This window comes from Pedobacter kyungheensis (assembly GCF_000812965.1).
Taxonomy (GTDB): Bacteria; Bacteroidota; Bacteroidia; order Sphingobacteriales; family Sphingobacteriaceae; genus Pedobacter; species Pedobacter kyungheensis.
Window position 1 is genome coordinate 173,015 of the sequence record NZ_JSYN01000002.1, and the last position, 115,343, is coordinate 288,357.

The 115,343-nt window shown below is 41.2% G+C and carries 78 protein-coding genes (1 of these 78 cut by a window edge); 37 read left to right on the forward strand and 41 right to left on the reverse strand.

Features of this window, described 5'->3' with window-relative positions:
• Together aroQ and OC25_RS01630 are read left to right on the forward strand one after the other, a co-directional pair.
• A protein-coding gene (gene aroQ / locus OC25_RS01625; RefSeq protein WP_039471601.1) for a type II 3-dehydroquinate dehydratase crosses the window boundary here: on the forward strand, nt 1-156 show its 3' portion. Its footprint begins 261 nt before the window's first position; 156 of the gene's 417 nt are visible here — the last part of the coding sequence; its start codon lies off the left edge, out of view; it ends in the stop codon at nt 154-156.
• Between the two features lie 11 nt (nt 157-167).
• Nucleotides 168-884, forward strand: coding sequence for a TlpA family protein disulfide reductase (locus OC25_RS01630; RefSeq protein ID WP_039471054.1), 717 nt, complete (start codon nt 168-170; stop codon nt 882-884).
• A gap of 189 nt (nt 885-1,073) precedes the next feature.
• On the opposite strand, the gene OC25_RS01635 is transcribed toward OC25_RS01630, so the two are convergent.
• The gene (locus tag OC25_RS01635; RefSeq protein WP_039471055.1) at nt 1,074-2,087 is read right to left on the reverse strand and encodes a glycosyltransferase family 2 protein; all 1,014 of its coding nucleotides are present in this window, start codon (nt 2,085-2,087) and stop codon (nt 1,074-1,076) included.
• A 267-nt stretch (nt 2,088-2,354) separates the two neighbouring features.
• Between OC25_RS01635 and OC25_RS01640 the strand changes: the two genes are divergently transcribed.
• From OC25_RS01640 to bioB, 6 genes are all read left to right on the forward strand, one after another.
• A complete protein-coding gene (locus tag OC25_RS01640; protein WP_039471056.1) occupies nt 2,355-2,966 on the forward strand; it encodes a WbqC family protein in 612 nt (203 codons plus the stop codon).
• Nucleotides 2,967-2,968: 2 nt separating this feature from the next.
• Nucleotides 2,969-4,090 (forward strand): magnesium/cobalt transporter CorA, encoded by a 1,122-nt coding sequence (corA, locus tag OC25_RS01645; RefSeq protein WP_039471057.1) that lies wholly within the window; start codon nt 2,969-2,971, stop codon nt 4,088-4,090.
• Nucleotides 4,091-4,151: 61 nt separating this feature from the next.
• On the forward strand, nt 4,152-4,403 hold the full coding sequence (locus OC25_RS01650; RefSeq protein ID WP_039471058.1) for a type II toxin-antitoxin system ParD family antitoxin: 252 nt from the start codon (nt 4,152-4,154) through the stop codon (nt 4,401-4,403).
• Nucleotides 4,396-4,698 (forward strand): type II toxin-antitoxin system RelE/ParE family toxin, encoded by a 303-nt coding sequence (locus OC25_RS01655; RefSeq protein WP_039471059.1) that lies wholly within the window; start codon nt 4,396-4,398, stop codon nt 4,696-4,698. Before OC25_RS01650 ends, OC25_RS01655 begins: the two co-directional genes overlap by 8 nt.
• Nucleotides 4,699-4,786: 88 nt before the next feature.
• Nucleotides 4,787-6,136, forward strand: coding sequence for a magnesium transporter (mgtE, locus tag OC25_RS01660; protein WP_039471060.1), 1,350 nt, complete (start codon nt 4,787-4,789; stop codon nt 6,134-6,136).
• A 21-nt stretch (nt 6,137-6,157) separates the two neighbouring features.
• Nucleotides 6,158-7,159 carry a biotin synthase BioB gene (bioB, locus tag OC25_RS01665; protein ID WP_039471061.1) on the forward strand — a complete coding sequence of 334 codons (1,002 nt, stop codon included), beginning with the start codon at nt 6,158-6,160 and terminating at the stop codon, nt 7,157-7,159.
• A 495-nt stretch (nt 7,160-7,654) separates the two neighbouring features.
• Here bioB and OC25_RS01670 read toward each other — a convergent pair whose 3' ends face one another.
• Nucleotides 7,655-8,065, reverse strand: a complete 411-nt coding sequence (locus OC25_RS01670) for an organic hydroperoxide resistance protein (RefSeq protein ID WP_039471062.1) — start codon at nt 8,063-8,065, stop codon at nt 7,655-7,657.
• A 446-nt stretch (nt 8,066-8,511) separates the two neighbouring features.
• Between OC25_RS01670 and OC25_RS01675 the strand changes: the two genes are divergently transcribed.
• Genes OC25_RS01675 through OC25_RS01685 form a run of 3 tightly spaced genes read left to right on the forward strand, consistent with a single transcriptional unit; the run spans nt 8,512 to nt 12,296 of the window.
• Complete coding sequence (locus OC25_RS01675; RefSeq protein WP_039471063.1) at nt 8,512-10,884, forward strand: hypothetical protein; 2,373 nt, start codon at nt 8,512-8,514, stop codon at nt 10,882-10,884.
• Entirely contained in the window at nt 10,881-11,879 is a 999-nt protein-coding gene (locus OC25_RS01680) for a PorP/SprF family type IX secretion system membrane protein (protein WP_082018470.1), read from the forward strand. Before OC25_RS01675 ends, OC25_RS01680 begins: the two co-directional genes overlap by 4 nt.
• Nucleotides 11,880-11,882: 3 nt before the next feature.
• Nucleotides 11,883-12,296, forward strand: a complete 414-nt coding sequence (locus OC25_RS01685; protein ID WP_039471065.1) for a hypothetical protein — start codon at nt 11,883-11,885, stop codon at nt 12,294-12,296.
• Between the two features lie 3 nt (nt 12,297-12,299).
• Here the strand turns inward: OC25_RS01685 and OC25_RS01690 are convergent, their stop codons facing one another.
• The gene (locus OC25_RS01690) at nt 12,300-14,459 is read right to left on the reverse strand and encodes an FUSC family protein (RefSeq protein WP_039471066.1); all 2,160 of its coding nucleotides are present in this window, start codon (nt 14,457-14,459) and stop codon (nt 12,300-12,302) included.
• 711 nt (nt 14,460-15,170) lie between these two features.
• Nucleotides 15,171-17,327 carry a glycoside hydrolase family 95 protein gene (locus OC25_RS01695; RefSeq protein ID WP_082018491.1) on the reverse strand — a complete coding sequence of 719 codons (2,157 nt, stop codon included), beginning with the start codon at nt 17,325-17,327 and terminating at the stop codon, nt 15,171-15,173.
• 324 nt (nt 17,328-17,651) lie between these two features.
• On the opposite strand from OC25_RS01695, the gene OC25_RS01700 reads away from it, so the two are divergent.
• The 7 genes from OC25_RS01700 (at nt 17,652) to OC25_RS01730 (ending at nt 29,894) form a co-directional block, all read left to right on the forward strand.
• Nucleotides 17,652-19,805, forward strand: a complete 2,154-nt coding sequence (locus OC25_RS01700; RefSeq protein WP_039471067.1) for a GH92 family glycosyl hydrolase — start codon at nt 17,652-17,654, stop codon at nt 19,803-19,805.
• 183 nt (nt 19,806-19,988) lie between these two features.
• The gene (locus tag OC25_RS01705) at nt 19,989-20,582 is read left to right on the forward strand and encodes an RNA polymerase sigma factor (protein WP_039471606.1); all 594 of its coding nucleotides are present in this window, start codon (nt 19,989-19,991) and stop codon (nt 20,580-20,582) included.
• Between the two features lie 64 nt (nt 20,583-20,646).
• On the forward strand, nt 20,647-21,810 hold the full coding sequence (locus OC25_RS01710; protein ID WP_052265874.1) for a FecR family protein: 1,164 nt from the start codon (nt 20,647-20,649) through the stop codon (nt 21,808-21,810).
• Between the two features lie 95 nt (nt 21,811-21,905).
• A complete protein-coding gene (locus OC25_RS01715; RefSeq protein WP_245221848.1) occupies nt 21,906-25,475 on the forward strand; it encodes a SusC/RagA family TonB-linked outer membrane protein in 3,570 nt (1,189 codons plus the stop codon).
• A 4-nt stretch (nt 25,476-25,479) separates the two neighbouring features.
• A complete protein-coding gene (locus OC25_RS01720) occupies nt 25,480-26,907 on the forward strand; it encodes a RagB/SusD family nutrient uptake outer membrane protein (RefSeq protein WP_039471069.1) in 1,428 nt (475 codons plus the stop codon).
• 1 nt (nt 26,908) lies between these two features.
• Nucleotides 26,909-29,356, forward strand: a complete 2,448-nt coding sequence (locus OC25_RS01725; protein ID WP_039471070.1) for a zinc-dependent metalloprotease — start codon at nt 26,909-26,911, stop codon at nt 29,354-29,356.
• A 1-nt stretch (nt 29,357) separates the two neighbouring features.
• Nucleotides 29,358-29,894, forward strand: coding sequence for a DUF3347 domain-containing protein (locus OC25_RS01730; protein WP_039471071.1), 537 nt, complete (start codon nt 29,358-29,360; stop codon nt 29,892-29,894).
• A 106-nt stretch (nt 29,895-30,000) separates the two neighbouring features.
• Here OC25_RS01730 and OC25_RS01735 read toward each other — a convergent pair whose 3' ends face one another.
• A complete protein-coding gene (locus OC25_RS01735) occupies nt 30,001-31,824 on the reverse strand; it encodes a M60 family metallopeptidase (protein ID WP_039471073.1) in 1,824 nt (607 codons plus the stop codon).
• Nucleotides 31,825-32,454: 630 nt separating this feature from the next.
• Here OC25_RS01735 and OC25_RS01740 point away from each other — a divergent pair.
• The 5 genes from OC25_RS01740 (at nt 32,455) to OC25_RS01760 (ending at nt 40,914) form a co-directional block, all read left to right on the forward strand.
• Entirely contained in the window at nt 32,455-33,018 is a 564-nt protein-coding gene (locus OC25_RS01740; protein WP_039471074.1) for an RNA polymerase sigma factor, read from the forward strand.
• Between the two features lie 76 nt (nt 33,019-33,094).
• Nucleotides 33,095-34,258: a FecR family protein gene (locus tag OC25_RS01745; RefSeq protein WP_039471610.1), complete on the forward strand. Its 1,164-nt coding sequence runs from the start codon at nt 33,095-33,097 to the stop codon at nt 34,256-34,258.
• Nucleotides 34,259-34,428: 170 nt separating this feature from the next.
• Entirely contained in the window at nt 34,429-37,752 is a 3,324-nt protein-coding gene (locus tag OC25_RS01750) for a TonB-dependent receptor (protein WP_039471076.1), read from the forward strand.
• Nucleotides 37,753-37,764: 12 nt separating this feature from the next.
• A complete protein-coding gene (locus tag OC25_RS01755; protein WP_039471079.1) occupies nt 37,765-39,417 on the forward strand; it encodes a RagB/SusD family nutrient uptake outer membrane protein in 1,653 nt (550 codons plus the stop codon).
• Nucleotides 39,418-40,914 carry a sulfatase family protein gene (locus tag OC25_RS01760; RefSeq protein WP_039471082.1) on the forward strand — a complete coding sequence of 499 codons (1,497 nt, stop codon included), beginning with the start codon at nt 39,418-39,420 and terminating at the stop codon, nt 40,912-40,914.
• A gap of 609 nt (nt 40,915-41,523) precedes the next feature.
• On the opposite strand, the gene OC25_RS01765 is transcribed toward OC25_RS01760, so the two are convergent.
• The 10 genes from OC25_RS01765 to vgrG all read right to left on the reverse strand — a co-directional run bounded on the left by OC25_RS01765 (nt 41,524) and on the right by vgrG (nt 58,023).
• The gene (locus OC25_RS01765) at nt 41,524-42,960 is read right to left on the reverse strand and encodes a TolC family protein (protein ID WP_039471084.1); all 1,437 of its coding nucleotides are present in this window, start codon (nt 42,958-42,960) and stop codon (nt 41,524-41,526) included.
• On the reverse strand, nt 42,953-46,123 hold the full coding sequence (locus OC25_RS01770; protein WP_039471087.1) for an efflux RND transporter permease subunit: 3,171 nt from the start codon (nt 46,121-46,123) through the stop codon (nt 42,953-42,955). The genes OC25_RS01765 and OC25_RS01770 overlap by 8 nt, the downstream gene beginning before the upstream one ends.
• 23 nt (nt 46,124-46,146) lie before the next feature.
• Nucleotides 46,147-47,229, reverse strand: a complete 1,083-nt coding sequence (locus tag OC25_RS01775; protein ID WP_039471089.1) for an efflux RND transporter periplasmic adaptor subunit — start codon at nt 47,227-47,229, stop codon at nt 46,147-46,149.
• A gap of 712 nt (nt 47,230-47,941) precedes the next feature.
• The gene (locus OC25_RS27780; RefSeq protein WP_156131365.1) at nt 47,942-48,109 is read right to left on the reverse strand and encodes a hypothetical protein; all 168 of its coding nucleotides are present in this window, start codon (nt 48,107-48,109) and stop codon (nt 47,942-47,944) included.
• 216 nt (nt 48,110-48,325) lie between these two features.
• Nucleotides 48,326-50,083: a RagB/SusD family nutrient uptake outer membrane protein gene (locus OC25_RS01780; protein WP_039471091.1), complete on the reverse strand. Its 1,758-nt coding sequence runs from the start codon at nt 50,081-50,083 to the stop codon at nt 48,326-48,328.
• A 27-nt stretch (nt 50,084-50,110) separates the two neighbouring features.
• On the reverse strand, nt 50,111-53,521 hold the full coding sequence (locus tag OC25_RS01785; RefSeq protein WP_167335349.1) for a TonB-dependent receptor: 3,411 nt from the start codon (nt 53,519-53,521) through the stop codon (nt 50,111-50,113).
• Nucleotides 53,522-53,815: 294 nt separating this feature from the next.
• Nucleotides 53,816-54,982, reverse strand: coding sequence for a FecR family protein (locus tag OC25_RS01790; protein ID WP_039471093.1), 1,167 nt, complete (start codon nt 54,980-54,982; stop codon nt 53,816-53,818).
• A 75-nt stretch (nt 54,983-55,057) separates the two neighbouring features.
• Nucleotides 55,058-55,621 carry an RNA polymerase sigma-70 factor gene (locus OC25_RS01795; RefSeq protein ID WP_039471095.1) on the reverse strand — a complete coding sequence of 188 codons (564 nt, stop codon included), beginning with the start codon at nt 55,619-55,621 and terminating at the stop codon, nt 55,058-55,060.
• A gap of 294 nt (nt 55,622-55,915) precedes the next feature.
• A complete protein-coding gene (locus tag OC25_RS01800) occupies nt 55,916-56,215 on the reverse strand; it encodes a PAAR domain-containing protein (protein ID WP_039471097.1) in 300 nt (99 codons plus the stop codon).
• Nucleotides 56,216-56,232: 17 nt separating this feature from the next.
• Nucleotides 56,233-58,023 (reverse strand): type VI secretion system tip protein VgrG, encoded by a 1,791-nt coding sequence (gene vgrG, locus OC25_RS01805; protein ID WP_039471099.1) that lies wholly within the window; start codon nt 58,021-58,023, stop codon nt 56,233-56,235.
• 355 nt (nt 58,024-58,378) lie between these two features.
• Here vgrG and OC25_RS01810 point away from each other — a divergent pair, with 355 nt between their 5' ends.
• Nucleotides 58,379-58,594, forward strand: coding sequence for a S1 domain-containing protein (locus tag OC25_RS01810; RefSeq protein WP_039471101.1), 216 nt, complete (start codon nt 58,379-58,381; stop codon nt 58,592-58,594).
• 7 nt (nt 58,595-58,601) lie between these two features.
• Here the strand turns inward: OC25_RS01810 and OC25_RS01815 are convergent, their stop codons facing one another.
• The 3 genes from OC25_RS01815 to OC25_RS01825 form a co-directional block, all read right to left on the reverse strand.
• A complete protein-coding gene (locus OC25_RS01815) occupies nt 58,602-60,770 on the reverse strand; it encodes a family 43 glycosylhydrolase (RefSeq protein ID WP_039471102.1) in 2,169 nt (722 codons plus the stop codon).
• A 162-nt stretch (nt 60,771-60,932) separates the two neighbouring features.
• On the reverse strand, nt 60,933-61,397 hold the full coding sequence (locus OC25_RS01820; RefSeq protein ID WP_039471104.1) for a phage tail protein: 465 nt from the start codon (nt 61,395-61,397) through the stop codon (nt 60,933-60,935).
• Nucleotides 61,398-61,422: 25 nt separating this feature from the next.
• Nucleotides 61,423-62,997 carry a phage tail sheath family protein gene (locus OC25_RS01825; protein ID WP_167335350.1) on the reverse strand — a complete coding sequence of 525 codons (1,575 nt, stop codon included), beginning with the start codon at nt 62,995-62,997 and terminating at the stop codon, nt 61,423-61,425.
• 331 nt (nt 62,998-63,328) lie between these two features.
• Between OC25_RS01825 and OC25_RS01830 the strand changes: the two genes are divergently transcribed.
• Together OC25_RS01830 and OC25_RS01835 are read left to right on the forward strand one after the other, a co-directional pair.
• The gene (locus tag OC25_RS01830) at nt 63,329-66,397 is read left to right on the forward strand and encodes a beta-L-arabinofuranosidase domain-containing protein (RefSeq protein WP_245221850.1); all 3,069 of its coding nucleotides are present in this window, start codon (nt 63,329-63,331) and stop codon (nt 66,395-66,397) included.
• A 396-nt stretch (nt 66,398-66,793) separates the two neighbouring features.
• On the forward strand, nt 66,794-68,221 hold the full coding sequence (locus tag OC25_RS01835; RefSeq protein ID WP_039471108.1) for a Gfo/Idh/MocA family protein: 1,428 nt from the start codon (nt 66,794-66,796) through the stop codon (nt 68,219-68,221).
• Between the two features lie 72 nt (nt 68,222-68,293).
• Here the strand turns inward: OC25_RS01835 and OC25_RS01840 are convergent, their stop codons facing one another.
• The gene (locus OC25_RS01840; protein WP_039471110.1) at nt 68,294-68,734 is read right to left on the reverse strand and encodes a nuclear transport factor 2 family protein; all 441 of its coding nucleotides are present in this window, start codon (nt 68,732-68,734) and stop codon (nt 68,294-68,296) included.
• 116 nt (nt 68,735-68,850) lie between these two features.
• On the opposite strand from OC25_RS01840, the gene OC25_RS01845 reads away from it, so the two are divergent.
• Complete coding sequence (locus tag OC25_RS01845) at nt 68,851-69,225, forward strand: winged helix-turn-helix transcriptional regulator (protein ID WP_039471112.1); 375 nt, start codon at nt 68,851-68,853, stop codon at nt 69,223-69,225.
• 67 nt (nt 69,226-69,292) lie between these two features.
• Here OC25_RS01845 and OC25_RS01850 read toward each other — a convergent pair whose 3' ends face one another.
• From OC25_RS01850 to OC25_RS01870, 5 genes are all read right to left on the reverse strand, one after another.
• On the reverse strand, nt 69,293-71,650 hold the full coding sequence (locus OC25_RS01850) for a family 20 glycosylhydrolase (protein WP_209435552.1): 2,358 nt from the start codon (nt 71,648-71,650) through the stop codon (nt 69,293-69,295).
• A gap of 11 nt (nt 71,651-71,661) precedes the next feature.
• A complete protein-coding gene (locus OC25_RS01855) occupies nt 71,662-73,869 on the reverse strand; it encodes an alpha-galactosidase (RefSeq protein ID WP_039471114.1) in 2,208 nt (735 codons plus the stop codon).
• A gap of 409 nt (nt 73,870-74,278) precedes the next feature.
• Nucleotides 74,279-78,610, reverse strand: coding sequence for a PAS domain S-box protein (locus tag OC25_RS01860; RefSeq protein ID WP_039471117.1), 4,332 nt, complete (start codon nt 78,608-78,610; stop codon nt 74,279-74,281).
• A gap of 169 nt (nt 78,611-78,779) precedes the next feature.
• Nucleotides 78,780-79,982: a sugar transferase gene (locus tag OC25_RS01865; RefSeq protein ID WP_052265879.1), complete on the reverse strand. Its 1,203-nt coding sequence runs from the start codon at nt 79,980-79,982 to the stop codon at nt 78,780-78,782.
• Nucleotides 79,982-80,386 (reverse strand): response regulator transcription factor, encoded by a 405-nt coding sequence (locus OC25_RS01870; protein WP_039471118.1) that lies wholly within the window; start codon nt 80,384-80,386, stop codon nt 79,982-79,984. The genes OC25_RS01865 and OC25_RS01870 overlap by 1 nt, the downstream gene beginning before the upstream one ends.
• Nucleotides 80,387-80,832: 446 nt before the next feature.
• Here OC25_RS01870 and OC25_RS01875 point away from each other — a divergent pair, with 446 nt between their 5' ends.
• The gene (locus tag OC25_RS01875; protein ID WP_052265881.1) at nt 80,833-83,055 is read left to right on the forward strand and encodes an ATP-binding protein; all 2,223 of its coding nucleotides are present in this window, start codon (nt 80,833-80,835) and stop codon (nt 83,053-83,055) included.
• Between the two features lie 10 nt (nt 83,056-83,065).
• Here OC25_RS01875 and OC25_RS01880 read toward each other — a convergent pair whose 3' ends face one another.
• Entirely contained in the window at nt 83,066-83,800 is a 735-nt protein-coding gene (locus tag OC25_RS01880; RefSeq protein WP_039471120.1) for a glycosyltransferase family 32 protein, read from the reverse strand.
• Nucleotides 83,797-85,323, reverse strand: coding sequence for a lipopolysaccharide biosynthesis protein (locus tag OC25_RS01885; RefSeq protein ID WP_039471122.1), 1,527 nt, complete (start codon nt 85,321-85,323; stop codon nt 83,797-83,799). Before OC25_RS01885 ends, OC25_RS01880 begins: the two co-directional genes overlap by 4 nt.
• Before the next feature lie 112 nt (nt 85,324-85,435).
• Here OC25_RS01885 and OC25_RS01890 point away from each other — a divergent pair, with 112 nt between their 5' ends.
• Nucleotides 85,436-86,185, forward strand: a complete 750-nt coding sequence (locus OC25_RS01890; RefSeq protein WP_039471623.1) for a glycosyltransferase family 2 protein — start codon at nt 85,436-85,438, stop codon at nt 86,183-86,185.
• Between the two features lie 4 nt (nt 86,186-86,189).
• Here the strand turns inward: OC25_RS01890 and OC25_RS01895 are convergent, their stop codons facing one another.
• The 7 genes from OC25_RS01895 to OC25_RS01925 form a co-directional block, all read right to left on the reverse strand.
• Nucleotides 86,190-87,104 carry a glycosyltransferase family 2 protein gene (locus tag OC25_RS01895; RefSeq protein ID WP_039471124.1) on the reverse strand — a complete coding sequence of 305 codons (915 nt, stop codon included), beginning with the start codon at nt 87,102-87,104 and terminating at the stop codon, nt 86,190-86,192.
• 45 nt (nt 87,105-87,149) lie between these two features.
• Nucleotides 87,150-88,373, reverse strand: coding sequence for a glycosyltransferase (locus OC25_RS01900; protein WP_039471126.1), 1,224 nt, complete (start codon nt 88,371-88,373; stop codon nt 87,150-87,152).
• A 96-nt stretch (nt 88,374-88,469) separates the two neighbouring features.
• Nucleotides 88,470-89,651 carry a glycosyltransferase family 2 protein gene (locus OC25_RS01905; RefSeq protein WP_167335351.1) on the reverse strand — a complete coding sequence of 394 codons (1,182 nt, stop codon included), beginning with the start codon at nt 89,649-89,651 and terminating at the stop codon, nt 88,470-88,472.
• 1 nt (nt 89,652) lies between these two features.
• The gene (locus tag OC25_RS01910; RefSeq protein WP_039471130.1) at nt 89,653-91,110 is read right to left on the reverse strand and encodes an O-antigen ligase family protein; all 1,458 of its coding nucleotides are present in this window, start codon (nt 91,108-91,110) and stop codon (nt 89,653-89,655) included.
• Nucleotides 91,111-91,119: 9 nt separating this feature from the next.
• The gene (locus tag OC25_RS01915; protein ID WP_039471132.1) at nt 91,120-93,273 is read right to left on the reverse strand and encodes a GumC family protein; all 2,154 of its coding nucleotides are present in this window, start codon (nt 93,271-93,273) and stop codon (nt 91,120-91,122) included.
• 6 nt (nt 93,274-93,279) lie between these two features.
• Nucleotides 93,280-93,957, reverse strand: coding sequence for a TolC family protein (locus OC25_RS01920; RefSeq protein ID WP_039471133.1), 678 nt, complete (start codon nt 93,955-93,957; stop codon nt 93,280-93,282).
• 279 nt (nt 93,958-94,236) lie between these two features.
• Nucleotides 94,237-94,551, reverse strand: a complete 315-nt coding sequence (locus OC25_RS01925) for a hypothetical protein (protein WP_039471135.1) — start codon at nt 94,549-94,551, stop codon at nt 94,237-94,239.
• A gap of 541 nt (nt 94,552-95,092) precedes the next feature.
• On the opposite strand from OC25_RS01925, the gene OC25_RS01930 reads away from it, so the two are divergent.
• The 7 genes from OC25_RS01930 to OC25_RS01960 all read left to right on the forward strand — a co-directional run bounded on the left by OC25_RS01930 (nt 95,093) and on the right by OC25_RS01960 (nt 105,689).
• Nucleotides 95,093-95,689, forward strand: a complete 597-nt coding sequence (locus OC25_RS01930; RefSeq protein WP_245221852.1) for an RNA polymerase sigma factor — start codon at nt 95,093-95,095, stop codon at nt 95,687-95,689.
• 80 nt (nt 95,690-95,769) lie between these two features.
• Entirely contained in the window at nt 95,770-96,897 is a 1,128-nt protein-coding gene (locus OC25_RS01935; protein ID WP_039471138.1) for a FecR family protein, read from the forward strand.
• A gap of 147 nt (nt 96,898-97,044) precedes the next feature.
• On the forward strand, nt 97,045-100,479 hold the full coding sequence (locus tag OC25_RS01940) for a TonB-dependent receptor (protein ID WP_052265885.1): 3,435 nt from the start codon (nt 97,045-97,047) through the stop codon (nt 100,477-100,479).
• Between the two features lie 38 nt (nt 100,480-100,517).
• On the forward strand, nt 100,518-102,350 hold the full coding sequence (locus OC25_RS01945; protein WP_082018473.1) for a RagB/SusD family nutrient uptake outer membrane protein: 1,833 nt from the start codon (nt 100,518-100,520) through the stop codon (nt 102,348-102,350).
• A 33-nt stretch (nt 102,351-102,383) separates the two neighbouring features.
• Complete coding sequence (locus OC25_RS01950; RefSeq protein ID WP_039471143.1) at nt 102,384-103,703, forward strand: IPT/TIG domain-containing protein; 1,320 nt, start codon at nt 102,384-102,386, stop codon at nt 103,701-103,703.
• 28 nt (nt 103,704-103,731) lie between these two features.
• Nucleotides 103,732-105,177: a DUF1565 domain-containing protein gene (locus OC25_RS01955; RefSeq protein ID WP_052265886.1), complete on the forward strand. Its 1,446-nt coding sequence runs from the start codon at nt 103,732-103,734 to the stop codon at nt 105,175-105,177.
• Nucleotides 105,147-105,689 (forward strand): LacI family DNA-binding transcriptional regulator, encoded by a 543-nt coding sequence (locus tag OC25_RS01960; RefSeq protein WP_052265887.1) that lies wholly within the window; start codon nt 105,147-105,149, stop codon nt 105,687-105,689. Before OC25_RS01955 ends, OC25_RS01960 begins: the two co-directional genes overlap by 31 nt.
• On the opposite strand, the gene OC25_RS01965 is transcribed toward OC25_RS01960, so the two are convergent.
• Nucleotides 105,631-107,778, reverse strand: coding sequence for an alpha-N-acetylglucosaminidase (locus tag OC25_RS01965; protein WP_039471146.1), 2,148 nt, complete (start codon nt 107,776-107,778; stop codon nt 105,631-105,633). The two genes, OC25_RS01960 and OC25_RS01965, sit on opposite strands and share 59 nt — an antisense overlap.
• A 395-nt stretch (nt 107,779-108,173) precedes the next feature.
• On the opposite strand from OC25_RS01965, the gene OC25_RS01970 reads away from it, so the two are divergent.
• Nucleotides 108,174-108,743 carry a dihydrofolate reductase family protein gene (locus OC25_RS01970; protein WP_039471148.1) on the forward strand — a complete coding sequence of 190 codons (570 nt, stop codon included), beginning with the start codon at nt 108,174-108,176 and terminating at the stop codon, nt 108,741-108,743.
• A 25-nt stretch (nt 108,744-108,768) separates the two neighbouring features.
• Here OC25_RS01970 and OC25_RS01975 read toward each other — a convergent pair whose 3' ends face one another.
• The 7 genes from OC25_RS01975 to OC25_RS02005 form a co-directional block, all read right to left on the reverse strand.
• Complete coding sequence (locus tag OC25_RS01975) at nt 108,769-109,212, reverse strand: pyridoxamine 5'-phosphate oxidase family protein (protein WP_039471150.1); 444 nt, start codon at nt 109,210-109,212, stop codon at nt 108,769-108,771.
• Between the two features lie 141 nt (nt 109,213-109,353).
• Nucleotides 109,354-111,183 (reverse strand): glycoside hydrolase family 2 protein, encoded by a 1,830-nt coding sequence (locus tag OC25_RS01980; RefSeq protein WP_039471153.1) that lies wholly within the window; start codon nt 111,181-111,183, stop codon nt 109,354-109,356.
• 100 nt (nt 111,184-111,283) lie between these two features.
• Nucleotides 111,284-112,450 (reverse strand): FAD-dependent oxidoreductase, encoded by a 1,167-nt coding sequence (locus tag OC25_RS01985; RefSeq protein ID WP_039471156.1) that lies wholly within the window; start codon nt 112,448-112,450, stop codon nt 111,284-111,286.
• A gap of 24 nt (nt 112,451-112,474) precedes the next feature.
• On the reverse strand, nt 112,475-113,230 hold the full coding sequence (locus OC25_RS01990) for a helix-turn-helix domain-containing protein (protein WP_039471158.1): 756 nt from the start codon (nt 113,228-113,230) through the stop codon (nt 112,475-112,477).
• 29 nt (nt 113,231-113,259) lie between these two features.
• The gene (locus OC25_RS01995) at nt 113,260-114,174 is read right to left on the reverse strand and encodes a bestrophin family protein (protein WP_039471160.1); all 915 of its coding nucleotides are present in this window, start codon (nt 114,172-114,174) and stop codon (nt 113,260-113,262) included.
• 148 nt (nt 114,175-114,322) lie between these two features.
• A complete protein-coding gene (locus tag OC25_RS02000; RefSeq protein ID WP_039471162.1) occupies nt 114,323-114,619 on the reverse strand; it encodes a hypothetical protein in 297 nt (98 codons plus the stop codon).
• 204 nt (nt 114,620-114,823) lie between these two features.
• Nucleotides 114,824-115,291, reverse strand: coding sequence for an Lrp/AsnC family transcriptional regulator (locus OC25_RS02005; protein WP_039471164.1), 468 nt, complete (start codon nt 115,289-115,291; stop codon nt 114,824-114,826).
• Nucleotides 115,292-115,343: the final 52 nt, after the last annotated feature.

Genomic DNA, 115,343 nt, shown 5'->3' on the forward strand with positions numbered 1-115,343 from the left:
GCCATTAAAACGCCGGTTGTAGAGGTACATATTTCGAATATTTATGCACGCGAAGAATACCGCCATGTATCTTTAACCGGTAAGAACTGCCAGGGCGTATTAACCGGTTTTGGAATGAAAGGTTACCGCCTTGCATTGGAAAGTCTTTTAAACTAATCAAAAATAATATGTTTAAATATCTAATATTAACTGCTCTTCTCTTTACAAGTCTGTTTGCACAGGCTCAGGAAACTACTACCCAAAAGACTATCCTTAACGAACAATCGGTTATACGGGGCGAAGACGGGATGGTTTATCCCTACAATGCCTGGAAAAAGCTGATGCAATCGGGTAAATATGGGATAAAGGATAGAAAAACCTTTACCGACAGAGGCGAAAAGGAATACCTGATTTATGAACTCTCTGCCGACCAGAAAGCAGCTTATATGAATAGAATGCCCAGGCCGCGCGAAAGCGAATCTTTTAAAGAAGGTGAGTTGTTTAATGGCTTTAAGGCCAGCGATATAGATGGCAATAAATATAACCTGAAAGATAGTACCGGAAGGGTTTATGTAATTAATTTCTGGTTTATCAATTGCCCTCCCTGTAAGGCCGAAATTCCGCATTTGAATGAGATTGTGGCGAAATATAAAGACAACAAGGATGTAGTTTTTCTTGCGATAGCTCTGGATGAAAAGTATGAGCTTAAGCCTTTTCTAAAAACAACACCCTTTGATTATCACATTATCAGCGGCGGGCGTTCTATTGCCAGCAAATATGGCGTAAAAGGCTATCCTACGCACGTGGTGATTGATAAAAAGGGCTATATTAAATTCAGCACGCTGGGGCTTGGGGCAAGTACGGTAAACTGGGTGGAAAAATCGATTGAAGAATCTTTAAAATAGTTGATGTTTTTTACTGCATTGATATATGCTTAGCACTATGCTCCATGCTTTTTTATTGGAGCTTTTTTCACCACCGAGGTCACAAAGCTTTACACAGAGTAACAGGGAGTTTTATGATATTTAACATTAACCAGAATAGTAATATACTTAACTCTGTGCGCTTCGTGCCCTGCTCAGTGTGCTCTGTGGTTAAAATAAGCCTGAGAAGTATTTGATTTTCCGGATAAAAAAAGCCCAGACTACACTGTTGTTAAATACACCCTGATGTGTGGCATAAGGTTTTTGAAATGCCCGTCGCTTTTTATTCGTTTTAACAAGCGATTTTAAGAAATGCCAGTGTCCTTTACTTACCGCCATGGTAAATTTGGGCTTTCCGCTCAGTAAGAAGTGCCACCAGGCCACAAAATCAATGCACATCCTGATAAAAATCCTGAAAACAGCGTCGCCTGCAGGCAAGTTTTTTTGCATAATAATCAGGTTATTCCTGAAATTAAGATAAGTTTTAAACGGATTTTCAGTTTGTAAAGTGCCACCACCCACATGGTAAACTTCAGCATCCGGACAATACATCACTTTGTAATTCAGGTTTTTTAGGCGCCAGCACAGATCAATTTCTTCCATGTGTGCAAAAAGGTCGGCATCTAATCCGCCAGCCTCTTTCCAGCATTTACTTTTAATGAAAAAGGCAGCACCGCTTGCCCAGAAAACTTCCCTGGCATCATTGTACTGACCATTATCCTGTTCGTATACATTAAATAACCTGCCTCTGCAAAACGGAAAGGCATAAATATCAAGATAACCACCAGCTGCCCCAGCGTATTCGAACTGGTTTTTGTCGTTGTACCATTTAATTTTTGGCTGTGCAGCAGCAATTGTAGCATCGCTTTCCATTAAATCAATCACTGGTTGAATCCAGTTGGGCGTAACTTCTACATCCGAGTTGAGCAAAATGAAATAATCGGCGTCAACGCGTTCCAATACCTTGTTGTAACCACCAGCAAAGCCATAATTAATTTCGTTATGGATAATTTTAACACTGGGGAATTTTTCCTGCACAAATGAAACAGAATCATCTGTTGAGGCATTATCGCCTACAATAATTTGTAGGTTATCGTACTTGCTCTGTAAAATTCCGGGTAAAAATTGTTCTAAATATGCTTTTCCATTCCAGTTTAAAATTACAACGGCTACTGAAGGACTCATTCTTTTTATTTCGGGGTTAAATTTCCGTTTTATGGCTGTTAGGCCAAATCATCTGTTTGTTTATATCGATAAATTTAAAAATAGGAGCTATTTGCTATACTTTTTTCTGAGGCCATGGCACAATAAAGCAGATAATGTAGTAATCTTGCAGAAAAAAGCAGTGGGGGAACAATTGCTATAGCCGGGTATATAAAAATACACCAGGATGTGAATTTCCTCTTTTAATCATTATTTTTAAACGTTTCAGCTACAAACATAAATTTTCAAATGCAGAATACAGCTATACTTCCATTATTTTATCTCCCGCCAGTTGGTTATTTTAGTTTATTGCAAAAGTTAGGGGGCGATTTTTTAATAGAAAAACACGAACATTTAACCAAGCAAACGTACCGGAACCGGGCCAGCATTTATTCGCCAAATGGAAAGCTCGATCTGACCGTTCCGGTGGTTAAAGGTTCGAAAACGCATACCAAAATGAAAGATGTGCGCATTAGCTACGATTTTAAATGGCAGCGTTTACATTGGCTTAGTTTAGAAGGCTGCTACCGAAGTTCGGCTTATTTTGAATATTATGAAGATGAATTATCGCGCTTTTATCATGAAAAATTTGAGTTTTTGTTTGATTATAACCTCGAATTGGTAGAATGGCTGAATAAAAAACTCAAACTGCCCCTTGTAATGAATACCACCTCAGAATATTGTGATACTGTGCCTTCTGAGCTTGATTTTAGGGGAATGATGAGCCCGAAAAAGGAAGAAGATATTGTAAATAACAAGCCATATTATCAGGTTTTTGAAGACAGGCATCAATTTTTACCCAACTTAAGCATCGTTGATTTGTTATTCAATCAAGGCCCGCAGGCCCGGTTATATTTATAATTATGGGTAAAAACAAACCACGTAACAGGCATAAGCACTACAAAGTGCCAGCACCGGGCACCAGTCCGGGCTTATACGCCATTGATGAAGATGCTTTAAAGCCAATTATCGTGCTGCATACTTATAATGAGAAAAGTTATAAGAAAGTAGAGTTGGATAATATCAATAACATTGATAAGCTGATTGAAAGCAAAGATTTTAATTACTGGTTTGATATTAAGGGATTGGGCGACCCCGCGATATTCGAAACTTTATATTCGAAATACGATATCAGTCGTTTGGTTTTGGAAGATATTACCAGTTCTTACCAGCGCCCGAAATTAGATGAATACGACAACGATAAATATATTTTCTCGGTTAGCCGGCACCTGTATTTAAATGATGAGGGTGTTTTAAATAACGATCAGATCTCATTTATCCTTTCTGAACGGACTTTAATTACTTTTCAGGAAACTTATGCTGATTGTTTTGAGCCTGTACGCAAACGTTTGGAAGTAGGTAAGGGAAATATCAGGATAGGCGGGAGTAGTTATCTCATGTATGCCATTATGGATGTGATTGTAGATAACTATTTTGCACTTTTAAACTTCTGGGGCGAGGAGCTGGATGCGATTGAAGACCGCCTTTTCGATAATCCGGATAAGCGGATCATGTACGATACACAGGGGATTAAACGCTCGCTGATTACCATCAGAAAGGTAGCCTGGCCAGAGCGTGATAAACTGAACGATATTATCAGAACTGATAGTCCATTAATTTCTGACCTGACCAAAACCTATATGAAAGATGCTTACGATCACTGCATCCAGATTATTGATTTTATCGAATCGCTAAAGGAGATTGCTTCTGCCAATATTGATATGAACCTGTCGATTATCAGTAACCGCATGAACGAGATTATGAAAGTGCTGACAATCATCTCCTCTATTTTTATTCCGCTAACCTTTATTGCAGGTATTTACGGCATGAACTTTAGTCGAGAAGATCCGGCTACAGGCAAGGTATTGCCCGATAATATGCCCGAACTATACAGTCCGCACGGTTATACATGGACGTGGATTGTGATGCTGGTAATTGCCTTGCTGCAAGTGATTTATTTTTGGCGCAAGGGTTGGTTTAAATAATTTTTTATTTTTAAAATGTACCAATTTTTGGTAACTTTAATCATATTTTAATATAAAAACTATGGGACGAAATACATCAATGGCTTTAGGAGATCATTTTGAAAATTTTGTTGATGAAAGAATTTCTGAAGGAAGATTTAAGAATGCAAGTGAAGTTATTCGCGCAGGGTTAAGATTATTGGAAGAAGAAGAAAATAAGATTAAAATTTTGAGAGAAGCACTTCAGGTTGGAATTGATAGTGGTGTGGTAAAAGATTTTGATCCGAAAAAACATCTTGAAATGTTAAAAGCCAAAAAGAGAAAAAATGGCTAAGTTCTCACTTAGTCATAAAGCACTTGAAGATTTAAGTGAAATTTGGAATTATACTTATGATGTTTGGTCTGAAAAACAAGCAGACAAATATTATAAACTGCTAATGGGATTCTGCGATCAGATTGTTGAAAGACCAGAGATTGGAAGGAATTACAAGGAAACAAATCAGGATATATTTGGAATCAAAGCTGGTGAACATATCATTTTCTATCGAATAATGGAAAACAGAGAAATTGAAATAGCCAGGATTTTACATGCTAAGATGGATTTAGAAGGTAAAATGTCAGAATTTTAATTATGCTGAATGATTGACTTAATAGTCGATTTTTGCAATATACATTTTTAATAATTGTAGCTTTAGGGCGTTTTAGGTTAGGCAACAAATGCAGTCATTCGAAATAGATAAAAGCGACGTACTGAAGGTTAAAAATGCAATTTTAGCCGGTGATGAGGTTTTGATGGAGGTTTTGGCAGAATACCATGCCTCAGAAATTGCGATTTTATTTGAGCGGTTAGATAAATCAGAACAGCAGCATATCATTAATTTGTTGCCAGCTGAAACAGCATCCGAAATTATTTCGGAAATGGACGAAGAGTCACATCCCGAGGATTTGCTTTTTCAACTGCATCCGGATAAGCGTACTGAAATTGTTGAGGAGCTTGATTACGATGATGCTACCGACATTATTTCGCAGCTCGAAGACCACGAGCAGAAAGAAATTCTCGAAGATCTGGAAGATGACCATGCTTCCGAAATCAGGAACCTGTTAACCTACGACGAGAAAACAGCGGGGGGATTAATGAACACGGAGCTGATCTGTGTAAACATTAACCTTACTAAAAAAGATGCTATCGATGAAATTATCCGCCAGAGCGAAGAAATGGAAGAGTTTTATACCATTTACGTGGTTGATGATGAAGCGATTTTTAAAGGCATCGTATCGCTAAAAGATATCATCAAGGCTAAGCACAATGCCCAGATAACCGAACTGGTAAAGGTTGATGCCGTTTATGTGCACCCCGATACCGATCAGGAAGAGGTGGCTAATTTGATTTCGCAATATAATTTAACCAGTATTCCGGTAATAGATGATCACCAGAAACTACTGGGAAGAGTAACTTTCGATGACGTAATCGATGTAATGGAGGCCGAGAGTACCGAAGATATCCTTAAAATTTCGGGGGTATCGGAAGATGAGGAACTGAGCGGTAACTGGGTTGAGGCGGTAAAATCGCGTTTACCCTGGCTCATCATTAATCTGGGTACCGCTTTTCTAGCCTCTTCGGTAGTGCGGTATTTCGATCCAACCATTAAATTAATCCCTTCACTAGCCGCCTATATGACCATTATTGCCGGAATGGGTGGAAATGCCGCTACGCAAGCACTTGCGGTAACCGTAAGGCGTATTTCGCTTTACGATTTGACCGATAAGCAGGCTTACCGCACTGTTTTAAAAGAGTTCACGGTAGGTTTAATCAATGGTGCTGCTAACGGTTTAATCGTATTTATTTTTGCTTTCTTTTTTGATGGAAATCCAATGTTGGGTCTGGTTATCTTCCTGGCAATGACCGGGAACCTGATTATTGCAGGTATCACCGGGGCCGGTATCCCGTTAATTTTAAAAAGGGTAGGTATCGATCCTGCCATTGCATCATCTATAATTATTACTACTTTTACCGATGTTTTTGGCTTCCTGTTAATTCTAGGTTTAGCCAGCAAACTTTTACTATAGCTTAAACAAATCCTGATCCGAATGCAAACGACAAGACACGATTGGACAAAAGAAGAAATATACGAAATTTACAATAGACCATTTTTAGATCTGGTTTACGAAGCAGCAAGCATACATCGCGCAAATAAAGATTACAATGAGGTTCAGGTAAGCTCATTGATTTCGATTAAAACCGGAGGCTGTAAGGAAGATTGTTCTTACTGCCCGCAGGCCGCCCGTTACCATACCGATGTAGAAGTACAGCCCATGATGCAGGTAAGCCAGGTAGTGAGTGCTGCTGTTAAAGCAAAAGAGGGTGGTGCATCACGTTTATGTATGGGCGCTGCATGGCGCGAAGTGCGCGATAACCGCGATTTTGATCGTGTTATTGATATGGTTAAAGCTGTTAATGATATGGATATGGAAGTGTGCTGTACATTGGGTATGCTTACAGAAGATCAGGCACAGCGTTTAGCTGATGCCGGTTTATATGCTTATAACCACAATCTGGATACCTCTGAAGATGATTACAAACGTATTATATCTACCAGAACTTACGACGACCGTTTAAATACCATTAATAATGTACGTAAAGCTAAATTAACAGTATGTAGTGGTGGAATTATTGGTTTAGGCGAAACCGTTGAAGATCGCGTTTCGATGCTGCAGACCTTATCTAACATGGAAACTCATCCAGAGTCTGTTCCGGTTAATGCTTTGGTACCAGTTAAAGGAACACCTTTAGAAAACCAGCCGCGTGTACCCATTTGGGATATGGTAAGAATGATTGCCACTGCACGTATTGTAATGCCAAATTCAGTAGTACGTTTATCGGCTGGAAGAAATGAAATGAGCACTTTAGAGCAGGCTTTCTGTTTCATGGCGGGTGCAAGCTCTATCTTTGCCGGCGATAAATTGTTAACTACGCCTAACCCGGCTTTTGTTGATGATATGGCCATGTTTGAGTTATTGGGATTAAAAACCCGCGATGCTTTCAAAAATGGTCGTCCGGCGAATACTTTGGTTAAAGAAGAAGCAGTTTAATTTATTTTCATGATGTCAGATGTTACTATCTGGTATGATTTAAATATTCATCAATAGGCTGTTATCATTCGATATAAAAAAAAGGTCTCGATTTTTAATCGGGATCTTTTTTTTGGAAAAAAACATTTAAATGTTCCTTTTAAGGGATTGTCATTGCCAGCTTGACTGACATTTTTAATGCAGTAAATAGGTCATTGAGATATGTTTGACTTTTAAGTTATTTTCTTGAGCACTAAGTGTTTCCAGGTTCCTTTGCTAATGACAACCCCAGTAGTAAGATCGTCATTTCGACTGTAGCCAGCCGGTTTCTCCGGCGGCGAAACGGAGAAATCTATCTATACAGATTTAGCTTCGCTGAGCCTTCGGGTTCTCGACTCCGTTGCACTCCGCTCGAAATGACGATCTCTTAAAGCTGATCCTATCATTCTAACTCCTGTGTTTTTTCTAAAACTGACTTCTCGAAATAACGGTTATTCTATACATTTATCAAAGAACCTACACCGCAGTTACCCTAACTTCTATATTTCCTCGGGTAGCCTTAGAATACGGACATGTTTTGTGCGCTTTTTCGGCCAGTAACTGCGCTTCTTCGTGCGATATTCCGGGAATATGTACATCCAGATCGGCAGAAAGTGCAAATGCGTTTCCATCTTTATTAAACGAAACGAGCACTTTCACATTGGCTTCGCTCACATCTACGCCTTCGCGTTCGGCAATTGAACCTAAGGCTCCTAAATAACACGGCCCCCATGCTGCGGCGAATAATTCTTCGGGGTTGGTTGCCCCACCTTGCCCGCCTAACTCTTTTGGTCTTCTTAAATCAAAGTCTAATATTCCATCAGCCGATTTAATGTGACCGTCTCTTCCTCCTGTAGCTGTTACTTCAGCTGTATACAATTTTTCCATCATTTTCTCTTAGTTGATTTAGAGATAACAATGCCTTTGCAGTCTTTGTTTTTATATGTTGTCTATGTAGTTAGTACTTATTTTTTGGTAAAAAATAATCTTCACCAAATGTTTTTTGCTGATTCATGTAAAAAAATAAATCATTGAAATAAAATTTCATCGCTAAAGTTCGCAGTTAAGCAGGTTTTGAGAATGTTGTATATCTCCTTTTTAATGCGTAAATGCTTTGTATACAGTGGTTTGTTTTGTGTTAGGTGGTTTCTCGTAGAAAGATACTTGCAAAAGTAAATTTTAGCCATTTCTGGTTTCGTGTAAAAAACAATGACTTTAAACTGACATGATGTTTATGGTTATACTAAAACAATATTTTTATGGAGTAACTATTTAAAATCGTCCCAAGTTTGATTTATAGGTTGTTTTTGGTGTTGTTCATAGCTAGTTTTGTTATGACAACCGAATCTTATGCGCAATCCTGTCCGGAGAATATCGGTTTTGAAAATGGCAATTTTCAGAACTGGAAACTATTTACCGGCGTGTTAAGCATGGAGAACAATCAAACTTCTTTTACCCTAAACGAAGTTGCTAAACCGGCAACCGGAAGGCATACCATTATCAGTAAAAAAAATCTGGTTGATGCTTACGGAGGCTTTAGCCTGATTCCACCTTCAGGTGGTAATTTTGTAGCTAAAATAGGCGATAACGGTACCGGAAGCCAGGTAGATGGTATTTCTTACCTGATGACTGTGCCTGCAGACCGGCCAGACTTTACCTTAACTTATCAGTACGCCGTAGTATTAGAAGATCCGGATCATGAACCTTACGAGCAACCACGCTTTATTGCCCGCGTAAAAGACGTAGAAAAAGACGAATATATTCCTTGCGTATCTTTCGAGTACGTGGCTACTTCATCGTTACCGGGCTTCAAAAAAGCGGAGGGATACGAAAGTGTAATTTATAAAGATTGGTCGCCGGTTACCATTAACTTGTCTGGTTATCAGGGTAAGCAATTACTAATAGAATTTATCAGTACCGATTGTGCCAGGGGAGGTCATTTTGGTTATGCTTATGTAGACATTAACAATGTTTGTGGCGGCCCGATAGCAGGCAGTACCTACTGCAAAAGTGCCGATGCCTTAAATATATCAGGACCAAGTGGCTTTCAGGATTATTACTGGTACAATGCCGACCGATCTGTTAAATATGGCACCGGACAATCCATCAGCATTAAACCAAAGCCAGCCGATGGATCGAAGATTGTTTTAGATCTGGTTCCATATGCAGGTTTCGGTTGTCCAAGTACCATCAGTACCGTAATAAAAGGTGTTGATTATGATTTGAAGGTTTTAAACAAGGATGTGGTTTGCCAGAACAGTGAAATCGATCTGCTTAGCGAAAAGTATATTTTAAACAAATCAGCTGATTTTACGTACCTGGCTTACGAAGATAAAGACCTGACCAAACAAATTGGGTCTTTGGTTAAAATAACAGGCAACAAGACCTTTTACATTAAGGCAACGAATAATAAAGGTTGTGAAAGCATAGTACCAATCGATATTGCAGTATATGAAGTAGCCAACATTACGGTAAACAATCCGGCTGCGGTTTGTTATTCGGAAAGTGTCGATATTACGAAGAACGAATTGGTTGTGGGCGAAATGGCGGGTATTACCAAAACCTATTATACTGATGAAGCTGCAACACAGGTATTAGCCGATCCGCAACATATTAAAGTTTCGGGCAGGTATTTTATTCAATTTTCAAATCAGTTTGGATGTAGTAAGATTGTTCCGGTAGAGGTTACCATTCAGGAGAAACCCATACTTAAAATTACCAATCCAAAAGCGGTATGCCAGGGCAGCCAGATAGATCTTACAGCCATAAATAATTTTGAGGGCAGCGATGCTACATTCCAATATAGCTTTTATGAAGATGAGGCTTTAACCAAAATTTTAAGTAATCCCTCGAAAATTGATAAATCAGGCACTTACCATGTAAAAGCAGTTAGTGCAGCAGGTTGTATCGTTAGCGGCCAAATAGCGGTAACCATAAGTAATCCTCCGGTATTTACGATTAACCAGCCTGCTACGGCCTGCTATCCCGATAAAGTAGATTTAACCAATCCGGCATTGTATACCGAAGCTAATGGCCATTTTACTTATACCTTTTTTAACGATGAAACGCTGAGCAGTCCGCTTACATCGCCCAAAGCAATTGCCAAACCAGGCACATACTATGTAAAAGCCACCAACGAAAGTGGTTGCTTTAGTAGTGCCAAAATTGTGGTAAAGTATAACGAAGCACCAAAACTCGTTTTAAACGCACCAAGAGCCGTTTTTGATAATGAATTTATAGACTTAACGGTACCTGAAATTACCCGCGGAAGCAGCCCGTTTGTAAAAGTTACTTATTTTGAAGATCAGTACCTGAAACATCCCTTGCAAAACCCTGCCAGGGTAAACAGGGCAGGAGTTTATTATGTGGCCATACAAAGTGCAAATGGCTGCACCAGCAGCGCTCCGATTACCGTAACTGTTTTGCCACAGCCTAAAATTATCGTACCAACTGCTTTTACACCTCAAAAAGAAACCAATAACCGTTTGTATCCTTTCCTGGTAAATGTTAAGCAGCTAACCAGTTTCAGAGTTTACAACAAATGGGGCATTTTGGTTTATGAGAGCGCGGTTTTAGCCAATGGCGGTTGGGATGGACAGTTTAAGAGTAAAATGCAACCTTTAGAAACATTTTCGTGGTTTGCAGAAGGCATTGATCTGTTCGGTGGGAAAATTCAATCAACAGGAAAAACGATTCTGATATTATGATGTACAAAGCCCTGATAACTTTTCTTTTGTGTTTGGCTACTGTATGTTGTTCGGCACAAGACCCTAAATTTTCGCAGTACTTTGCTGCGCCACTGTCACTCAATCCGGCTTTTACAGGTTTTTTTGATGGCGATTACCGGATTGCGGTTAATACCCGGCAGCAATGGGGCAATCTCGGCGATCCTTATAATACTTACAGTGTTTCGGGCGATATAAAATTGCTTGAAGATGAGAATTTTACCAATAATTATTTTAGTATCGGTGTAAGCGGCTTGTTTGATGAATCGTTAAACAAAGCTTTAAAATCACAATATCTCAGTGCCAGTGTTTCCTATTACCAGTATTTTGACGAGGAACACCGATTCAAATTCGGACTGGCACCACAAGTTGCCTATGTGTCTAAATACCTCGATTATAACAAACTTACCTTTGCTTCGCAATACGATGGTGGTGGTTTCGATAGTTCCATGCCCAATTATCTCGATTTAAAAAACGATAAAACAGCTTATTTCGATGTGAACATCGGGCTTAACTTTTCGGCAAATTTCGATAGGTTGAGCATTGCCGGTGGTTATGCGCAATATCATTTAACAAAGCCTAAAGATGCCTTGCTCAACAGCAGCCGCGAGTTTGTTGCCGCCCGCCGTACCGTTAATCTGGGCATGGTTTATTTGCTTAACGATTATGCGGATTTAAACATTACTGGGCTTTACAACGTGCAGAATAAAAATAAAGATGCGATTTTGGGCACGGTACTGGGTTTAAAACCTGGCGAAGAAACCAAAGTAAAACTCAACTTAGGGCTTTGGTATAAATTTAATGAAGCTTCTTTTTTCCCTTACGTGGGGGCAGCCGTTGGCAATATTAGTGCTGGTATAAACTATACGGTGTATGGCAGTAAATTATTAAATGCCACACCACGCACTTACGAATTATCTTTTATATACCGGCATAATAACTTTAAAGGGTTTAAAGTGCCTTGCCCCAGATTTTAATGTATGAAAACCTTAATATGCTTACTGTTTGGCCTCGTGCTGGCCAACACTGCTTATAGCCAGAAAAAGAATATCGATTACCAGTATTTCCGCGAGGGTAAAACCTATTATGCCTTTAGTCTTTTTAGTGATGCTGTGAAGGCACCGGGCAATTTGATGCTTGATTTTACCACCAAAGCTAAGTTCAGTAAGATCGAAAAAATATCGCTTAAAGCAGGAGGGGTTGAGGTAAAACTTAAATTCGGTGTTAGAACAGATTTAATCCAATCAGACAATCCGGAGCAAAAAGCTTATCCTGTTATTTTCAATGCAAGTGATATTATAGCTAAAAATCTGAGTTGTGATGGTCAGATTACTTTTAAACTGGACAACGGAGAAACCTATACACTACCTTTTAATGCCTGCCTGATTAAATAAGGCTTACAGCTTTATTTTAACCGATAGCTTATAAATGTCGTATGCTACTTTCTGGATCAGATCGAACTGTTCTGGTACCAGATCTTCGCCTTTTTTTGCGCTTAAGCCATTGTCATTCAATCTAATTAGTGGTACATTGTCGATAGTGCTTGTACCTTGCAAGAGATTTTCAATTGCTGTATCCAACAAGTAATTGGTATTGTTGGCTATAGGTTTTAAGTGATCAAAACTTTCAAAAATAAACTCGTGCTCTTTATTGTAAAGCGAAAGCGTAGCTACATACGAAGACAGCAGGTGACTTAAAGCCGTAAACTGGTGTACTTCTTTAATAAAAAGCTGCTTGCTTTTGGGTTCAGAAAACATCCTCTGGAACAAAGAAGCCAGGTTAGCCGTACTCACATACACTTCTTTACGCGCCAGTTTATAATCGGTGCGGTTGTAGCTCTTTTCAAAATACAATTTTTTTACCTGATCGTAATACGTCTTGTTTGCTTTTAAAATATCGACCATGGCCTCCTTCAGGTTTTCGTACTCCCAGGTAGGGAAAAGCGAATAACTGGCCAATAGAGCAATACCCGAGCCGATAAAAGTATCGTAAATCCGTTCTTTGGCCAGGGCTATAGATCCCATACCTAAAAAATCGAAGAGAATGAGGATATAGGGCGTCATGAAAAGTACGCTTACTACATAATTTTTACGCTGAAAACTGTAGCAGCCAATCATGCAAATCAAAAGGATCACAAATAAGGTATTGCGGTCGTGGATATAGGTAAGCACACCCATCCCCACAAATGCACCCACCGTGGTACCAATTAAACGCTGGTAATTGCGTTCTTTGGTTAAACTAAAGCCTGGTTTGGAAATCACCAGGATGGTGAGTAAAATCCAGTAACTGTGCGAGAAATCTAAGGCCAGCGATACCACAAAGCCCAGAAGCATAACCACAGTAACGCGTAGCGAATGCCTGAAAGTAGAAGAGCTGTAGGTTAAGTTCTCTGTAAACAGTTTAAAATCGAACTTCTGGCGGGTAATAAATTTTTCGGTATCTACCTCTGCCTGACGAATATCTTTACTATTCCTGACTTTAAAATAACTGAAAATGGTTTTAACACGCGAAAGGATATTCTCGATATTTACCTCAATATTTTTCAGCGCTATAATACCCAGTGTATTGTATTCCTGATTTTGGTTATTCTTTTCCAGGTGGTTGATTTTGATTTTTAAACGCTCTATTTCAATGAGCAGACGCTTGGAAACAACCGGTGTACCACCACTTTTCAATGCAAAGGCAATATCATCTAAAGCATAAGAAATGCGTTTTATGGCCATTTCATAATCAGACAGGATCCCGGCCTTATCAAACTGATCGTGCAATTGCTGATAGTTGTAATAGGTTGACATTACCTGCTCAAAAAGATCGACCATATCTACAAAAACCAATAACAAAAAGCGACCTTCCGGTGTCGAATCGCGCACAATTTCGCGCGTTCTGAAAAGCAACTCCCTAACGGCATCCTGCTTTTCGTGCACCGATACCTGGAGTTGTAACAGGTCGGCATACGTTTTTTCGTAGTTATTGTTCTGGTGGTAAAATTTGGCTTTTTCCCTTAAAAATTCGGCAACCTCAATAATCGAATCGCTTAACGATTGCTGAACCAGGCGGAAAGGGCGCAGGCGATAAACCAGATAACTTAAGCCTGTATACCATAAACTTCCGGCCAAAACCAATGCCGAATGAAGCATTACTTCCTGCCATGGCCTGATATCATCAATACTGAGTACCATGATCAACAAAACTGCCGTACCCACAGAAGCTGCACGAAGGCCGTAGATGTAAAACATCGAAAATATAAAACTCGATATAGCCAGTAAAAAGCCAATAAAATAATGGTTTTTGTTGGTGAGCCCGGTAATAATTGAAAAGGTAAAAATGAGTGCCGTGGTAATCAGCATGGCATTTCTCCGGTGTACCATTGGCCCCGGACTATCAACTACGCTTACACATAAAGCACCCAGTGATAAAGTCATGCCATATTTAAGCATGCCAAATTGTGCAAATATTAAAGAAGGGAGCAGTACACCAATGGTAATGCGCAGGCCGTCGGCAAAATACGTACTCAGCAAAAAGTCTTGTATGTTTCGGATGGGTTGCCTGATCTGCATACTACAAAAATAACATAATAGCTATTCTTTTTGTTGAGATTAAAATTAAGTTTTTTGGTTTTTTTATGATTTTAAGCAGAAAAAATGCAAGATTTTGATATTCAGTTGGATAGCTTTTGTGTATAACCGAAAATGCGGCAAATGTTAATAACCTAAAAATAAGTGCTTTTGCAGCCTGAAATATAAGTTTTATATAGTTTTAAATTGTTGATAAACAGGATATTCAGGTTGAAAACTTTGTGTATAAAAACCATTGTTTTTTCTTGACAGATAATGGATTAACACCTAAATTAGATTATATCAAATACGAAGTACTTTGAATTCTGATAAAACAATCCAAAAGAAATAAAGAACCGAGAGGTGACAGATTTCGGATAGTTTACAAGGTAACGGTTAGTTTCAGAAAGGGTTAAACCGAGTAAGAATATACATTGCCATCGAGAGATTGGCCAATGAGAAAACCGCACAGACCTAACAGAGATTATTGAAAGCTAAGAAGTTTACGGACAGAAGAGCTGGAAATAAATTTTCACGAATCGTAAAAGTTGCAAAACCTAACGGTAACGGAAAAATCAAGGTAACAAGTGTTAGATGCTTTAAAAATAGCTATGGCTGCTTTTAAAGTTAGAAAACGGGGAACTTAATCGAAAGAAGAAAGTCCCCGTTTTTGTTTTTTATGCCCTTTGTAAGGGCAGGTTTTGAAACCTTACCTTACTTTTGGGTAAATTGATACACTTTACCAGCCTGGGTATTAAAACTATACTTAAAATCTTTACCCGATTTTTCTTCACTCATCCCTTTTGCATTAAGCTGATTTGGACTTCTTACGATACATTTTTCGCCTGATAACGATTTAATTGATAAAGCCACAACTTTACCATCTTTCCATTGCAGGTTGGTGATTTCGAAATTACCACGGCCCTTTAAACCTTTAATTTCGCCGCTTTTCCATTGATCTGGTAAAGCAGGTAAGAACTGTAATTCGTCGGCCTGGCTTTGCAGCAACATTTCAGATATGCCGGCCGTATAACCAAAGTTTCCATCAATCTGGAAAGGCGGATGTGCACAAAACAGATTCGCATAAATACCACCACCTTTGTTGTAATCGGTACCCGAACCGCCTACAGGTGTGATAAAGTTCTGTAAAATCTTGTAAGCATGATTTCCATCCTGTAAACGTGCCCAAAAGTTCATTTTCCAGGCCATCGACCATCCGGTTGATTCATCGCCACGGGCAGTTAAGCTTACTTTAGCGGCCTGAGCCAGTTCAGGTGTTTTAATGGTACTGATTTCTCTGCCCGGGTGCAAACCAAAAAGATGCGAAATGTGCCTGTGCTGATCTTTCGGGTCGTCGCGGTCGGTTTCCCACTCTTGCAATTGCCCCCATTTACCAATTTTTGGCTTCAATAAATGCGCTTTTAAATCGGCGATGTGTTTTTTATAATCCTGATCAATGCCTAAAATATCAGCCGATTCGATGTAATTGGTAAATAAATCGTAAATGATCTGGTGATCGTGTGTTACCCCATCTTCGGTAGGGCCATGCTCCGGCGACCAACCCATAGGGGCAACCAAAGTACCATCCGGGCGTCTTTTAAGGTGATCATCCCAGAATTCGGCAATTTCTTTAATAATCGGGTAAGCAAAGTTTTTCAGGTAAGTTTTATCCTGTGTAAAGGCATAATGTTCCCAAAGGGCTTGCGCATACCAGGCGCTTCCAGGGGTATTCCACAAGAAGCTCATCCCGCCAAAAATATTGTTCTCGGTTTTTACGGTCCAGCCGCGGGTATTGGGATATTGCTTGCGGGTATGCATGGCACTTACCTCGCGCATGCTGTTAATGTAATCGAGATAAGGAATCTGGCACTCTGAAAGGTTGGTTGGTTCTGCCAGCCAGTAATTCATCTGAATATTGATGTTGGAATGGTAATCGCTTCCCCATGGTGGGGTATTGCTCTCGTTCCAAAGGCCCTGAAGGTTAGCTGGTAAGCCTCCTGCCCTTGAAGAACTGATTAATAAATACCTGCCGTATTGAAAAATTAAAGCTTCGAGCGCCGGATCTGCAACTTTTTTATAATTGATCAGTCTTTGATAGGTTGGCAGCTTTTGGTTAGCTGCATCGCTGGTGCCCAGGTTAATAGAAAGGCGGCTGTATAAGCGGCTGTAATCTTCGGTGTGTGCCTTTAAAAGGTTATCGTAACTTTTGGCTTTAACCGCATTTAAAACACGTTCGATTTTAGGAGCGGGTTCTTCGCCTTTCCATTTTTGTTCGCGCTTGTTGAGGTAATTGGTAGCGGCAGTAAAAAGGATGGTAAAGCCATCAGTAGCTGTTATTTTTAATTTTTCATTATCGCCATCTTTTACCGTTTCGAGCTTTCCATTTTCTATTTTAACCAGCGCAGTAGCTTGATAAGTCATGCCATTGGGTAGTTTACCTGTAAACTGAATGGTATTTCCGTTGGCTGTTATTGTACCCTGATGTGCATTTTTCAAGCTAATAACAGCTGAATATGCCTTTTTCTGACTAGCTGTAAAACGCAACGCCATTACTTTATCCGGAAAACTGCAAAAATACTCGCGTTTAAATTGTGTACCATTTTGTGTATAGTTAATGGTATGAACTGCCCTGGTGATATCGAGTTTGCGGGTGTAGTTCTCAAATTGCCCGCCCTTGGCTTCAAAATCAATAAACAGATCGCCAAAAGCCTGGTACATGCCCCGGTCGTTTTCATCGCCAGTCCATAATGTGTTATCGTTAAACTGAATGTGTTCCTGTTCAACACCGCCAAAAATCATCCCGCCAATGCGGCCATTGCCGATAGGATAGGCTTCTGTCATCCATTTTTTTGCAGGTTTATTATCCCACATGGTGAAAGCTGAATTTTCTTTGTTTTGGGCCAAAAGCCGGTTGGTGAAACAGAGGAGGAGTAGGCACGAAAGAAAAGTGCAAACAAGGTTTTGCCTGTAATTAAAAAGCATGGTGGTTATTTGATTAGTGTGTAAACCAAAGATATATAAAATAGCATAGGAGGCATGAAAAGCCAGCCGATAAAGCATCCCGATATTTGGCATATTATTCAGCTATTTAAGCATAAGGCCTTATAATTTACTTGGTAACTATTGTGATATTTTGTTGATGGACCTTATAGATTTTCTATATTTGGTACAACACACTAAAACGTTTTATGTAAAATGAAATCCCTAACCAAATCTTTAAACATTTTCTTATTGCTGAGTATGCTGGGTGCGTATCAAACCCAGGCTCAAACCAAAACCAAATTAACCCAATATGTAAATACCTTTATTGGTACAGCACCTTTAACCGATCCTAAAATACTGGGTTACGAATTACCACAAGGCTGGCGATCGTGGGCAGGTCTAACTTTCCCGGGCAGTTCATTGCCCAATGCCATGGTGCAATTGAGCCCGATAACTGAATTTGGCTCGGGTGCAGGTTACGAATATGAAGACGATACCATTTACGGTTTTGCGCACACCAATAAAGGCCACTGGAACCTCTGTAATTTGCCTATTTTACCTTTATCTAAACCAACCGGTAAATTTGGATCAAAGTTTTCGCACCAGAAAGAGAGCGCTGCACCAGGTTTTTATCAGGTTTATCTGGATGATTACCAGGTAAATGTTAGGCTTACCTCGACTTTAAGATGTGGTTTTCACGAATATACTTACAAGGACAATAGCGACAGACAGATCCTTTTTAGCATGGGTAAAGCCAATAGTGGCGTGAATACCTGGAATATTGCACAAGATGGCCCATCGGCTATACAAGGCTTTCAGGGAGGTGAGAATGTTTATTTCTACGCAATATTAAATGGCAAGATTGATAAACTGGATATTACCGATGAAGGCAAACGTTCGGGTTATGCGATTGTACACCTGGCTGATGGAGGTAAAGAACCCGTAACTTTAAAAATAGGTTTATCTTTTGTGAGTGTAGCCAATGCCAAACAAAACCTGGAGCAGGAAGTTGGCCAGAAAACCTTTGCGCAAATCCGTAACGAAGCCACCAGTACCTGGGAGAACTTGTTATCGAATATTGAAGTAAAAGGAGGTACCAGCAAGCAAAAACAAATGTTATACTCCAGCTTATACCGTTCGTTTTTATGGCCGGCCTTGCGCAGCGATGTAAATGGCGAATACAAAGACGCCAAACGTCAGATCGTAAAAAGCAATTTCAGGTATTATACGGAGCCTTCATTGTGGGATACTTACCGTAACAAGGATGTATTGTTAGGATTAATTACGCCTAAAGTAACTTTAGATGTAATTAAATCGATGAAAGATGTGGGCGAGAAAACAGGTTTTATCCCTACTTTTTTTCATGGCGACCACGGAGCTTCATCTATAGCAGGTGCCTATTTAAGAGGTATTGATGATTTTGATATCCAGGCTACTTATCAGATTTTATTGCGGAATGCCAATGTTGCGGGTGGCGCCAGGCCATTTATTAAAGAATACATTGAAAAGGGCTATATTTCTGATCCGGATGTGAAGAATCCACATGTAGAAACCAAAGCCAAAGCAGGCGTTTCTAAAACACTCGAATATGCTTATGATGATTACTCGCTGGCGCAAATTGCACAGAAACTGGGCGATACGGCCAATTACCGCATTTTAATGGCGCGATCTAAAAACTATAAAAACATGTTCGATCCCGCTACCCGTTTTATGCGCGGCAGGTTAGAAAATGGCGACTGGATTACGCCGTTTAACCCGCAATACCCATACTACGAATACATGTACCGCGAAGCCAATGCCTGGCAGGTTTCTTTTTATGCACCGCATGATATGCCGGGCTTAATTGCAGTATATGGCGGAGCTGCTGGTTTTGAATCGAAATTAGATTCGTTGTTTACCGTACCATGGAACCCGAAATACATTGCGCGTAACGTAGAAACCATGATTGGCCAGTACTGTCAAGGTAACCAGCCCGACCATGAGGCACCATTTGCCTATACTTTTATTGGCAAGCCGGAAAAATCGCAAAAGATAATCGACAAGATTTTAAATGAATTGTATGGCATAGGCAACGATGGATTAGCCTTATCGGGTATGGATGATGCAGGCGAAATGTCGGCCTGGTATGTATTCACTGCTTTAGGTATCTATCCCTTTTCGGCTACTGATCCTAAATATATTGTAACCGCACCTTTGTTTGATGAAGTGAAATGGAAAACCAGTAGCGGGAAAACCTTAACCATTAGTAAACCCGGAAAGGGAAGAGGCATTAGCCAGATTAAGGTTGATGGTAAAACAAACGAGGGGTATTTTATTTCGCACGATTTATTTAAAAACGGTGGTAAAGTAGTGATTGAAACGAGATAATAATTACTTCACTAATTTAAAAGCCACAGATTTGCAGATTAATTGCTCTTTTTAATCTGTAAATCTGTGGCCAATAGAGTAACAAATCCTTTCTAAACTGTTAAAATATAGCTGCAAGCCTGTAAAATAGAAGCTTTTGCAATTTTATACGTACTTTTGTGTACCAAACAGGTTAAAGATTTAATGAACAAAAGCACGGAGGTTGGCCCGGAAACTATTTCCTTATTAAAATCTGGAAACAGGCCGGCTTTTGACGAAATTTATCACCACTACAGCAGCAATCTTTACCTGCGGATTCTAAAAATGGTAAAAGTGCAGGAAGTAGCAGATGAACTTTTGCAAGATGTATTTTTAAAAGTTTGGCTAAAACGCGACCTCATTGACGAGAACCAGCCCATTAAGGCCTGGATTTACAAAATTGCCCAAAACTGCATTTACGATCATTACCGTTTGCTGGCCAAAGATGCCAAAATGCGACAATATCTGATTGATCATTATTCGGAGTTGTACAACGAAACCGAAGAATATTTGCTTAATAAAGAGCGGAGGGCAGTGCTAAATCTGGCTTTGGACCGGTTACCGGAAAAAAGAAAACAGATTTTTATGCTTTGCCGCATAGAGGGGAAGAGTTACGAAGAAGCCGCATCCATATTAAACATCAGTCCCTCAACGGTAAGCAACCAACTGGTAAAAGCTACCAAAAGTATGAGGGATTACGTGTTTTTCCATTCGAAGGAGTTCATGATTTTCGCAATTGCACTGCATTTAAATAAATAATTTATTTTTTTTATTTCTGGAGTAGTGTGTTTCTGCTTTTGCTGCGTATACCTAACAAAGCAAGATGAAAATAACTCCGCAAATAGAAGACCTTTACATCCGTTTTTTAAGCAACGAAATAACCGAAGCTGAACTTAATCAGCTGCTCGATTATTTTAATGTGGCCGACAGTGCCGATTTGGAATTGCTTATTGAAGCGGAGTTACTAGATGTCGATGATGAGTACGATGGGAACGAAAACCTGGACAGGCATTTAAACAATATACATCATATTATTTCGGCTAGTATTGATGCTGCTGACGAAAAACCAAGAACAGTAAGGCTGCAGCCAGCATTTAAATCGCTGCTTAAAATCGCTGCAAGTATTTTAGTGGTACTGTCTATCGGTTACCTGGGCTATACTTATTTATTTAAAAAGGCTGATATTTTGCCTGGCAGAAGTTTGGCAACCCTTAAATTGAGCAACGGCCATGAAATTAACCTTGATACTTTAGCCAACCAGGCCATTGCAACGATTAATGGTGTGCAAATTACCAAACTTGCAGGCGATCGTATTGTATATACGCATGTAAATACCGTTTCAGACACCAACAGTTATTTACAAACCATTACAACCCCATTGGGCGGAAAATATAAAGTTACGCTGACTGATGGTACACAAGTAGTTTTAAACTCAGGTTCTACCTTAACTTTCCCAATTGGGTTTAACCAGTCTGAAAGAAGGGTTACTTTAAGCGGAGAGGCTTATTTTGAAGTAAGCAAAGATGCTGAACATCCTTTTATAGTTTCATCCGGAAGGGAAAGAATTACGGTATTGGGAACGAAATTTAACATTTCGGCTTACCCTGACGATGATTTTATCAGCACCGCTTTATTAGAAGGCAAGGTAAACTGCCTGGATGTTAACACCAATGCTAACCTGATTTTACATCCGGGTGAAGCAGCTTTAATCCAAAACAACCAGTTAAGCAAATCAACAGTTGATGTTTCTGATATGGCCGCCTGGCAGCAGGGATTTTTCGCTTTCGAAAATGAAGAACTTGCTGTGGTTATGAAACGCCTTAGCCGCTGGTACCAGCTGGATGTAGATTATACATCAATCCCCGAAAAACGCATTTATGCCCGTATAAACATGCAGGAAAACCTGACTACTGTACTCGACATGTTATCGACAACCAGTGGCCTTAAATTTAAGATCGAAGGAAGGAGGGTAACCGTAATGAAGTAAGCTTTACGCCAAAACATCTCTACCGCCTTATCAACAACCACTAACAAACTTTAAAGAATTTTAAATTGAAATCATCCCTTCAACTTAATAGGGTTATGGCTTTTGTAATGCTGTTTTTGCTTACATTTGGCCTTAAAACCACGCAGGCACAAACTGCAACTTATACTTTTTCTTTCAATAATGCGCCCATAAACGGGGTAATTGCAGAAATTGCCAAAAAAAGTAATTACCAGTTTATTTTCGATGCCGAATACCTTAAAAAGGCTAAACCGGTTACGGCTAAAATTAGTACCAACTCCTTAAAAACGGTACTCGAAACGGTTTTCAAAGATCAACCTTTCGATTATGAAATTAATAACAATACGATTGTTTTAAAAGCCTCAAATGCTTTTACCGAAGAGGAATATATTTTACATGGAATGGTAACCGATAGTTTGGGGTCGCCATTACCAGGTGCTTCAATAAAGTTAAAAGGCACCAATAAGTATACCACCAGCGATGGCAATGGCCATTTCAACATTAATTTAACCAACGAGTACAATACCCTCGAAATTGCTTATGTAGGTTATCTGTCTAAAACACAGCGTTTAGACCGTACAGCTGCCTTAAAGGTAGTAACCGTTCGGTTAAGTGCCAATGCTTCTTTACTGGCAGAGGTGGTAGTAAATGGTTTTCAAACACTTCCTCTTGAAAGAAATGCCGGAGCATTTGCTGTTGTAGACAATAAAAAACTCAACGAGCAGATCAATACCAATATCCTGGCCGCTTTAGAAGGTCGTGTGGCTGGTTTGGCTTATGATAAAAATCCGTTTGGATTAGGTGCCGATAAGCAGGTTATTCGTGGAAGAGGAACTTTTTCCATTAACACAACTGGCGTTAGAACCGATCCTTTAATTGTTATTGATGGATTACCTTCTGAAACTGCCCTTGAAGATATTAATCCTTATGACATCGAATCGGTAACGGTCTTAAAAGATGCTGCTGCTTCGTCTATTTACGGTTCAAGATCTGCTAATGGTGTTATTGTATTAACCACAAAAAAAGGAAACGGGCCTGTTAAAATTTCATTAAATACCGATTTCTTTATCGATACCAAACCCAGATTTAATTCAATGCATTATGCCTCCACTTCAGATATTTTAGATTTGGAAACTGACGTGTACAATAAAGAACGCGCCCGTTATACCACAACCGAATCTATGTTTAATGCTTACGGTACAGTGGCTAATGGATCAGTTAAATATTACAGTCCGCTTTACCAATTGTACCGCGACAGAGATGCAGGTAAGCTTACTGAAGATCAGGTTAACCAACAATTGGCCAATTGGAGAAATGCCGATTATTATGCACAATACCGTGATAATGTATGGCAAAATGCATTTCGTCAGCGTTATAACCTTTCATTTAGTTCTTCAAGCGCAAAATCAAATACCTACGCTTCAGTAAATTTAGATAATTCTGCTCAAAAGGTAATCAACAACAATGATCAAAAGCTGAACATTTATTTTAAAAATACCTATAACGTAAATAAATGGTTAACTACCACACTAGGTTTTAACGGCGCTTACACCAAATCAGTTTCAACAGATGGATCTTATGATGCTTACACGGGAATTCAGCCTCGTTATGCTTCTATCGTTAACCCTGATGGCAGCCTGGTATATGCCGATTATGTGAATTTACCTGATGGTATTGCCGGATCTGCTGTAAACGGGGCAGTTGTGGCTGCGCTTAAAAATAATGCACAGTATCGTTCCTATCGTTTTAATATACTCGAATCCTTAAATGAAGGACAGATTAATGAAACCAAAATTGCATTGAGAGGCTTTGCCAATGTGCAGGCCAAATTAATGGAAGGCCTTAGTTTGTCAAGTCAGTTGCAGTTCGAAAATACATCCACCAAGTCAGATCAGTATTATGATGTAAATTCGTACAAGATGCGTTCGGCATATAATTCGCTTGTTGGCTACACATCAACAACAAATGTTTATACTTTCGGACTCCCTACCGGCGGAAGATACGGACAATTAGAAAAAAGTAACAACAGCTATACTTTCAGGAACCAATTGAGTTTCGATCGCACTTTTGATAAAGGAAAACATGCCATTTCGGCTATTGCCGGTTTCGAGATGCGCCAAACATTTTCACCTCGTGGTATTGAAGACCTGAGATATGGTTACGATCCGATTACGCTTACCTCTACTTTGATTAACACGCAAGCGGTTAGTCAAACCGGCTTACCAAGTTACATATTTGGAGGGAACAGAACGTTATCCGTTTTAGGAAGGACACAAACGGAAATCAAGCACAGAAATCTTTCAACTTATGCCAATGCCGGTTATACCTATTTAAATAAATATAACATTACGGGTAGTATCAGAGTAGATCAGGCTGATTTTTTTGGGGTAGATCCCGAATATAAAAACCGTCCGTTGTGGTCTGTTGGTGCGAGCTGGAATGCCAGTAACGAAGATTTTATTCAGGAACAGAAATGGATTAACCTTTTAAAACTTAGGGCTACTTACGGGGTTAATGGTAATCAGAACTCGGAAAGTCCTAAATACTTAACCGCCAGAAGAAAAAGTGATAACCTTTTTCCATCGTTACAATACATTGATATCGTTTCATTACCCAACCCTAAACTACGTTGGGAAAAAACCCAAACCTATAACGGTGGTATTGATTACGCATTTTTATCTAACCGCTTAAGGGGAAGTATTGATGTTTACTATAAAAAGAGCACCGATCTTATTGTTAATGTCGAATTAGATCCTACCGTAGGTGCGGCATCAAGAGCCATTAATAACGGTACATTAATTAATCGTGGTATCGAATTCACACTTGGAGGCGATTGGTTAAGGGCAGGTGACCTGACTTTAAGTTCGACCTTTATTCTTGGTTTTAACAGAAACCGGATTGGCAAGGTAAACAGTGCAATTTCGCAGGCTGGTAATTATGTTGCCTCACCAGCATTATATTACATAGAAGGTACTGCTTATAACACTTTATATGCCTACCGATATGGAGGTATGGTAAATGGTTACCCATACTTTTTAGATGAGAATGGAAAGGCCAGTATTGATTTTGATGCCAGTGGAAACCCTATTGTTTCAAGCATAAAAAGTTTCAACAATTTTGGAAGTTTGGTAAACATGGGTACCATAACCCCAACTTACACGGGTTCATTTTCACAACGTATTTCTTATAAAAACTTCGAACTGGGTGCTTTACTGGTATTTTCGGGAGGTAACGTTATTAGAAGAGATGTAACGAATATCAATGCTTACGATGTAACCGATGAGAACATTACCCAGCGTTTCAAAAATGGAAATACACCTGCTGTTCCCCGTTTACTGGTAGATTACCCTGAAAATTTAATCAACAGTGCCGGTACCATTAATACCATGTGGCAAGCAGCTGATGTAAATGTAGTGAAAGGTGATTACATCAAACTGAGAAACATTTCTTTATCCTATAATTTGCCCAAAGGCATGATCGGGAAATTCAAACTTCCGTCAGCCAGATTTACTGCACAAGTAAATAATTTATGGTACGCCAGCGCTGCCGGAGATGATATCGATCCGGAATCTTTCTCAGGACTTACAGGTACCAGAACACTTGAAAATCCTAAATCATTTGTGTTTGGCTTAAATCTAACCTTTTAATAAGATGAAAAAGAATATAACTATTATCGCGTTCCTGGCCGTTATTTTAATGGGAGGATGTAAAAAATATACAGATCTTACTCCAACAGGTTCATTACTGGTAGAAAACGCTCAAGATTACTACGAGCTGGTATCTTATCCTAACCGTGCTTATCTCATCAGTAATTTTCAGTATCTGGTAGATGATATGTGGATGAAAGAATCGAATTTTATCGGTGTTACACCCAATATCAATACCGTACATTTTAGTTTTAACGAGAATATCGATCGTGTTTCGATGATTACCTCATCTAATTTTTACGATCGCTCATACGTTTATATTAACCGCTGGAACACCATTATCTCATTAGTTGATGGAAGTAAAGGAGACGATAACGTAAAAGCCTTAGCTAAGGCCGAGGCTAAAGTTTTAAGGGCATTTGATCACTTTCTGCTGGTAAATGTTTATGCCAAAGCCTATAACGCAGCAACTGCAGCAACCGATGGCGGGATTTGTATCATGGATAAATATGATTTAGAGGCACAACCTGTTAAATCATCAGTAGCGGAAGTGTATAATTTCATTCAAAAGGATATCGATGATGCGCTTCCATACCTTCAGGCACAACCAGCAGATCCTTATCATCCATCACTGGCCTTTGCCTGGGCACTAAAAGCCAAAGTACATTTATTTAAAAAGGAAATTGCACAGGCTAAACAAGCTTGCGAAAAGTCGCTTGGTTACAATAACCAGATTTTTGATCTGGTTAACTATACTACAAAACAAGGTGGTCCGTCAGTTACACCAATCATTGCACCAAATAATCCTGAAGTACTAAGTTATATGTATATCCAGGGGTATAATGAAACCAATTTTGGTTATACCTGGATAATCAGCCCGGAATTGAGAGAGTTATTTGGTACTAATGATGCACGTTTTAATATGTTTTTTAATACCACAAGCGCGAGCTTTCTTGATATTGGATCAAACTCAGCATATTACAGCATTTTTTACACCAGATTCTTTTACCCAACCGTTGGTTTAAAAACTACCGAAGTATATTTAATGCAAGCCGAGTGTTTGGCCAGGGAAGGCGATTTAGCCGGCGCCATGGCAGTGGTGAATAAACTCCGCGAAAAACGCATCCTTTCGGGCGACATTATCCTTCCGGTACCTGCAACCCGAAAAGAAACCATGGATATTATTATCAATGAACGCAGAAAAGAATTGTTTTTAGGCTTTAACCGCTTTATGGATTTAAAACGCTTAAACACTGAACCTGAATACGCAAAAACAGTAGTGCGTAAGTATCCATTGGTGAACAAAACAGTTCCGCAACAAACCTATACACTGTTGCCTACATCCAGGTTGTATATTATTCCTTTTCCACTTAACATACTTAAGAAAAATCCAAACTTAACTCTAAATACCGACGAAAAGCTCCCGTTTTAAGATGAATATTAAAAAGATTATTTTTCCGATGGCATGCATGCTTTCAGTAGCTGCCTATGGACAAAAAGTACAGGTAAAAACCGACAGTACCACCAAGAAAGCCCCGGTTGATTACAGCAAACTCATTCCAGAAAGTGCTTCAAGCCAAAACGGATTGTTTGATGTAAAACGCGTAGACCAGAAATGGTTTTTCGAAGTGCCGGATAGCATGCTTAACCGCTATATTTTAGTGATAACCCGCTATGTGAGTACCCCGCAGGGTATGGGCAGTTTTGGGGGAGAGCAGGCAAACGAACAAACCGTTTATTTTGAGAAAGGCAATAACAACAACCTTTTGCTGAGATCAGTTTTGTATCGCCAGGATGCAAAAAACAGCGAAACATCCATTTACAAAGCCGTAATGCAATCGCAGGAAAACCCGATTGTGGCTGCATTTGATATTAAAGCTAAAAACCCTAAAACCGGCAATGCAGTAATTGAGGTGACCGATTTCTTTAAAAAAGATAACCCCATTGTATCGATCGCTGCTAATGAAAAATCGGAGAAAAAACTCGGTAGTGTAGCCGATGACCGTTCGTTTATTGAAAAGATTAATACTTATCCGATTAATATTGAGGTTAAAACCACCAAAACCTATACATCCTCAGCCGGAAACATCCCTTCAGGAGCCTTAACCGGTGCCGTAACGGTACGCTTAAACACCTCTTTTGTGCTTTTGCCTAAGGTAGCCATGCGCAAACGTTTTGCCGATGAGCGCGTAGGTTATTTCAACAACAAATACATTTTGTTTGATGAAGACAGACAGCATGCTGATGCGAAGTACTTTATCGAAAGATACCGCCTGGAGCCTAAGGATGCCGATTTGGAGAAGTACAAAAAAGGCAAACTGGTTGAACCTAAAAAACAGATTGTTTATTACATCGATCCGGCTACGCCGAAAAAATGGCGACCGTATTTAATTGCTGGTATAAACGACTGGCAGAAAGCTTTTGAAAAAGCTGGTTTTAAAAATGCCATTGTAGGTAAAGAATGGCCTGAAGCCGATACCACCATGAGTTTAGAGGATGCCCGTTTCTCTGTAATCAGGTATTATGCTTCTGAAACACCTAATGCTTATGGTCCGAGAATTAGCGACCCACGCAGTGGCGAAATTATTGAAAGCCATGTAGGCTGGTACCACAATGTGATGAAACTGGTACAAAGCTGGTATATGATTCAGGCTGGTGCGTTGGATGAAAGGGCACGAAAAATGAATTTTGATGATGAATTAATGGGGCAGTTAATCCGCTTTGTTTCTTCGCACGAAATTGGCCATACTATTGGTTTAAAACACAACATGGGCGCCAGCAGCCAAACCCCGGTTGAAAAATTAAGGGATAAAAAATGGGTAGAAGCCAACGGCCATACTGTTTCGATTATGGATTATGCCCGCTTTAACTATGTAGCACAACCCGAAGATCATATTGCACCTGAAGGCATTTATCCGCGCATTGGTGCCTACGATAAGTGGGCCATTAACTGGGGTTACCGCTATTACGACCAGGTTAAGGATGAGTATGCAGAAGAAAAGATTACCAAAAAAATGATTCTCGATTCGCTTACAGCCAACCCTAAACTTTGGTTTGGCGGCGAAGGAAAAGATGAAGATCCGCGGAGTCAAACAGAAGATCTTGGCAATGATGCCATTGCTGCGAGCGATTACGGCATTAAAAACCTGAAAAGGGTAGTGCCTAACCTGGTAAAATGGACTTATGAACCCGGCGACCTTTATAACAATTTGAGTGATATGCACAAAGGAGTTGTACGCCAGTTTAGCCGCTACCTTTACCATGTAATGAAAAACATTGGTAACAGCTATGTAACCAAAAGAAGTACCGATGAAGCTGGTTTAGTATATACAGAAGTACCGAAAAAACGCGTAAAAGCAGTTGTTGATTATGTAGGCCGTCAGTTGTTCGATGCACCAATCTGGTTATATCCAACAGCGATTACCAGCCGGATTGCAACCAAGCCTATGGATGATATAATCGATCAGCAAAACCAGATGCTGAACATGTTTTTAAGTCAGGGTTTAATTTACAACTTAAGCCAGAAAGCTTTGAATTCTGCTGATCCATATACAGTAAAGGAGTATTTAAACGACTTGAAAAATACCACCTGGATTAAATTCAGTGGGGTTGAAGCCAGTGATGTTTTCCGCAGGAGCTTACAGCGTTCGTACTTAGAAAAGTTGAACATGCTCATTAATCCGAAAGATATTACTGATGGCAAGGCCATGACTACTGCACAGCGCAGCGATGTACGTTTAGAAGCCATTGCACATTTAAACGATATTAAAGAAACCATTAAAGTACTTGTTGCACAAACCAGCGGAATTAACCAGCTACACCTGAAAGATATGCTTCAGGAAATCGAGAAAATAAATAAAAAATCAAATACAAATGCCTAATATGAAACGTTCACTTATTATTTTGCTCAGCTCTACCTTATGGTTAGGCTACACAGCAAAAGCACAGGTACTCACTTCGCTGCAAGAAGTTGGAACCCCAGAGCTGGCTCAGAAACGCGAAGCCTTAAAAGAATCGGTAATGACCAGCTACCTGGGCATTAAAAACAGCCTGGTTAAATCAGACTCGCTGGGTGCCGTAAAGTTTGCCACCGAACTGATCGCCAATTTAAACCAGTTTAAGTTTAAAAAACTTTCGCTGGAGAAAATGAACGAGGCCACCACTACGCGTAAAGAAATGATTGAGCTGGCACAGTCTATCGCAGCTACCAAATCAATCAACAAACAACGTAGTGAAATGGATAAGCTATCGGTTAAGATGTGGTCGGTTATAGAAAGGTTTAAACCTGAAAAAACGAGTTTATATAAACAGGTTTGCCCCATGACAGGTACTACCTGGATTAGTGATGATATAGCGATTCAAAACCCGTATTATCCTAAAAATATGCTTACCTGTGGCGAGGTTAAAGCCAGCATCTAAAGAAAGAAAATATTTAGTTAATGATAAAAGCGGCAATCTGGATAGATGCCGCTTTTTTATTGATTAATTGAGACAGAAGAACGGGCAAACATTTGCCCGCTTTTTTTTAATTGTAAAGCCCAATCTCGGCTAATGCGGCAAACTGTAATCCGTCATGCGCGTTATTGGCTATTACTTTGAGGTATCTGAATGTTTTGCTGCTGCCAAAAGCAAAATATTGTGCACCCGTAGCGTTTTGTGCGGTATAGTTGTTAACTGCGGTAAAGGTTACATTATCCGTACTGGTTAACACCTGAAAGTCTTTAACGGCGCGTGCCAGACTATTTCTTTGTACTAAGCTTAAACCTTTTGCAGTTTTAGATGAGCCCAAATCGATTACAATCTGGTGCGGATAACTGGTTGCTGTACTGGTCCAGCGTGAGTGCCAGTAAGTGCTGAAACTGCCATCAATTAATGTAGCAGCCCTGCCGTTGGTAGCACCTTCGCCACTAGTTTCTTCCGAGCTGAAAGAATTGATCGTCCAGCCGGTTTTGCTTAATTCGTTTAGCGGGGCAACATTGTCTTGTAAGGTTGAAGGATCGGTAGTTGGAGCAGGTAAGCCCAAAGCCGCCATATCCGTATAAATTTGGGTGGTAGCAGCGGCGGTCGATAAATTCAAACCCCATTTCGTAAAGAAATTACTCAAATTTTTACCCGATATGTTACAGGCTTTCAGCATGAAATAACGTAGTTTATCATCGTCATTTGATAATGTTGGGTTTTCTACACGCATATTTTTTGATAAGGTACGGTAAAAGTTATCGCCATAAGCCAAAGTCAGCTGCTGGAACATGGCTAACCTGATCCAGACATCCGTTAAAGGGTTGGCATAGCTGGTCGATCCGTTAAAATCTTTGGTGCCATCGGCCTTGCCTAAATAGGTGAAAACTTTTGGCCAGGTGCCATCGTTTACGAGCCTGTTGATAGAAGGGGTAAGCGTACGCTGTACATATAAACTGTAAAGGTTAACGGTAACTTCGCCAAGGGTGCCCCAACGCCACATCATCTGGTGCTGGTGACCCAGCTCGTGCCACATGCCCCAACCATTGGTGCCTACACTGTTTAAAGTTAGTATGGCGTTTACATCAGAGGTGATATAAGCCGTGCGGTAATCGTAAGCAAAGAAATAATAGGCAGGGTCTTCATGCTGGGTAAGCAGGTAAGTATGCACATTTTTGGCATGCGCAGGCAACGAATTGTCTAAGCCGTTCAAATCATCTTCAAGGGCAATAACTTGCGTAATTTTGTTTAATATGGCCGCCTGATCTTCTGTCTGGTATTGTATCGCCTTGGTACGCGAAACCACAATAAAACAGTTCGATCCTTCCAGAACCACATCAGGTGTAGTGTAGGTTTGTAGCTGGTTAATCCAGTCGGAATTGGTGCTCACCCCAAGCTTGAAATAAGGTGCAAACTGATAGCCGCTGTTAAAGGTTATTTTAGCGGTCGAACCGGTAGTAGCGTTGGTATATCTGATCCATAATAAACCGCCAACCGCATTGGTAATCGTATTGGTACCTGCGGTAAGTTGTACAACAGTAGGTTGGGTGTTCCAGGTGCCATATCTGGAGTAAGTTCCAATCAGTAATTTAGGTAAACGTGTTCCGGCGGTTTGCTCTACCGTAATATCCAGCGTAGCATTTGGGGCCATGTATAAACCAGTAGCCGTAAAATCTGTTAGCTGATATCCGTTCTTTAAGCGGTCTCTTTCAATTGAAGCGCTGATCTTTTCGGTAACATTAAAAATGTTGGTTTGTGTTGCCGATTCTACTGTTGCACCACTTTTTGGGATCTGGTTTGTTGCCACTTCTTCGGGTAACAGCGTTGCTTTTTTACAGGCAGAAAGGCCCATTACGGCCAGGGCAGTAAAGAGTAAAAGTTTCCTTTTCATGATTAGGTTTTTGTAGGTTAGGTTATTAAAATCCCGTAACTAAAAATAGCTGCCGGAGTTAATTGGTTTATTAGTTGGGTTTAAATAACCTTCAGACAGCACAAATCGGGGTATTAATGCACAGCTATTTAAAATATTCGGTTACAACAGTTGTTTTTTGCTTAATGTAATGTCTTGTAAATCAATCTGACACAAACTGAAAGTCTTTCTACAACGTCAATCGAATGTATAAATATTTACAAGTAGATAAAAGAAAAAAGATTGCGCAACCGTTTGATCATCTTTAACAAATAGCCTTGTTTTTGTCTGTAGACAAGTGGCAGAGCAGCAGTGATGATTTGTTTTTCATTTAAACAGGTTCATTTTAAAAAACTGAAAGCCTGAAGATTGGGAATGGAGATGATTCCTCAGGTAGCCGCATGTAAATTAAGTGGGAAAATATAAGTTAAATTTCAATAGATCAAACGTTTGCGCGATGATGGGTGAAAAAATAACTTTTATTTATTTCTAAAGTTATGCTTAATATTGATTTAAAGAATATCGATTTTATAAACCAAATACAACATAATTTATTAATTACGAGCTGTTTAACCTGCAGCAGGTAATTTTAAATTTGCCATTCTATTGTTGATGAATAATTATACCGAACTCCATGATCTGGAACTCATTCAATTGGCAAAAGAAAGAGACAGGCATGCCTTTTCGCATATTTACGAAAGGTATTGGGGAGTGCTTTTTATTCATGCCAGAAAAATACTGGGCAATGAGGAAGAAGCAAAAGATATTGTTCAGAACCTGTTTTTTAGTTTATACAATAATATCAATCAAATCGATTTTAAAACTTCGCTTTCTTCCTATTTGTATCGCTCGGTAAAAAACCAGGTATTAGATTATATTAAACACCAGAAAATTGTAGACAGATACCTCGAATCTTTTAATGCTTTTGCAGAACAGGGCGTGGCTGTAACCGATCAGGAAATCAGGAGGAAAGAACTCGAAAAAATTATAGAAGCCGGTATGGAAGCCCTTCCCGGCAAAATGAAAGAAGTATTTCTGTTGAGCCGGCTTGAAAACATGTCGCACAAAGAAATTGCCGATAAATTAGGCATTACCCAACATACCATTAAAAGCCAGATTAGTAATGCCATTCGCATTTTACGCGCAAAAATTGGTGCGCTGAATGTGTTCTTTTAATCAAATCAAAAATATTTCTTTTTCTTCTCATACCAGCACTCCTTTCAATCGTCTTAGTTTAAGAAGCCTATTTGAAATGAACCTAAACGAATCAACATTTAAAGCGCTGCTGCAAAAATACCAGGATGGCACCTGTACGCCAGAGGAACTCAATACCCTCGAAAACTGGTATCTGGCAGAGGCTCAAAAGCCAGTTCCTGATTATAACGAATCAACGCTAACGGAAACTAAAACAGCGATCTGGAAAGCTTTTTCAGAGCGGGAAGGGTTTAATGCGCCCATTGCTGTTCCTGAGAGAAAGACCTATAAATTGTATAGAAACCTCAGCATTGCAGCAGCCCTGGTGATCGCATTCGCTGCAGGATTTTATTTTTATACCCGCAATGAGGCGAAAAATTACCGTTTTGTAAAACGGGAGGATGCACCTGTTGTACCTGGCAGTAACCGGGCCTTACTTACGCTTGCCGATGGTACTAAAGTGGCCCTTGATGACTACCGCAATGGTGAGCTGGCTCAAAAATCGGGTATTCAAATCGTTAAACTGGCTGATGGACAATTGCTTTACCGCATTCCGAAAGCAACACAAAAAACAGGACTCGATCATCTTTTCAATACCATACAAACACCCAATGGCGGTCAATATCAGCTTATACTCGAAGATGGTACCAAAGTTTGGCTAAATGCCGCTTCATCTTTACGCTACCCTATGGCCTTTACCAAAAACGAAAGAGTGGTTCAGCTTCAGGGCGAAGCCTATTTTGAAGTGGCTAAAGACAAAAAAAGAAAGTTTTTAGTTAAAACCGCTCTACAGGAAGTAACCGTATTGGGTACCCATTTTAACATCAATGCCTATCCTGAAGAAAATAGCATAAAAACGACCCTGCTGGAGGGCAGTGTTCAGGTTACACCAAACGGCAAAGGAGTTCCGGTACTTTTAAAACCCGGACAGGCCTCACAGTTTACCGGCGATCTGTTTGTGGTAAAAACAGTTGATACAGAAGAAGCTGTAGCCTGGAAAAACGGCTATTTCGTGTTCGATAACGAAGATCTTAAAACCGCCATCAGAAAAGTGGCCAGATGGTACGATCTTGAGGTAGTTTACGCAGGACAGTTTGACACTGCAGAAATAAGTGGTTCTGTTTCGCGGTTCGACAATATTGATCAGGTACTTCAGGTACTCCGGTTAACCACTAAGCTAAATTTTAAAGTTGAAGGAAGGAGGTTAACCGTAAGTCACTAAAAAATTAGCCTATAAATCGAAGGCGCGGCAACGCCTCCGATTACTGATAAAGGCTTAAGCAATACTAATTATCACATAAACCAACTTAACAAACCAAATGTATGAATTTTAAACAGAAAATCTCTGGTAGGGCATTTTGTGCCCATCCCGGAGTAAAACGATACCTTATTATGAGAATCTCTTTGACCATGGTTTTGATGACATCGATCTTTTTGCAGATCAGTATCGGTGCAGATGGTCAGCACATTACTTTAAAGGAAAATAACGTAGCGCTGAAAGATATTTTGAAAAAAATAAAGAAACAAAGCGGCTACACCTTTATTTATATGGGTAATGTTTTTAAAAATGCAAAACCAGTGAGCATCTTAGCCAATAGCCAGAGTATTACCGAGGTACTGGATGATGCCTTTAGAAATCAACCGCTTGAGTACACCGTGAGCAATAAAACCATTATTGTTCAGCAGAAGAATACTGTGTTGCCGCAAAACAGCAACATCATACAGCTTAAAGATGTAAGCGGCAAGGTACTCGACGAAACGGGCAGCCCTTTGCCAGGTGCCAGTGTTAAAGTTAAAGGACAAAATATAAGCACAACAACCGATTTGAATGGAGTATTTACACTGAAAAACATTTCGGCCGATGCCGTGATTACGGTTTCTTTTGTGGGTTACGAACCACAGGATGTAAACCTGAACACAGCGGGGCAACTGGTTATCAAACTTATTCCCGTTTCGGCAAAATTAGGCGATGTGGTAATTGTAGGTTATGGCAGCCAGAAAAAAGCCAACCTTATCGGTTCAGTTTCGCAACTAACCGCCAAAGACATTAACGACAGGCCTGTTTCCTCTTTAAGCAACGCGCTTACAGGTCAACTACCCGGCATTACCGTAATACAACGCAGTGGCCAGCCGGGTGTGGGTACCGGAAATATCCAGATCAGGGGCGTAGGTTCTTTCGGGGCAAACGCAGGTGCGTTGATATTGGTTGATGGAATTCCTGTAAACTCGTTCAATGATATCGATCCTAATGATGTAGCTAATATTTCGATCCTCAAAGATGCTTCAACAGCTGCAATATATGGTTCGAGGGCGGCAAATGGTGTGATTTTGGTAACTACCAAAACAGGTGCCAGCAGTGACGGTAAAATTAAAATCGCCTACAACGGATACACCGGTACGCAACGTGCTACGGCTTACCCTGAATTTGTTGATTCGTGGGAATATGCCACTTTAATTAACGAGGCGCAGCCCGGTGCTTACACTGCGGCGCAAATCCAGAAATATAAAGATGGTTCCGATCCGGATAATTACCCTAATGAAAATTATATCAACGAAGTATTTAAAAAATCAACCTTTCAAACCGGTCATAATTTGTCTCTTTCAAATAGTCTGGGCAATACACAATACTTACTTTCAACCGGATATCTATACCAAAACGGAATTGTAGCCAAAAATAACTATAACCGATACAACATCAGGTTTAACATGACTAACCAGTTTAACAGCAAACTGAAATTAACTACCCGTTTATCTGGCGCTCAATATATAAACAACGAACCGGCACCACCTGCTACTTTAGACTGGACAGATATGTTAACCAATATCAGTCAGGTGATTCGCGTACCGGCGATATACGTGAATAAATTAAGCAATGGTGATTATGGATTGGGTGTGGTGGCAAAAGGAACCCCGGTTTCTTATTCTGATAACGAATCGTTTTTTAAAAGCAAACAAACCGATCTTTTGGCCAATTTGCGCCTGGATTGGGAGGTGGTTAATAACCTAAAACTTTCTGCAATTGGCGGCTATACCCAGTTAACAGGTAATTCGCAACGTTTTTTAGCCAACCAACGCTTAAATAGCACGGTTACGTTAGGCCCCGGAAGTTTAAGTCAGGCCAGCCAGAATAGCAGCTATAAAACCTTTCAACAGCTTGCAGAATATAAGGTAAAGATCAAAAACCACGAGATAGGAATTCTTGCCGGCCATTCTTACGAATATAATAAAACGGATACCCTTACAGCCAACAGGACAGGTTACAACAGCAATACCTTAACCGAAATTAATGCCGGTGATGCCAGTACCCAGAAAAATACCGGTACTGCGGCAGAGTATGCACTCGATTCTTATTTCGGCAGGGTAAATTACAATTACGATAACCGTTACCTGGCCGAATTTACCGTGCGTTACGATGGTTCATCGAGGTTTCCCGATGCTTCTAAATACGCTACCTTTCCGGCAGGAGCCATTGGCTGGCGCATTTCGGAAGAACCGTTTTTAAAAGATAAAATTACCTGGTTAACTGATCTTAAAATTAAAGCTTCATACGGTACATTGGGTAACCAGAGCATTGGTAACTATGCCTATCAGAATGTACTCAATGCTGGGTATAATTATCCTTTTGGTGGCACTTTATCAACAGGCGTAGCCAATACCAGATTAGTTGATCCAACCATTAAATGGGAATCAACCAGAACCAAAGATGTAGGTGTTGAAGGTAGTTTATTTGGAGGAAAGCTTGGTTTCAGTGCTGCGTATTTCGATCGCTATACTTACGATATCCTGGTTAGTCCGGCTTCCAGTGTATCAACTGTGCTTGGCTTTGGTGTAGGCGTGCAAAACTCCGGCCGTTTAAGCAACCGGGGTTGGGAGTTTACTTTAGATTACAAGAATAACATCGGCAGTTTTAATTACGGCATAAACGGGAACTTTTCCATCATCCGCAATAAGGTACTCGATTTAGGTGTAGGTAACATTACTCAGCCTAACGGAATGGTCGGAAACGGTTCAACCTTGTTTAATGGCTTTCCAATGGATTTGTATTACGGGTATCAAACCGATGGCCTGTTTGTTGATGCTGCCGATATAGCTGCCTATGCCAATCAGAAAAGTATTAATCCGAACGTTAAACCCGGCGATATCCGTTACCGCGATATCAGCGGCCCCAACGGTGTGCCCGATGGTAAAGTTGATGCCACTTACGATCGTACTGTTTTGGGTAGCAGAATCCCTAAATACACTTATGGTGTAAACCTTTCGGCGAGTTATAAGAAATTCGATTTATCGATTCTGTTGCAGGGCATAGGTGGTGCCAGTGGTTATCTGGATGGTTATGCTGGCTGGGCTTTTTACCAGAATGGAAATATCCAGCGTTACCAGGCCGATTCGCATTGGTCGGCGGCCAATCCTGATCCTAATGCCAAATACCCGCGTTTAGAAACCATTTCGAATACCGGAACAGCAAACACCTTAACCTCTTCGTTCTGGATGCTGGATGGCAGTTATTTGAAAGTAAGAAACATACAACTGGGTTATAAATTTAACTCACCTACATTAAAAGCCAGGGGAATTGAAACGTTGAGGATTTACGCTACGGCTCAAAACCCTTTAACTTTCAGCAAATACCCTAAAGGCTGGGATCCCGAAACCATTACCAGTGGTTCTTATTATCCGATTATGGCCGTATATACCCTGGGTTTAAACGTTAATTTTTAATGATTACTAAAGATGAAAATATTATATAAAGCTATATTACCAGCCTTAACTGTACTCTTACTGATGGTATCGTGCAGGAAAGAGCTGGACAGGGCACCTTTGGATCAGTTTTCTAGCCAAACTTTCTGGGAAACCGAACAAAATACCATGCTGGCCTTAACGGGTGTTTACCGGGGCAATATCCAGATGTCGGTAAATCCTACCAGTGCCGAGTTTTCGGCTACCGATTGGTGGTCGTACCATGGTTTGCTTTACCTCGAATTTGCTACGGATAATGCTTACGACAGGAGGGGAGACAACTCGGGTTTTAATACCCTTACCAATGGCACCTTAACCGCAACTAATAGTTACCTGGCCAATTACTGGAGTTTAAGTTACCGCCGCATAGCAAGGTGTAATTACTTTTTAGAGAATATTGCTAAAGCACCGATCGATGCGGCTAAAATTGCCCGGATGAGTGCCGAAACAAGGTTTATACGCGCTTGTCAGTACTTTTACCTTTCGCAATATTTTGGTGCAGTGCCTTTGGTAGAAAAAACGCTTACCCTTACCGAAGCCAATACCGTAAGTAAAAGCTCTAAAGATCAGGTTCAGGCTTATGCCGAAGCCGAATTTAAAGCCATTGTATCTGCACTGCCTAAACAAAACGCTATGCCTGCATCTGAACGTGGAAGAGCTACGCAACAGGCTGCACTGGCCTTTTTGGGTCGCACCTACCTGGCAGAGCAAAAATTTACAGAGGCGGCAAGTACCTACAAGCAACTTATCGATTTGAACGAAAACATCATCGATCCAAATTACGAGAGCTTGTTTAATGGTACCAACGAAACCAGTAAAGAGATTATTTTTGCCACGCAATACATTCAGGATTTAGCCCCAAATGCCATGATGCAGCATAACTATCCGGCAAAACTGGGTGGTTACGTTTTACACTGTCCGCTGGGAAGTCTGGTAGAATCGTACGAATTTACTGATGGTACACCTTTCTCTTATACCGACGCCAGATACAGCGCAACCAATGTAGGCCTTAACCGCGATCCACGCCTTAAGTATACGGTATTATACAACGGACAGAATTTCAAAAACATTGTGTATACCAGCAATCCGGATGATGCCAGTTCTCCAGATCAGTTAACCACCACCAAACAAGCCACCCGTACCGGTTATGCGCTTAAAAAGTTTAACAGTGAAGCATTTAGTGGTGGCGATTTGCAAAATTCTGGTGTCGATTTGCCGATTATTAGGTATGCTGAGGTGTTGTTAAGCTATTTAGAGGCTAAGCTCGAATCTGGTGCAGCTATTGATCAGGCTTTACTGGATGAAACCATCAATAAAGTGCGTGGCCGTGCCAGCGTAAACATGCCTAAAGTAACCGAAACCAATCCTTCGGCTTTACGTACTATTTTGCGTCGCGAAAGAAGAAACGAACTGGCTTTAGAAGGTATTCGTTACTGGGATTTGTTGCGCTGGAAAAACATTGGGCAGGTGCTTAACGGCGATTTTTACGGAGCAGCTTTCCCAGGTGCAACCAATCTGCGCAAAAAAGGAACTACGGTAGATCCTTACAGCCGCTGGTTTGTAACTTCGAAAGCTTTCCGCGTGGGACAAGATGAGCTTTGGCCGGTTCCACAAAATGAGGTGAATATTAATCCTAAACTTAAATAAATGAAAATTCCATTTCTGATTTTATTGACTTTTTTCGGCTTGCAAAGCTTCGCGCAAAAAAAGCCCAATGTGATTTTAATCTGCGCTGATGATTTAGGCTATGGCGACCTGAGCTGTTATGGAGCTACAAAGCTACATACGCCTAATCTTGACAAACTTGCTGCAAGCGGCATCCGTTTTACCAACGGACATTCGACTTCGGCAACCTGTACGCCTGCACGTTATGCCTTAATGACCGGCGAATACCCATGGCGTAAAAAAGGCACCGGTATCTTGCCCGGTGATGCGGCACTGATTATCCCTACCGATCGCAAAACCTTACCAAAAGTTTTTAAGGAGGCTGGCTATCAGACAGCGATCGTAGGCAAATGGCACCTGGGTTTGGGCGAGCAGGTAGAAAAAAACTGGAACGGGGAAGTTAAACCCGGTCCCAATGAAGTTGGTTTTGGTTATTCGTTTATTTTTCCGGCTACTGCAGACCGCGTACCAACAGTCTTTTTACAAGATCATAAGGTAGTTGCACTAGATAAAGATGATCCGATTGATGTAAATTACAAGCAGAAAATTGGCAACGAGCCTACCGGAAAGGAAAACCCCGAGTTGTTAAAAATGAAGAGTTCGCCAGGGCAGGGACATGATAACACCATCGTAAACGGTATAGGTCGCATTGGTTTTATGACAGGAGGCAAACTGGCCAGGTGGACAGATGAAGAGCTTTCGTTTACCTTTCTGGCCAAGGCAAAACAATTTATTGCTGAGAAAAAGCAGTCGCCTTTTTTCCTTTATTTTGCTTTAACCGAGCCACATGTACCGCGTATGCCGGCAACGATGTTTAAAGATAAAAGCGGTTTAGGGGCACGGGGTGATGCTATTTTGCAGTTAGACTGGACGGTAGGTGAGATTATGAAAGAACTGCAAAACCAGGGTATTGCCCAAAACACCATGATTGTTTTTACCAGCGATAATGGTCCGGTACTTGATGATGGCTACCAGGATGGCGCAGTAACCCGCTTGAACGGACATACCCCTGCCGGAACGCTTAGAGGTGGTAAATACAGTGCGCTTGAAGCCGGTACGCGTGTTCCCTTTATCATTAACTGGCCGGCAGGAATTAAACCAGCCGTTTCTGATGCATTGGTATCGCAAATTGATTTTATCCAGTCTTTTGCTGCTTTATTGCAAACTAAAGTGCCGGCTGGCACCGCAAGTGACAGCGAAAACCAACTGGCTGCTTTCCTGGGTAAAAATAAAACCGGCCGTTCGGTATATGTAGAACAGGGTGGAGCACTTTCGATCATTAAAGACAACTGGAAATATATTACACCTGAAAAAGGACCTGCGTATGCCAAACTGGTAGGTATAGAAACCGGTAATCTGGAAACACCTCAGCTTTATGATTTGAGTAAGGATAAAGAAGAGAAACATAACCTGGCCGATACTTATCCTGATAAGGTAAAAGCACTTGCTGCTTTACTGGCAGAGATTAAAGCGAAGTAGTACGCTACATTTTGATGTGAATAGCATCGTCTCATAAGGCAGGCAATCCGTAATTGGATTGCCTGCTTTTTTTGTTTTAGAGTGTTTATAAGCTTATCCTCCTGAGCGGAGTCGAAGGACTTTAGTTATTCCTTGCTATGATCCGTCATTCCCGCGCAGGCGGGAACCACGAAGTGCTCAGCGAAGCTAATCTTAAAACATAACATCGCGATCGCTTTACGATTCCCAGTCAAGCTGGGAATGACGGGTTAACTATGGGGATATTGTTAATTAAAATGCTCCCCGTCATGGCTTATTTACAAATGGGGTACGCATTAGTGTCAGATGGTAACATCTGACAACACAAAACATAGCAATCGCTTTACGATGCCCAGTCAAGCTGGGAATGACGGGTTAAGCTTAAGGCGCTTCGACTCCGCTCAGCGTGACTAACTATGGGGATCAAATCTGTGCGTTCCGTGCATCCGTGGCTAAAATTTAACGTAGAGAGATTCTTCCCTACGCTCAGCATGACAAAAGCAAAAAAGGCTGCTCCGATTTTGGAGCAGCCTGTACAAATAAGGATTTGACTTGAATTCTATGCTTAATTATACTGAAAGAAGATATCTCCTAGTTCCAGCCACCACCCAGTGCATGATAAATATCTACCACTGCGTTTAATTGTTGTTTTTTTGTTTCAATCAATTCGAGTTTCGATTGTAATGCATCGCGTTGAGTCATTAAAACCTCGAAATAATCGGCTCTTGCTGCTTTAAATAAATCGTTCGAAATATCAATCGATTGGGTTAATGCCGTTACCTGTTTCGATTTCAGATCGTAGCTTTTTTGCAGGTTACTGATTTTCGACATTTGATTGGCTACCTCAATATATCCATTCAAAATGGTTTTTTCGTAATCGTATACCGCCTGTAACTGTTTAGCATTAGCAGTTAAATACTCCGCTTTTATGGCGTTACGGTTAATCAGCGGTCCGGCCAGATCGCCGGCCAAAGAGTAAATTAACGATTCAGGCGTTCTCAATAAATAAGATGGATTGAAAGCCTGGTAACCAATAGTGGCCGAAATACCCAGCGAAGGGTAAAACTGTGCTTTGGCCACTTTAACATCCAGTTTAGCGGCTGCCAGTTCATATTCGGCCTGCTTAATATCCGGACGGTTAGCCAATAATTGCGCTGGCAAGCCCGTTTGCACTGTTGCCGGCACTAAATCGGTAAAATTAGCTTTATCCCTGATAATAGATTGCGGGAAACGGCCCAACAAGAAGTTAATCTTATTTTCGGTTTCAGTAATGTTCTGCTGAATATCGAACTCCAGGCTTTTGGAGCTTAATACTTCGGCCTCGAATTTACGCACAGCCAGTTCGGTAACCCGGGTAGCTTGTTTCTGGATTTTCATTAACTCCAATGCATTGCTTTGCAGCTCGATGTTCTTTTTAACAATCTCCAGTTGATTATCGGCAGCGAGCAGCTCGTAATAAGAGTTGGCCACTTCGGCAATTAAATTGGTGATTACAAAGTTCTTTCCTTCAACAGTAGACAAGTAATGGCTAATGGCAGCTTTTTTAGAGTTGCGCAGCTTATGCCAGATATCGGCTTCCCAGTTAGCCTGTAAGCCAAACTTATAATCAGGCAATATTTCTGGTACTTCTTTGCCCGGGGTAATTTCTGTTGAGGCATCGCCTGCACCAGAACTGGTATAACGACCCACCTTTTCCAGTCCAGCCCCTACACCATAGGTTACATTCGGTAAAAGCTCTCCTTTTCTGGCTTTGATTTCGTTTTTGGCAATCTCAATATCCTGTAAGGTGATGTTTAACTCCTGGTTGTTTTTAAGTGCAGTATCAATCAGGTTTACCAGGTTAGGATCGGTAAAAAACTTACGCCATTGTATGGTGGCTGTGCTAACCGTATCCTGCGCGCCATTGTTAAAGGCGGCAGGTACATTTTTATTTTCGGCACGTTGGGCTACTTCTGGTAGCTTACAGGCAGTGTATGCAGCGCATAGCAATACCAATCCAAGGCCTTTATATATATTTTTCCTAAACATTATTTTCAATTTCTTCAGTTAACGGATGTTCTTCTTCAATTTTAATCAGCTTGTGCTTGGCTGCAATTGTTCCGAATATGTAGTATAAACCTGGTATGACGATTACCCCAAAGATGGTTCCGAATAACATACCTCCAGCTGCAGCCGAACCAATGGTACGGTTACCGATTTTACCCGGTCCGCTGGCAATCATTAAAGGAATTAAACCTGCAATAAAGGCAAAAGAAGTCATTAAGATCGGACGGAAACGCACCGTAGCACCTTCCATAGCAGCCTTAAATACCGATGCCCCCTGCGCGTGCCGCTGCGTAGCAAACTCTACAATCAGTACAGCATTTTTACCCAGCAAACCGATCAGCATTACCATCGCTACCTGCGCATAAATGTTATTTTCTAATCCCAATAATTTAAGGAAAACAAATGCGCCGAAAATACCTGCTGGTAAAGAAAGGATTACCGAAAGCGGTAAAATGAAACTTTCGTACTGAGCAGCCAATACCAGGTACACAAATCCTAAACAAATTAAGAAGATGTAAATGGCTTCATTACCGCGCGATACCTCATCTTTAGAAATACCGGCCCAATCGATACCAAATCCCCTTGGCAGGGTTTTCTTGGCAACCTCTGTAATGGCTTTAATGGCTTCGCCTGAGCTGTAGCCGGGTGCCGACTGACCACTAATCTCAGAAGCATTGTACATGTTGTGCCTTGTAATCTCAGAAAGCCCGTAAACCCTTTGCATTTTGATAAAGGCCGAGAATGGTACCATTTCATCACGGTCGTTTTTCACCGATAACTTCAGGATATCTTCTGGCAGGGCCCGGTATTGTGGTAAAGCCTGCACAATTACCTTATACTGTCTGTCGTACTTAATAAAACTGGTTTCGTAATTACTACCCACAAATGTTGATAGCGTATTCATGGCATTATCAATACTCACTCCTTTTTGCTGGGCAATATCATTATCTACGTTAAGCATGTATTGCGGGAAACTGGCACTGTAGAAAGTAAATACCGATGATAGTTCTTTACGTTTGTTCAGTTCCTTTACAAAATCGTTGGCTACGGTTTCCATTTTTTTATAGTCGCCGCTACCTGCTTTATCCAGTAAACGAAGTTCAAAACCACCTGCTGCTCCGTAACCAGGCACTGCTGGTGGCTGGAAAAATTCGATCGTTGCACCCGGAATGGATTTTGATTTTTGTTCAAGCTCCTCAATAATTTCTACTGCCGAGTGTTTACGTTCGCTCCAGTCTTTTAGGTTAATTAAACAGGTACCCGAGTTAGAACCCGTACCTTCGGTTAAGATTTCGTAACCAGCCAGTGAGGAAACCGACTTAACACCGTCGATATCTTCGCACATTTTCTGCAGTTTTTCTGCAATCTGGTCGGTACGCTCCAAGGTAGATCCCGGAGGGGTTTGGATAATGGCGTATACCATTCCCTGATCTTCATTCGGAATAAAGCCTGAGGGTACACTGCCGCTTAAGCCCCAAACACCCAAACAAAAAGCAATTAATACACCGAATGTTAAGATTCTGCGACTCACCACTTTGGTTAATATAAACTCATACTTGCCCGACAGCTTGGCAAAACCATTATTAAAGCCATCTAAAAAGCGATCAATCATGGTTTTCTTACCGTTTTTACCATGATTGTTTTTAAGCATAATGGCACACAATGCCGGTGTAAGCGTTAAAGCCACAATACCCGACAGGATAATTGCCGTAGCCATGGTAATAGAGAACTGGCGGTAAAAAATACCTACCGGCCCCGACATAAATGCAACCGGAATAAATACTGACGCCATTAAGAAGGTGATGGCAATAATTGCCCCGCCAATTTCTTTCATGGCCTGTTGTGTAGCCTTTAGTACCGATAGCCTCCGGTCGTGCTCCATTTTGGCGTGTACCGCCTCAATTACTACAATGGCATCATCTACCACCACCCCAATGGCGAGCACCAGGGCAAATAAGGTAATTAAGTTGAGCGTAATGCCAAAGAACTGCATGAACACGAAAGTACCAATTAACGATACAGGAACAGCAATAGCCGGAATTAAAGTCGAACGCCAGTCGCCAAGGAACAGGAACACTACCAAGCCTACCAAAATAAAGGCTTCAACCAGTGTGTGGATTACCTTTTCGATAGATGCATCAAGGAATTTGGAAACGTCGTAACTGATTTCGTAATCTAAACCTTTAGGAAATGAACTGGCCTTAATCTCAGCCATTTTGGCTTTGACATCTTTAATAACCTGCGTAGCATTACTACCGTACGATTGCTTTAAAACGATCGCGGCAGACGCTTTTCCGTTTAAGGTAGAATATAAATTATAGGCTGAAGCACTAAAATCAACATCGGCTACATCTTTCAGGCGGAGTAACTCGCCATTGGCACTTGCCCGTAAAATAACATTCTCGTAACCTTCTTTGGTATTAAAACGACCCGAATATTTCAATACATATTCAAAAGCCTGCGAACGTTTACCCGAACTCTCACCAGTTTTACCCGGCGAAGCTTCCAAACTTTGCTCATCAAGCGCTTTCATTACCTCATCAACAGAAATTTTATACGCTTGCATGCGATCGGGTTTTAACCAGATCCGCATTGCATAATCCCTGTCGCCCAAAATATCTGCAAAACCTACACCATCAACCCTTTTCAGCTCCGAAAGCAAGTTGATATCGGCATAGTTATACAAGAAATTCTGGTTCATTTTAGGGTCTTTACTGTACAGGTTGATGTACATTAACATGTTAGACTCCTCGCGGGTAATTTTAACCCCTTCGCGCACAACCAGCGGCGGCAGTTTATTGGTAACCGCGGCTACCCGGTTTTGCACGTTAAGCGAAGCCTGATTGGGATCGGTCCCCAGGTTAAATACCACCTGAATAGAAGCCTCACCATCATTACCGGCATCAGATGCAATATATTTCATTCCGGGAACCCCGTTAAGCGCGCGCTCTAAAGGGATAACCACCGATTTAATTAAGAGCTCGTTATTGGCTCCCGGATACTCGGCCGTAATATTTACTTTAGGCGGCGAAATAGACGGGAATTGCGTAACAGGCAGGTAGCTAATGGCCAATACCCCCAAAAACACAATAACAAGTGATATTACGATAGAAAGGACTGGCCTTTGTATGAATTTACTAAACATAAAATAAGTATGGAGGATTTAGATTATTCTGTTTTCAGTCTCAATTGTTTAATCACATCCTGAGGCTGCTGGAATTTGAAAGCGATCTTATCGTCGTCTTTAACTTTCTGTACACCTTCAAGCAGGATTTTATCACCTACATCAATGCCATCGCCAACAATGTACAAATCGGGTAAATCGCCGGCGATAGTAATTGCTTTAGAGTGCACTTTATTGTTTTTATCGATTACAAAAACATAGGTTTTATCCTGGATATCGTAAGTTGCTTTTTGCGGAATAACCAAGGCATTTTTTAAAGGCACAACCATTTGTATTTTACCGGTTTCGCCGTTTCTAAGCAGGTTATCAGAATTATTGAACCTGGCCCTGAAAGCAATGTTGCCGGTTTCGTTATCAAACTCACTTTCAATCAATTCTACTTTACCTTTGGCTTTAAGCAACTCGTTATTGGCCAATAAAAGACTCACTTCCTGCTGTCCTTTTACCTTTGCAGCACTTTGATAGTTAAGGTATTCAGGCTCAGAAACGTTGAAATAGGCAAACACCTGGCTGTTATCTGAAAGGCTGGTTAATAAGGCACCCTCATCAACCAAACTACCCAATTTTAAAGGAATACGGTCGATGGTACCATCAAAAGGTGCCCTGATTTCGGTATTGGATAAATGAAATTTAGCCAATGCGGTTTCGGCATTTGCAGATTGCAATTTTGCCTTAGCCATAGCCAGCTCATTTTTCGAAACAATATTTTTATCAGAAAGTAATTTGGTGTTTTCGAGCTCAATTTGAGCAGATTTTGTTTCTGCCTGCGCTTTAGCCAGTTCAGACTGTGCGGCTTTAGGCATAATCCGGAACAAAAGCTGACCAGCTTTAACATGCTGACCTTCATCTACGTAAATATTCTGCAGGTAGCCCTTTTCCTGAGCCCTTACTTCGATATTCCGCACCGATTTGATTTGCGAAACATATTCTTTGGTAAACGAAGTATCCATTCTTACCGGACTGGTTACCGCGTAAGTAGCTACTTCCTCTTTTTCTTCTTTTTTGGATGTACACGCTGTTACGTAAAGCAAAGCACTCAAAGCGAGGCACATTACATTTCTCTTCATCTTGTTTTTTTGACTAGTTATCTGATTTATTTTTTTTCATTAGTTTTCCTTTGCCAACCGCTTCATCATTTACAAATACCGTTAAACGGCATGATGCAGGTTCAATAATTCAGGGTTACGCAGTGATTTAATTCGTTAGCGAAATAAATACAGATTTATGAAGTTTAAATGAAGTTGAAATTAAGGTTTAAAGCGGTCAGGGTTAACTTTTAAAGCAAAAAGAACCCATTATGACTATAAACATGAAGTTTTGGGGTAGTTTTAGTGAAAACAGGATGAAATAGAGTTAATTTTCGTACTACAATGCGGTGATTAGCCAAAAAAGCAATTAAATTTAAATTTTTGAAATTCTTGTGTTCAGGAATTTATTAAGCTAAGATGACATAAACTTAACCTATTGACTGAACGGTAACTGTTGATGCTTTCGGGATTAGGTATATGATAAATGTCTTAGTTTCGAGAATTTAGTTTTAGAAAAAACACAGAAGTTGAAATGACAAGATCTTTTTTAACGGGATCGTCATTGCGAAGCCAATTTTTCATTGGATGAAGCAATCTTAAAGCGGTCGCTATAAACTCATTTTGTAAGATTGCTTCGTCGTTCCTCCTCGCAATGACGAATTTCTATTAGATCTGTCATCGGTAGCGGAGTACAACAAAGTTCCAGGTTTTATTAGAACGATTTTAGGTAGAAATTTAAAACTAAGGGCAATTATTCAGCTTTGCTTAGTATGCGTTCAATTTCGCGCAGCATTTCATCGGCCAGCTTTTGTTTTGCGCCAATTTTAGAAAGGTATGCATCGGCGAACAGCGCATCGAGCTCTTCCATAATAAAGCTGTATCTGGCCTTTAATTCCATTAAATCTATTTGTAACGACATTGAAAGCTCCTGCATAGCTCAAAACTATGAAATGGAGCTTGTAATCGCAAGCATTGTGGAAATCTGGAAAGAAATGTTTTTAGCATCCAAATAATTATTAAAGTAAAAAAAAGAAGTGCCTCCGGAAAACCGAAGACACTAACTAACCAACCTTTTCCCATAAAGGTTTTGTTTTTCGGGCATACTGATTACGTTGTAAAACGGATGCCCTTATATTTATTGCCAGCCTGGATTTTGTTTAATATCCGGATTAAGCACCATCTGATCTGTCGGAATTGGCGAAAGGTAATCGCGCAGCAAATTGAATTTGTATCCTGTAGCCAGGTTTGTTTTAAATAGCTCGATATATCCATTTTCATCAACCGGGTAGCTAGTTAGGTACTTTGAATCTACCACGCCGGTCCACTGGGCCAGTTTAGCGCCTTTTGGTTTCCAGCCCACAATCAACTCATCGGCAGCAGCCCATCTGAATATATCATCTTTACGGTAGCCTTCGCAAGCCAATTCTACCCTTCTCTCGCGTCTTACTTCGTTAATAACAGGGCTCAAAGCAGGAAACTCCCATTTTGGATCGGCGGTAATGGCTGCCAGTAACATATTGGGCATACCTACCCTTGCGCGGAGTTTGTTTACGCTAAGATCGAGGTCGTTTTGGGAAATGGTGCCCAATTCTGCTTTAGCTTCGGCATAAATGAGCAATGCCTCTGCAAAACGGAAAATGATATAGCCTGATGTTCCACGGTCCTGTTGCTGGTTATAATCAGGATCATGGCCTTTATAAACCTGATAACCGGTAGCTGGTTTCTGTTCGTTCGGTGCTGAAAAAGTTGGCACATCAAAAATATTTGGTGCTGCACCGTTAGGCCTGTTGTTGGTTACAATATGATTGCCATCATTAATGTAGATGGTTTGCGCCATGCGTGGATCGCGGTTTTTAACTACATTTAATAAGGTTGCATCGCCCTGGTATAAAGCATTTCCAGTAATAGGATTACCATCAGTACAAAGGTAATAATCGACCAGGTTTTTGGTTAAGCCCCTTCCGGCACCTGTATTGGTGTATCTGTGCCAGTAATGTCCGCCATTAATATTCAAATCATACTGCCGCCATAACATCACCTCCGTGTTTGAGCTGTAGTTAACCTGATTAAATATGCGCCAATAGCCATCTGTACCGGGGGTAGCCACTAAAGCATAACCACCTGGGTTGGCAATCAAATCGGCTGAAACTGTTGCCGCTTTTTGCAGAAATTTAGTTCCGTCGGAACCGTTAACACCAAAAGCTGTACCTGCATGGTACTTTTCCCAGGTACCTTCAAAAAGTGCTATGCGTGCCTGAAACAACTGCGCAACCTGTTTATTCACCCTGGAAGCTTGTGCTGATGCCTTTGAAGGCAGATATTGTACTGCGCGATCGAGGTCGTTCATGATAGAATCGACAATCACAGCTCTTGACAATCTTGGTGTTTTAAGTTCACCCGAAGTAATATCGAGAGGTTTATTCACCCAGGGCAAATCGCCAAACTGGCGCAACTTGCTAAAATAGAACCATGCCCTAAAAAACAAAGCTTCGCCTACGTAGGTTTTTTGATTATCCCAGCTGGCATTCACTTTATTGTAATTTACCATAAAGTAGTTGATGTTTCTAAGCGTACTCCAATCGCCGTAGGCCCATCCTCCACCCGAGCTGGGTATGGTACGCACGCCGTTCATATTGCCGTTTACCGACATGGTAATCATATTGTCGCTACCATCATCAGCATCCAAACCGTATGGGCCAATTGTACCAAAAGCTCCTATTGTTGAGGGAAATGCGGTATAAAAGTTATTTACATATAACTGTAAATCGTTTTGTGTTTTCCAGAATTCGGCCTCACTAATGCTTGTTTCTGGTGTTCTATCTAAAAAATCCTTTTTACAGGCAGCCAGAAACAGCGCCAGCATAAGGATTGTGATATATATTCTGTTTTGCATGATTGTATCCTTTAATATTTTTGTTGGTTAAAAAGTAACATTCAATCCTGCAGAGTAATTTCTCTGCATTGGGTACACCTTTCCTGATGACAAGAAAAGTTCAGGATCAAGCGCTTTGGTAAACTTCGTAATGGTAGCCAGGTTTTCTACACTGAGGTAAAATCTTACACGGCCCAGTTTCAGTTTTTCGACCAGGTTTTTGTTCAGGGTATAGCCTAATTGTACGTTCTTAATCCTTAAATACGCACCATTTTGCAGGTACCTGGTTTGGGTCTGCTGGTTTTTATTGTTTTCAATGCTCATGTAATATTTCGGATAATAGCCGTCTGGTGTTTGTGGTGTCCACCGGTCTAAATGAGTGGTAAACAACGAACTCTGCCATTCATCTCCTACAATTCCCCAGAAATAGTTGCCGCCAATGGCTACATCTCTTTTTCCTACGCCCTGTACAAAAATCATGGCATCAAAACCTTTCCAGCTGGCATCAGCCGTAACACCATAACTGTATCTCGGAGTTGAATTTCCGATTACCTTACGATCGCCAGGATTGGATACAGTGGAAGCTCCGGGACTAATGATCCCATCGCCGTTAAGGTCAGCATAGCGAACATCGCCAGGTGTTAAAGGTCCATTGTAAATCAGGTTTTGTGAAGGTGCAGCGGCAATTTCTGCAGCACTCTGGAAAAGGCCAACAGTTTCGTAACCCCATATTTCGCCCATATCCAATCCTTCGTACCAGGTATTTAAAAGCCCTGTTGGATTAGGATAACGGGTAACTTTAGCCGTATAATCGCTTAATACCCCTTTCAAACCATAACTAACAGATCCAATTTTATCTCTCCAGGCCAATGAAAGTTCCCAACCCTTTGTTTTAATGGCTGAGTTGTTTACACTTGGTGGGGTTGTACCCAAAACAGCAGGTAGTGCTGCTGAAGGACCGGCAAAATCAGTGGCTTTTCTGATATACCAATCGAACGAAGCACTTAACCGGTTGTTGAAAAAGGTTGCATCGGCACCAAAATCTAATGTAGAACTGGTAATCCAGGTTAACTGATCGTTAACCAAAGCCGGCAATGTTACTGACGCTTGTTGGGTACCTCCAAATAACCAGCTGGTAGCTGTTGGTCTGGAAGTACCTAAGCTTGGATAAAACGGATAATAATTGGTATCTAAAAATACCTGATCACCAAGTTGACCGTAAGAGCCCCTGAACTTTAAGGTGTTTACATATTTTTTAACTGGCTCAAAAAACGATTCTTTATCAATATTCCAGCCTGCCGAAACACCCGGATAAAGTTTCCAGCGTACATCTTCCAAAAAGCGCGAAGTTCCATCGTATCTGGCATTAAGTTCTAAGAGATACTTTTCTTTGTAATTGTAGTTAATTCTTCCGAAAGCACCCTGTGAGCTAAGTTTACGAACCAAATCAGATATGGATGGTGTTGTACCGTAGGCTGTAGAAAGCGATGGAATATTATCTGAATAAAGATTGCTATTGCTGGCCGAATAGGACTGAAAACCTACATAATCACTTACGTAACCACCCAGGATGCTAAAATAATGATCCTGAAACTGCTTCTCATATTTCGAAAATACGTTAACTACTTCGTGCTGATTACGTTCGTTGTAACGGCCGAAAGAGTTTGGTGTAGTTCCTCCTACCGTTTTCTGAGAACCATCAGGCAAAAAGGTGTATAAAGTTTTTAAATGCGAAGTTTGGTCGTAATACTGTGCATCAAAAGTATAGTTAGCAGTTGCGGTCCAACCTTTAGCCAGTTTAAAGTTAAGTTCTCCGCTTAACAATCCCTGATCGGTAATCTGGTTGTTCCGTCCACCTTCTTCATGAAGCAGGATGTTGCTCTCATCCGAATACCTGCCATCAGGATTATATACGGCAACTGTAGGGAATTTTCGGGCAATCTGATGCATATAAGCCTGGTCGCCCCCGCCTGTCTGGCCCGGATACAAATTTGGTGAATTAAACAGTTGACGGGAGAAGGTAGTGCGTAAATTAAAAGTAAGCCAGCTGGTTACATCAGAACTCAGATTAGCCCGCAGGTTATAACGTTTGTAACTGTCATTTCCATAATTATACATACCGTTCCTGTCGTTATACCCTGCCCCAACAAAATAGGTTGACGAGTTAGAACCACCATTTACACTCATATTGTGCTGCTGGCTAAAAGCATGGTCTTTATAATAAATTTTGAACCAGTCGTTATTGGCATTTCCGGCATTCCACGAAAAATATTCGTTGGTATTCGGCGCAGGGTTTTTAATGGTTTCGGTAGTAAGTATGCCTGCCTGATAATCTTTAATGCGCTGAATAGTTGGTCCATCAAAAAACGCCGCTCTTTGTGCATTGGCAAAAGCTTCGTTATAAATGGTGGCAAAATCGAGCGAATTAACCATTTTAGGTAAATTAATAACCTCTGATATGGAAAGGTTATTGTTATAGGAAATGGTTGGCGCTGAGGATTTGTTACCCTTTTTGGTACTGATGAGTATTACTCCATAAGGCGCGCTGGATCCATAAATTGCAGCAGATGCCGCATCTTTCAAAACACTTATATTCTCTATATCATCAGGGTTTATGCTGTTGATATCGACACCCTGAACACCATCTACAACAATTAGCGGCCCGCCAGAAGTTCCCAATCCGGTATAACCACGAATGTTTAAACTTTGGGTAGCGTTAGGAGCCCCACCGGCCGTAGTTGCGCCGATATTCAGGTTAGCTACCTGGCCCTGAAGTGCCTGACTGATTCTGGTAATTGGCCTGTTTTGCAAATCTTTGCCACTTACCTGCGCAACAGCACCGGTAAGCCTGGTTTTAGACTGGCTACCGTAAGCTACTACCACTACATCGTTGAGTTCGGATGATTTGGCACTTAAACGGATTGTCATCTCAGATGAAGTTACGCTAACCTCTTTCTCCTGATAACCTATATAGCTTACCAAAAGTATTGCTCCACGGTCAACTCCAGCTAGCACAAACTTACCATCTGAACCTGAAATGGTTTGCTTATTACCGTTTTTAAGCCTGATACTCGCGCCGGGCAAGGGAACATCATTTTCGTCAACCACCAATCCCTTTAAGTCGATAAATGCCCTGGCCGATTCAATGATGGGTTGTACCGCTGGCACTTTTGTACGGATTACAACAACTCCATTTTCGATAACATAAGACAAAGGCTGTCCTTCAAGACACTTCTCGAGCACAGTTTGTAAACTCGCATTTCTAAAGCTGAGCTCAGTTAACATTAAATTTTTGGCTTTTTTTGCCGACCATACCACACTATAACCGGTTTGCTTATTGATTTCGTTAAGCACCTGTTTGAGTGAAGCACTCTTTTTTTGGTAATTGATGTTCTGTGCAAATCCGGTTGCACCAACCTGCATAATCGTTACGAAGAGCAACACCGCTGCTAATTTCATAGCTAAACTTAATTTAAAGGCGTAGCCCGGGGGCATACAAAAATTTTTAGTATAATTTTTATACATTTGATTGTTCTGTTTATTCGACAAAGTGACAGCGGTCGGATGCTTTGATCACTTTGCGAAACGTTTAAGAAATAGTTAACTCAATTGTTTTTTGACATTAGAACGTTTTCGGGAGCAGTGAGATGCTCCCGGATTTCTAAAGACTGCACTTTAAGTCTGGTATTTTTTCATCTTCATTTGGTTAGTTGGTTTAATAGTTAATTGGTTTTATTGGGTTACATCTTCATGCTAACGGGCATGATCGGATTTGGTATAATTCATGACCGTAATCTTTTTGTCGCGGATTGTAAAATAAACTTCATGGGTCATTTCGAGCATTTTAAGTATGCCTGAAAGATTTCCCGAACGGCTGGTTACCACACCAAATTCGAGTTCTTTTAAAGCCGGATTGTCAAATTCGACATCTACATCATACCACCGCGATACCTTTTTCATAATTACATCGAGGCGTTCTTCTTCAAACCTGAAATAGCCGTTTTTCCAGGCCATTACTGTTTCAACATCAGCTGGCTGTACTTTAACCTGGCCGCCCTTAATTACCGATTGTTCATTGGGTTGGAGCAGCACATGGTTTACATCTACACTACCCTCGAGTAAAGTTGTTACCTTTTCATCTTCATCGCTATAGGCGTTAATGTTGAAATGCGTACCATAAACCGTTACCGTTTGCTGGTTAGAAACTACGCGAAACTGGCGGGTTTTATCTTTAGCCACTTCAAAATAGCCTTCGCCATGAAGTTCTACTTTACGTTCGCCGAGTTTTTTAAAACTTGTTGGAAATTTTAATGATGAGGCCGAATTGAGCCATATTTTTGTACCATCGGGCAGGTTTACCTGATACTGACCTCCCCTTGGTGTACTGATGGTATTATAAGCGATTTCGTTAGTATTATTTTCAGCATCTACTACCTGATATTGGAGCTGACCATCCCTGTTTTTGGTAATAATGGCACCGTCGTGCCGGCTTTGTGCTCCAACAGCTAAATCGGATAGTGCAAGTACCTTGCCATTGGCTAAGGTAAGTATTGCCTTATTTTTTCCGGCGGGTATATCTTGCCTCTTCAACACGATCATTGCGGCTTCATCCTTTGCAAAAGGGCGGATAAGCAAATAGAGTCCGGAAATAAATAAAGCGCCAATTAAAGCAGCAGCAACCAATTTTGGCCATAACTGCATTTTTTTATTTACGCCGATTCTTTTGTTGATTTCAGCCAGCATGCGGTTACGATGTACGGATTCGTTTACGGCAAATTCTTCGGGTATAGTGAGTTTCTGATTTTCCTCCCGATTGTACCAGGAAGCAAAGCGAACCTCCTCTTCTTGCGTAATGGTTCCATCGAGCCATTTAGAAGCGAGGGCTTTATAATCATTTTCATTGTGTTCGAGATCGTTCATCTTCAATAGGTTTATACTTACATGTACCCTATGTGTGATGAATCCCTTAGTCGAATATTAAAATATTTTATTTTTTTATAACAAAGTCGTTAAAAAATGATTCAGACCAGCTTTTAAAGTCTTAAGTGCCTTTCCGAGATGAGCTTCTACCGTTTTTTCGGCAATATTGAGGGTTGTGGCAATTTCTTTTTGGGGCATTCCGCGTTCGCGGCTCATTTTGTACACCAGCTGACATTTATCGGGCAAAACAGCAACCAGCTCGGCCAGTTTATCTTTGAGTTCGAGAAAACTTAGCCAGTCTTCTGTTGAGGCATCCGTTAGCATTCTACTGTCAAGGCTATCTCGGTATTTTTGTTCGTTTCTTTTTTTGTCGAGCAGTTTAATTACGCGGTATTTGATACACACAGCCAGGTAAGCATTTAACGAACCCGTAACTTGCAATTCGGTTTTGCGCTGCCAAAGTGAAACAAAAATGCTCTGTACAATTTCTTCAGCTTCGTCTAAATCGTTTATTTTACGCGCAGCAATTTCGAACATCCTTTTCCAGTACCGGTTATAAATTTCGGTAAATGCAGTATGGTTTCCTTCCCTCAAGCAAGATAACAATTGTTCGTCGTTAAAATTTCTATAATCGCGCATAGCAATAACCTCATTAAAGGGACGATTATCTGGTTAGCCTGTAGTTGAGCTAGCCGGATGTAATAGGTTTATTACAATTATAAAAAAATTTAACAATCAATTTCAAACAATAATTTCACGCAAACGTTTGTTCAAAGAAAATAATTTCGCAATCAAGACAAAAAACAATATTTTCAACCAAATCGGGAGTAAAAACGACTATAACCTGCAGTAGTGGCAGAAGTTTCTTCGCCCCCAATTAAGAAGCATATAAAAATCTATCCTTTAAGAATGTAAAGCAGATTTACTGCGGTTTTACCCCCCTATCATTACATTAAATGCGCCCAGCATAATACTTCCACCATGTGCGGTTTGATCGCCCATTCTGGCCGCTGGCATGCCGCCAATCATAACCGTGGCAGATCCCTTAACAATACTATCGGGTGGGCCGACACAAACCAGCATATCGCCTACTCTGGCAGCAGGTAAACCTCCAATGAGTACAGTAGGTTCGCCTGGCCCTACAATCGGCCCGCCAACATGAGGTATAGGCACTGGCCCTGGTGTGGTCATGGGGCATTCGTGAAAATCAGTTAATCTTGCTGCTGGTGGCATATTGCTGTTCTTTTAAGTTAGTTAATCATGATCATGGCACTCTTAAGTGTCAATTCCATTCCGCTTTCTATTTTGGTAACCTCCGATCCTCCGGCAGAAAACTGCATTTCGGCCTGTTGTTTAATGTTCATGCCGCTTATGCTCACATCTCCCCCGCTGGCCTTAACAGATACCCCTTGACCGCCTGCTATGGTTACCATCTGATCAGCCTCAATACTGATACTTTTAGGGCTTTTGAGACTAATTCCACTTGCCGACATGGTAACGTTATTGTTGTTTTCATCGCGAATGGAAATTTCTTTGTCTTTATCGTTAAAAACGATGGTGTTCTGCGCAGGAGTAGCAATGGTTAGCACCTTGTTTTCATCGTCAAATCTGATACTGATATTGGATTTGGAAACAAAGGCTTTAATCGCATTTGTTTCGTTCGGGTTAAGCCCCGTAGCGGGCATTTGTTTTGAACTGCTATACATGCTACCGAGTATTACCGGGCTGCGTGGATCGTCATTTAAAAAGCCCAGTACCACCTCATCTCCTACTTCGGGCATAAAAAATGCGCCGGCACCACTGGTAGCATAAAAATTAGCCAGCCTGGCCCAGATTCCCTGACCTTGCTGATTAAAAACAGGCACATCGACCAGAATGCGGTACTGCGATTCAGGATCATTGTAAATTTGCTTCACCGTACCATTAAATAAGCCCCGACTGGCGCTCAAAATCCCTGATTCGATGTTTCGATCAGGTTTTTCGATCAACCATTCCGGAGAAAGTCCTACTGAAACCGATGTGATCCAGTTGCCATCAGCAATATTATGGGTAACGCCCGAAATAATGTAATCGCCATTAAACCTCACGCCAATTCCGTTTAAGGTAATAAACCTACCCGGATCGACGAGTGAAGTGCCTTGAAATTTGGCTTCGCCCCTGATCTTAGCAAAATCAGCCTGTAACATACGGGCTTTTGCCCAATTGTTAAGCGCCTCGTTTTCCATCCGGGTGGTGGTTTGCAACTGGTATTCGTCTGGGCTGGCTACCTGTGCCAATTTACCCGATGAAATATTACCCGGACCATTATAATGGCCATTTGCTGTTGCAGTATTAATACTTTGTGTGCTATAATCCCAGCTACAGGCTTTTACACTTTCAAGCTGGGTTAAAGCATCCATATTTGCACTAAATGAAATCAATCCGTCACCATAGCGAGCTGTTATTACCGGATTGGCATTAGAATCAGGGGCTTTAACCGATACGACGCCGTTTAATGCAGTAACAATAAACCCGTTCATTCCAGCGAGTGATACCATGAAATCCCAATCGCTTAAATTATATTGTACCTGGCTCGGCCAAACGAAACTGGTTTTGCTTACATCGGCATTTAATGCTCCATAATTACCAATAAGGGTATTCATAATATCGCTATCTTTCTGCTGCAAGAAAGTATTGTTCTTTTTGCCAATCGTCATTTTTACGGCTTCATCCCTGCATTCAACCTCAAGTGCCGAACCAATAAGATCATCAATACGAATAGATTGACCAGTAATAATTCCTGTAAAAACTACAGCATTAACATCATCATACCCCGCTTCGATGGTGATTGGGTTGCCAGGCAAAAAAACGGCTGATGAACTGGCATCAAATGTTCCCTGATCAGCATCGCCATCAAGGATGGTAATTTTTGCGCTGGAAATGTGGTTTACTTTTTTTTCTATTTGTATGGAAAGTACCCGTAAACTATCGGGAATGAGGTTACCTGAAACTTTAACACTGCAGGTAGTTAAACCACCTGAAAGATTTGTTGATGCTGACATTTACTGAGGGATGATTGCTTTAATTAAATGATTAAACCAAATATCAGCAAAAGAAATAAAAAAGGTATGCTTAGGGTTCAACGTATTTTCACCCTTTTTCAAAGTATAGTATCTAAAAACAACCAAATATTGTAAGTTGGCTTATCGATTTAAGAAAACATTAAATTACGCTTTAACTGATGCCGTTTACACCTGTAGGGTCATAAAATGAAAAAATGGTGAAGGAAATTTAAATTACGGGGTAAGTATTGATTTTATGTAACAAACTTGTTATATTCACGAATTCGGAATCAGAATTGATTATCCGGATGCAGATTAATTTATTATTCATATCATACACACCATTAAACGAGCCATGAGAAAAGGGATTGTTACACACATCGATATACTGTTGGGAAAGGGTTTTATCGAAGACGAGAATCAGCAGGATATTTCTTTTCCGCTGAACTATACCCACCACGCAATTCGGACGGGTAGTAGGGTTGAATTTGAAATTGCCCTCGGCACTGATGGTTTGTTTGCCACTGATGTTCAATCTATTGCTTTGAACGAAGCGGTTATGACGGGTTAAACCGGTTTTATTTTCTCTTTAAAGGGTTACTTTGTTGCCACTGTTTTTTAATCTCAGCTGCACCTAACGCATAATCATACATTTTTAAGGAAGCCATAAACCCACTGTAATTCTCGCCTTCATCTGAAGCACCGATAATAAATTTAGCCTGCCTAATTGCCGAGCTTAGTGTCATATTTTGCTGGTTATCCAACACGCCATCAACATAAATTTTTTCTACCATCCCATCGAAAGTAAGCAACAGATGATGCCATTGATTGGCTTCTGGTAGCCTGTTAAATTTCATATCAAAATGATAATCGAGGTGGCCGGCTGCACCATAACCTGCACTGTTATAATACATGGCATTGTAGGAGTTGGCTAAGCGAACAGCATTTCTGTTGCACCACGACATTAAACATTCGCCTGCTTTATCCACTTCAGGGTTTTTAACCCAGGTTGCCACTGTGTACGAACCATTCCAGGCCAGCTGTTGTGGAACTGGCTGATCGGAAACTAAATAGCCTTGGCCAAATTTTAGTGAATTTACGCCATGTTCGTCCTGCTGAACAGTTACTGTTCCTTCACTTTTAAAAATACCGCCTAAAGTACCTGAATTTTTCAGAGTAGTAAATGGTTTATTTGCCGGAACCTGGGTTAAATCCAGACTAAGGAGCAATGCGCCTTTGCTGTTAATGGCCGGACTGTTTACCGAATGCTTATTGCTCAGAGCCAATGGAATTTCGAAAAGTGTATCGTAAACTTTTATATTCCAAACGGCGGCATACAAGCCCTGTTTTTCGGTACCTGTTACGGTTAATTTAATATAGCGTGCTTTTGCATCATGATCATCAATCATCGGGCTACCCGGTGTGCGGTTAGCTGACCGATTTGCAAACACCTTCCAGCTTTTACCATCAATGGAGTACCGCAAGATATACTGATAATAAAATGTTGGAAATTCAAACTGTGTAAACACCCTTTTCACCTGCTTTGCTTCGCCAAGGTCGATAGTTAAATCCTGTGGAAACCGGTTACTTGCAGCCTTCCAGAGGGTGGCATTGTTATTATCGGTTGCCAGCGTTGCCTGATAGGTATAATCAATATTCTGCCCCACCAAATGATAAGCGGATGATGCAGTAGCCGGTTTATTTAATGCAATATTTACCGGAACCTTTTGTTTGGAAGGATTGATATAGCCCGTATTTTTCGGCTCGACAGCTTTAATGGTCGAGTCATTTTCAAAAACCATTTTATCGATGCATACCTGCCTTGAAAGCCCGCCACGTGTCATCGGGTAATCGTGTTTGTGGTAAACGATGTAATAATCTTCACCATCCTGTAACACAGAGTGATGCCCCGGTCCATGCACACTTTTATCAGCATTGGTACTCAGAACCGGATTATTTGCTCCCGGAGTAAAGGGGCCATAAGGTGTATTGGCATAAGCATAGCGCACATTATAGGTTTCATCGTGGCAGGAAGCCCCAGAATACATCAAAATGTACTTGTTTCCCTTTTTCATCATGTAAGCGGCCTCAAAAGGTCCGGGTGTTTGCGTTAAAGGGATATTTTTCGGCTGCTTCATTTCTTTCATGCTTTGCGCATCCAGCTCGCCTACGGCATAGCCACCATTATAATGTACCCATGTACCCCAATAGCCGTAAATTTTACCGTCGGTATCGGTAAAAAACTGTGCATCTAACGAAGGGAAACCTGGTCTGGGATAGTTATGGGCTATAACAGGTTTATCATTTTCGTTTAGCTTTTTCCAGGGGCCAATAGGTGTATCTGATACGTAACCGTAAATATTACAGCCCATTTCGCAATTACCAAAGTAAAGATAATAGCGGCCATTTTGCTCAACAATATCGGGTGCCCAAAAATTAACTAATGGAATGGTGCTAAACGATGGTACATCCATGGTATAATTGTACCAGTTCTCAAAATCTTTACTATACCACACTGTTGGCGCACCCGAAGCCAGCATAATGTTATCGGTAGTGGAATAGATATAATAGGTATCGCCAAACTTTTTAATGGTTGGATCGGCAAAATAACCGGGCAACAACGGATTTAATTTGGTATTAACTGCATGAGGTGCCCTTTCCTGCGCCTCCGTTTTTTGCCAGCCTTTTACCAGCGCAAGTGCTATTAAAAATACAATATTTAAAAAAGGCAGGTATTTCTTCTTCATTTTACATTTAACTAAATGATTGGATGATGATCAAAGATAGATTTTAAACGTACCTGTAACGTTCATAAATATTAACCTGATGTACCTTAATTTTAACTGCGAAAGTAAGGGAAGTGGTGTTTCAGTTAGGTATTTGGAGCACAAACCCGATGAAGTAAACAGTTAATGTCCATTTGTAATGGTCATTTGTTCAAATGCAATTTCGAGGCTTTCAATGGCTATTTCATTTCCTTCTGATTTAAGGTCGCTACCACTAACTTTGGTTGGAAAGGCATTATTAAGTTGCCACTGCATGGTAATGTTTCCTGTTTCATCTAACAATTTAATCAATACGTTTCTTCTTTTAACCGTATTCATTTTAATTTCAGCATACCAATCCCAAAAAGTATTATCGTTAACAAAAATGCCTTTCTTCATGGTTACATTGCCATGTTTAGCCAAACCCGGCATTTTTTCGACAGAAAATAACGGGTTGTTGGTTTTGCGGTATTCGATAAGCTGACTTTCGGCTTCAAGACCAGATACTTCCTGAAATGAAATGCCTTGTAATGTTGTGCCTAAATCTACCTCAAACCTGAATTTGGGTAGCGGCCATGTTGCGCCCTTTGTGCTTCCATCATCTGCCATAATTATATATTTTAACTTTAATAAATTAACTTTTCTGCATTTGTTGTTGAAAAGTGAGTACGATAAATTCTGCCGGCCGTACTACTGCTACTTTTATAACTACATTCATAAACCCGTTCAAAATATCATCGCCTGTCATGGTAGTTCCCAATCCGCAATCTACCGAAAAAGCATCGGCAGCACTGGTACCCTGCAGTCCACCCTGTTTCCATATTGAGGTTAAGAAACTGCCAATTGTAGCCTTTACTGCTTCCCAGGTATTTTTATCGTTTGGCGAAAAAACATAAGCTTGCGTAGCCATTTTGCATGATTGTTCGATCATAATCATCGTTCTTCTTACGGCAATATAACGCCAATCCTGACTATTCCCATCCAGCGTGCGTGCCCCCCAAACCAAAATACCTATACCATTAAAGAAACGGATAGCATTGATAGATTTACCCGAAACATCTACATTAAGCGAAGCCTGCTGAGTATCTGATAAACGGATAGGCAAATTTACCACCCCTACAATTGAAGTATTGGCCGGAGACTGCCATACCCCTTCCTGGTTATCTACAGTGGTGATTACACCGGCCATGCCACCACTTGGAGGGAGTACGTTTGCCTGCTTCAATACCTGATTGATGATACCCGTATAAAGTTTACTGGCATTTAATAAAGCATTGTTGTATTGCACTATGGTTAACGGTGCCGCACCCTGGTTTTCTATCTGCTGTAAGATTGCAGCACAAACAGGATCAGGATTCTCTGGTGGATTGAGTATTGGCGCCAGTTGTTTAACATCGCCACCGAAAAGGTTGGTATAGTTAATATCGGCATTTTGCATGATTGTGGTACCGATAAAAGGATAATAAGCCACGCCGTAATTTAAGCCTTGCATCCCCGTACTTTGCCTGAAGGTTTCAATAGCAGCGCTATAGTTTAAAGGATCGGGATTACCTGCGCCAATTATATCAAAAATACAAATTGCTGTTTGCATGGCTTCGCTTTGCGCCAGCATACTTTGCATCAGCGTAGCATTTTCTGATACCGGCAACAAAGTTGCTTCAGGGCAAATGTACATGGTGGGCTCCTGCTCACTTTTTAAAAGCTCGAGTCCATGTTGTAACTCACTTAATAAAACATTTGGATTTACAATCTGCTGTCCCACACCAGTGGGCTGACCTGAGGCCTGACCATAAGTACCTACCGAAACAATGTAGGCATCGCCTCCCCCATTCTGGTAAAATAACCTGATGCTGTTATATAGATAATAAATGGTATTGGGATCGGGTAAAACGGAATAATAAGCACTATTAATCAAAATATAATCCTGATCTGCCGGCATGCTTTTTTGCTTTACCAGATAATACTGCGGGTGATATTGTACCGCCGGAATGGCCGGAGGTGCAGGATCAGGGTAACCATAAATGGCCATAAAATCGGCAAAACTGGTAATTTTAGTGGCTACATTGGTATACGATTTACCTTCGTACATGGCCTGTGGCGTATAGCCTATAAATGCCGGAACAGCTGTAGCCACCTGAACTACACTGTTCGGAAAAGCACTTTGCTCAGTAATGTAAACACCAGGAGTTTTAATATTAGATTCGATCATAGTTTATTTATAGTTATACTGATTTGAATAACACCTCAGCAGAAAGCTTATCAGCACGAATATCAGCAAAAAGAAACAGAAAGACAGAAGGAGAATGAAACGTATTTTCACCCTTTTTTACTTTCATTTCAACAATTGGTAATCAAAGACATTAATTATATCACCTTGTTAATATCCTGTAGCCATTAGCTAAAAAAGAAGTATAAAAACATCGGGCTTGTTTTTAATTTTATCAGAAATTTGAAAACAGCCGAAATGCTGCAAAAGGTTATTTTTCACCGATAACGCAATTGCAGGCAATAAGCTGGTTACTCCCCATCTTTCAATTATTATGATGAAATTATATCAGCAACTTTTGTGTTCAGTTTTATTTATCAGCCTGCTAACCCCAATTACTCCCGTTAAAGCACAAAACGGCGATCAGATATTGGATGGAGTTGGCGAAACAGCCATGAGTGCACGCTATAAATTTAACGGCGATACAAAAGACTGGTCGCGCAATAACCTGCATGGCAAACTTTTTGGCACTGGGGCCAAATTTGTAAATGATAGTCAATTCGGGCAGGTGCTATCGCTTTCTGGCGAAGGCAATTCTTTTATTGCCCTGCCGGCAGAAGTGCTCACAGATATGGAATCGATCAGTATTACCGGCTGGGTTTATTTACGATCGAACCAGCGCGGACAACATTTATTTGATTTTGGACAAGATGCTACCAAACATTTTTCGGCATCACCCACAGGCAGCAATGCGCAGGATGGTTTTCAGGCAGCTATTACCACAGCCAAAGGAATAAAAAAGGCAGTATCGACCCAATCCGTGCCACTTAATCAATGGGTAAACCTGGCCATCGTGGTTGATATTCCTTCCAAATCAATCACTACATATATTAATGGTAAAATAGCTAACGAAACTAAAGATATTCCGCTCGATTTAACGACAGTATTCGCACAGACACAGAAAGATAAAAACCTGCTTTACATTAGTAAATCATTACTATCAACCGATCCTTATCTGAATGCCTTGATACATGATTTCAGAATTTACCGTGTTCCGCTAAGCTTCAGACAGGTTGGTAACATTTACCGCAATGCACTTAAAAGCGGCAATGAAAGTACCGTAAACACCACTGCAAAAAAAGAAGACAATCTTCAGCAATTTTCGCCGGCTACGCCGCAACTCTATAATGCTTATTTAACCAAAGTTGCAGATGTAGCTGTGGTTACAACTGTTGGTAATTTACCCCGTTTACCGGCCAATATTGACGGTACTTACCGCGAAGGAAAAACCGGACCAAAAGTACGGGTGATATGGCCTGCTCCTACCGATAACAGCACTGTTTTGAAGGCTGGTCAATATACGATTACCGGGCTGGTACCGGGAACAAACTTAAAAACTACTGCTACTGTTACAGTTAAAGAAGCTGGTAAAGCCGTTTTACCCGCCTTAAAGCTAGAACCCTTTGGTTTAGATCAGGTTACCTTAAAAACCAATATAGAAGGAAAGGGCACCAGTTTTACCAAAAACCGCGATAAATTTATTGAAACACTGGCAAAAACCGATCCCAATTCGTTCCTCTATATGTTCAGGCATGCTTTTGGTCAAAAACAGCCTGAAGGTGCAAAGCCACTTGGCGTTTGGGATAGCGAAGACACGAAATTAAGGGGCCATGCAACAGGCCATTACCTTTCGGCCATTGCACAGGCCTATGCGGGTACGGGATACGATGCGGCACTTCATGAAAATTTCGCCAAAAAAATCGATTACATGGTTAATACCCTTTATGATTTATCGCAGTTATCGGGTAAACCCCAAAAAGAAGGCGGGCCATATGTAACTGATCCGGCTGCTGTGCCCGTAGGACCGGGCAAGACTGCCTTTGATTCTGACCTGAGCGGAGCGGGAATAAGAACAGATTACTGGAACTGGGGTAAAGGATTTATCAGCGCTTACCCACCCGATCAGTTTATTATGCTGGAGCAAGGCGCTAAGTATGGCGGTCAGAAAAACCAGGTTTGGGCACCTTACTACACATTACACAAGATTTTGGCTGGCCTGATAGATATTTACCAGGTAACAGGCAATAAAAAAGCGCTCGAAATTGCCACTAACATGGGCGACTGGGTAAATGCACGCCTGAGCAAGCTGCCACAAGAAACGCTGATTAAAATGTGGAATACCTACATTGCCGGCGAATATGGGGGCATGAACGAATCGATGGCGCATTTGTACCAGATTACCGGAAAAGCCGAATACCTTAAAACTGCCCAACTGTTTGATAATGTTAAGGTATTTTTTGGTGATACCACGCATATTCATGGCCTGGCTAAAAACGTCGATATTTTCCGTGGTTTACATGCCAATCAACATATTCCGCAAATTGTGGGCAGCATCGAAATGTATCGGGCTTCTAACAATCCTGAATACTATAATATTGCTGATAATTTCTGGCATAAAATGATTAGCGATTATATGTACAGCATTGGTGGGGTTGCCGGTGCACGGAATCCGGCAAATGCCGAATGTTTTGTGGCCCAACCGGGTACTTTGTACGAAAATGGCTTTTCGGAAGGCGGCCAGAACGAAACCTGTGCCACTTACAACATGCTAAAATTAACCGGCGATCTTTTCCTTTTCGATCAGCGTGCCGAATTTATGGATTATTACGAACGTGCCTTATACAATGATATACTGGCCTCAGTAGCCGAAAATAGCCCCGCTAATACCTACCATATTCCTTTAAGGCCGGGATCGGTAAAACAATTTGGAAACGCCGATATGACCGGTTTTACCTGCTGTAACGGCACTGCGCTGGAAAGCAGCACTAAGCTCCAGAACTCCATTTATTTTAAGGCTAAAGATGATAAAGCACTCTATGTAAACCTGTTTATTCCTTCTGTTTTAGACTGGACTACCCGCAAAATTAAAATTACACAAACAACCGATTTCCCCAAGGCTGACAATAGTCGCTTAACGATCCAGGGCAGTGGTAAATTCGATGTGAATGTACGGGTACCGGGTTGGGCTAACAAAGGCTTTTTTGTTAAAATAAACGGCATAGCACAAAAAGTTGATACCAAACCTGGCACTTACCTCACTTTAAGCCGCAGCTGGAAAGATGGCGATGTAATTGAGCTGAAGATGCCATTCACCTTTCACCTTGATCCGGTAATGGACCAGCAGAATGTTGCAAGCTTATTCTATGGTCCGGTGTTGCTTGCAGCCCAGGAGCCTGAAGCCAGAAAAGACTGGCGCAAAGTTACACTGGATGCTGCCGATATCAGTAAATCGATAAAAGGGAATCCGGCTACACTGAACTTTACCATTGATGGGGTTAACTTTAAACCATTTTATGATACCTATGGCAGGCACTCGGTTTATCTGGATGTTACGTTAAAGTAGTTCATTGGTCATTGGTTTATTAGTCAATAGTTCATTAGTTAATAGTCCATGGTCGATAGCCTAAACTGCAAACTGATAACTGCAAACTGACAACTGATTATTGGTTTATTAGTCAATAGTTTATTGGTCAATAGTCAATAGTTTTTGGTCGATAGCCCAATCCAACTGCAAATTGAAAACTGCAAATTGAAAATTGATAACTGATAACTGATAACTGATAACTGATAATTTACCAAAATTGTTACACTCCATCCAGATTGCGAAAAAATATAATTTACATCGATTGAAATTAAAATATCGCTTCGTTATAAACTATTTTAGTGAGCCCAGTAAAGGCTGCCAGTACCAACTTTAATTGTGTTTTTGCTATCTTCAACGCTATAACCAACATATAACATGAGCGATAGTAATTATTCAAGAAGAAAGTTTTTAACCCAAGCCTTACTCGCCTCAGCCGCTGTGGCAGCGCCGGGCTTCTTATTTGCAAAGGGGCAACCTATCCCCCGTTTTGCGGCAGGAGAAAAGGTTAACCTGGCCTGTATTGGCATTGGTAACCGTGGTGGCGATATTATCCGCGAGCTCTATAATACCGGATTGGCCAATATTGTTGCTTTATGCGATGTAGATATGGAAGCACCGCACACCTTGCCTATTCTTAAAATGTTTCCAAATGTGCCCCGTTTTAAAGATTTCAGGCAGATGTTCGATAAAATGGGCAACCAGATCGAAGCTGTTTCTATAGGCACACCAGATTTTTCACATTTCCCGATTACCATGATGGCCATAGGCCTGGGCAAACACGTATACGTTGAAAAACCAATGGCTCGCACTTTTAACGAGGTTGAACTGATGATGAAGGCTGCGAAGAAAAACCGTAAAGTGGTTACCCAAATGGGTAATCAGGGACATTCGGAAGCCAATTATTTCCAATATAAAGCATGGGTTGATGCCGGTATTATTAAAGATGTTACCGCCATTACCGCACACATGAATTCGCCACGGCGCTGGCATGGCTGGAACCCTAAAATCACCTCCTTCCCACCTGCAGAAACACCACCATCAACGCTCGACTGGAATGTATGGCAAATGCAAACACAAGGCCATGATTATAACAAAGATTTTGTAAATGGCCAGTGGCGCTGCTGGTTTGATTTTGGTATGGGAGCATTGGGCGACTGGGGAGCACACATTCTTGATACTTCTCACCAGTTTCTCGATTTAGGCCTGCCTTATGAAGTAGATCCGATAAAATTGGAAGGACACAATAATTTCTTTTATCCGATGTCGTCTACCCTATCGTTCAAGTTCCCTAAGCGTGGCAGCATGCCACCTGTTGAAATTAAATGGTATGATGGTATCGATAACCTTCCTCCAATACCTGCAGGTTATGGTGTACAAGGATTAGACCCGAACATCCCGCCACCAAGCAACGGTGCAGCTACCTCTGCCAAGCTAAACCCGGGTAAGATTATTTACGGTAAAGATTTAACTTTTAAAGGTGGTTCGCATGGCAGTACCCTTTCTATTATCCCCGAAGAAAAGGCTAAAGAAATGGCTTCACACTTACCGGTTGTGCCACCAAGTCCGTCAAACCACTTTGCCAATTTCTTAAAAGCTTGTAAGGGTGAAGAGAAAACACGTTCATCTTTCGATATTGCGGGTCCTTTAAGTCAGGTGTTTTGCCTCGGTGTACTGGCCCAGTGGACAGGCGAAAAAATCGTTTTCGACAGGAAGAAAAAAATCATTACCAGCAGTAAAAATGCAAATGATTTATTGGTTGGTCCGCCACCACGCCAGGGATGGGAACAATATTATAAAGTATAACTTTCATACTAAAAATACAAAAGCCTTTAAACCGTAAGATTTAAAGGCTTTTTGATTAGGTCAATACTTTAGTTAATTGTTTAGCGATCTTGCTTCAATGATCAAAAAATAGCCTGTACGCTCACTAATCAACCATTTACCGGCTGTATTAATATATACATCATCATACCTTACACTATAATCGGTAATATTATCTTTTCCATCCGCTTCGCGTACCATTTTAATCTGCGAAAAAGAAGTTCCTGTAGCCTTATCTCCATCTATTTTAACGGTATGCTGCCCGTTAAGTGTAAAATAAGTTTTTACCAGCGCAGCATGCCCATTGAATTCTTTTTCGAGCACATCAGTGCCCGTGGTACTGGCAATTTGTGTACCATTCATATAAACCGTATAAGTTGCATCCTTCGTAAACAATGCCATTACTTCAGCAATCTTTTTTTCGTCGCCCAAATAAGCATAATCATCAATTAAATTCCTTAATTCTTCTTTCGTTTTTAAAATTTCCAGTGTCATGTTTTTTGTATTTATGTTTTAAAATCTATTTGTTATCACCAAAATTACAGTACATTTACTAACTTTTTATTAGTAGTTACCTAAAGGTTAGCAAGTTATTTTTTAGAAGTATTTTTATGACAACACAAAGCGATAATACCGAAGTGAATAAAGAATTTACAGAAGAGTGCACCACAATGCTTGCGGCAGTAAGTGATGCTTTGTATGCAATTGGTGGCAAATGGAAACTCATGATTATCATTGCCATGGCAAGAGGAAATAACCGCTTTACGGAACTTCAACGAAAAGTAAGTGGCATTTCTGCAAGAGTACTCTCCAGTGAGCTCAAAGAACTTGAGCTTAACGGTTTTATAGTAAAAAAAGTAACTTCAGGCTATCCGGTAACCATTGAATATGAATTACTTCCCTATAGCCACACGCTCGAAGAACTGGTTGGTGCAATGACCAGATGGGGCATCCAGCACAGGGTAAAGATTAAAAGTGAGCGTTAATAAGGAGAGATATTTAAATTGAATTTAAAAGATCTCTCCTGCTTGTAAGAAAAGGCAAAGTAAACTATTATAAACCCGCTATTGCCGATTCATTTAATCGTTTATTGTAAACCTTGAGATCAGATATCAATCCGTAAATACCTTTATTGGTATCGCCTACCTGCTTTAAAGGAAATACCAGCGTTTGTATGCGGTTCATTTTATCTTTGGTATTGGTAAAACTGATTTTTTTTCCTTCCATTTTTTGCACCAGCTTTCCGTCTACATAAATCCAGGTACCTTTCTCATTACCGGTGATTACAATTTTATAAGCTTTGCCAGCTTCAAAGTTAAAATCGAAAACATCGGTATAATTCTCGCGACTAAAACCCAGTTTTAAACCATCCTGTTTAAGCAAATACACATTCGCATTATCTGATTTAAACAGGGTCACACTATCAACACTTGCTGTTGGTACTTGCAAAGTAAAGGCAACGCTATACGGATAGCCAATTTCATGTAAAGGCAAAGCAATAGATCTGGCTTGTTTTCTAACCAGTCGATCTTGGTAAACCAGCGAATCTGCCCCAATAACAGGAACTATAGCCCGCATGTTCAGTCCCGGTCCTTCCCCTACATGTGTAGCATTTTGTGTAAAATTATCCCAGTTAGACTGATTGGTTTTACCAGTCCACATTTTCTCTGCCAGCACCTGCATGGCCGGAAAGGTTCTTTGGTGCACATCTTTCATGGTAATTCCATTTCCCACATGGTCATTCCATACAGCAAACATACCGCCTCTGATTTTAGGATGCCCCATCGGAAAGACTACATTGCCAATCTGATTGGGCTCCCAACTATTGTAAAGCCGTTTAACATTCAGAAAATCATAATAATAACCGGCAGCAGGCACAATATAGAGCCATCCATCAGGCGTACTGATCTGATCGTAACCCAAACGCACCATTTCTTTAGGTTCTGCATAACCATTGTACCAGGCATTCATGGTCACATCATCAGCAGTTACAGGCGTTGTGCCCTGAGCATGGGTTAATGCGCCCCAAAGGCGTACCCTTTTGCCAAAGCCTTTTACATACCTGATATAATGATCGGTAAATGCCCTGAAACTTTCAGCCTCCTTTTTGGCATATTCGTCGGTACCGATGTGTACTTCAGCGCCTACAAAAACCGGATCTTTTCCGCCAATATATTCTTTAAAAATATTATCAATCACTTCGTAAGTTTTAGGATTACTGATATCTAAATGATCCATCCCATAAGCCTTACTTCCAATTTCGGGAAACACTTTGGTAAAGGCCAGTGAGTGCGCAGGCACATCAATTTCGGGGATAATGCGTATACCATACAGTTGTGCGGTTTGTTGCAATTCCTTAAAATCGGCTTTGGTATAATAACCATCTTTCGAAGTTAGTGCAGGGTAAGTAGTACTTTCGAGCCTGAATGCTGAATAGGTTTTACTCCAGTCATCGCCAAAAAACTGTTTAAATCCATTATCATTCAAGTGGATATGAAAATCGCCCATTTTATAATAGGCCATCATTTTCACATAGTGCTTCAGGAAATCGAGCGTAAAAAACTTACGGCCTACATCGAGCACAAAACCCCTTACTTCGTATTTAGGGTAATCGTGCGTAACACCTTTAACAATCTGGTTATGTGCCGGATCTTGCTCCAGCAATTGCAAAATGGTTCGGGTAGCCCAAAAAGCACCTTTGTAATACGGGGCATTAATTTGAAGCGTTTGATCGATATTAAGCGTATAACCTTCTTCTCCAAGATTTTGCTCTGCCGCATTAATATGGAGCACAATATCACCTGCTTTAGCTTTTCCAGCACCAATACTTAACGTTTTATAACCGGTTAATTGCTTCAGGTCTTTTAATAAAATTTCAGCTGCCGGTGTTAAAAGCTTTTTAGCTTTCGGGTCAACAATGATTCTGCTGTTTGCCAGCAATTTGAAATGACCACTTCCACCTTTCCACTCCCGCAAAGCAGGAATAACAAAGGGTTGTGCATTTTCTCCGGTTTGGGGGTGATATTTCCCGGGCACTTTAACGGTCTGCTGAAATTCGTAAGCACGGTTATTTTCGGTGTTCCTTAGCCTCAACACCAACTCAACTTCGCAATCGGTTAAGGGCTCATAAACTTTTCCTTTTACATCTATTACCGGTTTTCTGCTCGATCCATAGAGCGAAAGTGTATAGCCATAAGCCGGTTTAGGCAGCACCAGCTGGCGGGTGCCAGGTGCCAATTGACCAGGAATAGACAGACCTGAAATAACTGTTTTAAATGCTGTAGAATCGGCAGCAGTTAATTTTTGTTCTTCCTGGGCCTGCATGCTATTGCCCATAAATAGCGCACAAAGCAGCGCTCCGGTTATCTTTACGGCACTGATTTGCTTGTTTAAACTTGTTGTTAATTTCATAAAATATACTGTTATAAGGTAGAAGGTTTAGTACTGGCTAATCCTTCAATTACAAACCAGGTATAGCTCTCCGGTGCTATGGTAAAAGTCAGGTCAATGGTATAATCTCTGTTTAATTTATAGTTTTTAAAGCTGCCTTCTTTTTCTTTAACCTTTGCCATGTCGGTTAAGCCGGTATAATACAAAGGCACTTTAATGGTTCTTGTTATTTTTTCTTTGGTAGGGTTGTACAACATCATTAACCCTTTTTCTTTCTGATCGGGGTTAACATGTAATATGCCATCCCAATCGCGACCATCGGCACGGCGTAAGTGGATTACATCCGAATTGAGGATATTCCGGTACTTTTTGTACCAGTTAATTACGCTTACAACGGTTTGTTTGGTTTCTTCGGTATCATATAAACGCGGACCACGATAGCAAGCTTGAACACCAGCACCATAATACTGCATCATTAACTGCTCATAATCTTTTAAGTGCTCGGCAAGCGGTTCTAATGTTGCCGCACTGCCTCCACCCTGATATTGTGTAAGTGGCACAAAACCCCAGCCCATCGATGGTGTTTTAATCCAGGTGGCGTCAAAAATATTCTGACGGTTAAGTATTTTCTGGTGATCTCTGGGCAAAGAAAAATTCACCTCGCGATAGCCTAAAGCAATTTTATGGGTACCATCTAAAAAGTACCAATCCGGGGCATTAATGTATACCCCTTTTTCGTTAAGCCAGGTATATAATTCTTTCTGTATTTCCATTTGTTTCCATTGCGAATCATCTAAACCGGTATGCCCCGGGTGTGTGGTTGAAGCGCATACATCACCAGGATAAGGGCCATCATTCTCCCAGATATCGAAACCGGTTTGGGTATAGAAATTTTTAATATTATCGCGATACCAAAGCCCCCATTTACTACCAAAACAAGGTGCATGACCAAAAAAGGCACCTCCTGGCTTGCCGGTCTTAGGGTCAACCACGTCGTCATCCGGACTTATACTTCTGGAGCTAAATAAAGAATATCCCCCGATTTTAATATTTTTACTGTGAGCATAATCGGCTAGGGCTTTCCATTTTTTAAGGTTTGCCTGCGTGGTATCTTCCATGTTTAAGTTACTGCCAAAACTAACAATAAGTGCTTCGTAACCTGTGGCTGCACACTGATCAATAGCGGTACGTACCTGATTTTCATTCTTCGATACCAAATGCATAAATATCGGATTGGCCGAGGTCCATGGGGCTACGGTACGGTACATTTTCCGAACAGCCAGCCCGCGGCTTTCCCTGTCATCCCTGTTCATCAGCAATTCATGCGTGCGAACGGAGTTCAATGTAGCTCCGGGCTTTAATTCAATCCCTTTGGCTTTTTCGGGATAAATTTCTAAAAGTACAGGCGTTTGGTAACGGTAATGTACCTGCGAGGTATAGGTAGAATCGGCTTTCCAGTGTGTGGTTTGATCACTATTGGCATAATTCATCGAATTATTAAAGGCGTAATTGGTTTCAAAATAAATTCCGCTGGGTTTCTTCATAATTTCGAAACTCCCTTCTACCGAACTTTCTTCTTCTACCATGCCCAAAACTTCATTCACCACCTGATCTATTTTAAACAGTTTGGCTCCTTTATTCTCAACCTTTAACGACTTAACCATTAGCGGAATACCATCATAAATTTCATATATCACGTTAACTTCCAGCCCGCTAAGTTCTTCTGCCTGTGGCTTGTATAAAAAGGAAACTGTTTTACCAGTCGCGGGTTTGGCCGCCAGCGACCAAAAACGATTACTGTTCCATTTTATGCGCGGTGTAATGGGCTTAACATCATAGCTAACATATTTAAAATCGGTTGCGCCGGCTTTAAATCCATCAACCCACTCAGGCAGTAAATAGGCTTTTTCTGTTTGCCCGGTTAGTCCGCCTATGTTGTATGTTTTGCCGTTAATGGTTAAACGGGCTTCTTCTCTAACCGATCGTAATAACTGTTGTCCGGTACTTAAATTGGTATAACCAGTGCAAGCCAAGTTGGGCGAAAGCCTGAATACCCTTTTCACGAGTCCGTTTTGTAAAACAAGATCTTTTCCATCGGTACTTTTAATCACCTGGGCTTTGGCAGCTACAGGCTTAACCAGCCAATCCTGCTGTATTGGAATATTTTGCGTAAATGCCCTGGGCATCCCGCTAAAAATTAATGGCGTTAATAATAAAATCGGTAATTTTCTAAGTTTCATTTGTGTTTGATGTGTTTACTAATTGTTTAGTGTATCTAAAATAATAAAGATCGGTGACTATTCTGCAAACCTGTTTGAGACAGGATAAAAAGCTTTGATATATACCTGTTTAAAAGCTTGTTGAAGGCTATGATTCGTACACATGGATGGGATATTTGGTTGATTTCAAATAGCGCTTTTTTATTTGTTTGAATGTTTAATTATTTCATCAAATCATTGAGCGATATTGGCATGATGGAAGATCAAATTAAAAACTTTTTGACCTAATAAACCTGCTAAAAAATGCTAAATACCGATGCTATTTTTGCCTTTTGATGCTTAACTGTATTTGATGATAGATTTTGCAGAAACCAAAAAAGCCCCTAAATCTCAGATTTAAAGGCTTTCTTTTTTAAGCGGTTAAAATTTGTTATTGAATATATACCTCCAAAATTGGAAGCGCAGCTTTAATTGCCAGTTTTAGTTCATCAACTACCTGCGGGAAAGCAGCATCAGAACAGGAGATATTTTGCAGCTGTCCGCTAATCCAGGCCAGATTTTCAAGACCTGCAGAGCTCGACATGCCGTAAAGCCTGTGCGCCAGCGAAATTACGATCTCGCAGTCTTCAATACCGATTTGGCGGTCTAGTTCTTTAAGCGCAGCATGCAACTGATCAATTGTTATTCTGATAATTTTACGGAGCTTTACCGTATCGCCCTTAAAATATAAATCCAGCTTGCTGACATTAAAATGTGATCTCGGTGTATTTCCATCATCATTTTCTTCGCTAAGTGGATCGGCAGGCCGTACCAGCCATTTATCGAGTATAGTTGCAATATGTTCTTCTAAAACCGGTTTGGTAATAAAATCATCCATACCGGCTGCAAGGCTTTTTTCTCTTTCACCCTTTACATTTGCCGCAGTTAAGGCAATTATAGGCACCCTTGTTTCCACTTCTTGCGATCTTATTTTACGGGTACATTCGTATCCATTCATTTCAGGCATCTGGATATCCATAAAAACAAGGTCGAAGGTTTGTTGCAGACAAAGCTCAGCGCCTAAAACGCCATTTTCTACCTCAGTTACCATACTTCCCGGCGATAATTCTTCCAGCAGCGAGCGCGTAAGAAACCTGTTCACGGCATTGTCTTCAATGATCAAAAACCGGTAATTCTGGTTCTGCCTCTGGCTGGCCAAAGCAGCGTAAGGCCTGTTTTGATCAAACGCTTCGCGCGTCCTTATTCTGGTTAAGGCCAGATAAAGATCGTTCATTTTGATCGGTTTGAGCAAACGGTTATCGATGTGCAAATCGTTGCAGGCTTTTATGATCTTTCCATCGTCTGATGAGCTATGCAAAAGAATTAAAGGAATTTCCCCAACATCATCAGAAAAATTCTCCCTGATTTTGGCAGCGGTTTCCAGGCCATCCATATACTGCATGTGGTAATCCAGCAAAACAGCATCGTAGGTTTCTTCACCAGCCAGCAGCTGAAGCGCCTCGAAACCATTTTTAGCATGGTCTGAGCCGATATTTTTCAGCGCAAGCATATCGGTTAATATAGCCCGGTTATTGTCGTTATCATCCACAATCAGCACTTTGCTGATGCTTTCCATGCCCATCCATTCAATCAGCCCTCCCTGCTCTGCACGGAGCTTTACATCAAAATAGAAGGTACTTCCTACGCCCGGCTCACTCTCGAGATTTAGCCGGCTTTCCATCATGTGCAACAATTTATTGGAGATGGTTAAGCCAAGGCCCGTTCCACCGTATTTTTTGGTGGTAGACGAATCTTCCTGAGAAAAAGCTTCGAAAATTTTAGCCTGTTTGGCCTTTGCAATCCCGATACCCGTATCCCGTACAGAAAATCTGATCAGGTGATGATCTTCTTCGCTTTGCAATGATTCTATTTTAAGCTCAATTTCGCCCTCTTTTGTAAATTTGGCTGCGTTGCCCAGCAAATTGATCAATACCTGTTTCAGCCTGATGGCATCAGCCCAGATAAATCTCGGCAGATCGGGATGGAGGTTTAACAGCATCTCCAGATTCTTGGTATGGATCTGATAATTGGTTATATCGCTCGCCTGCCAGGCCAGTTCATAAAGATCGCAGCGGTCTACATCGAGCTCAAACTTACCAGCCTCGATTTTTGAAAAATCAAGTATATCGTTAATGATTCCCAACAGTGAGTTTGCCGATTGATGAACAATTTTCAGGTACTGCTGCTGGGTACCGTTCAACTGTGTTTTTAATACCAGATCTGTAAAACCAATTACCCCATTAAGTGGTGTTCTGATCTCGTGGCTCATGTTGGCCAGGAATTCTGATTTGGCAAAATTGGCAATATCGGCACGTAACCTGGCGGCAGTTAGCTCCTGGCGGTGCTGCACTGCGGCAGATATATCGTGCGTAAAGATCATCATGCCACCGATAGCTTGATCTGCGGTATACCATGGGGTCATTTCCCAGGCAATATGTTGCATATCTTTATTTAACGGATCAATATAAATGTCTTCGTCTTTTTTAATTGTCCGCCCCTTTAAAACCTCCTGATGCACATCTTTACGCTCTTGCGAAAGTTCGGGGAACACTTCGTAATAAGAATAGCCTTTAATGCTGCCTTCAATTTGCGTATAGGCTTTTATCCAGGTACGGCTCGCGATCAAAAACTGCATATTGTTATCAACCATGGCCACTGATGCGGGGGCATTTTCGATAAAAGCCAGCAAAAGTGCTTTTTCGAGCGCCAACTCCTGTTGAATCGCCTCTTTATGGGTAATATCTACCGAAATACCGAGATACCCAACCGTTTCGCCATTGCTGTTCTGAATAGCGGTGATAGATAGTGATACCCGTACCCGCTTTGCGTCTTTGGTGATAAAGGTGAAAATCCTTTCCTTCTCAGGGCTATCTGCACACTGCGCGTAAAAACCAAAACCCGAAACTTCAGTATTGCCGGCAGAACTGAAATCGGCACAAATTTCTTCGACCTCCTTCTCGTCATGAAATATAATCGGGCTTTGTTTGCCAACCATTTCATCGGCTGTATAACCCAGCATCCGTTCTGAGCCTTTATTAAAAACTGTAATTGTTCCTTCAAGATCGGTTGCAATAATACTCACACCAGTAGCTGCAGAGAGCACTTCATCGAGCAATTTCTTCGATTCTATAACTTCAAGTTGCGCACGTTTATGCACATCAATATCCTGCAGGGTGCCATACATCCTCACCGGAACGCCGTTTTCCATTTCAGCTTTACCTATGGCCCTGACCCAAATATCGCGACCTTTGAAATCGGTAATCTGGAGCTCCTCATCATATTCCTTGCCACTGCGCAGACATTCATCAATAACTTGTTGTAATTTATCTCTGTTGGGGCCTGGCGGATAAAAATCAATAGCATTATCTATGGTAGGGATAAAACTTTCAGGTACGTTATGGATTTCGCGGGTTATTTTTGACCAATGGAGTTGCTGATCTTGAAGATTAAGCTCCCAACCCCCGATCCTGGCCAAACTGCTGGTTTCTTCGAGCTGGTTTTTGGTATGGATCAAATCGGCTTCCAGTTTTTTCTGGTCAGTAATATCTACAGCATTACCAACGATGTAAGGTTCGCCCTGGAGATCTTTCTGGAGGATATTAGAATATAGCCATAAGCGTTCCTCGCCGGATTTACGCTTAATAATCATATAACCAGTAGAATGCCCCTTTTCAACTATATCTTTTAAATAGTTGCGTAAATTTGGATGTCTTTCAGCTGGAATAATATCAAAAAGGCTTTTGGTAATCAACTCTGACCTGCGGTATCCGAGCGACCTGGCTCCGGCGGGATTTAGCGAAATCAGGTTTCCTGCTACATCATGGGTACACATTAATCCCTGCGAGCTTTCAAAAAATGCTTTTAATTTCTGCTCGCTCACCTTTAAAGCCTGGTTCTTTTCCATTTCGGCAGTTACATCCCTGCCAATGGCGAATACATCACCATTAATTTCCTCAACCGTAGCCGTCCACTCAATCATCCTGAACCCACCATCTCTTGTCGCTACCTGATGCGTAGGATCATCTCCCTGTACACGATTTTTCAGATTGCTCCAAATGCTGCCAGCTTGTTCTAAACCATCTTCAGGAACAATATCAAGGATTGTTTTATGGAAAAGTTCCTGCTCAGTCCACCCCAATTTTTTATCGAAACTCGGGTTCATCCGCTTAAATTTCAGATTCCGGTCCAGAATACAAATCAGATCGTCTGATTGCTCGAAAAGCAGACCAATATTCCTGTTTTCAGCTCTTTTAAGCCTACCCTGAATGAGTGAGGTAATCCCTTCGGCCAGCATAGCAAGCAACTTTTGCTGAGCAGCTGTGATATTTTTGGGTACCGTATCCATAACCGATAAAGCTCCCAATACAATCCCGTTTTTATCTTTTAACGGATAGGCGAAATAACACCTTATCGTTTTTTCATCTCCCAAATCGGGATGATCTTTAAAACGTTGATCAAGAAAGGTATCCGCTACTAAATAAACTTCACCTGAAATGAGGGGATATTCGCAAAAGCCAGCGATTGCAGCTATTTCTGTTGCAACCAGGCCCTTCACTGCTTTATGCCATAACCGGGTACCATCTGAAAAGGAAATGGATGCGATTTTACATTCGCAAATCAAAGCAGCCATCTCAGCAATCCTGTCAAAATCGCTTTCACGCTCCCTCCCTATGATCTCGTCACTATAGGATTTCCTTAAACGTATGGTTAGATCTTCTTGCATTCCAATAATGTTTTATTTAACGGCACTTATATACCAGGCCTACAGATGGTGGTTACCGCTTAAAGATGTGAAAAAAATAGCAACTGCGCCACAGCGGTTTCCTTTTTATAAGCTGTTTTTCATCATGCATGAATAAACAGCCTGTTCATTTCACAATTATGCTTTGCTGCTATACGTTTTCTTTCTGGAAAAGCGCAGGTATGGTTTTTAAAATCAACCTGATATCGTTCCAGAAACTTTGTTTTAAGGCATAAGTATTATCGAGTACTAGCCGTTCTTCCTCGCTCATTTCGCCCCGGCCTCGTTTTTCAACCTGCCACAAGCCCGTTATTCCGGCTGGTGCGGCAAACCTCAATACATATTTATCGGTGGTGAGTTTCTCTGCTTCATAAATGGGTAATGGCCTGTTTCCTACAATACTCATATCACCTTTTATCACATTCCAAAGTTGCGGCAACTCATCTATACTGGTATTCCGGATAAAATGCCCCACCCTGGTTACCCTCGGATCGTTAGCTATTTTAAAAAAAGCAGATCCGCTCTTTTGCGAGTTGATATACAGGTCATCTTTTTCACACCATTGAGCCCCATCGGCATAAACAGGATACTGGCATTTGCCTAACGCCACACACGAGTTGCAAAGCTGCAATTCTGGCTTCCGGACTTCTTTTTTTTCCTGGTCGAGATCATATTGATTTAAATGTTTCAGGTCTTTTACCTTCTGATCGGCGTTAACATACATCGACCTGAATTTGTAAAACCGAAAAACTTTAAATCCCGTACCACTCCGTAAAGAATAATAAAACACAGGCCCCTTCGATTCTACCCATATCGAAATAGCTACAATTAAAAATAGAGGAAACAGCAAAATCAGGGCTAAGCCGGCAAAAAACACATCGAACAACCGCTTGGCAAATCCGATATGATACACTGGCCGGCTGGTAATTTTAACTTCGCGGTTTAACGAAGTCCAGTGCTGTACCAGGAAGTTTAGCCGTTTTTCAAGACGTTCTTTTTCAACCGGTACCCTAAAAACATCTGAAACTCCTGCTGTTAAAGCCAATATCCTCAAGTTTGCATTGAAATACCTAACCACCAGAAAAAAGGGTGTTGAAGGCATTTGCCTCTTTTTCAAGGTTTCGAGCAAAGAGAGTCCACCGTTTGAAAGGATTTCGCTATTGGAAACAACAGCTGCAACATTTAACTGCTGTTCTGTCCATTCCTGTACAAGCCTTAATCCATTTTCAAAATGAACAATCTGCAGATCGCCAAAATTGCAGGCATCAAAATCAATGTGCTGAAAATCCTTTTCAAAACCTACCAGGGCAATGATCGGGTTATTCATTTGATCAGGCTTCACAGCATTTTCCATTACGAAAGATTTTTACCTGCGCGCCTTAATACCATTTTTATCCTGGCTTCGAGCTCAGCGGGGTTAAAGGGCTTAATTACAAAATCATCTGCCCCCGCATCAAGGCATTTAATCCGTTTATCGGAACTTTCCTCGCCCGACAGGATCATGATGGGCAGAGAATGAAAAAAATCGCTAACTTTTAACTGTTCAATTAGCTCAAGACCGTTCATATTCGGCGTATTCAGGTCAGATATGATAAGGTCAGGTATATTTCCACTTTGCAGAAAAGACAATGCACTCAATCCGTCAGGCCTGATATCGATCTGATAGTTTGCCGCAAGGATTTCCTCGAGTATGGCTTGCATAAATTCGTCGTCCTCAACCAGGAGTAAACGAGTTTTTGGATTATTGATCTGGGTCATTATTGGGATGAATTGTAGTCAATTGATTTTTAATAAAACCAGCCTGGAAAAGATAATAGTAAAACAATTCTAGACGGAAACGGTTTTCACTACGATCACTATGACCAGTTTTACATTCAAAAAAGAACAGCTGATTTTTAAATGCCAGCAGTCTGAATTTGATGATATCAATGTCGTAGTACAATTATAAAAAAAAATCGGATTATTCCCTATTATTTTCATCAACGCTTAAAGAATACATAAAACCCTGTAGACGAGCATCATATTTGACAAAAGTTCAACATTTTTAACCGTACAAAAAACATTTAGCGGATGTACAGGTAACGTTACCGCTGTGTAACTAATTTTTTAATAGATAAATCAGGCTTTTAGATACGAAATTTATCCGGGTACTGTTATAGCGGGTTATTTTTTTATAAATTTAGCCAGTTATAAAATCTATCTTCATGAACGGCTTTTCTTTATCCCTTGAACCTGCTCAACTGAACAGGCTTTTCCCTTATTTTATCTTGCTGGATAGCGATATGAAGATATTACATATTGGCGATAAATTAAAGGATCTTTGTAAAGATTGCCTGAACGAAAACCTGTATGATCATTTTGAACTGGAGGAATTAAATGAAGATGGGCAGCCACCTGTGGGTAAAAGCAGCTACATCAGGCCGCGGCACGGAAATGAGCAAATAAGTGGCAGCTGGGAAAAGTCTGCAGATCAGTCTTCTTTATTTTTTGCAGGCTTAAACTATACTACAGATATTCTGCCAATACCCAATACTTACCATTTCGACCTGATTTTGGGTAATATGGGCTTTGGCTTTATTGAAATGGATGCCGAAGGGCGAATACGCTATGCCAATAGCCGCTTTTGCGACATGTCTGGCTATGATTTGACCAGTATACGCAATCAAATGCCCGATCTGCTGTTTAACAACGATTTTTTCTTAAAAGATGCTGTTCGTCAAGAATCGGAAGATAAGGATGCTGAATTGCATGAGATTGTATTTACTGATGCACAGGGCAATCAAAGATTATGGCTGGCAGGCCGCGCGGTAAATTACAACGAAAGTAACCAAAACATAGGCTGGGCCAGTATTTGTTTTGATGTAAGTGAGCACAAAAATTTTGAACAGGAACTGATTACCGCTAAAAAAGACGCTGAACGGGCGGCCAGTATTAAGGCGATGTTTTTGGCCAATATGAGTCACGAAATCAGAACGCCGATGAATGCCATTATCAGCATGGCAAATCTGCTTTCTAAAACAACACTTACCGACGAACAGGATTATTATCTCCAAACTGTTCAAACGGCTTCTAAAAGTCTTTTGGTTATTATTGATGACATTTTAGACCTTTCTAAAATCGATGCCGGTAAGCTGAACCTTGAGCATATCGGTTTCAGCCTGCCCATGGTATTTAGCGAAGTAATGCAGGTAATTACGCACAAAGCTGTTAAGCGCGGACTTGAAATCGACTACATTCCACCTAAAGATATCGAAATATCGTCAGTGCTGATCGGCGACCCTTACCGGATTACGCAGGTTGTACTTAATTTGATGACCAATGCCATTAAATTTACCGAAAAAGGATCGGTGTTGTTAACGGCTACGGTACTTGAAGATAACGAAACCCATCAGGAAATAGAGGTATTGGTAAAAGATACCGGAATTGGGATGGACCCCGAATTTTTAAGCCGCTTGTTCGATAATTTCAGTCAGGAATATGAATCGGTAACCCGTAAATACGGCGGTACGGGTTTGGGAATGAGCATTTCGCAAAAACTCGTAGCCCAAATGGGAGGCTATTTCAATGTAAAAAGCCAGAAAGGCCTGGGCTCCGAAATTTCTTTTGTAATTAAACTGGAGAAAGGGAAAACTGCAGATATACCGGCAGAAACAAAGGTTGTGCACAACGAAGATTTATTTGCCGGACGCAGAATCCTGATTGTAGATGACAACGAAATGAACCGGCTGGTTGCCAGTACCGTTCTGCTTGGTTATGGTCCGCAGGTAATGATTGCCGATAATGGTGCAATAGCCCTCGACATGTTGGATGAGGAAGTGTATGACATTATTTTAATGGATATACAAATGCCAGTACTTAACGGATACGATACCACCAAAGCCCTCAGAGCACGCGGATACACTGGCGTAATCATTGCGCTAACCGCCTCGGCCATTGAAGGCGAAAGAGAAAAATGTTTAGCCTCCGGTATGGACGATTATATTACCAAACCAATAAACGAGGAGCTTCTGATTAGTGTGATTGACAAGTGGATTCAGAAAAAGGCAGGCCCCGTTGTTGCTCCGGTTAACGATTTACCGCTTTATAGTCTCGATGGTCTACGTGTAATCAGTAAGGGCCGCGAAGATTTTGTAACCAAAATGATCGAAATGTTTTGCGGACAGATGCCTGATTCTTTGAATCAACTCAACCAGGCACACAACGAAGGGGATTTGGAACAGGTATCAAAACTGGCCCATAAACTCAAATCTACCATCGATCATCTGGCCATTTTGCCACTTCAGCGTACCATAAGGGAAATCGAAGCCGTGGACGAGGGCCATGTTTCTGCTGCTAACCTGGCTGAAATGATTAAAGAGGTAAACGATGTACTGAACCAGGTGATAGCAGAATTGACGGAAGAAATTGCCGTCAGGAACAATCAATAAGCCGGTAATCTTAACGTCCCAGAAGGTTTCGGTATATTTTAGCTAAAAAATTGGAAGCCCTTTTGCCCAATAAACGGTTAGACAGTTTGCCCATCAGGCTGTAATCTGAGTCAGCAATCCATGAGGCCGCGAAATGATGCACACAATAAGTATTTGCCGTGGCTTTTATTTTCAGCGTTTTCCAGCTTTTAGGGCTAAAAAATTCGCTGGGATAAATGGTACAATAGCCATCCACCCGTTGAAAGGAATTGTTTAATTGCAGCCCCTTATCTGCTTTCATAAAAGCAGTTATGCTTTCGGTATTGGGTAGGATATCTGGCTTTCCGTTGGGCAGGTAAAAACTCCTGTCATCATAATAAGTTAACAAATCATTAATCCAGCGGCTATCGGGCTCACTTCCCATAATGGCCGATGAAAGCAAAAGATTATCTTCAAAACCCGTAAAAGCCACGTTACTGAGCATGGCTTCATCCAGCGGTTTTAAGAATTCCACATCTGTATCGAGATAAATCCCCCCCATGCTTTTCAAAGCAAATAAGCGGCAAACATCAGCAACAAAAGCAAATTTACGTTCGTTGTAAGCTTCTGCACTATACCGGTAACTGTTGATATCAAAATTTTCTTCGTTCCATTCCACAATGCGGTAATCAGGCAGGTATTTTTGCCATGAAGCCAAACAGCTTGTTACGAGTTCGGGCTTCACGCCTTTACCAAACCAGCAATAGTGGATTATTTTTGGTATCATAACTTTACTTTTTTAAGGATCTTCCGGTAACCATTTGCCAGTGTTGCACGATCAAACTGCATAAACAGGGTAATGATGAGCAAAACGAGGCCGATGCATATACAATTGAGGATAAAGGTAAACCAGGAGTTGACCGTAATCAGGTCAGCTCTTCTCCAGCCATACGTAACCGCAATTAAAAAGGTAAAGCCTGCCAGCCCCCTGATAATTTTTAAAAAGAAATAACTCCTTTTCTCATTGAGGCAGTGGGCAGCATAAATTGGCGTAAAAGTGAGGTGACTAAATACACCGCTTATTGCCGCAGCGGCTGGTATGGCGTATATCCCCAGGCTGCTGTACAGGCAAAGCAATATGACCAGTATAAAATTGAGCACAGCGATAAAAATGCCCCAGATCGATGCAATTCTCAATTTATTGGTAATGATAAAAACATGGTGTACCGTTTCTACAGTGCCGTGAACAATAAAGGGCAGCAAAGTGATTACTGAAAGTAAATGGAGTGCACTCGAATCCTGTGTAGGCAGCCATAACCTGAAAAAATCGCCGCCATAAACAAAAAATACGGCCAAAGGTAACAGCACAACAATAAAAATAGCCTTAAATGAGAGGTTTAGTGTGCTTTTAAGTTTTTCCATATCATCCTGCGCATAGGCTTTTAGCATTTCGGGCAGAAATATGGGTACAACAATCCCCAGCAGGATATAAATGGCATTGGGGATAAACTTGGTAAGCGAAAGAAAGCCCATACCCGAAGCACCAAAAAAGTGGTTGGCAATCAATAAATCCAGCTGGGTATTAATTACGTTTGATAAGGCTATGATAGAATTCCACATACCGAAACCCGCAATAAGTGATAGGGCACTCCAGGAAAAAAAAGACCTGTCAATTACCACTTCGGGCAACAGTTTTTTGGTAAGCCTGTAATTGGCAAAACACATATAAATTGCCGTCAACACGGTTACTACCCCTAAAAAGTAGATTTGCGGCTTAAAGAGATAAAACAGGAACGCAACCGCAGCCAGTTTTAACACATTGGATATGATATTGATGTAAGCCAGCTTATCGAACCGGTTAACTGCAAATGCTGCAACCGAAAAAACGGCAGAAGAGACATTAATGATGAGACTAAAGAGGATAAATACAAACAACAGGCGTACATCATGAAAAAGTGCTGGCGGGATATCGAGAATATTATTGATAAACAGGCAGAATAAGGCACTTAACACGATAAAGCCCAGTGATATGAGCAAATTACCAAACAGGATGGAGTTGAAATAAACATTTACCTCTTTGATGTCCTTTTTTTCGAGACTGATGGTAATATATCTGCTCGACATGGAGTTCAAAGCAGTTGTAATAATACCTGCATACATTACAAAGTTATTAGACAAGGGGAAGAAGCCATAAGCTTCTTTGCCAAGGTGTGCTACAATGTAAGGTGTAAGAAAGAAAGAAATACCTACACCCGAAAGTGCACTAAAAAAATTGGAGACCAGGTTAACTACAAAACGTCTTCTATCCATATCAATAGCTGCCCTAAAGTAACGGTTTTATTTGAATATCGTGAGCGCTAAGCTGTATTTATCGCAAAATTTTAGCTATTTTGGTCACACAAAAAGACTTAACCAGAAAAGATTGGAGCCACTTGTATCAATTGTTACGCCCTGTTATAATTCAGCAGCCTTTATAAAAGAAACACTGGAATCTGTACTTGCCCAGGACTATAAAAACTGGGAAATAATTGTTGTAGATGACCGCTCAAGCGATAACACCTGCCAGATTGTGGAGGTATTTACTAAGAGACACGACTGTATACACCTGATTGCACTCACGCAAAACGGCGGAGTAGCTAACGCCAGAAACATAGGTATGGCCGCCGCAAAGGGAAAATATATTGCATTTCTGGATAGTGACGATATCTGGCTGAAAGACAAGCTTAGCCGGCAGGTAAGCTACATGGAAAAAGAATTACTGCCGCTTACATTTTGTGCCTATAAACGCATTAATGAGCAGGGAAAAGAAATTTCTGGGCAGATACCTGTGCCCGCTTCGGTAAATTATAACGCCCTGCTTGCACATAATGTGGTTATATTTTCGACTTCAATGATGCTGAAAAGTGCCGTTGGCGATTTAAAGTTTAGCCGGGCTGGCCATGAAGACTGGATATTCCTGCTTCAATTGCTAAAACGATGCGGGCAGGGTTATGGCATTAACCATGTACTGGCTTTTTACCGGGTTAGACAAAACTCTGTTTCATCAAACAAACTTAAGGCAATTGGCTATACCTGGAAAATATTCAGGAAAAGCGAAGGCATTGGGTTTCTCCGCTCGGCAGTTTTGCTGGGAAGATATGCTGTTTCTGCAAGCCTGAAAAGATTAAGATGAGCTTTTAACGCGTAATGGCCCAGCCCAAATCCTTACTGTCCTTTGCATGCGTAAAATTCCACCAAAGCCCTTTAAGCACGGCTTTTGCCAGCTTATTCTGTCTGTGTAAAAGGTAACCAAATATCGCTTTTGGGCAGGCGATTAAGGTAAAGTATAGCGAAAACAATAAGGTAGTTATAAAGCCGGTGTTTTTCCTGATAAACAACATGCGGTTTCTCGTCATGAAGTAAACCTTAAGTGGGCTCTCCTTTCCTACGCTAACCGATTCTTTGTGATATACCCTTGTTTTACCGGTAAACCAAATTTCTCTGCCTAAGCGCTTAAATTTCTCGCACCAATCGAGTTCCTCGTAATACAAAAAATAATTTTCGTCCATCAGTCCGGCTTTATTTAAATCGGCTCTACGGCACATCACTGCCGCACCATGGCAAAAGCCTGTTGCATAACTCTTGTTAAACTGACCACGGTCTTGCTCTAATGCACCAATAATTTCATTCCTGCCCGCTATATAATTTAAAGGGGTAAAACCGGCATACTGTACCAGATCTTTCTGATCGAAATAAAGCAACAATGGCGATAGAAGCCCTATTTTTTCATTGGCATTTAATTCGGCCTGCATCGTTTCCAAACAACCCGCAGGTATTTCGGTATCGTTATTTAAGAGCAGGATATAATCGCCTTTGGCTTGTCTGATACCCAGGTTGTTTCCGCCGGCAAAACCCAGGTTTTTAGCAGAGCGGATATATTGCAGGTTCTCAAAATAAGGCTTAAACAGATTTGCATGGTCCTCACTGGCGCCGTTATCTACCAGTATCACCTCAACATCTGCGGCATGGTAAGACCTGCCAACAGACTCAAGCAAGGCTATGGTTACAGCTGTTTGATGGAAATTAACCGTGATAATGGAGGTTAAGGGCATATTTTACCTAAATATTTTTGCTTTATTTTTTGATTAGTTTAAATATTATAAAGTCTTGGATGTTATCAAACCACCTTCTACCGCAATTATGGCTTTGTAAATGTCGCGTGCATTAGCCTCCCAGGTATGGGTAGCCGCAAAGCTAATGCGATCCTGAGCCAGTGCCGGACTATCCTCTGCCAGAGCTTTTTCGGCTAAATGCAGATAATCTTCTTTCGTATCTGCCAGATAAACATGATCTGCAAAGATATCCATCGCTTCGGTTTTGGTAGCCAGCGTGGGTTTACCCATAGCCAGATACTCATCAATTTTACGGGGATAATTACCAATAGTAAGCGGATTAATAACCTGCGGATTGAGGCAAATATCGAAACCTTTGATGTAAGCTGCCAAATCTTCGGGCTTTTTGGGCCCGAGGAAAAAAACGTTGCTTAACTTATGGAGCTCACTCCTGCTAAAATCTTCATCTTGTGGTCCAACAAGTACAATATTCCAGTCTGATCTTTCTTTTGCCAGATGGAGCAGGATTTTTTCGTCAAGCCTTATCGATAACAATGCACCCACATAGCCTAAAACCGGTTTTTTAATTGCTGCAAGATCATCGGGAACTGCTAAAGCTTCTCCATTACTAAAAAGTTGCAAATCGCAACCCTGCCCCACATAAAAAGAATTGGGATTATATTTTCGGCAATAACCTGCCAGATAAACCGAATTGGCTACACACAAATCACTTTTGGCAATCAATTCGGGTTCCATATAACTGCCGTGGCGCTTCCAGTAAGGTGTAGCCACTACATTATCTCTCGAATAATAAACGCTTACAGCAGGTTTTAGTAGCTCTTTTAAATGAAAACTCCTGAAAATATCATTATCGTTAAACAGGATAAAGTTTTTAAAACCCAATTGCTTAACTGCATCCTGAATGGATCTGGAAAACCTGCCATTGTTAATTTTATTTAACCACCTGAACAGTGCACTGACCCTGATCCAGTTTACCGATTCTACTATAACCTGAGGGTAATAAACCCAAAGATTTTCAGACACTTCGGTTAAAGCTTCTTCCTGACCGGCAATGATGCGCAATCTTTTTTTCACCCCTTCGGTATCGCGCTGCAACAGGCTCGTTTTTCTATCCAGTGGTGCATTAACATACAAAACACGATTGTTTTTACTAAACTCAAGTGCTAAATCTTTGCAATTGCTACCAATGGGGGTATCCCAGGGCTGTTGCCCTACAATAATTATATCCCTGTTGTTTGAAATAGCCATTGGTTTATGTTTTTTGTTTTGGTGTTTTTATTCCTTTAATAAACCCAAAAATGCCGGCAATAGTACCGGTAATAATCAGTAGTAATATCGGCATAACTAAGTTTTATTTTCTCCGCTACTTGTATTTTGATGGGGTGTTGCCAAATTGGATTTTTTAACCTTTCCGATGCTAAATAAAGCAATAACCATCCCAATCATGGCCCGGGGGATTTGCCAGATGGCCAGATAAAGTCTTTTATCTCCATAAAACCGCCTGGGGACAGAGATCAGTAATATTATGCAGATGCTGGCAAACAAAGTTAGCCATAATCCTTTTGTTGGCCCAAAGGGGTTGAAAAACGACTGAAGAGCCATCACAAACAGCAAGCCCAGCAATAATATGCGCGGCATTAACATGGTTTGCACGGTTTTATTAAAAAATTCGACGTTCCCCTTAAATAGTTCCTTTAACCCTATTAGTGTGTATGTACGTAAAAACTCTATTTGCGATGCAATCCACCGTGTTCTTTGCGTAGTAAATACACTGGCATTACTCACCTTTTCGTCGTAAACAAAAATGTTGTTTAGGTAAGCTACTTTCACCCTGTCGCCGGCAATCAGGAAATCCATTTTTTTATCTTCACCAACGGTATCCCCTACATTTTTTAACAGGGAGTTAAAATAAGTATAATCAAAAGCCATTCCAGAGCCGATTAAGGCAGGAGAAAGCCCTAGCACTGCCTGCCCCTTGCGGTAGATATGATTATTAACCTCTTCATTACAGGCATCGAGAAAAGCAAAACTGGTATCGAGATTCTTTGCTGTACGGTGCAGCTGGATAGCTTTATATCCTTGCTGAAATGCGCTGTTTACAGCGTTGAGGCAGTCAGTTCCCATTAAATTATCTACATCCAGTACCAGGGCAATATCAAATGCGTGATCTTTAAGTTTTTCCATGGCGTACAAGAGTGCTTTGCCCTTGGTACTTTTCTCAAAAAACACTTCTATTACCTCTGCCCCCATCGCCTTAAGTTGCGCATTGGTTTGTGGCATTAATCCATCAGCAATTACAACAATTTCGAATTCTCCTTCATAATCGTGCGCGAGCGCTGCATGGACGCTTTCTATTATCACCTCATCTGCATGATAGGTAGGAAACAGCACGGCTATTTTTTTATAAGTAGCGGCTGTTTTTGGCGCAGGTTTTAAAGGAAAAAGTCCGGCAAGTGCAAAAAAAGCCAGATACAGGCAATTGAATGAAAGGTAAACTGCCAAAACCCACAAAAGCAGGTGTATCATATTATATATCAGCGCCATCCACTCCTCCTTCTAATAGCTGTTGATCAAGCGCCGGCGCGATGAAAATGAACGACCACGACATAAACATCATTACTGATGAAGGCATCCCATTCATCACTTCATTACCGTAACTGCAAATAAAACAAGCCACTGTGCCGGCAGTAAGGGCAATCATTTTTACCCTCAGCTTCGGATCGCGGATTTTCCAGGCAATTCCGCTACATTTTCCGATAATGTAACTGGTAAGCGCAAACCAGATTACCAGTCCTACCACGCCATACATTACCCAAACTTTTACCCAGTAACTATCAGGCGGGATATTGGCTATGGGCCGATCCGAATTATAAGTGGTACCATTCATCCCACTCATGCCCAATCCAGCGCCAAAAGGCAGATCATCGAGCAAGCTTTTCAATTTATGCTGATTATCCAATCTAACGCCTAATGATGCATCTTTTGGATCGAGTGCGCTCCGTAACCGGTTAACCTGGAAGATGTGATCGCCAATAGTCGTATACTTTAATATGCCAAAACCTGCTGCACAAAATACTATGCCTACAATTAATACTTTGAAATTTTTGTTTAAAAAAAGTGCAGCAAAAAGTCCTGCGGCCAAAGCAAACAAGGCACCCCTGGTACCAGATATGGCCATACCATACAAGAAAACCAATGCAAAAAGGGCAAAAATTACTTTTTTAGCGAAGCCGAAGGGCCCTGTAGCCAGTGTTAAAGCAATAACGGCCATAATTGCTTGCGAAGCACCAAATTGCCCTGCATCAGAATACATCGAAAATACCCTGAGTTTACCGTTAATAATGTGTGTACCTGCATTACCCGCGTTTAACCAGGTTTGTTCTCCCGCTGAAAGCCCGAGATAAAGCTGCTTCATACCATATAAAGTAGCCACAAACGAAAGCAGTAACACTGCCAGGATAAACCTGTTTAAATCGGCCATTCGGTTAAACAACAGAAATACAAATGGCGCAACGAGCAGCCAGCTTAAGGCTGCAAACCTTAACTCGTTAAACCATGCGGTAACACTACCACCGTAAGGATTTAAGAGCTGTAAAAAACTGATCACAAACCAAACAAACGAAATGATAACATGCTCATTTTTAAGTTTATCCCAGTTAAATTTCTTCATGTTAACCAGCATGCTTAGCCAGGTAAGCACCAATATCCCATCAAGTGCAAGACCAACAGGTATATTTAAAAAAGACTTGACTAAAAAGCCGAGGATAAAGCAATAGGTTAAATATACCCAAAAGCCGGTACGTGGATTATGGAAAAGTGCAATCAAAAATGTACCCAGTGCAGCGAAAGCCAATACCAGTAACGGCCCTAAAACCCCAAATGAATAAGTAGAACCAGCCACCAGAACCGAAAGGCATAGGGAGACTATAAAAAAAACAATCTTTTTCTTGTGGTCAACGATATATGCATTTAACTTTTCAAGCATAACTGCTGACTATTTTTGTTTCACCGAGGTAACGATCCAGCCCGCAAAATTTTCATCTCCGTTTAATGTGGCAAGCGCTTTTTTCTGCTTATCGTGCAATGCAGATCCTGCTACAAAAATTGCTGCGTACAATCCTATAAACGACATCCATTCGCGATTATCCACATCGTCTTCCAGAGAATCAAGTGCCACAATAATTAAATCGAAGCGATCTTTAATCGCAGTAAAAATTGATGAAAGTCCTTCGCGGTCTTTTATTTCCAGTAGTGATTGCCCGTTCAGATCGTTACTAACGAAAGTAAAAGGCTTATTTTCAGCAATATCCGCAGCCTGTAATACTGCTTTTAAGGATTGATTTACAGGCACCTTCAACTTTTGCAAAGCTGATACCACCTCCTGATTTCCAATCAATAAGACTTTTTTATTCAGTTGCGCAAAGGCATAGGCTAAATTTAATACGGTAAATGACTGCGATCCTGAAGCACCAAAACCTGTTAAGCCCAATACTTTCTCATTGTGGTCAAAAAGTTGGTTATCAAGCTCGAAACGCAATGCCCTTAGCTGATTCCTAAAAACAGCATATTCACTTTCAGGCTGCTGCCCTGACCAAATTTGAGCGATATTGTCGTTACCCGCCCTGATAAAATCCAGTTCACCGATAAGCTTTGCATTCAGTTCAGACTTTAATTCTGCTCCGTTATTAACCGAATGATCTAAAACAGAGATCAGAAATATGGTACAAAAGCAAATTGCAAAACTGGCAATCGCACTCAGCGCCATGTATATCAGTTTTTTTGATGATTCGGGAAGTGTGGGTATCCCCTCCTGAACGAGTTGCAGGCGCAAACTGACATTTTTATCGAGACTGGTTTGGTTATAACGCGCTAAAATTTCGAGGTATTCTTTTGTGGCTACATCAGCATTGCGTTCGTAGTCTGATACGCCTGCATCAAAAGGCACCATTCCGGTAAATTTAGCGTTCAGCTTGGCCAGTTCCTTATCAATATCGTTTATCCCGGCGGTAGCTCTTTCCACTTCAATGCCCAGTGAGATACGGCGCTGAACAAGACTTTGTTTGGCAATAAGCGGATCACTAACATACTGATCGTTAGACTGAACTAATCTTGAACTCAGCAATACCTGTAATGAATCTACCGTTTTTTTATCAGCAGGCTTATAACCATTACGCAAATAATTATCTTCCGCCGCCTGAACTTTATTTTTTAAGTTAATAATGGCACGGTTATCCTCAATTACTTCTGCACCGAGATATTTATCGCTGGTTCTGCTCGCCAGTTTATCATTTACACTTTTTAATGCGGCTTGCGCTGCCTGTCTGTCAATCAGGGCCTGATTCCGCTTGTTCTCGTTATCGGTAATTTGCTGATAAACAATTTGCGATTGCTTATCGAGATTGAGCACACCGTTACGGATTTTATAGTCTTTTAACTGCTTTATCCGCTCGTTCATTACAGCTTCTTTCTTTTTCAAGAGCGAATCGAGCACTACAATGGCTGTATTTTTGTTCAGGATCTGCTCCAGACTATAGTTGTTAATGAAATCTCTGGAAAGGGTATTCACAACGAAAACCGAAAGCAGCGTATTGTTAGAAGTATAGGCTACCGAAATAAAATCGCTGTTTTGCTCGTGGTTAATATCCAGTTTCTTATTGAGGCTTTTTTCATCATAGCCCATTGAAGTAACCAGCTGGTAGAGCTTTATTTTACCATTGTCAAGCGGTGTAAGTACCTGTTTTTTATTTAACCGATCTTCAAACTGTGCAATCGATTCCTGCCGCTGTGCATCGGTAAGGGCTTTCAGCTCAGCACTCCATGGTTTAAATGTACTTTTTTCATCTTTCAGATCGTGCAAAATCAGGCGGTAAGACAGCAAACTGATATTCTTGGGCATGCGCATGATGTCCATAATCGTAGAAAACTGCTGATTAAGCTTAATGATGATATCTGGTCCGGTATAACTGGCACGATCGGGCGCCAGCTGCCTCGATGGATCGAGCAAACCGGTTGAGAGTTTGGCTTCAGATTTATAATCTTTTGGCAGGTTTCTCAAGACAAAAAAGCTAACAACTATCGTCAAAATGAAGATCGCGATGATAATCCACCTGTATCTGATTACTGTATCTAAGGATTTCTGTATGTTCATTTTGTCTTATTTCACGTTTTTTAATTCTTCACCAATCAGCGCTTCCAACTCTTCCTTAGCTTTTAAGAGATTAAGCTCTGCAAGCAGCCTTTCAGAATTAGCATAGGAAGTTAAGGTTTTGGCTTTGGTGTAATCATCCAGGCTCACCTCTCCTTTTTCGAACTTATATCGAAGGCCATCGCTTGCGGCTTTATTGTCGATATAAGTTTGTGCTTTTACCCGCAAATCGGCACTCTCGCGGAGGTATTCGTAATACGTTTTTTTAACTTCAGACTTGAGCAGGATATCATATTCCTGGGCTTGATAAAATTTCTCATTGTGTTCTTCTTTGGCCTGCCTTACCAATGCCGGTGTGCGAAACAAAATGCCAATGTTAAAATAAATCCCAAATTGTATGCCGTTCAGGGTATAAGGATTTGCGGTATTGTATCTGGCCGCATTGTTAGGACTGTAATTATAAGAAGCCGTAAATGCATCCAGATAGGTTGCTTTTGCCACTCCGATTTTAGCCTTGGCGCTAAGTTCGCTGGCTTTATACATTTTACGCTTGGGGTAATTTTTAAGGGCCAGATCAACGTATTTCTCTAATAACTGGTAGTTGATATCACCGATAAAGCTTTCCTGAGCATTAGCAGTAGAGATCGTATAAAAAAAAATTACAAATAAAAGGATAAGCCGGGTCATTGATTGTGGGATTTAACATTCCCCTCTAAAAGGGTAGTATTTTTTAGGATACACTTCAAATCTAATTAAATAGAATGTTGTTTTCCTAAAAACCGGCATTTTTTTTTGCTTGGCAGCACCTTAAGCCACATTTAGGCCTTGTGTACTGCTTATAAATCAGACAAAGTCAGTGCTAACTACTTGTTATGTTGCACAATTAACTAGCTGCTTTGCGTACGCAATTATTTGTGGTTGAATAATACCATCCCTATTAACTGGTTTTGCATGCGTTAATCTTCTTTAGCCTGGCATGCTGCTCTGCTCCCGTAGCACGCTCCTGTTGGGTATGTAGCCCAGGCGACTACAGCTTTCTGCCACCAGGCAGGCTACGGTTGGTGGTACTTCATTCATGATCCGGTAACGGATCTTATATTTCTGGTTATAACTTAGCTGAATGGTAAGGCTATGTACCACAGATCTTCTTCCTTGTAAGCCCACTAAGTGTATGTCTTGCAGTTCTTTTGCTACCCTGAGCAACCTGCTGTTCATAATCTTAGCCAAAGCCGGATCTTGTTTGAAATCTGTCTCTAAAATAGCAACTACCGTAACCCTCATAGGGCAAAATTACCATCTTCTTAAACATCCGCAAACCCGCCAGAGGTAACGTATTGGAAAAGAGAAAGATTTTATTTTTGCACAATTTAAAGCCCAATAACGACTATTTTCTACCTAAAAAAGGCTCCTTACAGAACTTCATCAGCCTTAGGAAAATACAACCATCTAAATGGAGTAAATAATAAATTCGATTACAAAAAAAAACACAGCCAGAGTTGGTTATTATCCCGAAAGAAATGTTATTTATTGCGATTAAGGTATGCCTCAACTGCAATGCTCACCGCAATACACATCAGGATAAAAATTATACTCCAGAGAATCATCTGTTTTCATTGCTATAGTTGAAGTAAGCCTCTATATTGGCAGAGAAATTAGGCCTGTACAATGCCAGCGAATAAATAATTATCCCGAAAAACAAAGGTATTTTGGTAAGAACCGGATTATATACACAGCAATCCTGGCCCTATCTATTTGTGTCGGGCAAAAAATCTGAACAGCAGACCATGCTTTAAATCTTTTTGTTGGTACATATTATTTCTGTATGTTAGTACATTCAAACAAAATGCCCTATAAACACTATCATGATCATGAATTAGCCGAATTACTCCAATCGGGTGATGAACGGGCGTACGCTGAAATTTACCACCGCTATCATGCTTGTTTATACATTCATGCTTTTAAACGTCTTCAGTTAAGAGAAGAATGCCGGGATCTTATTCATGAGCTTTTCACCATCTTGTGGATTAAACGCAGCGAGATTATTTTTAAAACTACCCTTTCGGGCTATCTTTATGCTGCTGTAAGAAACAGAATTTTTGATCTCCTTGCCAAACAGAAGCTGGAAAAATCTTACGTGCAATCCATCCAGCATTTTGCTGAACATGGATTAGTTACTACCGATTATTTGGCCAGGCAAAACCAGCTAAGGGCTATTATTGATCAGGAGATTGCCAGCCTGCCACCACGTACCCGCCAGATATTTGAAATGAGCAGGAAACATTTCCTCAGTCATCAGGAAATTGCCAAAGCGCTTAATCTTTCTGAACAGACGGTAAAAAGTACCGTAAATAATGCATTAAAAGTATTGCGTGTTAAACTGGGTACCATGATGTCAATCCATCCACCAATTTTTTTTTAAATTTCTTTACCCCCAAGGCTATTCTACTTCGTCTTTATGCTTTGAATGCGGAAGGTACGCTCCTTCCCTGGTAAAGAATAATGCAAAAAGAAGATATAGAAAAGCTTTTACAAAAGAAACAGGCTGGCAATTGTACGCCCGAAGAAATTGCCTTCTTAGAAAGTTGGTATGCGCAATGGAATAAAGACCTTCCACTGGGTTTAAGCGAACAGGAATTACTTGAAGATCTGCTTATTATTAAGCAGATGACTACTACCCTCCCTACGAAAACAAGAACCAGAACGCTAAGTCAAGGCCTGTTAATTGCAGCATCGTTACTGCTGATTTTAAGTGCGGGTTTATTTATTTACTTCCAAAAAGAGCATGCCGCCAGCAATTTAGCTGCGCATGACATTGGTCCAGGTAGCAATAAAGCAACGGTTACCTTAGCAAATGGCAAACAGTTTGACTTAAAAAATCTGAAAGGCGGTGTTGTGGTTGATGCATCTGGTCTTGAATATAATGATGGAACAACTATCAGTGGCGTTAGCCCTTCGGGAGAAACAGCACAGCAACTGGTCGTATCTACTCCCAATGGTGGACAATACCAGATTACACTCTCAGATGGAACTAAAGTCTGGTTAAATGCGGCCTCTTCCTTAAAATTTCTTTCCAATTTTGCCGGCCTGAAAGAACGCCGGGTAGAACTATCCGGAGAGGCTTATTTTCAGGTTAGACATGATGCGAAACAACCTTTCCGCGTAATTACAGCCGGGCAGTTGGCTGAAGACCTCGGAACCTCATTTAATATCAATAGCTATGCTGACGAACCCACTACGAAAACTACACTCGTAGAAGGGAGCATGCAGGTTCGAAGCTCCAAAAATCTGAAGGATAGCAAATTCGTTTTGCTAAGACCCAGCCAGCAAGCCTCAATTAATGCAGCAGGTACTGTAAACTTACTTCAGGTAAATACCGAAGAAGTATTGGGCTGGAAAAACGACAACTTCATTTTCGATGGAGAAGATTTGAGCTCGGCCATGCGTAAGGTTGCAATATGGTACAATGTGGAGGTTGTTTATGCGCCCGGCTTAAAAACAGGTAAAACTCCACTTCTGGATGGGCTGGTATCCAGAAAAAGTAAACTTTCAGAAGTACTGAAATGGATAGAAACCATCGGCGGCGTACATTTTAAAATTGAAGGAAGGAGGGTGATTGTGATGGAATAATTACTTCGCCATGATGCCAAATCACCAGGGGTGCTGCAAACACCCCCGATAATTACCTGGCATTCAGTTAATAAAAATTACTAACCAAAACCTGCAGCTGCCAAACAATTAGACCTGAAGGGCCACTGCACAAACCAAATATAAGAAATGTATAGATTTTATGCCAGTAAAACCGGTATAACGAACTGTTATATCCGTAAAATATGGATGATTATGCGCCTAACCACCATCGTGCTCTTTTTCACGCTAATGCAGGTAAGTGCGGCTACCTTCGGGCAGCGCATAACGCTTAATGAACAGCGGGTATCATTAAAGCGTGCTTTAGAAAAAATCCACAATCAAAGTGGATATAATTTTCTCTTCGACAGAAATGTGCTTGAAGGGATCAACCCCATTTCCGTCACCATTGAAAATGAAGAACTGGAAACCGCAGTAAAAAAAATCCTGCACAACCTCCCCCTAACCTATCTCATTGATGGCAATACCATTTTAATCAAACCAAAAGAAAGTTCCATTCTGGATAAAGCCCTGGATAAACTGAGCAGCATTTTCAGCGATCAGGAAATCCACGGTAAAGTAACCGATGCAAAAGGAAGCCCGATTCCGGGAGCAACGGTAACCATTAAAGGCACTAAAAAAGCAACCTCCACCGATGCGGATGGAAACTTTAAAATCAAGGCAGATAAAAACGATGTGCTCGTGGTTCGCCTGATGGGCTTTGTGGCTAAAGAAGTGCTTGTAGGAGATCAGACCGACATGACGATCAGCATGACAGAAGAAGATAAAACCCTTGATGATGTGGTTGTAGTAGGTTATGGTAAACAAAAAAAGGTAACCATCACCGGAGCAGTCAGCACCATTAACATGGCTGATATGCAAACCCCTAACCGCTCGCTTTCCAATTCTTTAGCAGGTAAAGTAGCCGGTATTATCTCCATGCAAAGAAGCGGCGAACCGGGCTACGATAACGCCTCTTTCACCATCAGGGGTATTGGTACCTTTACCGGTAATACCGAACCCTTAATCATTATTGATGGTGTACAGCGCGATGATGTGAATAGTTCTTTCGGCGGATCTTACAACAATATTGATCCGGAAGACATACAAAGCATTTCCCTGCTTAAAGATGCATCGGCCACCGCAGTATATGGTGCCAGAGGAGCGAACGGTGTTTTGATCATCACAACCAAACGGGGAACTGCAGGTAAACCGCTGATTTCGATCAAAACGGAAGCCTCTATATCCGGCCTTACTAAAACACCAAAAATGCTCGATGGTGTTTCATGGATGAGATTATACAATGAAGCCAATATTAATGATGGCAACCAGGCCGTATATTCGGAAGAAATTATTCAAAAAACCGCTAGCGGATTGGATCCTTACCTCTACCCTAATGTAGACTGGATCAAATCAACTTATAAAGACTGGGCACCAGGTTTCAACTCCAATTTAAATGTTAGCGGAGGCTCTCAAAGCGTAAGGTATTACGTTTCGGCCTCTTTTTACAATCAGGACGGGAGCTACAAGGTGACTAAACAAAATGACTACAACCCCAATTTAAACTTTAAAAGGTACGATTTCCGAACTAACCTGGATATCGACCTGAGTGCCACTACCCTGTTATCAATGAACCTTGATGCCATGCTGGTAAGCAGCAGATATCCGGGTTTATCAGCCAGTAAAATCTGGTACAATGCCTACTTAACCCCTCCTATTGCCTTTCCAATACAATATCCGGATGGTTCATGGGCTGGCCCGTTTAACAACGGAGGAAGCAACCCTCTCAATGAAATCCAAAATTCGGGCTATGCAACAGAGTTCAGACCAACCATACAATCTATTTTCTCTATCAATCAGAAATTAGATAAACTAACACCGGGACTAAGTGCAATGGCCAGGTTCTCTTTTGATTCTTACAGTGAAAACGACAACAGAAGAACGGGTAGAAACAACCTTTTCTTAGCCAGCGGAAGAGACGCTGATGGCAACCTGATCCTGAGCCAATCGAGGGTTGGAGAACAGTTTTTGGGTTACTCACAATCCTCAGCCGCAGAGAAAAAGATGTACCTGGAAACCAATGTTACATATGACCGCAGGTTCGGCAATCATCATGTTGGAGGCTTATTTTTATACAACATGCGCTCAAGAGTGGTAAGCTCGGCCGGAGATGTAATTTCATCTATCCCCTACAAAAACCAGGGCATGGCAGTAAGAGCCACTTATGATTATGCAGATCGTTATATGATCGAATTTGATGCAGGTTATACCGGATCTGAAAACTTTGAGCCCGGTAAAAGGTTTGGTTTTTTCCCTTCAGTTTCCGGGGGCTGGGTAATTTCGAAAGAGCCGTTTTTCAAAAACTTATCTGCTACGTTTAACCTGTTAAAAATCAGAGGTTCACATGGCATTGTAGGAAATGATCAGATTGGAATTAATAATGGTTTAAAAAGGTTTCCTTACCTGAGCCAGTACGGACCAGGCAGATCGATAGGTTTAGGTTTTAACGGTACCATTTTTAACGGTGTTACCGAAAGTGTTTTTGGTGTAGAAAACCTGACCTGGGAAAAAGCTACCAAAGACAACTTAGGTATAGAAATAGGTTTGCTTAACAAACTGAATATCACTGTCGATCTGTATAAAGAAAGAAGAAAAAACATTCTCATTGCCCGGAGTTCGCTTTCAGGCATACTGGGTGTTACCGGAACGGTATTCGCCAATTTGGGCGAAATGAACAACCAGGGGGTTGATGCCAACATGGAATATACCGAGAAAATGGGTAACGTATCGCTTCGTTTATATGGAAATTTCACCTATAACAACAATAAAATTGTAGAAAAAGACGAACCCAGACAGCAATATCCGTATCAGCAGGCCACCGGACAAAAACTAGGCGATAACCTGATGTATATTGCTGAAGGGCTATTTACCTCAACAGAACAAATTGCCAAAAGCGCAAGCCAGTTCGGTGCTACCCCAAAACCGGGCGACATCAAGTACAAAGACGTAAATGGCGATGGGGTGATTAACAGCTTTGACAAGGTATACACTGGTAAATCAGATGTTCCAACCATTCTATACGGTGCAGGTTTTACGGTAGGTTATAAAGGCGTAGACCTTTCACTTTTCTTCCAGGGCATTGCCAATGTAACTTTTATGGCCAATGGTTCGGCTGTAACCGGCGACGGTGCACAGGGTGCCGGGATCGTGCCTTTCACGGGCATGGGGCAATATCCCTCAGGCATGCTGGCCAGTCTGGAAGACAGGTGGACTGTTGATAATCCCCGTCAGGATGCTTATTATCCAAGGCTGGGCATTGCGAATCAAAACAGCAATAACTATCAGCCCAGCACCTGGTGGTCAAAAGACGGCAGTTTCGTGCGCTTAAAACAGGCAACTTTAGGATACAGAATTTCTGATAATTTGCTAAAAAAGGCGGCAATTAAGTCGGTATATTTTTACCTCTCAGGGCAGAATTTACTCACCTTCTCCAAATTTAAATTATGGGATCCGGAGCTTGGAGCCAACGCGGCTGGCTATCCACCGCTGAGAACCTTCGCATTGGGGCTGAAAGTATCGCTTTAACCAGCAGTATCGATCAATTTTTAATATTAAAAAATATTATGATGAAAAGTATATATGTATTCATTATCGCAGCAGGATCATTGTTTTTAACATGCACCCTATCCGCATGCAAACACCTGGATGAAAAACCAGATAACCTGCTCACTTCAGAAATCCTCTGGAGCAACCGGGCAAATGCAGAATCTTATTTATACAACATTTATGGCGCTGTTTTAGAAATCGATTATCCGCATGTTGGCATAAGCGATGAGGCCTCTGTATCTATCCCCAGCACCAACGTAAGGCAAATGGTTGCCGGAAACTGGAGCTCTGTAAACGCCTATTATGATCATTGGGATAATTATTATACCGGTATCCGCTCGTCGTTTATTTTCGAGGCCAATGTTGACAAAGTACCTGAATCGCAACTCAGTACCGCTTTAAAAACGCAATACAAAGCAGAATCGAAATTCTTAAGGGGCTGGTTTTACTGGCAATTGATTAAGCAATACGGTCCGGTGGTTAAATTAACCAGTTCTCTTGCTTTAAATGACGATTTCAATAAGTATCCAAGAAATACTTTTGATCAGTGTAAAGATTATGTAAATCAGTTAATGGATGAAGCTGCGGCTAATTTACCCGTAAACTGGGCTTCATCAAGTGATTATGGCCGCCCTTCAAAAGGAACTTGTCTGGCTGTTAAATCACAACTTGCACTTTGGGCTGCAAGTCCGCTTTGGAATGGAAACCCTGCATTTGCTTCATTAAAGAATCAGGATGGAACTGCCCTGGCTCCAAGCGCATATGATGCCAACAAATGGAAAATTGCTGCAGATGCTGCAAAAGCAGTAATGAACCTGAACGCCTTTCAATTATTTACCAATCTGGATAATGGCGGCAGCAAGTTTGATCCTTATTACTCGGTTCGCGACCTGTTTCTGGCCAACTGGAACAGAGAGATTCTTTTCTCCAGAAATTCATGGAACTATTGGGGTTACACCAAAGCCTCTTCGCCTAACCCTGGCGGGATTAATCTTTACAATGCAACTCAAAATGTTGTGGATGCCTTTTGCATGAATAACGGCCGCACTATCGACGATCCGCAATCGCAGTATAAGGAAACCGGCTTTGCAGAAAATAATGGCGATCAAAGCTGGGGGCATAAAAAAGGGCAATGGAACATGTATGCCAACAGGGAACCACGTTTTTACGCTTATATCCAGTACAATGGCCGTCCGGTATTGCCAGCCCCAACAGTTGATGATAAAAATTATTATTCATCTGCAGGCAACATTGATGGCACAGGCCGCATAGAGTTTTATTATTCGGGTAAAGCCGGAGCCAAAGCCACCGGAATAACCAATAACATTACCGGCTATAATTTTCTTAAAAATGTAAGCCCTGCTGATAATATCAGACAGGATGTAACCAATTACAGGCCTTTTATTATTCTGCGTTATGCCGAAATTCTGCTTAATTATGCAGAGGCTTTAAATGAATATGATCCATCTAATCCTGAGATTGTACAAACGCTAAACCTCGTTAGAACCAGAGCAGGTTTACCTGGTATTGAAACGGCATACCCTGCTGCTGTAGGCAACAAAGAACTCATGAGGAAGTATATCTTAAGAGAAAGACAAGTAGAGCTTTGTTTTGAAGGCGACCGGTATTATACACTTATCAGAAGACTTCTACTCGGTGCCCCGGAAAATCAAACCATTTATACCATGAATGTGAATGAAGATGATGGCGGACAAGGATTTGCGTTTACGCCTTTTTACAAACGCACTTTGTTTCAAAAAAGGGCCTGGGAAAATAAAATGTACCTCTTTCCAATTTCTCAATACCAGCTTGACCGTGACCGGGCTTTGGTACAAAATCCAGGCTGGTAACACAGGTATCATGATGTATTAAAAAAAGATTCCATGAAAAAATTCATTCATATAATTATTGCAGGCCCTTACCTTTTGGGCTGCATACTCCTGCTTTTAGCAGGTTGCAAAAAAGATAAAACAGGCAACTACGACCCTGCCTCGCCAGTTACCATTGCAGATTTTATACCCAAAAAAGGTGGTGGAGGTACCGAAGTGCTCATTACAGGAACTAATTTCACTACTGATCTTTCTAAAATCTCAGTGGTTTTAAATGACCTTCCGCTTAAAGTAATTGGGGCCAGCGCTACACAAATTATGGTTGTGGTGCCCAAAAAATCAAAATCAGGCCCCATAAAAGTGAAGATTGAAAACCAGGAAGTTTTGAGCGGAAGCATATTCAACTATGAATATACACGAACAGTAACCACGCTCGCAGGCTCTGGTAACGCCGCTTTTGCCAACGGAAAAGGTACAGATGCCTCATTTAATTTCTCAGGCCAAAACTGGTACAGAAGCTGCGGCATCGTGGTCGATAATCAGCTTAATGTTTATGTTGCCGATCCAGGTAACCACTGTATCCGTAAAATTGATCCGGTAGGAAATGTAACTACCCTGGCAGGTAACCCGGCCATTTCGGGTTACGCAGATGGTAAGGGCACCGCAGCAAATTTTTCATTGCCTTATGACCTCGCTATTGATGGCAGCGGAAACATATACTCCGCAGACCCCGGTAACTGGGATATTAGAATGATTAGCCCTGATGGACAAGCTAAAACATTAGGTTTTGCCAGTCAGGAACCCTGGAGCATTGCTTTTGATACCAGCAGCGGTAAATTATTTTACGGCAGCTGTGCCAGTCCGGGTAGCATCTACCAAATCGATGCTCAGGGTAGCTCTAAAGCGGTCGTTTCTGACCTTAATTATCCTGCGGGGATTAAATTTGATAAAACAGGTAATTTATTCGTATCTGCGCATGGCGATCAGCTGGTTAGAAAATTTAATGCGGGTACCTGGCAGGGAAGCGTTGTTGCCGGTCAGCAGGATAAAGTAGGTTATGTAAACGGAGCTGCCGGTGCAGCACAATTTGCCTATCCATGGGGTATTGCTATTGATAGTAATGACAATATTTACCTTGCCGGTAACGGAACCGGGGGCGGAAGCACCAGTAATCCCGATCAAAGTATCCGCTTCATCCAGGCTTTAACTTATCAGGTGAGCACCTTTGCAGGAAGTAATGTTGCAGGATATACAGACGGATTTGGAACGCAGGCTTCTTTCAGTGCACCTGGCGGAGTTGCTGTAGACAAAAATGGAACGGTGTATGTGTTGGATAAAAACAATAACAGGATCAGAAAGATCGTTTCAGAATAATTTTTTAAGGACCTAGATTCAACATTACATGAAATTCCACTGTTTTTTAGGCCTTTTATTGGTAGCGCAGCATTTGGTTTGCGCTACCAATACTTTAGCCAATCCCTTTCAAAGCAAATCAACATCCCATCAATATTATGTTGCTACAAACGGTGCTGATACCAATACGGGGAGCATTCGTACACCATTTAAAACCATTTATGCTGCTTTAATTAAAGCGCAACCCGGAGACCAGGTAATTGTTAGAGGCGGGAGATATTACCAGGAAATAAAATTCCCAAGGTCTGGTGAGCCCGGCAAACCGATCAGCCTTAAAAGTTACCCTAAAGAAAAAGCAATTATTGATGGCAGCAGCATCGATGTTACCGGCTGGCAGGCACTTATTACCCTGATTAATACGAGCTGGATTACCATCGATGGATTTGATATTTGCAACCTGCATAGCAACAAAGTTAACACTGACCCTCAGGGCATTTCAATTAGTGGCAGCGGGCGTGATATTGCTATTAAAAACTGTAATATTTACAACATCAAAAACACCACTACACTGGCCCAGGGCCGAAGCGGACATGCCATACTGGTTATTGGAACAGGTAAAACACCAATAGTAAACTTATCAATTACTGACTGTACGGTTCATGATACCCAAACCGGAACAAGCGAAAATGTAACGCTTGCCGGCAACGTAGATGGCTTCGTTTTCAAGCACAATAAAGTTTACGATACCGAGAACATCGGTATCATTGTAGCTGGTGGCGACGGCCTTAATCCGCGTGGCGTTGTAGCAAGCAATTATGCCCGAAATGGCGTGATTAGTGATAATATTTTTCACCACAACACCATGACCCAAACACCTGAAACCTGGGGTCCTGACCGTTATGGTGCCATTTCTATTTATGTTTGCGGAGGTGCCAATACGCTCATCGAAAGAAACATTGTTTATGAAAGTGACCGTGGAATAGGATTGATAAGCGAAAGCAATATCTATCCGACCAAAACTACAATGGTGAGGAACAACCTGGTTTACCACTGTTACCGCACGGGTATTTATATGGGCGATTACCTGAATTATACCATTTCGGGAACTAGAAACTGTTCGGTGATAAACAATACCCTGGTAGAGAACAATCGTGTTTTAGGTGCCTTCGGAGAGATTGAAGGAGAAATCAGACTAACCGAGCACTGCGACAGCAATGTTATTAAGTATAACCGTATTTACGCCGCAGCTAAGGATGTGCTGATCCACAAATACACCTCAAGCGGAAGCCATAATATTATTGACTACAACCAATACTTTAGCAGCGAAAAACCCCAATGGATCTGGAATAGCACCAATAGTAATCCAATTACTGATTTTAATACCTGGAAACAAACCAGCGGTCAGGATACCCATTCTACCTTAAAAATCGTGAGCTCAATTTTTAATACCAACAGCCTAAAACAATGGAAAAAATCCCTACAATCAAAGATATAGCCAGACGACTAAAAATTGACCCTTCAACCGTATCCAGAGCGCTCAGAGGACATCCGAGCATAGGTTTGGTTACCACTATGCGGGTAAATAAAATTGCAGCCGAACTGAATTATCATCCCAATCAAAATGCCATATTTCTGAAGCAGGGAAAAACTTCTACAATTGGTGTGGTGTTGCCAGATATCGCTGAACCGCTTCATTGTGCCGTACTGAGTACTATTGAACGTTATTCTAACAATAAAAATTACAATGTAATTTTTGGCCAATCCTTTAATAAACCTGAGCAGGAAAGAAAAATACTCGAAAATATGATGAATTTAAGGGTAGATGGTATTCTTATTGCGCTGAATAAACCTAAATTACCTTCAGAGCAGATTGATCAGCTAAAAAGGTACAATATTCCTGTTGCCATTTTAGACAACAGGAATATGATTAAGGATAAATCTTACCGGATTATTGAGCAATTGTTTTCGATTTTAGAATTTCAGCAACGACCTGAAATAAAGGCTTAACCCCTTTTTGTGCTTTTAGCTCCATATTTTGCTCAACCCATGCACGCTCCCAGCTAAAAAAGTCGGGAGCCTGCATTTTTTCGCCTTTAAGGTCATGCTGTAAATAATTGATGTATAGCTCCCACCTCGCCAGGTAATAATCTTTCATCAGGCCGCCCCACTCCTTATACGCATAATCATGCAGGTTATCTTCCGCCGGATTGTTTTCTCCCCAATAGGTAATCAGCATCATGGCATTGCGGATGTTTTCTTTTTTCTCCGCAGCTGTTTTCCCAAGCTTTAAAGCCTGAGCCTTATAGGTGTTCAGCTGGTAATACGGATGAGCGCTAAGCAGGTCGTCTGTTAAACGGATCATCTCCCGAAATTGTGCAGAATACTGGTTAAACTGTTCGACATTTTTTTCATGGTAAGCCTTAACCATTTCCTGAAAAACCTGTTCGCCATCGTTGGCAAGCACCTGCCTTAACATATTAATCAGATCAATCTGATAGGTATCAGCATTTTTGAATGCTGGTGCTGCTTTAGCGAATTCGAGCACAGCTTGTTTAAACTTGGTCAGATCATAGGTCCTAACCCGGGTACCCCAGTGCGAAACAGGCTTTGTATCCAGTGCAGGGCGAATGCAGAAAACCGATTCGCTTGCTCCTTCCTGATAACCCGGGATACTTTCATAAATGGTTTCCAGAAAACCCTGCCAGGCCTTGTTAATGTGTGCATCCGATTTTCCATAGCGATACTTAGCGTAGCCAACCAACCAATCTTTAACTTCCACATGTTCATTACGCCAGCCCAATTCAAGCATCAGATCGTACACCGGAGGGTTATTATCAAGCCCCTCGGGCATAATTCCTACACCAGATAAAACATTCTGATATGGGCCTTTGCGTATCCGATCCACCTCATCCGCAAACCGTTGTAATTTGCCGTATAAACCTGGCCTTTCGCCAAAATTATTCACAACACTCCATATAAATGGTGTACCATCATAGCCTTTTCTTTTTTCCCAGTTATTGGTAAACTCGCCAAACAGCTCCTGCACCAGTATGTGCGATTTATCAAGTCCTTCGAGCATTTGCTGCTTTGGATTATCCTGCCAGCCCTGCAGCACCCAGGTTGATCCGGGGAAACTCTTTTGCATTTCCTGCTGGATAGATTTTCCGGCAGCTTTTAAATCAATACCCTCGGTAATACCTCCTTCGTGAAAAGGATCTCCTGCAAAAAAGCGAATATCGTTTCCGTAGGCTTTACGCACTTCGCTATAATATATCGCTGCTATTCTTGAAAAATCATCACGGCCCGGAACCAGAATATCCGGCCGCTTAAATGCGCCCCATGTTTTCTGGTCAATAATTTCTGCCTTACTTTTATCTTTCAAAGAGCTTGGCACCATTCCGTAAAAGCCTTGCAGCACAGGCGATATCCCCAGTGCTTTCATCCTGGCAATCATTTTTTGTTGCAATGCTTTGCGGCCATCGATCTGGCTCTGTGGCATCGGTCCTCCCCATCCCTGTATATTTCCCATTAACCACCAGGCAGTATATGCTGGTCCGACCAGAAAATCATTAATTTCCTTTTCAGAATAGCCAATCTGCTGCAAAGTTTTTTGCCATACCGATTCCATACCGTTCACGGTAAGCATCAGGTTAACGCCATTTAAAGCCATCCAATCCAGCTCGTGTTCCCAATCTTTCCAATCGTAAAAGCTCATGGTATAGTTGTAGGTGCAGTAATTTAAAGCGTAACGGTATTTAGCCGGAGCCTCAACCCGCACCAGCTCCTTCACTTTCGGAGTTGGATATACAGCCGATAAGTTATCGCCCATGTGCGACATCGATCGATTGCAATAGTATTTTAAATACCAGTTCAGGCCAACTGCTGCGGCATTAGGCCCTGAAGCACTAATAATCAATTTATCGCCTGCACTCTTCATCTCAAAACGGTCAAGCTGACTGCTTTTTAAGGGTTTAAAAATAACATGACCAGATAACCAGGGCGTTCTTCGCTTAATCAGCTCCTGCACGGGTGCAAAAGATTGAGCCCAAAGGGCTAAAGGGCTTAATAATAAAATTAAACAAGTAAATTTTCGCATAAAATTGTTCGCTTTTCTATTTCAAAAAGACCGAAGCTAAATAAAATAAACTGCAAAAATCGAAGCAGAATAAGGGCTAAATCTATTCAAAAACCACACAATCGATTGTGCAGTACCATACAATCGATTGTGTAATTTTCACTTATTTTAATTGTACTTTTTGGGTTGGGTCTGAGCCAAATGTTTGCGTTTTATAAATCTGAGCAAAATTTCTTCCGATTCTTATATACTTTGCCTGGGCCATGGTAAATTTGCTCACTTACACTTATTGTTTCTTTTAAAAATTACCTGTAAAGCCTTTATTTTGTCTTAAATAACCCCCATCTGCATGGATATGGTGTATTATTTTTGATTAAAAGAAACAGAACATACATTTACTTTAAATAAGCACCAAAATGAGAAAAATAATTTCCTTTATGCATATATCACTTGATGGTTTTGTTGCAGGCCCTAACGGGGAAATGAACTGGATTAAAGTTGATGAAGAACTTTTTGACCATGTAGGCAAGCGGATTGGCGGAACTGATACGGCCTTATATGGACGGGTAACCTACCAGATGATGGAAGGTTACTGGCCTACTGCAGCAGATGGCCCCGATGCGAGTAAACACGACATTGAACATTCGGCCTGGTATAAAAAGGCACATAAACTCGTTATTTCCGAAACCTTGCAAGGGGCTGATTTAACGGATACAACCATTATCAGCGATAATATTACAGTTCGAATCAATGAAATCAAACAACAGGAAGGTACAGAGATCTTGCTTTTTGGCAGCCCAACAGCAACCCACTCGCTTATTCAGCAAAACCTGATTGATGGCTATTGGTTATTTGTAAATCCGGTTATACTTGGGCAAGGCATTCCGCTGTTTAAAGATATAAAAGACAGGATAAAACTGAACCTGTTGGCTACGCAGCAGTTTTCAAATGGGGTTACTGAATTGAACTATCTGGTAGCTCAATAATAAGATAAGCGCACGACAATTGCCATTACAATTCGTCGTGCGCTTCAAACCTTCCTGTTCCTTCCTTAATATTAATCTTATACACAATAATCTGCTGGTGCACCCCGCTGCTAATGCCATGCGAAACTTCCTGTGAAGGCTTGTACGTAAGCGGCATAATCCTGTGAATGATTCCCTGCATAGCCTGTTGTCTTTCTTCTCCCTGGAGTTCTTCAAAAGTTCCCCATACTACCACACTCTTCCAACTAAAGGTATCTTTGATCTCGTCTACCTGAAAACACACCTCTTTGTTATGGCGTAACATATCTATCTTTTTCCCTGGGCCAGAATGGGCATAAATGGCATTGTTGCGGTACACGTAATTGATAGGTACAACATAAGTTTCACCATCGCTGTAGCAACCCAACCTACCGATTACCTGATTTTCGAGGAGGGCAATCATTTCCCCTTTGTTTAAATCACCTAACATAATATTAGTTTTTAATTGACGTAATCTTATGCTGGAATGAAGTAACGCTATCTTTTTCAAATTTCATTCAAACGTAAACCTATCCCACATATGTACATCAACAAAGTTCATATTAATAGAAGCAAAATAAAATGACGTGGATCATTTATGCTCAGGAGTATTTAACTTTTCTCCCTCTGCAATAACGATTTTATTGATTTCGCTTACCTGTTTAACATCCATTTTTTCAACTGCACGGTCATAGGTCAGTAATCCGTTTACTTCGTGCTCAACATCGGTTGTTTGGGTATAAATTGCCACACTGAGTCCTTTATATTTCATCAATTGCTCAACCTGGTTCATCATTAAAACATATCTGTCGGTTAATGCTGCGCTGGTTGCTTCGTAGGCATAAGCATTATTCTCTACCGGCCACATATGCCCTCTTACAAAAAGGCCAACACCACCATATTCGCCCAATGAGGCTGCCCGCTTATTATCGGGTTTAGAGGCACCATACGGACCAACATAAATATGTGTATCAACAAAATCGCCATTACCCGGATCGCCGGCCGCTTTTTGATAGCCCGGATTATTATTAAAGCCCGAATTTCCGTTAACCAGTCTGGATGGATCGTATTTTTTTACCCAATCTGTAATTTCCGGTACATCAAAAGCACCCCAGTTTTCGTTAAAAGGTACCCAGGCAATAATGGATGGTGAGTTGTAATGTTCGTCCATAATGGCCTTTAGCTCCTTGCGGAAAGCTGTACGCACCTTTGTGGTATCTTCGTGCTGGTACCAGATGGCAGGCATATCCTGCCAAAGCAACATCCCCATTTTATCGGCCCAGTAATAAAACCGTTTTGGCTCAGTTTTCATGTGCTTACGGATGAGGTTAAAGCCTGCTTTCTTCGTAAAATCGATATCAGATTTAAGTGCTTCATCTGTTGGCGCGGTTAAAATTCCATCTGGCCAGTAGCCCTGATCAAGTAAACCCACCTGCATCACAAACTTGCCATTTAGCAGTGGGCGCACCACGCCCGAAACCTTGCCAAGTTTAACATCGCGCATACCAAAATAACTGCTTACTTCATCGATAATTTTTCCATTACCGGCTTTCAAAGTGATTTTTAAATCATATAAAAAAGGATTATCAGGCGACCATAGCTTTGGGTTCGCAATGGGCAGGTAAAAAGTTTTGCCTGCGCTACCCTGAGCCTGTGCAACTATTTTTTTCCCATCGAGCGCCACTGCGGATACTTCTGCTGACAAGGCATCAACAGTAATCTGCAACCTGTTATTTTCCAGATCAGGCAATAATCGTATATTTTTAATGTGTGTTTTATCAACCGGCTCCAGCCATACACTCTGCCAGATACCAGAACTGAAAGTATAATCGCCCCGCGGACCATTTTTTCCCGAAGGCGTTCGCCCATCGTTAGGATCGTAGGCGGCAACAATTAGCTCATTAACACCTCCTTTTAGTAAGGCTGTTATATCTAAAGAGAAGGCATCATAGCCTCCTGCATGTGTACCTGCTTTTTTACCGTTCACAAATACCGTGGCCTGGTAATCTACAGCCTCAAAATTTACCAATACATTTTTTCCGCTCCAGGCTTTCGGTATCTCGAACTTTCGGCGGTACCACATATTGATTTCCTGTTTACGCTCAATCCCCGAAATAACAGATTCGGGGCAATAAGGCACCAGGATTTGCTCGCTTTTCCCTTTAAAATCCAAAGGAGTTTTAGGATCGAGGGCACTCATTTTTTCTTTGCCACCAATATAGTCCCATTTACCATTAAGCGATTGCCATTGGTCACGTACTAACTGCGGACGTGGATATTCCGGAAAGGGGTTTGAACTGCGCATGGCTTCTGCTGTCCATTTCGTTGGCAGTTTTGGCACCTGCGCCGTAACATTTGCATTAAACAATAGCTGGAGCAGCACGAAGGCGCAGAGGTAAATGGGTAAACTTGTTTTTTTCATAACAATTATGGGTTTCTATTTGGTATGGTGAACAAGATACTAAATTTTAAACTAAATCGTTTTATTAACCTATCAGGTATTATCCCCTGCTCAGGTTTATTTATTTGGTGTGGGCACTAAACAAATCAATCATGGCTTGCAATGAACCTTGGGAATGCATGAGTTCGCCATTATCAAGTGATTCTTTAGCCGCCGCACTCGCCCGCTTACGCATCTGCTGTTCGTAATTTTCAATTGCCTGCAATATGCTATCATAATTCTCCGATTGCAGGCATTCGCTCAGTTCGAGTGCATCCTGCATAGCCATGTTAACGCCTTCGCCCGCAAAGGGTGGCATTACATGGGCGGCATCGCCAAGCAATGTGAGATTAGACTTAGCCTGCCATTCCTGATCCAATGGCATACAATAAATGGGGCGTGGCACAATTGGCAACTCCGATTGCTCAAAGAGTTCTTTCCACTCAGCCGACCATTTGCTGTATTTCTGACCAAACCAGGCCAAAAGATTAGCCCGGTTGTTATAATCAACTTCTTCGCTGTATACCCAATCCAGGCCGGCTTTAAAACTGGCATAGAAACCGATCTCAGCACCTGCTTTTTGGCCAAGCAAAAGATTCTCTGTTGCACCAAAGGCCATAATCTTTCCTCCGTTTAGCAAATCATTTATCCATGGTGCATGCTTTGGGGCATCGGCTATATTGCCTTCCAGCATGGTAATACCAGAATAAAAAGGTTTAATATCAGTAAGGTAAGGACGTACTTTAGAATTGGCCCCATCGGCAGCAATTACCAGATCTGCATGAGCTGTAGATCCATCTGCGAAAGTAATATTCCAACCGCCGTTCGTTTCTTCCATGCGCAAAAACTGCTTGCCCCAAACCACAACGCCGATATTAAGTGATTGTAAAAGAATTTGTCTGAGCACACCCCTGTCAATTTCCGGACGAAAGTGTTCGTGCCCAAAATTCTCTTCCAGCTTGTCTTCATGATCGCTAAAGAAAACGTTACAATGCTCGTCCATAATCTGTTTTCTATCTGCTCCAGACATAAAATTGGCCTTGAACTCGGCTAAAAGCCCTGCTTTCCTGAGCGCAGCCAATCCTGATTCTTCATGTAAATCTAAAGGTGATCCCTGTACCCGGGCATCGGGGTTGCTATCGCGTTCGTAAACTTTTACATTAGCTCCCTGCAACTGGAGTAAGCGGGCTAAGGTTAAACCACCGGGCCCTCCGCCTATAATGGCGATCTGTTTATTTTCTAATTTCATATTCGGTAATTTGATGATCCAAAATTACCGCTGCTTTAATACCGATAATAGTATAAATCGGTCGTTTTTATTTTTAGATAGCTCTTTGGGCAGGGCGCCGGCATATTTCTTTATCTCACGGATAAAATGACTCTGGTCTGTAAAATCAAGCTCAGGAAATAGCTTACCTACAGCAATATGTTCTAATGATTTCCGGAAGCGAAGTATATCGCAATAGGCTTTAAGGGGCAGGCCAAATTGCGCGTTGAAATACCGGTTAATCTGTCTGCTGCTCCAGCCAATCTGATCGGCAATTTCATTAACGCTTAGCTCGCCCTGTGAGGCATAAATGAGTTCGAAAAGTTTACGCTTTCGTTCATCTACTTTGCTTCGCAGCAGAGAATGAATTTTTTGTATAGCATGACGGTTAAAAGTTTCCAGATTTTCGAACCACGCTGGTTTGTTATCCCAAAAACCGGCAGGTAGCACTTTTGCCGAATTCAGAATGTCGGCGATGGGTATATCCAGGATATATTCTAATCCAAGTGGAGTAAAGCTCACGGCATAAGCATACATTCCGGCAGGTACAACCCTCATGTCAGAACTTGTTTCAAGCCCCATGAGCAGTACCTGAAATCCTCCCTCGGCAGTGAACATAAAAAACAGGTCAATCCGCCCATCAGGTAAAACCACCAGTTCTTTCTCTGCTGGAGAAAAGTTACCAAACATGCCTATACTTTCTACAAATGCAGCAAGTTCGGTTTCTGGCTTAATGGCGTGGTATTGAAAGGTTGCGGACATTGAAAATTATGGTTGATGTAATTTGGGAATTAATCTATAATGTTTTGACTAATTTTTGCTGGCTTACTGATTTCTTTACCTGTCATCTCTGTTATAGTCTCCTCAATCATGATGCACATGCTGTTCAGGGCCAGGTCGTTTGCATCTGTTCCGAAGGGTTCTTCTATTTCGTCTGCAATGGCTTCAAAAGCAACAAAGGTATAGGCAACAAATACCACAATCAATGGGGTGAACCACCCAAGTGAATCAACCAGTCCGAAAGGTAAAAGAAAGCAGTAAATATAGACCGTACGGTGCAACAATACCCGGTAGCTGTAAGGTATAGGTGTGGAAACGATTCGCTCACAACCTCCCAGAATATCGGAAAGTTTGTCCAGGTTTTCATCAAAACGCGCCTGCAGAATAGTATCCAGATTTCCTTTATCCCTGGCTTTCTGTATCCAGCACGCCATCAGGTTCATAATGACTGCCGGTTTATACTTAGCCTGCTTTACGATCTGGAGCTGATCTTCGGAAAGTCGTTCTTTCAGGTCTTTTTCAGGATCGGTCTCCCTGAGCTGATGCTTTAAGGCAAATACAAATGCGCTTTGAAGCTGTACGAAATCAGTTATCTCATTGCCCTGGCCAGCATGTTGAAGGGTTATTGCCTGACGGGTAAGTGAACGTGTAGTATTGAGTAAGCCACCCCATAACTTGCGTCCTTCCCAAAAGCGGTCATAACTCACATTGTTACGAAAACCAAGAAACAAGGCCAGTACGAAACCAAATAAGGTGAGCGGAGCCGGATTAAGTGGAATCTTGAAATTTAATACTGTTCCATGGAAGTAAACTACGCCAAGCGATAGTATAAAAAGCAATGCCAGACGGGGCAACAACGCCGGAAGCACAGAACCATGCCATACAAAAAGCATCCTGAGCCAATGTTCTTTTTTTCTGATAATCATATCATTTCATCCTTTTGCTAACCTGTGCAAAATTAAAACTATAATTGTTTAGCAAAAAGAATTAATAAACTGAATAAAGGCAAGATCTGGAATTCTGTGGTCAAATTACGTTCTTTTCTCTCTTGAGTATAGTTGCCCTACCTGATGCTTATTGGGTTTTATCACAATAGAGATCTGCAAAATTACGCTTAGCTTTAACAGTTAGCGCCTTTTTGGCAAGGGCAATCACTTCAGCCGCTTTTTCTTTAAGATTAACTACTTTTTTGTTTTCTGTTTCGCGTATGGATTTACCATCTTTGAAATAAAACCGGTATTCGCTCACTTGTGTAGGCCCAGCGGCAGCCCCCCGGCAATCAAATATTTTGCGACCAGTACTCCAGGCTCCCAAAAGCTTTATCAAAATTCTGTTAACCAATTTCAACTCAAAGCGAACAATAAAGCCCATCGTGATTCAGCCACTACAAAACCTTTACAAGCGACAGCATCCCGGCCTCACCAGGCAAGAAACAAAACAATTCTCAATTGAGTTTGCTTCAAAACACCAACATTAGATGGTCTATCGCGGTTCAGTCACTACAAAACCTTTACATGCGGCAGCATCCCAGTCTCACCAGGCAAAAAACAAAACAATCTGGTTTTAGAATTTGCTTCAAAAAGGCACCACCGTAGAATGTTTCGTCTGCGCGAGTACCATTGACGAGCTGACCTGCCCGATATTGGGCAACTTATCAAGCTTCTGCCGCAAAAAAGCATTGTAACTTTGCAGGCTACTGGTCACGACTTTAAGCACAAAATCATCTTCACCTGTGGTATGGCAACATTCGAGCACCTCGGGAAAGGCAGTTACAGCAGCCTGGAATTCCTCAAGAGCAGCCCCGGAATGGGCATTCAGCCTCACACGGACGTAAGCCATCATACAGTCCCGTAGAAGTTCATAGTCGAGCAAGGCCACATAACCACGGATATAGCCGAGCTTTTCAAGCCTCCTGACGCGTTCAATAATTGGTGATTTACTTTTATGCAACCGGCGGCCGATTTCGTTGTAGGTCAACCGGGCTTCTTTTTGCAGTAGTTTTAATATGGCGAGATCCGTTTGGTCTGGATAATACGATTCCATTATAGCTGATTGGGCTAGTTAAATTATTAAACATGTTCATCCGTTATAATGA

What these genes read in the sequence shown, in the direction of transcription:
- OC25_RS01925 (WP_039471135.1), bottom strand. Translation starts at nt 94,551, where the DNA reads ATGAGGGTTACGGTAGTTGCTATTTTAGAGACAGATTTCAAACAAGAT.
- OC25_RS01750 (WP_039471076.1), top strand. Translation starts at nt 34,429, where the DNA reads ATGAGAATCTCTTTGACCATGGTTTTGATGACATCGATCTTTTTGCAG.
- OC25_RS01725 (WP_039471070.1), top strand. Translation starts at nt 26,909, where the DNA reads ATGAATATTAAAAAGATTATTTTTCCGATGGCATGCATGCTTTCAGTA.
- OC25_RS01655 (WP_039471059.1), top strand. Translation starts at nt 4,396, where the DNA reads ATGGCTAAGTTCTCACTTAGTCATAAAGCACTTGAAGATTTAAGTGAA.
- OC25_RS01790 (WP_039471093.1), bottom strand. Translation starts at nt 54,982, where the DNA reads ATGAACGATCTCGAACACAATGAAAATGATTATAAAGCCCTCGCTTCT.
- OC25_RS02005 (WP_039471164.1), bottom strand. Translation starts at nt 115,291, where the DNA reads ATGGAATCGTATTATCCAGACCAAACGGATCTCGCCATATTAAAACTA.
- OC25_RS01910 (WP_039471130.1), bottom strand. Translation starts at nt 91,110, where the DNA reads ATGCTTGAAAAGTTAAATGCATATATCGTTGACCACAAGAAAAAGATT.
- OC25_RS01700 (WP_039471067.1), top strand. Translation starts at nt 17,652, where the DNA reads ATGAAATCCCTAACCAAATCTTTAAACATTTTCTTATTGCTGAGTATG.
- OC25_RS01945 (WP_082018473.1), top strand. Translation starts at nt 100,518, where the DNA reads ATGATGAAAAGTATATATGTATTCATTATCGCAGCAGGATCATTGTTT.
- OC25_RS01650 (WP_039471058.1), top strand. Translation starts at nt 4,152, where the DNA reads ATGGGACGAAATACATCAATGGCTTTAGGAGATCATTTTGAAAATTTT.
- OC25_RS01760 (WP_039471082.1), top strand. Translation starts at nt 39,418, where the DNA reads ATGAAAATTCCATTTCTGATTTTATTGACTTTTTTCGGCTTGCAAAGC.
- OC25_RS01905 (WP_167335351.1), bottom strand. Translation starts at nt 89,651, where the DNA reads ATGATACACCTGCTTTTGTGGGTTTTGGCAGTTTACCTTTCATTCAAT.
- OC25_RS01980 (WP_039471153.1), bottom strand. Translation starts at nt 111,183, where the DNA reads ATGAAAAAAACAAGTTTACCCATTTACCTCTGCGCCTTCGTGCTGCTC.
- OC25_RS01855 (WP_039471114.1), bottom strand. Translation starts at nt 73,869, where the DNA reads ATGAAACTTAGAAAATTACCGATTTTATTATTAACGCCATTAATTTTT.
- OC25_RS01835 (WP_039471108.1), top strand. Translation starts at nt 66,794, where the DNA reads ATGAGCGATAGTAATTATTCAAGAAGAAAGTTTTTAACCCAAGCCTTA.
- OC25_RS01770 (WP_039471087.1), bottom strand. Translation starts at nt 46,123, where the DNA reads ATGTTTAGTAAATTCATACAAAGGCCAGTCCTTTCTATCGTAATATCA.
- OC25_RS01915 (WP_039471132.1), bottom strand. Translation starts at nt 93,273, where the DNA reads ATGAACATACAGAAATCCTTAGATACAGTAATCAGATACAGGTGGATT.
- OC25_RS01830 (WP_245221850.1), top strand. Translation starts at nt 63,329, where the DNA reads ATGATGAAATTATATCAGCAACTTTTGTGTTCAGTTTTATTTATCAGC.
- OC25_RS01965 (WP_039471146.1), bottom strand. Translation starts at nt 107,778, where the DNA reads ATGCGAAAATTTACTTGTTTAATTTTATTATTAAGCCCTTTAGCCCTT.
- OC25_RS01930 (WP_245221852.1), top strand. Translation starts at nt 95,093, where the DNA reads ATGTTAGTACATTCAAACAAAATGCCCTATAAACACTATCATGATCAT.
- OC25_RS01880 (WP_039471120.1), bottom strand. Translation starts at nt 83,800, where the DNA reads ATGATACCAAAAATAATCCACTATTGCTGGTTTGGTAAAGGCGTGAAG.
- OC25_RS01820 (WP_039471104.1), bottom strand. Translation starts at nt 61,397, where the DNA reads ATGGCAGATGATGGAAGCACAAAGGGCGCAACATGGCCGCTACCCAAA.
- OC25_RS01885 (WP_039471122.1), bottom strand. Translation starts at nt 85,323, where the DNA reads ATGGATAGAAGACGTTTTGTAGTTAACCTGGTCTCCAATTTTTTTAGT.
- OC25_RS01970 (WP_039471148.1), top strand. Translation starts at nt 108,174, where the DNA reads ATGAGAAAAATAATTTCCTTTATGCATATATCACTTGATGGTTTTGTT.
- OC25_RS01875 (WP_052265881.1), top strand. Translation starts at nt 80,833, where the DNA reads ATGAACGGCTTTTCTTTATCCCTTGAACCTGCTCAACTGAACAGGCTT.
- OC25_RS01775 (WP_039471089.1), bottom strand. Translation starts at nt 47,229, where the DNA reads ATGAAGAGAAATGTAATGTGCCTCGCTTTGAGTGCTTTGCTTTACGTA.
- OC25_RS01720 (WP_039471069.1), top strand. Translation starts at nt 25,480, where the DNA reads ATGAAAAAGAATATAACTATTATCGCGTTCCTGGCCGTTATTTTAATG.
- OC25_RS01990 (WP_039471158.1), bottom strand. Translation starts at nt 113,230, where the DNA reads ATGTCCGCAACCTTTCAATACCACGCCATTAAGCCAGAAACCGAACTT.
- OC25_RS01995 (WP_039471160.1), bottom strand. Translation starts at nt 114,174, where the DNA reads ATGATTATCAGAAAAAAAGAACATTGGCTCAGGATGCTTTTTGTATGG.
- bioB (WP_039471061.1), top strand. Translation starts at nt 6,158, where the DNA reads ATGCAAACGACAAGACACGATTGGACAAAAGAAGAAATATACGAAATT.
- OC25_RS01755 (WP_039471079.1), top strand. Translation starts at nt 37,765, where the DNA reads ATGAAAATATTATATAAAGCTATATTACCAGCCTTAACTGTACTCTTA.
- OC25_RS01860 (WP_039471117.1), bottom strand. Translation starts at nt 78,610, where the DNA reads ATGCAAGAAGATCTAACCATACGTTTAAGGAAATCCTATAGTGACGAG.
- OC25_RS01935 (WP_039471138.1), top strand. Translation starts at nt 95,770, where the DNA reads ATGCAAAAAGAAGATATAGAAAAGCTTTTACAAAAGAAACAGGCTGGC.
- OC25_RS01900 (WP_039471126.1), bottom strand. Translation starts at nt 88,373, where the DNA reads ATGGCTATTTCAAACAACAGGGATATAATTATTGTAGGGCAACAGCCC.
- OC25_RS01785 (WP_167335349.1), bottom strand. Translation starts at nt 53,521, where the DNA reads ATGAAATTAGCAGCGGTGTTGCTCTTCGTAACGATTATGCAGGTTGGT.
- OC25_RS01795 (WP_039471095.1), bottom strand. Translation starts at nt 55,621, where the DNA reads ATGCGCGATTATAGAAATTTTAACGACGAACAATTGTTATCTTGCTTG.
- OC25_RS01745 (WP_039471610.1), top strand. Translation starts at nt 33,095, where the DNA reads ATGAACCTAAACGAATCAACATTTAAAGCGCTGCTGCAAAAATACCAG.
- OC25_RS01695 (WP_082018491.1), bottom strand. Translation starts at nt 17,327, where the DNA reads ATGTGGGATAATAAACCTGCAAAAAAATGGATGACAGAAGCCTATCCT.
- OC25_RS01680 (WP_082018470.1), top strand. Translation starts at nt 10,881, where the DNA reads ATGATGTACAAAGCCCTGATAACTTTTCTTTTGTGTTTGGCTACTGTA.
- OC25_RS01975 (WP_039471150.1), bottom strand. Translation starts at nt 109,212, where the DNA reads ATGTTAGGTGATTTAAACAAAGGGGAAATGATTGCCCTCCTCGAAAAT.
- OC25_RS01955 (WP_052265886.1), top strand. Translation starts at nt 103,732, where the DNA reads ATGAAATTCCACTGTTTTTTAGGCCTTTTATTGGTAGCGCAGCATTTG.
- OC25_RS01920 (WP_039471133.1), bottom strand. Translation starts at nt 93,957, where the DNA reads ATGACCCGGCTTATCCTTTTATTTGTAATTTTTTTTTATACGATCTCT.
- OC25_RS01715 (WP_245221848.1), top strand. Translation starts at nt 21,906, where the DNA reads ATGGCTTTTGTAATGCTGTTTTTGCTTACATTTGGCCTTAAAACCACG.
- OC25_RS01895 (WP_039471124.1), bottom strand. Translation starts at nt 87,104, where the DNA reads ATGCCCTTAACCTCCATTATCACGGTTAATTTCCATCAAACAGCTGTA.
- OC25_RS01690 (WP_039471066.1), bottom strand. Translation starts at nt 14,459, where the DNA reads ATGCAGATCAGGCAACCCATCCGAAACATACAAGACTTTTTGCTGAGT.
- OC25_RS01780 (WP_039471091.1), bottom strand. Translation starts at nt 50,083, where the DNA reads ATGCAAAACAGAATATATATCACAATCCTTATGCTGGCGCTGTTTCTG.
- OC25_RS01985 (WP_039471156.1), bottom strand. Translation starts at nt 112,450, where the DNA reads ATGAAATTAGAAAATAAACAGATCGCCATTATAGGCGGAGGGCCCGGT.
- OC25_RS01950 (WP_039471143.1), top strand. Translation starts at nt 102,384, where the DNA reads ATGAAAAAATTCATTCATATAATTATTGCAGGCCCTTACCTTTTGGGC.
- OC25_RS01850 (WP_209435552.1), bottom strand. Translation starts at nt 71,650, where the DNA reads ATGAAATTAACAACAAGTTTAAACAAGCAAATCAGTGCCGTAAAGATA.
- OC25_RS01635 (WP_039471055.1), bottom strand. Translation starts at nt 2,087, where the DNA reads ATGAGTCCTTCAGTAGCCGTTGTAATTTTAAACTGGAATGGAAAAGCA.
- OC25_RS01730 (WP_039471071.1), top strand. Translation starts at nt 29,358, where the DNA reads ATGAAACGTTCACTTATTATTTTGCTCAGCTCTACCTTATGGTTAGGC.
- OC25_RS01710 (WP_052265874.1), top strand. Translation starts at nt 20,647, where the DNA reads ATGAAAATAACTCCGCAAATAGAAGACCTTTACATCCGTTTTTTAAGC.
- OC25_RS01865 (WP_052265879.1), bottom strand. Translation starts at nt 79,982, where the DNA reads ATGGAAAATGCTGTGAAGCCTGATCAAATGAATAACCCGATCATTGCC.
- OC25_RS27780 (WP_156131365.1), bottom strand. Translation starts at nt 48,109, where the DNA reads ATGTCGTTACAAATAGATTTAATGGAATTAAAGGCCAGATACAGCTTT.
- OC25_RS01685 (WP_039471065.1), top strand. Translation starts at nt 11,883, where the DNA reads ATGAAAACCTTAATATGCTTACTGTTTGGCCTCGTGCTGGCCAACACT.
- mgtE (WP_039471060.1), top strand. Translation starts at nt 4,787, where the DNA reads ATGCAGTCATTCGAAATAGATAAAAGCGACGTACTGAAGGTTAAAAAT.
- OC25_RS01940 (WP_052265885.1), top strand. Translation starts at nt 97,045, where the DNA reads ATGTATAGATTTTATGCCAGTAAAACCGGTATAACGAACTGTTATATC.
- OC25_RS02000 (WP_039471162.1), bottom strand. Translation starts at nt 114,619, where the DNA reads ATGGGCTTTATTGTTCGCTTTGAGTTGAAATTGGTTAACAGAATTTTG.
- OC25_RS01840 (WP_039471110.1), bottom strand. Translation starts at nt 68,734, where the DNA reads ATGACACTGGAAATTTTAAAAACGAAAGAAGAATTAAGGAATTTAATT.
- OC25_RS01825 (WP_167335350.1), bottom strand. Translation starts at nt 62,997, where the DNA reads ATGATCGAATCTAATATTAAAACTCCTGGTGTTTACATTACTGAGCAA.
- OC25_RS01800 (WP_039471097.1), bottom strand. Translation starts at nt 56,215, where the DNA reads ATGCCACCAGCAGCAAGATTAACTGATTTTCACGAATGCCCCATGACC.
- OC25_RS01845 (WP_039471112.1), top strand. Translation starts at nt 68,851, where the DNA reads ATGACAACACAAAGCGATAATACCGAAGTGAATAAAGAATTTACAGAA.
- OC25_RS01675 (WP_039471063.1), top strand. Translation starts at nt 8,512, where the DNA reads ATGACAACCGAATCTTATGCGCAATCCTGTCCGGAGAATATCGGTTTT.
- OC25_RS01810 (WP_039471101.1), top strand. Translation starts at nt 58,379, where the DNA reads ATGAGAAAAGGGATTGTTACACACATCGATATACTGTTGGGAAAGGGT.
- corA (WP_039471057.1), top strand. Translation starts at nt 2,969, where the DNA reads ATGGGTAAAAACAAACCACGTAACAGGCATAAGCACTACAAAGTGCCA.
- OC25_RS01640 (WP_039471056.1), top strand. Translation starts at nt 2,355, where the DNA reads ATGCAGAATACAGCTATACTTCCATTATTTTATCTCCCGCCAGTTGGT.
- vgrG (WP_039471099.1), bottom strand. Translation starts at nt 58,023, where the DNA reads ATGTCAGCATCAACAAATCTTTCAGGTGGTTTAACTACCTGCAGTGTT.
- OC25_RS01765 (WP_039471084.1), bottom strand. Translation starts at nt 42,960, where the DNA reads ATGTTTAGGAAAAATATATATAAAGGCCTTGGATTGGTATTGCTATGC.
- OC25_RS01630 (WP_039471054.1), top strand. Translation starts at nt 168, where the DNA reads ATGTTTAAATATCTAATATTAACTGCTCTTCTCTTTACAAGTCTGTTT.
- OC25_RS01870 (WP_039471118.1), bottom strand. Translation starts at nt 80,386, where the DNA reads ATGACCCAGATCAATAATCCAAAAACTCGTTTACTCCTGGTTGAGGAC.
- OC25_RS01960 (WP_052265887.1), top strand. Translation starts at nt 105,147, where the DNA reads ATGGAAAAAATCCCTACAATCAAAGATATAGCCAGACGACTAAAAATT.
- OC25_RS01815 (WP_039471102.1), bottom strand. Translation starts at nt 60,770, where the DNA reads ATGAAGAAGAAATACCTGCCTTTTTTAAATATTGTATTTTTAATAGCA.
- OC25_RS01740 (WP_039471074.1), top strand. Translation starts at nt 32,455, where the DNA reads ATGAATAATTATACCGAACTCCATGATCTGGAACTCATTCAATTGGCA.
- OC25_RS01735 (WP_039471073.1), bottom strand. Translation starts at nt 31,824, where the DNA reads ATGAAAAGGAAACTTTTACTCTTTACTGCCCTGGCCGTAATGGGCCTT.
- OC25_RS01705 (WP_039471606.1), top strand. Translation starts at nt 19,989, where the DNA reads ATGAACAAAAGCACGGAGGTTGGCCCGGAAACTATTTCCTTATTAAAA.
- OC25_RS01670 (WP_039471062.1), bottom strand. Translation starts at nt 8,065, where the DNA reads ATGGAAAAATTGTATACAGCTGAAGTAACAGCTACAGGAGGAAGAGAC.